Annotated in this window: 101 protein-coding genes and 1 pseudogene (2 of these 102 running past the window's edge); 33 read left to right on the top strand and 69 right to left on the bottom strand. The window is 33.2% G+C overall.

Annotated features, from left to right (window positions below; translation table 11 throughout):
- The 4 genes from H600_RS0116600 to H600_RS0116585 all read right to left on the bottom strand — a co-directional run.
- A protein-coding gene (locus H600_RS0116600; RefSeq protein WP_026729841.1) for a DinB family protein crosses the window boundary here: on the bottom strand, positions 1-68 show its start. The gene continues 373 nt to the left of window position 1, outside the view; only the first 68 of its 441 coding nucleotides appear in the window; its start codon is at positions 66-68; the stop codon falls past the left edge of the window.
- Positions 69-159: 91 nt separating this feature from the next.
- Positions 160-1029, bottom strand: a complete 870-nt coding sequence (locus H600_RS0116595; protein WP_026729840.1) for a nucleoside phosphorylase — start codon at positions 1027-1029, stop codon at positions 160-162.
- Between the two features lie 96 nt (positions 1030-1125).
- Positions 1126-1458 carry a translation initiation factor gene (locus H600_RS0116590; protein ID WP_026729839.1) on the bottom strand — a complete coding sequence of 111 codons (333 nt, stop codon included), beginning with the start codon at positions 1456-1458 and terminating at the stop codon, positions 1126-1128.
- Positions 1459-1570: 112 nt separating this feature from the next.
- A complete protein-coding gene (locus H600_RS0116585) occupies positions 1571-2521 on the bottom strand; it encodes an isopenicillin N synthase family dioxygenase (RefSeq protein WP_026729838.1) in 951 nt (316 codons plus the stop codon).
- A 174-nt stretch (positions 2522-2695) separates the two neighbouring features.
- Between H600_RS0116585 and H600_RS0116580 the strand changes: the two genes are divergently transcribed.
- Both H600_RS0116580 and H600_RS0116575 read left to right on the top strand, forming a co-directional pair.
- A complete protein-coding gene (locus H600_RS0116580; RefSeq protein ID WP_026729837.1) occupies positions 2696-4672 on the top strand; it encodes an alpha-ketoacid dehydrogenase subunit alpha/beta in 1977 nt (658 codons plus the stop codon).
- Positions 4673-4741: 69 nt separating this feature from the next.
- Positions 4742-6484: a DUF885 domain-containing protein gene (locus H600_RS0116575; RefSeq protein ID WP_026729836.1), complete on the top strand. Its 1743-nt coding sequence runs from the start codon at positions 4742-4744 to the stop codon at positions 6482-6484.
- 263 nt (positions 6485-6747) lie between these two features.
- On the opposite strand, the gene H600_RS0116565 is transcribed toward H600_RS0116575, so the two are convergent.
- From H600_RS0116565 to H600_RS0116550, 4 genes are all read right to left on the bottom strand, one after another.
- Complete coding sequence (locus tag H600_RS0116565; RefSeq protein ID WP_026729835.1) at positions 6748-7716, bottom strand: quinone oxidoreductase family protein; 969 nt, start codon at positions 7714-7716, stop codon at positions 6748-6750.
- A 74-nt stretch (positions 7717-7790) separates the two neighbouring features.
- Positions 7791-8369: a Crp/Fnr family transcriptional regulator gene (locus tag H600_RS0116560; protein WP_026729834.1), complete on the bottom strand. Its 579-nt coding sequence runs from the start codon at positions 8367-8369 to the stop codon at positions 7791-7793.
- A gap of 24 nt (positions 8370-8393) precedes the next feature.
- On the bottom strand, positions 8394-8873 hold the full coding sequence (locus H600_RS0116555; protein WP_026729833.1) for a hypothetical protein: 480 nt from the start codon (positions 8871-8873) through the stop codon (positions 8394-8396).
- A gap of 8 nt (positions 8874-8881) precedes the next feature.
- The gene (locus H600_RS0116550) at positions 8882-9289 is read right to left on the bottom strand and encodes a hypothetical protein (protein ID WP_026729832.1); all 408 of its coding nucleotides are present in this window, start codon (positions 9287-9289) and stop codon (positions 8882-8884) included.
- A gap of 85 nt (positions 9290-9374) precedes the next feature.
- Between H600_RS0116550 and H600_RS0116545 the strand changes: the two genes are divergently transcribed.
- Complete coding sequence (locus tag H600_RS0116545; RefSeq protein ID WP_026729831.1) at positions 9375-9803, top strand: hypothetical protein; 429 nt, start codon at positions 9375-9377, stop codon at positions 9801-9803.
- A gap of 261 nt (positions 9804-10064) precedes the next feature.
- On the opposite strand, the gene H600_RS0116540 is transcribed toward H600_RS0116545, so the two are convergent.
- Both H600_RS0116540 and H600_RS0116535 read right to left on the bottom strand, forming a co-directional pair.
- Entirely contained in the window at positions 10065-11321 is a 1257-nt protein-coding gene (locus H600_RS0116540; protein WP_026729830.1) for a mechanosensitive ion channel family protein, read from the bottom strand.
- Entirely contained in the window at positions 11314-11601 is a 288-nt protein-coding gene (locus H600_RS0116535) for a DUF3817 domain-containing protein (RefSeq protein WP_026729829.1), read from the bottom strand. Before H600_RS0116535 ends, H600_RS0116540 begins: the two co-directional genes overlap by 8 nt.
- A 105-nt stretch (positions 11602-11706) precedes the next feature.
- On the opposite strand from H600_RS0116535, the gene H600_RS0116530 reads away from it, so the two are divergent.
- From H600_RS0116530 to H600_RS0116515, 4 genes are all read left to right on the top strand, one after another.
- The gene (locus H600_RS0116530; protein ID WP_026729828.1) at positions 11707-12240 is read left to right on the top strand and encodes a DUF6155 family protein; all 534 of its coding nucleotides are present in this window, start codon (positions 11707-11709) and stop codon (positions 12238-12240) included.
- A gap of 109 nt (positions 12241-12349) precedes the next feature.
- Positions 12350-13888 carry a DEAD/DEAH box helicase gene (locus tag H600_RS0116525; RefSeq protein ID WP_026729827.1) on the top strand — a complete coding sequence of 513 codons (1539 nt, stop codon included), beginning with the start codon at positions 12350-12352 and terminating at the stop codon, positions 13886-13888.
- Between the two features lie 194 nt (positions 13889-14082).
- Positions 14083-15417 (top strand): DEAD/DEAH box helicase, encoded by a 1335-nt coding sequence (locus tag H600_RS0116520; protein ID WP_026729826.1) that lies wholly within the window; start codon positions 14083-14085, stop codon positions 15415-15417.
- A gap of 84 nt (positions 15418-15501) precedes the next feature.
- Positions 15502-16770: an NAD(P)/FAD-dependent oxidoreductase gene (locus H600_RS0116515; protein ID WP_026729825.1), complete on the top strand. Its 1269-nt coding sequence runs from the start codon at positions 15502-15504 to the stop codon at positions 16768-16770.
- A gap of 94 nt (positions 16771-16864) precedes the next feature.
- On the opposite strand, the gene H600_RS0116510 is transcribed toward H600_RS0116515, so the two are convergent.
- Positions 16865-17164: a DUF4242 domain-containing protein gene (locus H600_RS0116510; RefSeq protein ID WP_245176583.1), complete on the bottom strand. Its 300-nt coding sequence runs from the start codon at positions 17162-17164 to the stop codon at positions 16865-16867.
- Positions 17165-17278: 114 nt separating this feature from the next.
- Positions 17279-18508, bottom strand: coding sequence for a multidrug effflux MFS transporter (locus H600_RS0116505; protein ID WP_026729823.1), 1230 nt, complete (start codon positions 18506-18508; stop codon positions 17279-17281).
- A gap of 146 nt (positions 18509-18654) precedes the next feature.
- Between H600_RS0116505 and H600_RS0116500 the strand changes: the two genes are divergently transcribed.
- From H600_RS0116500 to H600_RS0116490, 3 genes are all read left to right on the top strand, one after another.
- A complete protein-coding gene (locus tag H600_RS0116500; protein ID WP_026729822.1) occupies positions 18655-19074 on the top strand; it encodes a hypothetical protein in 420 nt (139 codons plus the stop codon).
- Between the two features lie 616 nt (positions 19075-19690).
- Entirely contained in the window at positions 19691-21610 is a 1920-nt protein-coding gene (locus H600_RS0116495; protein WP_026729821.1) for a DUF294 nucleotidyltransferase-like domain-containing protein, read from the top strand.
- A gap of 3 nt (positions 21611-21613) precedes the next feature.
- Positions 21614-22210, top strand: coding sequence for a 3'-5' exonuclease (locus H600_RS0116490; protein WP_026729820.1), 597 nt, complete (start codon positions 21614-21616; stop codon positions 22208-22210).
- 95 nt (positions 22211-22305) lie between these two features.
- Here H600_RS0116490 and acs read toward each other — a convergent pair.
- The 7 genes and pseudogenes from acs to H600_RS22210 all read right to left on the bottom strand — a co-directional run bounded on the left by acs (position 22306) and on the right by H600_RS22210 (position 32945).
- Positions 22306-24213, bottom strand: a pseudogene (gene acs / locus H600_RS22215) (acetate--CoA ligase).
- 503 nt (positions 24214-24716) lie between these two features.
- Entirely contained in the window at positions 24717-26186 is a 1470-nt protein-coding gene (gene ilvC, locus H600_RS0116475) for a ketol-acid reductoisomerase (protein ID WP_026729819.1), read from the bottom strand.
- Between the two features lie 60 nt (positions 26187-26246).
- Positions 26247-26768 carry an acetolactate synthase small subunit gene (gene ilvN, locus H600_RS0116470; RefSeq protein WP_026729818.1) on the bottom strand — a complete coding sequence of 174 codons (522 nt, stop codon included), beginning with the start codon at positions 26766-26768 and terminating at the stop codon, positions 26247-26249.
- Positions 26769-26856: 88 nt separating this feature from the next.
- Positions 26857-28545, bottom strand: coding sequence for a biosynthetic-type acetolactate synthase large subunit (gene ilvB / locus H600_RS0116465; protein WP_026729817.1), 1689 nt, complete (start codon positions 28543-28545; stop codon positions 26857-26859).
- Positions 28546-28618: 73 nt separating this feature from the next.
- On the bottom strand, positions 28619-30292 hold the full coding sequence (ilvD, locus tag H600_RS0116460; protein WP_026729816.1) for a dihydroxy-acid dehydratase: 1674 nt from the start codon (positions 30290-30292) through the stop codon (positions 28619-28621).
- Between the two features lie 269 nt (positions 30293-30561).
- Positions 30562-31680, bottom strand: a complete 1119-nt coding sequence (gene leuB / locus H600_RS0116455; protein ID WP_026729815.1) for a 3-isopropylmalate dehydrogenase — start codon at positions 31678-31680, stop codon at positions 30562-30564.
- A gap of 89 nt (positions 31681-31769) precedes the next feature.
- Positions 31770-32945: a 2-isopropylmalate synthase gene (locus H600_RS22210; RefSeq protein WP_084157396.1), complete on the bottom strand. Its 1176-nt coding sequence runs from the start codon at positions 32943-32945 to the stop codon at positions 31770-31772.
- 155 nt (positions 32946-33100) lie between these two features.
- Between H600_RS22210 and H600_RS0116445 the strand changes: the two genes are divergently transcribed.
- Positions 33101-34645 carry a hypothetical protein gene (locus H600_RS0116445; RefSeq protein ID WP_026729814.1) on the top strand — a complete coding sequence of 515 codons (1545 nt, stop codon included), beginning with the start codon at positions 33101-33103 and terminating at the stop codon, positions 34643-34645.
- 250 nt (positions 34646-34895) lie between these two features.
- On the opposite strand, the gene H600_RS0116440 is transcribed toward H600_RS0116445, so the two are convergent.
- The 11 genes from H600_RS0116440 to H600_RS0116390 all read right to left on the bottom strand — a co-directional run bounded on the left by H600_RS0116440 (position 34896) and on the right by H600_RS0116390 (position 46943).
- Positions 34896-36551 (bottom strand): M1 family metallopeptidase, encoded by a 1656-nt coding sequence (locus tag H600_RS0116440; protein ID WP_026729813.1) that lies wholly within the window; start codon positions 36549-36551, stop codon positions 34896-34898.
- Positions 36552-36730: 179 nt separating this feature from the next.
- Positions 36731-37327 (bottom strand): bifunctional phosphoribosyl-AMP cyclohydrolase/phosphoribosyl-ATP diphosphatase HisIE, encoded by a 597-nt coding sequence (hisIE, locus tag H600_RS0116435; protein ID WP_026729812.1) that lies wholly within the window; start codon positions 37325-37327, stop codon positions 36731-36733.
- Between the two features lie 119 nt (positions 37328-37446).
- Positions 37447-38202: an imidazole glycerol phosphate synthase subunit HisF gene (hisF, locus tag H600_RS0116430; RefSeq protein ID WP_026729811.1), complete on the bottom strand. Its 756-nt coding sequence runs from the start codon at positions 38200-38202 to the stop codon at positions 37447-37449.
- An 82-nt stretch (positions 38203-38284) separates the two neighbouring features.
- The gene (gene hisA / locus H600_RS0116425) at positions 38285-39010 is read right to left on the bottom strand and encodes a 1-(5-phosphoribosyl)-5-[(5-phosphoribosylamino)methylideneamino]imidazole-4-carboxamide isomerase (RefSeq protein ID WP_026729810.1); all 726 of its coding nucleotides are present in this window, start codon (positions 39008-39010) and stop codon (positions 38285-38287) included.
- A gap of 98 nt (positions 39011-39108) precedes the next feature.
- Positions 39109-39690, bottom strand: a complete 582-nt coding sequence (gene hisH, locus H600_RS0116420; RefSeq protein WP_026729809.1) for an imidazole glycerol phosphate synthase subunit HisH — start codon at positions 39688-39690, stop codon at positions 39109-39111.
- Between the two features lie 102 nt (positions 39691-39792).
- Positions 39793-40929, bottom strand: coding sequence for a bifunctional histidinol-phosphatase/imidazoleglycerol-phosphate dehydratase HisB (gene hisB, locus H600_RS0116415; protein WP_026729808.1), 1137 nt, complete (start codon positions 40927-40929; stop codon positions 39793-39795).
- Between the two features lie 172 nt (positions 40930-41101).
- Positions 41102-42148, bottom strand: coding sequence for a histidinol-phosphate transaminase (gene hisC / locus H600_RS0116410; protein ID WP_026729807.1), 1047 nt, complete (start codon positions 42146-42148; stop codon positions 41102-41104).
- A 163-nt stretch (positions 42149-42311) separates the two neighbouring features.
- The gene (gene hisD / locus H600_RS0116405; RefSeq protein ID WP_026729806.1) at positions 42312-43595 is read right to left on the bottom strand and encodes a histidinol dehydrogenase; all 1284 of its coding nucleotides are present in this window, start codon (positions 43593-43595) and stop codon (positions 42312-42314) included.
- A gap of 112 nt (positions 43596-43707) precedes the next feature.
- Positions 43708-44565: an ATP phosphoribosyltransferase gene (gene hisG / locus H600_RS0116400; protein ID WP_026729805.1), complete on the bottom strand. Its 858-nt coding sequence runs from the start codon at positions 44563-44565 to the stop codon at positions 43708-43710.
- A 326-nt stretch (positions 44566-44891) separates the two neighbouring features.
- Entirely contained in the window at positions 44892-46277 is a 1386-nt protein-coding gene (locus tag H600_RS0116395) for a sensor histidine kinase (protein WP_026729804.1), read from the bottom strand.
- Complete coding sequence (locus tag H600_RS0116390) at positions 46278-46943, bottom strand: response regulator transcription factor (RefSeq protein ID WP_026729803.1); 666 nt, start codon at positions 46941-46943, stop codon at positions 46278-46280.
- 204 nt (positions 46944-47147) lie between these two features.
- Here H600_RS0116390 and H600_RS0116385 point away from each other — a divergent pair, with 204 nt between their 5' ends.
- Positions 47148-49283, top strand: coding sequence for an LTA synthase family protein (locus tag H600_RS0116385; protein ID WP_026729802.1), 2136 nt, complete (start codon positions 47148-47150; stop codon positions 49281-49283).
- Between the two features lie 114 nt (positions 49284-49397).
- On the opposite strand, the gene H600_RS0116380 is transcribed toward H600_RS0116385, so the two are convergent.
- Positions 49398-50396 (bottom strand): zinc dependent phospholipase C family protein, encoded by a 999-nt coding sequence (locus tag H600_RS0116380; RefSeq protein WP_026729801.1) that lies wholly within the window; start codon positions 50394-50396, stop codon positions 49398-49400.
- A 176-nt stretch (positions 50397-50572) separates the two neighbouring features.
- Here H600_RS0116380 and H600_RS0116375 point away from each other — a divergent pair, with 176 nt between their 5' ends.
- Complete coding sequence (locus H600_RS0116375; RefSeq protein WP_026729800.1) at positions 50573-50797, top strand: hypothetical protein; 225 nt, start codon at positions 50573-50575, stop codon at positions 50795-50797.
- 1 nt (position 50798) lies between these two features.
- Here the strand turns inward: H600_RS0116375 and H600_RS0116370 are convergent, their stop codons facing one another.
- From H600_RS0116370 to H600_RS0116270, 20 genes are all read right to left on the bottom strand, one after another.
- Positions 50799-51800 (bottom strand): YeiH family protein, encoded by a 1002-nt coding sequence (locus H600_RS0116370; RefSeq protein ID WP_209320126.1) that lies wholly within the window; start codon positions 51798-51800, stop codon positions 50799-50801.
- Positions 51801-51838: 38 nt separating this feature from the next.
- A complete protein-coding gene (locus H600_RS0116365) occupies positions 51839-52735 on the bottom strand; it encodes a LysR family transcriptional regulator (RefSeq protein WP_026729798.1) in 897 nt (298 codons plus the stop codon).
- 20 nt (positions 52736-52755) lie between these two features.
- Positions 52756-53784: a hypothetical protein gene (locus H600_RS0116360; RefSeq protein WP_026729797.1), complete on the bottom strand. Its 1029-nt coding sequence runs from the start codon at positions 53782-53784 to the stop codon at positions 52756-52758.
- Positions 53785-53821: 37 nt separating this feature from the next.
- Entirely contained in the window at positions 53822-55849 is a 2028-nt protein-coding gene (locus H600_RS0116355) for a hypothetical protein (protein WP_026729796.1), read from the bottom strand.
- A gap of 120 nt (positions 55850-55969) precedes the next feature.
- Complete coding sequence (gene fabG, locus H600_RS0116350; RefSeq protein WP_026729795.1) at positions 55970-56716, bottom strand: 3-oxoacyl-[acyl-carrier-protein] reductase; 747 nt, start codon at positions 56714-56716, stop codon at positions 55970-55972.
- Between the two features lie 162 nt (positions 56717-56878).
- Positions 56879-58222: a DUF4302 domain-containing protein gene (locus H600_RS0116345; protein WP_026729794.1), complete on the bottom strand. Its 1344-nt coding sequence runs from the start codon at positions 58220-58222 to the stop codon at positions 56879-56881.
- Between the two features lie 12 nt (positions 58223-58234).
- Positions 58235-59095 (bottom strand): zinc-binding metallopeptidase, encoded by an 861-nt coding sequence (locus tag H600_RS0116340; RefSeq protein ID WP_026729793.1) that lies wholly within the window; start codon positions 59093-59095, stop codon positions 58235-58237.
- A 19-nt stretch (positions 59096-59114) separates the two neighbouring features.
- Positions 59115-60602: a RagB/SusD family nutrient uptake outer membrane protein gene (locus tag H600_RS0116335; protein ID WP_026729792.1), complete on the bottom strand. Its 1488-nt coding sequence runs from the start codon at positions 60600-60602 to the stop codon at positions 59115-59117.
- An 11-nt stretch (positions 60603-60613) separates the two neighbouring features.
- The gene (locus H600_RS0116330; protein ID WP_026729791.1) at positions 60614-64321 is read right to left on the bottom strand and encodes a SusC/RagA family TonB-linked outer membrane protein; all 3708 of its coding nucleotides are present in this window, start codon (positions 64319-64321) and stop codon (positions 60614-60616) included.
- A 243-nt stretch (positions 64322-64564) separates the two neighbouring features.
- Positions 64565-65677 carry a FecR family protein gene (locus H600_RS0116325; protein ID WP_026729790.1) on the bottom strand — a complete coding sequence of 371 codons (1113 nt, stop codon included), beginning with the start codon at positions 65675-65677 and terminating at the stop codon, positions 64565-64567.
- An 89-nt stretch (positions 65678-65766) separates the two neighbouring features.
- Entirely contained in the window at positions 65767-66381 is a 615-nt protein-coding gene (locus H600_RS0116320; RefSeq protein WP_026729789.1) for an RNA polymerase sigma factor, read from the bottom strand.
- A 558-nt stretch (positions 66382-66939) separates the two neighbouring features.
- A complete protein-coding gene (locus H600_RS0116310) occupies positions 66940-67368 on the bottom strand; it encodes a hypothetical protein (protein WP_026729787.1) in 429 nt (142 codons plus the stop codon).
- Positions 67369-67511: 143 nt separating this feature from the next.
- A complete protein-coding gene (gene sucD / locus H600_RS0116305; RefSeq protein WP_012024957.1) occupies positions 67512-68384 on the bottom strand; it encodes a succinate--CoA ligase subunit alpha in 873 nt (290 codons plus the stop codon).
- Positions 68385-68470: 86 nt separating this feature from the next.
- Positions 68471-68833 (bottom strand): nuclear transport factor 2 family protein, encoded by a 363-nt coding sequence (locus tag H600_RS0116300; protein ID WP_026729786.1) that lies wholly within the window; start codon positions 68831-68833, stop codon positions 68471-68473.
- Position 68834: 1 nt separating this feature from the next.
- On the bottom strand, positions 68835-69764 hold the full coding sequence (locus H600_RS0116295) for a UDP-3-O-(3-hydroxymyristoyl)glucosamine N-acyltransferase (protein WP_026729785.1): 930 nt from the start codon (positions 69762-69764) through the stop codon (positions 68835-68837).
- Positions 69765-70002: 238 nt separating this feature from the next.
- Positions 70003-70569, bottom strand: a complete 567-nt coding sequence (gene efp, locus H600_RS0116290) for an elongation factor P (RefSeq protein WP_012024960.1) — start codon at positions 70567-70569, stop codon at positions 70003-70005.
- A 95-nt stretch (positions 70570-70664) separates the two neighbouring features.
- On the bottom strand, positions 70665-71450 hold the full coding sequence (gene lpxA, locus H600_RS0116285; RefSeq protein WP_026729784.1) for an acyl-ACP--UDP-N-acetylglucosamine O-acyltransferase: 786 nt from the start codon (positions 71448-71450) through the stop codon (positions 70665-70667).
- 72 nt (positions 71451-71522) lie between these two features.
- The gene (locus H600_RS0116280) at positions 71523-72911 is read right to left on the bottom strand and encodes a bifunctional UDP-3-O-[3-hydroxymyristoyl] N-acetylglucosamine deacetylase/3-hydroxyacyl-ACP dehydratase (protein ID WP_026729783.1); all 1389 of its coding nucleotides are present in this window, start codon (positions 72909-72911) and stop codon (positions 71523-71525) included.
- Complete coding sequence (lpxD, locus tag H600_RS0116275; RefSeq protein ID WP_026729782.1) at positions 72904-73947, bottom strand: UDP-3-O-(3-hydroxymyristoyl)glucosamine N-acyltransferase; 1044 nt, start codon at positions 73945-73947, stop codon at positions 72904-72906. Before lpxD ends, H600_RS0116280 begins: the two co-directional genes overlap by 8 nt.
- 39 nt (positions 73948-73986) lie before the next feature.
- The gene (locus tag H600_RS0116270; RefSeq protein WP_026729781.1) at positions 73987-75216 is read right to left on the bottom strand and encodes an HD domain-containing protein; all 1230 of its coding nucleotides are present in this window, start codon (positions 75214-75216) and stop codon (positions 73987-73989) included.
- A gap of 210 nt (positions 75217-75426) precedes the next feature.
- On the opposite strand from H600_RS0116270, the gene porX reads away from it, so the two are divergent.
- The 5 genes from porX to H600_RS0116245 all read left to right on the top strand — a co-directional run bounded on the left by porX (position 75427) and on the right by H600_RS0116245 (position 79687).
- Positions 75427-76980: a T9SS response regulator signal transducer PorX gene (gene porX / locus H600_RS0116265; RefSeq protein ID WP_026729780.1), complete on the top strand. Its 1554-nt coding sequence runs from the start codon at positions 75427-75429 to the stop codon at positions 76978-76980.
- An 81-nt stretch (positions 76981-77061) separates the two neighbouring features.
- Positions 77062-77469, top strand: coding sequence for a tRNA (adenosine(37)-N6)-threonylcarbamoyltransferase complex ATPase subunit type 1 TsaE (gene tsaE, locus H600_RS0116260; protein WP_026729779.1), 408 nt, complete (start codon positions 77062-77064; stop codon positions 77467-77469).
- A gap of 37 nt (positions 77470-77506) precedes the next feature.
- Positions 77507-77980, top strand: coding sequence for a GNAT family N-acetyltransferase (locus H600_RS0116255; RefSeq protein ID WP_026729778.1), 474 nt, complete (start codon positions 77507-77509; stop codon positions 77978-77980).
- Between the two features lie 84 nt (positions 77981-78064).
- Entirely contained in the window at positions 78065-79264 is a 1200-nt protein-coding gene (locus tag H600_RS0116250; protein ID WP_026729777.1) for an alanine dehydrogenase, read from the top strand.
- A gap of 36 nt (positions 79265-79300) precedes the next feature.
- Positions 79301-79687: a DUF4258 domain-containing protein gene (locus tag H600_RS0116245; protein WP_026729776.1), complete on the top strand. Its 387-nt coding sequence runs from the start codon at positions 79301-79303 to the stop codon at positions 79685-79687.
- Positions 79688-79700: 13 nt separating this feature from the next.
- On the opposite strand, the gene H600_RS0116240 is transcribed toward H600_RS0116245, so the two are convergent.
- Entirely contained in the window at positions 79701-80372 is a 672-nt protein-coding gene (locus tag H600_RS0116240; RefSeq protein ID WP_026729775.1) for a uracil-DNA glycosylase, read from the bottom strand.
- A gap of 110 nt (positions 80373-80482) precedes the next feature.
- Between H600_RS0116240 and H600_RS0116235 the strand changes: the two genes are divergently transcribed.
- Positions 80483-82648 carry an endonuclease MutS2 gene (locus H600_RS0116235; RefSeq protein WP_026729774.1) on the top strand — a complete coding sequence of 722 codons (2166 nt, stop codon included), beginning with the start codon at positions 80483-80485 and terminating at the stop codon, positions 82646-82648.
- A gap of 253 nt (positions 82649-82901) precedes the next feature.
- Positions 82902-83315: a thiol-disulfide oxidoreductase DCC family protein gene (locus H600_RS0116230; RefSeq protein ID WP_026729773.1), complete on the top strand. Its 414-nt coding sequence runs from the start codon at positions 82902-82904 to the stop codon at positions 83313-83315.
- A 218-nt stretch (positions 83316-83533) separates the two neighbouring features.
- Here H600_RS0116230 and ettA read toward each other — a convergent pair whose 3' ends face one another.
- From ettA to holA, 3 genes are all read right to left on the bottom strand, one after another.
- Positions 83534-85225, bottom strand: a complete 1692-nt coding sequence (ettA, locus tag H600_RS0116225) for an energy-dependent translational throttle protein EttA (protein WP_026729772.1) — start codon at positions 85223-85225, stop codon at positions 83534-83536.
- Between the two features lie 46 nt (positions 85226-85271).
- On the bottom strand, positions 85272-85454 hold the full coding sequence (locus H600_RS22205) for a CAL67264 family membrane protein (RefSeq protein WP_035108693.1): 183 nt from the start codon (positions 85452-85454) through the stop codon (positions 85272-85274).
- A 66-nt stretch (positions 85455-85520) separates the two neighbouring features.
- The gene (gene holA / locus H600_RS0116215; protein ID WP_026729771.1) at positions 85521-86525 is read right to left on the bottom strand and encodes a DNA polymerase III subunit delta; all 1005 of its coding nucleotides are present in this window, start codon (positions 86523-86525) and stop codon (positions 85521-85523) included.
- 101 nt (positions 86526-86626) lie between these two features.
- Between holA and H600_RS0116210 the strand changes: the two genes are divergently transcribed.
- From H600_RS0116210 to H600_RS0116200, 3 genes are read left to right on the top strand one after another with little or no spacing between them, the layout of a single operon-like run.
- Positions 86627-87079 (top strand): type I restriction enzyme HsdR N-terminal domain-containing protein, encoded by a 453-nt coding sequence (locus H600_RS0116210; RefSeq protein WP_026729770.1) that lies wholly within the window; start codon positions 86627-86629, stop codon positions 87077-87079.
- 19 nt (positions 87080-87098) lie between these two features.
- Positions 87099-88118: a glycosyltransferase family 2 protein gene (locus H600_RS0116205; protein WP_026729769.1), complete on the top strand. Its 1020-nt coding sequence runs from the start codon at positions 87099-87101 to the stop codon at positions 88116-88118.
- Positions 88119-88152: 34 nt separating this feature from the next.
- Positions 88153-88986 (top strand): OmpA/MotB family protein, encoded by an 834-nt coding sequence (locus H600_RS0116200; RefSeq protein ID WP_026729768.1) that lies wholly within the window; start codon positions 88153-88155, stop codon positions 88984-88986.
- Between the two features lie 229 nt (positions 88987-89215).
- On the opposite strand, the gene H600_RS0116195 is transcribed toward H600_RS0116200, so the two are convergent.
- From H600_RS0116195 to H600_RS0116185, 3 genes are all read right to left on the bottom strand, one after another.
- Positions 89216-90253, bottom strand: coding sequence for a carboxypeptidase-like regulatory domain-containing protein (locus H600_RS0116195; protein WP_026729767.1), 1038 nt, complete (start codon positions 90251-90253; stop codon positions 89216-89218).
- A gap of 78 nt (positions 90254-90331) precedes the next feature.
- Positions 90332-90952, bottom strand: coding sequence for an L-threonylcarbamoyladenylate synthase (locus H600_RS0116190; protein WP_026729766.1), 621 nt, complete (start codon positions 90950-90952; stop codon positions 90332-90334).
- Positions 90953-91047: 95 nt separating this feature from the next.
- On the bottom strand, positions 91048-93384 hold the full coding sequence (locus H600_RS0116185; RefSeq protein WP_026729765.1) for an ATP-dependent helicase: 2337 nt from the start codon (positions 93382-93384) through the stop codon (positions 91048-91050).
- A gap of 283 nt (positions 93385-93667) precedes the next feature.
- Here H600_RS0116185 and H600_RS23125 point away from each other — a divergent pair, with 283 nt between their 5' ends.
- A complete protein-coding gene (locus H600_RS23125; RefSeq protein WP_026729764.1) occupies positions 93668-93955 on the top strand; it encodes a type II toxin-antitoxin system RelE/ParE family toxin in 288 nt (95 codons plus the stop codon).
- Here the strand turns inward: H600_RS23125 and H600_RS0116175 are convergent.
- Together H600_RS0116175 and H600_RS0116170 are read right to left on the bottom strand one after the other, a co-directional pair.
- Positions 93932-94231, bottom strand: coding sequence for a hypothetical protein (locus H600_RS0116175; RefSeq protein WP_026729763.1), 300 nt, complete (start codon positions 94229-94231; stop codon positions 93932-93934). The two genes, H600_RS23125 and H600_RS0116175, sit on opposite strands and share 24 nt — an antisense overlap.
- 125 nt (positions 94232-94356) lie before the next feature.
- Entirely contained in the window at positions 94357-95124 is a 768-nt protein-coding gene (locus H600_RS0116170) for a sulfite exporter TauE/SafE family protein (RefSeq protein WP_026729762.1), read from the bottom strand.
- Between the two features lie 127 nt (positions 95125-95251).
- Between H600_RS0116170 and H600_RS0116165 the strand changes: the two genes are divergently transcribed.
- Entirely contained in the window at positions 95252-95773 is a 522-nt protein-coding gene (locus tag H600_RS0116165) for a DUF7935 family protein (RefSeq protein WP_026729761.1), read from the top strand.
- Between the two features lie 76 nt (positions 95774-95849).
- On the opposite strand, the gene H600_RS0116160 is transcribed toward H600_RS0116165, so the two are convergent.
- The 3 genes from H600_RS0116160 to H600_RS0116150 form a co-directional block, all read right to left on the bottom strand.
- Positions 95850-96749 carry a patatin-like phospholipase family protein gene (locus tag H600_RS0116160; RefSeq protein WP_026729760.1) on the bottom strand — a complete coding sequence of 300 codons (900 nt, stop codon included), beginning with the start codon at positions 96747-96749 and terminating at the stop codon, positions 95850-95852.
- A gap of 177 nt (positions 96750-96926) precedes the next feature.
- A complete protein-coding gene (locus tag H600_RS0116155) occupies positions 96927-98987 on the bottom strand; it encodes a M1 family metallopeptidase (RefSeq protein WP_026729759.1) in 2061 nt (686 codons plus the stop codon).
- A complete protein-coding gene (locus H600_RS0116150) occupies positions 98984-99517 on the bottom strand; it encodes a transposase (RefSeq protein ID WP_157509940.1) in 534 nt (177 codons plus the stop codon). Before H600_RS0116150 ends, H600_RS0116155 begins: the two co-directional genes overlap by 4 nt.
- 137 nt (positions 99518-99654) lie before the next feature.
- On the opposite strand from H600_RS0116150, the gene H600_RS0116145 reads away from it, so the two are divergent.
- Positions 99655-100398, top strand: a complete 744-nt coding sequence (locus H600_RS0116145; protein WP_035108692.1) for a Dph6-related ATP pyrophosphatase — start codon at positions 99655-99657, stop codon at positions 100396-100398.
- A gap of 7 nt (positions 100399-100405) precedes the next feature.
- Here the strand turns inward: H600_RS0116145 and H600_RS0116140 are convergent, their stop codons facing one another.
- The 4 genes from H600_RS0116140 to H600_RS0116125 form a co-directional block, all read right to left on the bottom strand.
- A complete protein-coding gene (locus H600_RS0116140; protein ID WP_026729756.1) occupies positions 100406-100717 on the bottom strand; it encodes a tetratricopeptide repeat protein in 312 nt (103 codons plus the stop codon).
- Positions 100718-100948, bottom strand: coding sequence for a hypothetical protein (locus H600_RS0116135; protein ID WP_157509939.1), 231 nt, complete (start codon positions 100946-100948; stop codon positions 100718-100720). It abuts the gene before it with no gap.
- 10 nt (positions 100949-100958) lie between these two features.
- Positions 100959-101498, bottom strand: coding sequence for a DUF1697 domain-containing protein (locus tag H600_RS0116130; RefSeq protein WP_026729754.1), 540 nt, complete (start codon positions 101496-101498; stop codon positions 100959-100961).
- Between the two features lie 73 nt (positions 101499-101571).
- A complete protein-coding gene (locus H600_RS0116125; protein WP_026729753.1) occupies positions 101572-101985 on the bottom strand; it encodes a hypothetical protein in 414 nt (137 codons plus the stop codon).
- Positions 101986-102250: 265 nt separating this feature from the next.
- Here H600_RS0116125 and recG point away from each other — a divergent pair, with 265 nt between their 5' ends.
- Positions 102251-104359 (top strand): ATP-dependent DNA helicase RecG, encoded by a 2109-nt coding sequence (gene recG, locus H600_RS0116120; RefSeq protein WP_026729752.1) that lies wholly within the window; start codon positions 102251-102253, stop codon positions 104357-104359.
- Positions 104360-104567: 208 nt separating this feature from the next.
- Here recG and H600_RS0116115 read toward each other — a convergent pair whose 3' ends face one another.
- Together H600_RS0116115 and H600_RS0116110 are read right to left on the bottom strand one after the other, a co-directional pair.
- Positions 104568-105434, bottom strand: coding sequence for a hypothetical protein (locus H600_RS0116115; RefSeq protein ID WP_026729751.1), 867 nt, complete (start codon positions 105432-105434; stop codon positions 104568-104570).
- Positions 105435-105458: 24 nt separating this feature from the next.
- Positions 105459-106055: a DUF6436 domain-containing protein gene (locus H600_RS0116110; protein ID WP_026729750.1), complete on the bottom strand. Its 597-nt coding sequence runs from the start codon at positions 106053-106055 to the stop codon at positions 105459-105461.
- A 537-nt stretch (positions 106056-106592) separates the two neighbouring features.
- On the opposite strand from H600_RS0116110, the gene H600_RS0116105 reads away from it, so the two are divergent.
- The 6 genes from H600_RS0116105 to pheT form a co-directional block, all read left to right on the top strand.
- The gene (locus tag H600_RS0116105) at positions 106593-107651 is read left to right on the top strand and encodes an efflux RND transporter periplasmic adaptor subunit (protein WP_026729749.1); all 1059 of its coding nucleotides are present in this window, start codon (positions 106593-106595) and stop codon (positions 107649-107651) included.
- Between the two features lie 115 nt (positions 107652-107766).
- Positions 107767-110865, top strand: coding sequence for an efflux RND transporter permease subunit (locus H600_RS0116100; protein WP_026729748.1), 3099 nt, complete (start codon positions 107767-107769; stop codon positions 110863-110865).
- 65 nt (positions 110866-110930) lie between these two features.
- Positions 110931-112241, top strand: a complete 1311-nt coding sequence (locus H600_RS0116095; protein ID WP_026729747.1) for a TolC family protein — start codon at positions 110931-110933, stop codon at positions 112239-112241.
- A 30-nt stretch (positions 112242-112271) separates the two neighbouring features.
- The gene (locus tag H600_RS0116090; protein WP_026729746.1) at positions 112272-113135 is read left to right on the top strand and encodes a bestrophin family protein; all 864 of its coding nucleotides are present in this window, start codon (positions 112272-112274) and stop codon (positions 113133-113135) included.
- Positions 113136-113318: 183 nt separating this feature from the next.
- On the top strand, positions 113319-114308 hold the full coding sequence (locus tag H600_RS0116085; protein WP_157509938.1) for a hypothetical protein: 990 nt from the start codon (positions 113319-113321) through the stop codon (positions 114306-114308).
- A gap of 171 nt (positions 114309-114479) precedes the next feature.
- A protein-coding gene (gene pheT / locus H600_RS0116080; RefSeq protein WP_026729744.1) for a phenylalanine--tRNA ligase subunit beta crosses the window boundary here: on the top strand, positions 114480-115343 show its 5' end (the start). The gene runs 1557 nt beyond the window's last position; only the first 864 of its 2421 coding nucleotides appear in the window; it begins with the start codon at positions 114480-114482; the stop codon falls past the right edge of the window.

Genomic DNA, 115343 nt, shown 5'->3' with positions numbered 1-115343 from the left:
CTAATTTCGGGAAAATAGTTTACATTTTCCTTTAATAGTTTTTCAAATTTAAGAATAACGTCTTCCATGAATTATTTACTTTTTGAATTGATTAAAACAATTATTCTTCAATTTTTTATAATAATAATTATCAAATTATCTCATTGACAAATTATCTAATTATTTTTCGGCAAGTTTGTTAAGGGTGTAAGCAATAAGTTCATCGACAGCTTTATAAGGGTCTTCACTGAAAGTTCCAGATGCACGATTCGCAATAATTGCATTTAATGATAACGCATTATGTCCTAAAAGTGCAGAAAGGCCATAAATAGCAGCAGTTTCCATTTCTAAATTAGTGATTTTTGTTCCGTCAAAATCGAAATTTTCCATTTTGTTGTTTAATTCTTCATCTTGGATATTCAAACGCAAAACACGTCCTTGAGGCCCGTAAAAACCGCCGGCAGTTGCAGTAATTCCTTTAAAAATTCGATCCGATTCAATGAATTTCTCTAATTTTTCAGAACATGAAATTGCATAAGGTTTTCCTTTTCGGATGTCCCAATTGGTATGTGTGATAAATGCGTCTTCAATGGCAGCATTTGAAACATCATCAATTAAATAAGAGCGAAGCATATTATCTAATCCAAGTCCGAATTTTGACATTACGAAGCTGTCAACAGGAATATCTTCCTGCAGAGAGCCTGAAGTTCCAATTCTGATTATATTTAAAGAAGTTAGTTTTTCTTTTGGTGTTCGTGTTTTTAAATCGATGTTTACTAAAGCATCTAATTCATTCAATACAATATCGATGTTGTCCGGGCCAATTCCAGTTGAAATAACGGAAATGCGCTTTCCGTTGTAAATTCCGGTTTGGGTCTTAAACTCTCTTTTTTGCGTTGAAAATTCGATTTTTTCAAAAAACTGAGTAATTTTTTCTACTCGGTTTTGATCTCCAACAAAAATTATATCGTGTGCGATATGCTCAGGACGAAGGTTTAGGTGATAAACACTTCCGTCTGGGTTAAGTATTAATTCTGATGATTGGATCATTTTTTTATAAGGTACTAAGGTTCTGAGATGCTAAGGTGTTAAGGTTTTGTTTCAGATTCATATAACTTGAAACCTGAAACGTTAAATGTGAAGCTTTTAGCCTCCTACACGTTTTGTTTTAAATCCTTTTTCTTTTAAAATAGCCATGATTTTGTCGCGATAATCACCTTGAATAATGATTGAATCGTCTTTAAAAGTTCCGCCAACGCTTAATTTTGTTTTGATTTCTTTGGCTAAGATTTTAAAATCTTCATCCGAACCTTCGTAACCTTCAATAATTGTGGTTGCTTTTCCTTTTCGTTTTTCAAATTTACAAATCATAGGTTCTTTTTGAACATATAACACATGCTCTTCGGCCTGAATTTCTTCAGGTTCATTTGATTCAACGTGATCAGGAAATAAGTTTTTTAATTGATCTTTAAAGTCCATAATTTTTTATTCTAAAAAATAAATTCCAACTATAAAAGTATTTAAAAATTAAATTCCAAACTCCAATAAAGCTTGGAATTTGGAATTTTAATATTGAAATCTATTTAAGTTTTTACTTTTTGATTAAACCTAAATCTACTAAACGTTCGTATAAGTAATCTCCAGCTGTAATATCTTCAAATTTCTTAGGATTTTCAGCATCAATACAGTTTTCTAAACAATCCAGTCGCATATCGCTTACTGGGTGCATAAAAAATGGAACAGAATAACGAGAAGTTCCCCATAATTCTCTCGGAGGATTTACTACTTGGTGAATCGTCGATTTTAATTTATTGTTAGTATGTCTAGACAACATGTCTCCAACATTGATCACTAATTCATCATCAGCTGCAATAGCATCAATCCATTCGCCGTCATGATTTTGAACTTGTAATCCTTTTCCTTGCGCTCCCATCAAAAGTGTAATCAAATTGATATCACCATGAGCTGCTGCACGAATTGCATTTTCTGGCTCAGAAGTAATTGGAGGGTAGTGGATAGGTCTTAAAATAGAGTTTCCTTCTTTTGCATATTGATCAAAATAAAACTCATCTAAACCAAGGTGCAAAGCCAAAGCTCTAAGTACATAAACACCAGTTTTTTCAAGCATTTGGTAGGCTTCTTTACCAACTTCGTTAAAACGCGGTAATTCTTTTACTTCGACATTGTCTGGGTATTCTGATGCCCATCTTGAATCTTTGTCAACGTATTGTCCAAAATGCCAAAATTCTTTTAAATCTCCTTCTTTGCGTCCTTTAGCATGCTCTTTTCCAAAAGATACATAACCTCTTTGTCCGCCAATACCAGGAATTTCATAATTATGCTTAGTTTCTATTGGCAAAGCGAAAAATTTTCTAATTTCGCTATAAAGCTCGTCTACCAATTGGTCATCTAAGAAATGACCTTTTAAGGCTACGAAGCCAATGTTTTCAAATGCACTGCCGATTTCATTTACAAATTTTTGTTTACGTTTCGGGTCGTCCGAAAGGAAATCACGTAAGTCTACACTAGGAATGTTTTGCATACTTTACATTTTTTATTTAAAGATGAAAGGTCTCGAAAAACCTTTCAGAAACAAAGGTAGAGAATATTTTAGAATTGAATTTTAAAAGTTATACAAAAATTAAAATTTTATAACAAAAACAAATAGAATTGTTATATTTTTTTATATTTGAAACACTAAAAAAACACAAACCAAATGATCTTTAACAGACAAGACCTAACTGACGCTCAATTATTAGATTTATATAAAAAAATCCTCAAACCTCGATTAATCGAAGAGAAAATGCTGATCCTTATACGCCAGGGCAAAGTGTCAAAATGGTTTTCTGGAATTGGCCAAGAAGCTATTGCTGTTGGAGTTACATCAGTTTTGGATGATTCCGAGTATGTATTGCCAATGCATAGAAACCTTGGTGTTTTTACAACGCGAAATATTCCACTTCACCGCTTGTTCTCACAATGGCAAGGAAAAGCAAATGGTTTTACAAAAGGTAGAGATCGCAGTTTTCACTTTGGAACACAGGAATATAAAATAATAGGGATGATATCGCATCTCGGGCCACAATTAGGTATAGCTGACGGAATTGCATTAGCCGACAAACTTCAGAAAAACAACAAAGTAACGGCTGTTTTTACAGGAGAAGGGGCAACAAGCGAGGGCGATTTTCATGAAGCTTTAAATATTGCCGCAGTTTGGGAATTACCTGTAATGTTTGTCATTGAAAACAACGGCTATGGACTTTCAACACCTACAAATGAACAATATTTATGCGAAAATCTTGCTGACAAAGGCATTGGTTATGGTATTGAAAGCCATATTATTGATGGAAATAATATATTAGAAGTTTACAACAAACTTTCGCAATTAAAGAAAGAAATGCAGGAGGATCCGCATCCTGTATTATTGGAATTCAAAACCTTCAGAATGCGAGGGCATGAAGAGGCGAGTGGTACCAAATACGTTCCGCAAGAATTAATGGATGAATGGGCCGCTAAAGATCCTGTAACAAATTATAGAAAATATTTGACCGAAACGGGAGTTTTGACAGCTGAATTTGATGAACAGCTTCACAATGAAATCAAGCAAGAAATCGATGAAAATTTAGCTATTGCAAATGCTGAACCAGAGATTATCCCTACTTATAGTGGAGAATTAAATGATGTTTACAAACCATTTGAATACGAAGAATATAGTCATAATTCAGAATCAAAAAATATTCGTTTTATTGATGCTATTCGAAATAGCTTGGAACAATCTATGTGGCGCAATAAAAACTTGGTTATTATGGGGCAAGATATTGCTGAATATGGAGGAGCTTTTAAAATTACTGATGGCTTTGTTGATGCTTTTGGAAAAGATAGAATCCGAAATACGCCTATTTGTGAAAGTGCTGTAGTTTCAACGGGAATGGGATTGTCAATCAACGGATATAAAGCGATTGTAGAAATGCAATTTGCTGATTTCGTTTCAACTGGCTTCAATCCGATTGTGAATTTATTAGCTAAATCTCATTATCGTTGGGGAGAAAATGCCGATGTTGTGGTTCGTATGCCTTGTGGCGGAGGTACTCAGGCAGGACCTTTTCATTCGCAAACAAACGAAGCCTGGTTTACAAAAACTCCGGGCCTAAAAGTTGTTTATCCGGCATTCCCTTATGATGCCAAAGGGTTGCTTAACACTTCTATAAATGATCCAAATCCGGTTTTGTTTTTTGAGCACAAACAGTTGTACAGAAGTATTTATCAAGACGTTCCAACCGATTATTACACGCTTCCTTTAGGAAAAGCCTCTTTGATAAAAGAAGGAAATTCAGTAACTATTATTGCTTTTGGAGCAACAGTTCATTGGGCTTTAGATACTTTAGAAAAAAATCCACAAATCGACGCTGATTTAATTGATTTAAGAACTTTACAACCTTTAGACACTGAAACGATTTTTGCATCAGTAAAAAAAACAGGTAAAGCCATTATTTATCAGGAAGACACCATGTTTGGTGGAATCGCAAGCGACATTTCGTCTTTAATTATGGAAAACTGTTTTGAATTTTTGGATGGGCCAGTAAAGAGAGTTGCTAGTTTAGATTCTCCTATTCCGTTTACAAAAGCGCTAGAAGATCAATTTTTAGCAAAAGATCGTTTCGAGGAAACATTACTGGGTTTATTGAAATATTAATCAAAAAAGGCATACTGTTTTGAAGAAAGAACATTTTTTCTATCTTTAAAACCAACTTAAACCCAAACTATGAAAAAACTGTTTATTCCTGTTATCGCTATTTCATTGCTTGTTTCATGCAATAAAAGCAGCAAAACAACTGTCGACAAAGCTTTAAATCAAAAATTTGAGAAGTATAAAGACCATTTTGTTAATGATTTATGGAAAACATATCCAAACTGGGCTTCTGGAGTAGGATATCACAAATTAGACAGCGTTTTAGTTGTTCCAAACGAGGACGCGAAAAAAGCTGAACTTGATTTTGCCAATGCTCAATTAGATTCTTTAAAGCATTACGACATTGAAAGTCTTTCAGATAATAATAAAACCGACTTTCAAATGATTAAAAACCAATTGGAAGCAACAATTTTCAGTGTCAACGAATTAAAATCATCAGAATGGAATCCTGCTGAATATAATGTTTGTGGCGTTTTTGCAGAAATTTTGAACGGAAATTATGACTCTTTGGAAATTCGTCTTCGTGCTTTTAAAAGCAAAATGAAAAATATTCCTGCTTATTATGAAGCAGCGAAAAGGAATATTAAAAATCCGACTATTGAACATACTGATCTTGCAATTTCTCAAAACATTGGCGGGGTGACTGTTTTTGAAGACGATTTAAATACTGCATTAAACAAAAGTAAACTTAGCGAAACGGAAAAGAAAGAAATTCAGGAAAAAGCAAAAGTTGCTGTAAAAGCAATTAAAGATTATGCAGAATGGCTGAAGAACCTGCCAAATAAAACACCGCGCTCTTTTAGATTGGGACCTGATTTATATGCTAAAAAATTCAATGTTGATATCCAATCCAGCTATTCAGCTGATGAAATCTACAAAATTGCTGTAGACCACAAGAATGATCTTCATGATAAAATGTTTCTTTTAGCAGATAAACTTTGGAAAAAATACAATGGAAATGCTCCAAAACCTGAAGATAAATTAGATTTAATAAAACAGGTTATTGACAGAATCTCACTACATCACACGACGCCAGAAAAATTCCAATCGGAGATTGAAAAGCAAATTCCGGAGCTTACTGCGTATGTAAAAGCGAAAGATTTATTGTATATAGATCCGTCCAAACCATTAGTTGTACGCAAAGAGCCAGCATATATGGCTGGTGTTGCAGGTGCTTCTATTTCTGCTCCTGGACCTTATGATAAAAATGCAAATACGTATTACAATGTAGGAAGCATGTCTGGCTGGACTGCTGAAAATGCTGAAAGCTATTTGCGTGAATACAACGATTATATTCTTCAAATTTTAAACATTCACGAAGCAATTCCGGGGCATTATACACAATTGGTTTACAGCAATCAATCGCCAAGCATTATTAAATCTATTTTAGGAAATGGCGCAATGGTTGAAGGCTGGGCAGTTTATGCCGAAAAAATGATGCTGGAAAGTGGTTATAAAAACTCGGATGAAATGTGGTTGATGTATTACAAGTGGAATTTAAGAACGACTTGCAATACCATTTTAGACAATAGTGTTCATACTAAAGATATGTCTAAAGAAGAGGCAATGCGCTTATTGACAAGAGAGGCTTTTCAGCAACAAGCAGAAGCGGAAGGGAAGTGGAAACGTGTAACTTTATCTCAAGTACAATTATGTTCTTATTTTACGGGTTATACTGAAATCTACAATTTAAGAGAAGAGCTTAAAAAACAAGAAGGGGATAAATTCAATTTGAAAAAATTTCATGAGAAATTCTTGAGTTTTGGAAGCGCTCCTGTAAAGTATATTAAGGAATTAATGCTTTCAGAAAATTAAAATTCTGAAGCTTTGAATTGAAAAAGGTTTGGCAATCATTTTTACCAAACCTTTTTTATGTTTAAAACCAATCTTGTCATTTCGAGGAACGAGAAATCTTCGCAAGTAACCCTCCAAAGATTGGCGAAATTCTGTATGGAGCTACTCGTGGAGATTTCTCGTTCCTCGAAATGACAAACTTTGTGATAATTGATTATTTATCAAAACATCGTTCATCCGAAGAATTAATGCTTTCTGAAAATTAAAACATGTTTAATACAATTTTAAATAATAACTACTAATCTTTTACCATCAGTAACTTCAGCATTCCACATTCCTTCAATATCAGCGAGATTTCCTGTTTCAATATTTACTTTCAATTTATTTTGAGCTGTCAAAAGAAACATTTCCGGAAGTATTTCTGAAAACAACAATTTCACTTCATCTTTTGACCAGCTTCCTAAACCAGAACCTGATAATTGAAGATCTACGCTTCTCAAAATTCCTGACGACAATTGAATGCTATCGCCAGCCATTCCGCCAATGGTTACATATCGTATTTTATTGGTAAATGATCCGTTTCCTTTTAAGACTGAAAGAATCAACTCAGCAGGATGCCCCCACAAATAATCTAAAACAATATCAATTGGTGAATTTTCATGAATTTCTGTTAATTGAGAAATAAAAGCATCGTCGTTTTGTTTTAATGAAATTATTTTATCAGCACCTAATTCTTTTAGATTTTGAAGCATTTTTTCGTTTCTCCCGGTAACGATTATCTTTTTTGCTCCATAATGCTTAGCAATCTGAATTGCCATTTGGCCAGTAAATCCAGTTGCTCCGTTGATCAAAACAGTATCTCCAGCTTTGACATTAGCACGAAATCGCAAAGCCATTGCTGAGCCTGCAACTGCATTTGGCAACGACGCCGCAACTGCATCGCTAATTCCATCAGGAAGCGGTACAAATATGTTTTTATCAATAATCGCTTTTTCTGCAATTGTTCCAGATATGCCACGGGCATAAACTCTAGTTCCGTTTTCGAGTAAACCAACGCAATCACTTCCAATTACAAAGCCGTTTTCGATATTTTCTGAAGAATAATGCTTGCCGGACGCTTTTCCTTTATCCAGATTTGTAATCCCAACGGCTTTTACTGAAATTAAAATCTGATTTTCGTTTTGAACAATTGGTTCTGCAAATTCTGCATATTTAGGCATTTCGCCTTTTGTATAAATCACTGCTGCTTTCATAATATTAAATTTTATGAGGCAAAGTTCTGAACTTGATTTTCGGTAGACGATAACATTTGTTATCAAATAAGATTTTAGTCTTTTTTATTCACTAATTTGCTTTTAATTCGGCTTAAATGAACCGTGCTTACGCCAAGATAAGATGCTATATAATGCTGCGGAACACGTTGCACAATTTGAGGTTTTTCTTTAATTAAATCAAGATAACGCTGAGTAGGGGAGTCTTTTATAAAAGAAAAAAAGTGTTTCATATAATCAAATGTTCTTTGAAAAAGCATATTGATTAAGCGATCTCTTAATTCGGGAATTTCTTTAATTTCTTCTAAAATTTTATCGACATCTTTTTTGCTGATCCACCATAAAACAGAAGGTTCAATAGTTTCAACCACAACCGGACTCGGAAATTGTTTCATGAAACTTTCAATAGAAGCCACACTTTGATTTTCGAAAAAAAACTGTGAAGTCAAATCTTTTCCGTTATTGTTAAACCAAACTCTAATACAGCCTTTTTCAATTATAAAAAGCTTTTTCGAAATTTCGCCTTCTTCTAAAAGAACAGTTTTGGCTGGAACTTCAATTCGATTGAAACAATTAATATATTCGTTCCACTTTTCATCTGTAAAAGGAAACTTATTTCGGAATTGGTTAAACATGGATTTTCTTTATAAGTAAAATTATCATACTGAATTAGAATTATATCCGGTTCTAGTTGATAAAACGTGAAATATTATCGAGTTCAAAAACTCTTCATATTCAGGTTTTAGATTTAAAGACATTTTTTGAGTAGTAGTCCAAAATTTTAATTTTATATCTGCTAATTTAATTTTATTACTAAAATAAGAGCTTTTTAAGTTAAATGAGAAATGATTCTCTCCAATTCTTCTGATCGTTTGGTTCTGATCAAATGTTAGATAAACTTTAGTAATTTCATTTATATCTTTTGTTTTGTCTCTATTCTGAAACAAAATTTCAAACTTAGCCGAACTAAATGGTGTTTCATAACTTTTAAGTTCTAAAACCAGTTCGTCATTTGAATCAAAGATTTTGATTATGTCCTTTCTGAGAAAATTAAATTTTATAATAGAATAAAATAACAATTCTCCATTTTTATAAACAAATAAGCTTTGTTTATTATCCTCTATAATTTCTATTTCCATTTAAAATCTTACTTAGAATCAGCTTCCATTTCAAACAACTGCACTTGATTTTTTAATCGGTCAATCAATAAATTCATCATGCGTTTATTTAAACTTGACGAATTTTGAATATAAGTTTCATATTCCTCAAGCGTAAAAAGCGCAATGACAATTCCTTTTAAAGAATTTCGGAACTTGATATCCTTTTGAATGGAGTTTTCGATAGTCTGAAGTTTCTTTTCAACCGAGTAGGAGTAGAAGTCGGCTTTGTTCTTGTTAACGTAATTTATGAAAACGGCAATAAACAAATCATTCTGCAGTTTTAAAATCGGTCTGATGGTTTGATTTTGGAACAACTCATCTGCTGAAGACTGAGCGCTAACGGTTCCTAAAGTTTCACCTCTGAATTCTCTCAAAAAATTATCTCTGTCTTCCATGTTTTTTCTTTAAATTTAGGAAAAAATCAAATACAAAAAATTCTATTTTTGTTTTATAACGAACAAAAAAACTAACAATTTTATTATGCCCAAAACATCTCTCATTTTTCTTTTATTGGTTTTGACTTTGATTATTTCTTGCAATTCTAAAGAAAACAAAGAAGAGTATCAAGAATTTACGTATCGTGCCATTCATCAAAAGGATACTGCTGTATTGAAGCTTAACATCAATGACAAACGCTTTTTTGGACGTTATGAAATCCTATACCATCAAATTGGAAAAGACTCCGGCGATGTAAGAGGAGATATTAAAGGAGACACCTTGAGAGGTGATTATCATTTTATTTCAAATGGAGGAAGCTGGAAAAGAATTCCTTTAGCATTACTCAAAAAAGATAAAAAGCTAATTTTAGGAAATGGAGTAATCGGAACATATATGAATCTTCCGTGCTTTATTCAAGGAACTTTAAATTATAATGATCCAACATTTGTTTTTGAGGAGATTAAGAAATAGTTTTTTGTTTCAAGTTTCAAGTTTCAGGTTTCAGGTTTCAAGTTTCAGGTTTCAAGTTTCAGGTTTCAAGTTTCAAGTTTCAAGTTGCTGGCTTAACCGCAAAGAACGCAAGGTTTTTTCCTATAATTAACTAAATAAAAACGCAAAGTTCGCAAAGCTCTATGTAAAAAACTTTGCGAACCTTGCGTAAACCTTACTGTACTTTGCGATAAAACCACCACAAACCTAAAACTTGAAACTTGAAACTTGAAACAAAAAAACTTATTCTAAACTTCCAATCTTTGAAGGAAGTTCAAATATTTCAAGATCAAAATATTCTACAGAAGCCATAACATGATCAAAAATATCGGCCATTATGTATTCGTAATTTGCCCAACGTTTATCGCTCGAAAATGCATAAATTTCTAACGGAACTCCATGCGCCGTTGATTGCAGTTGACGGCACATAATATGCATATCTTTGTTCAATCCAGGATGCGTTACAAGATACTGCATAATATATTTTCTGAACAAGCCTAAATTGGTCATATTGCGGCCGTTAAGAGCTAGTGTTTTATCAACTCCTCTAAGATCGTTGTATTTTTCAATTTCAGCTTGTCTTGAATCTATATAAGATGAAATCAGCTGTACTTTTCGCATTTGATCCAAATCTTCATCATTTAAAAATCGGATGGTACTGCTTTTGATCAAAACGTGCCTTTTAATTCGGCGTCCGGCAGATTTCTGCATGCCGCGCCAATTCTGGAAAGAATCAGAACTTAAGGCATAAGTTGGAATCGTGGTAATCGTATTATCAAAATTCCGAACTTTTACAGTCGTTAAATTGATTTCGATTACGTCACCATCGGCACCAAATTTATCCATTGTAATCCAGTCACCAATGCGAACCATATCGTTAATAGCAACCTGAACACTTGAAACAAATCCAAGAATAGTATCTCTGAAAATTAAAATAATAATTGCCGAGAGCGTTCCTAGAATTGTTAGCAATTCGCCCTTTTTTATTCCGAATAAAGTCGAAATAATCATGGCAACTCCAAAAATCCAAAGCACAATCATGATAACTTGAACGAAACTGTCGATAGGTTTATCGCTATATTCTGGTTTTTGTTTTAGATAGTCGCGTAGCGAATTAAAAACGGTTCTTACAATCCACAATCCTAGCAATACAATATAAATCCCTACAATTTTCCCGAACATGGATTCCCAATATTCGTATTTGTCCAAAATTACAGGAACAGCTTTGTAAATAAAGAAAAACGGAATCAAATAGGCCGTATATCTTGTTGTTTTATTCTGAATTAAATAATCATCAAATTTAGTTTTTGTGCGCTGCGCGAAAATGGCAGTAAGCGTAACCAAAACAAATTTTGCAGCGTAATAGATAATGTACGCCAATGCCACCAAAATGGCAATATTAAAAATAAGACTGGTATATGACGCCACATTACGGCTCATTCCCCAATCTCTGAAAATCGGATATAAAAAATTGAATATTTTATCCAAAAGCTTATGCATTATTCTCTAGATATTTTTTTTCTATATAAAATGTCCCAAATGGAATCAAGGAAGCAACCAAAATGATCCCGAATGTTTTTAAATCCCAGTTCATTGATTTTTTCAATAAAAAAGCAAGAACAATATAGCCAATGAATAAAACGCCATGTGTCATTCCTAACGGACGCAATAAAGTATGATAAAGTTCGGGATTACTGGTTTTTATAAAAAGCATATTGGCAAATAATACCAGATAAGAAATTCCTTCTAAAATAGCAGTAACTTTAAAAATCTTGAGCATATAAATGTATTTTTTGAATTTATGATGACAAAATTAAGTATTAGGATTGGTTTTTAAGTTATGTGTCAGAAAAGTAATTTATTTTTACACTCTTAAACTTTGATAATGAGCAAACGCGATTTAAAAAAATATTTAGCCGAATTGACCAAAGAACAACTCGAAGAACAATTGATTGAGCTGTACGAAAAATTCAGTCCCGTAAAAGTTTATTATGATTTTGTTTTTAATCCGAAAGAAGACAAGCTTTTGCAGGAATCGAAAGTTAAAATCTCACACGAATATTTTCCAATAAAAAAACCTGGAGCGAGATGGCGACCGAAGGCAAAAATGCGCCGTTCTGTCGCTCAAAAAATCATCAAACATTTTATTTCTCTTGGCGTTGATTCATTTATTATTGCCGATTTGATGTTGTACAACATTGAAATTGCACAAACGTATTCGTCTCAAAATCTCATCAAGCAAGAATTGTTTTACAAAAGTATGTTTAATTCATTTGAACAAGCAATCAATTTTTTAATTTCAAACAGTATTTTGTCTGACTATAAAGCAAGAATTAATGCAATTTATGATGAAACTGTTCAACAAAAATGGAAAAACAGATACGATTTTGAAGCAATTTTGGACAAAATTGACCTTTAAATACACTTCTCATAAAAAATCTTTATTTAAAAAAAACATTTATTTTAGGTTAAATAACGATGAATAACTGTTTTTTCGATGTATTTTTGCAAAAATCCAAAAATAAACAATGTCTCAAAACACTTTAGAAATAGAAAGAGAAGAGAAAAAAGAACTTTATGCGTACCAAAAAGGTGATATTGATGCCATTTTTGACCGTTTAGACAATGCTCCTCCAAAACACCATTTATTATATCAATTGCCTACTGGTGGGGGAAAAACAGTAATATTCTCAGAAATTGTACGTCGTTATTTATCTAATAATGACAAAAAAGTGGTTGTTTTAACACACCGTATCGAGCTTTGCAAACAGACATCAAAAATGTTGAAAGGTTTTGGCGTAAGCAATAAAATAATCAACAGCAAAGTAAAAGAACTTCCTGATCAAAATGATTATTCTTGCTTTGTGGCAATGGTTGAGACTTTGAAAAACCGTATTAATGATGAAAAATTGCATCTGGACAATATCGGTTTGGTTATTATTGATGAGGCACATTACAATTCATTCCGAAAATTATTAAACTCATTCAAAAATGCTTTTATTTTAGGAGTAACAGCAACACCTTTGAGTTCAAACATAAAATTGCCAATGCACCAGAGTTACGACGAACTTATCGTTGGAGACACAATTGGTTCATTGATTGACAAAGGATTTTTGGCAAGAGCAACAACTTATAGTTATGACGTTGGTTTGACATCTTTAAAAGTAGGTATCAACGGTGATTATACCGTAAAATCTTCTGACGATTTGTATACTAATACAATGATGCAGGAAAAATTGCTTCATGCTTATACAGAACGTTCTTTGGGCAAAAAGACCTTGATTTTCAATAACGGTATCCATACATCATTATATGTATATGATACTTTTAGAGAAGCTGGTTATGATATTAGACACCTTGACAATACAAGCAGCTCTGAAGAACGTAAAGATATTTTGGCTTGGTTTAAGAAAACTCCAGATGCGATTTTGACTTCTGTCGGAATCTTGACAACTGGGTTTGATGAGCCAACTGTTGAAACTATTATTTTGAACAGAGCAACAAAATCACTGACATTATATTTCCAAATGATTGGCCGAGGATCTCGTAAATTACCTGGAAAAGATGAATTTACGGTAATTGATTTAGGTAACAACGCCGCTCGTTTTGGATTATGGAGCGAGCCTGTAAACTGGCAACACATTTTCAAATCTCCTGAGTTTTATCTTGAAAATCTTAGAGATGATACTGAAATTGAAATGTTTTTCAAATACAGCATGCCGCCTGAATTAAGAGCAAAATTCAGCAAAACTGCCGATGTTACTTTTGATGTTGATGAAGAACATAAATTAGCAATCAAGCAAAATTTGCGTTCGAAAATTGTATTGGACAAATCATTAGAACAACACGCTTCAATGTGTGTTGATAATACAGAAACGCTGCAGGAAGCAAAATTATTGGCAAAAGAACTGGACGATGATATTGAATGCAGAATTAAACGCTATGCAAAATGTTTGAGCCAGTGCAGTAAAAACTACCGTGAATGGCTAGTTGACGATTACAAAAAGAACATGACTTTATTAATCGGTAAAAAATACCGTGAAAAAATCATGAACGAACCGGATTGATAAATTTTAGTCGGAAAGTCTAAAGTTTAAAAGTCATAAAGTTCCTTTATAGAACTTAAATAAAATAAACCATTAAGATGTTTAGAAATAAATCTAAATGTCTTAATGGTTCAATAATTTAAAAGAGAAACAAAATCTTTGGTACGATTTGAGAGAATCTAAAATCTAAAGTGAAAAATCTAAAATAAAAAAACATGTCTAAACAATTCTCAGCATTAGGAGTTTCAGCGCCAATTTTAAAAGCTTTAGGCGAATTAAGCATTGTTGAACCAACAGAAATTCAGCAAAGAACAATTCCGTTGCTTTTATCCGAAAAACACGATGTTGTTGGTTTAGCAAAAACCGGAACAGGAAAAACGGCCGCTTTTGGCTTGCCTTTATTGCAATTGATGGATACTGAATTGCCAGTAGTTCAAGCAGTAATTTTAGTTCCGACAAGAGAACTTGGACATCAGATTTTTAAAAATCTAGAAGATTTTTCTAAGCATATCCCAAATATTTCAATTGCAGCAACTTGTGGTGGAATTCCAATTAAGCCACAAATTGAACGCCTTACACAACCTACTCAAATTATTGTAGCAACTCCGGGCCGTTTGATTGATTTGATTCAAAGAAAAGCCGTTGATTTAACTCAGACGCAATATTTGATTTTAGATGAAGCCGATGAAATGGTTTCTATTCTAAAAGAAAGCTTGGACGAAATTATAGCAGAACTTCCAAAAAAACATCGTACACTTTTATTCTCGGCAACTTTGCCAGGAACAATAAAGCAGCTGATTCAGAATTATTTAAATAAAAATGTTGTTCAAATTAGCGCCAGCATGGAGACATCTGGAAATCAAGGCATAGATCATCAATATATTGTGGTTGATCCAATTGAAAAATTGGATGTTTTAATGCATTTCTTAAATTCAAGAGAAGGCGAACGCGGTATCATTTTTTGCAAAACAAAAGCTGCTGTCAATAAATTAGCTAAAAATTTGGCTATAAATCGTTTTTCTTCAGGAGCACTTCATGGAAGTTTGACTCAAGGAATACGTGACCGAATTATGGATCAATTCCGTGAAGGACATATCAATATTTTAGTAACGACTGATTTAGCGGCAAGAGGAATTGACGTAAAAGAGATCGCTTATGTTGTAAATTATCATTTGCCTGATACTTACGAAAATTATGTTCATCGAAGCGGAAGAACCGCTAGAGCGGGAGCAAAAGGACTTTCGTTGACTGTTTTACAGGAAGAAGAAGTTGTAGAAATTCCAGAATTTGAAGAAGAATTAGGAATTAAATTCACAAAATTCGAAAAACCATCTGCTTTGAGTTTAGAAGAAAACAATACGCTTTTGTGGGCAAAACAAATCTTCAAAACAAAACCAAATCACGATATTTCTTCAGATTTAAAAGCAAAAGTAAAAACCGTTTTTCATCATCTTACAAAAGACGAATTGATTGAAAAATTGCTGGCCAATTATGTCCTGCAAAACAAAATCGATGTAGTTGAAAAACCTGTTAAAAAATTCAAAAAGTAATAAATTCAACAATTGTCATTGCATATTAAAGTTGTATATTTATGAGGAATTATTTTTATAATCCTCGTAACAACAACATATAATATGAACATAGTCATAATAGGAGGAGGCTTTGCGGGAATCAATCTCGCAAAGGAACTTGTAAACCATCCTCAGATTCAAGTAACCCTTGTAGACAAAAATAATTACAACTTTTTTCCACCGCTTATATATCAGGTTGCAACGGCTTTTTTAGAACCTTCGAGCATTAGTTATCCTTTCAGAAAATTTTTTGCTGGGAAAAAGAACTTGAACTTTCGTTTAGGCGAATTAATTTCTGTCGTTCCGGAAGAGAATAAAATAATCCTTAATAATGGTGAATTGACATACGATTATCTTGTTTTTGCCACTGGTGCAGAGACAAGTTATTTTGGTATGGAAAACGTAATGAAAAACGCTATTCCGATGAAAACCTTAAATGATGCTATCGAAATGCGAAACACATTGCTTAAAAACCTTGAAAAAGCTGCTATTTGCAAAGAAATGCGCAAACGCCGCAAATTATTGACCATTGTAGTCGCGGGGGGAGGACCAACTGGAGTAGAAGTTTCTGGAATGTTTGCCGAAATGAGAAAAAGTATTCTTCTTAAAGAATATCCAGAACTAGATACTTCTGCCAGCAATGTTTATTTGGTTGATGGAGGAGACGCATTGCTTTCGCCAATGAGTGAAGCGTCTCAAAAAGACACTTTGAAAGCATTGACAGATCTTGGCGTTGTCGTAAAATTAAACAGCCGAGTAACCGATTATGTTGATGACACAGTGTTTTTTGAAAACGGAGAAACCATCAAGACCAAAAATTTAATTTGGGCAGCGGGAGTTTCTGCAAAACTTTTTGATGGAATTCCGAAAGAAAGTTACGGCCGTGGCCGACGTATGGCAACTGACCAATACAATAAAGTAAACGGTTTAGAAAATATCTATGCGATTGGTGACACGGCAATTTTAGCCGGAGATAAAAATTTCCCTGACGGACATCCACAAGTGGCGCAAGTAGCAATTCAACAAGGAATAAACTTGGCTAAAAATTTCATGAATATGGCTGCCGGGAAACCGCTGAAACCTTTTGCTTACCATGACAAAGGTTCTATGGCAATTATTGGACGAGCCAAAGCCGTTGTCGATTTGCCAAGTCCGAAATGGCATTTCAATGGATTTTTTGCTTGGGTTATTTGGTTGTTCATTCACTTGATTTCTTTGATAACTTACAGAAATAGACTAAATACCTTTTGGAATTGGATGGTTGCGTATTTTGCAAGAGATCAATCGCTTAGAATGATCATCAGACCAGACAAAAGACAATCTGCGGAATAAACGAATGAAATTCCAAATTTCAAATTTGTTGAGAATCAAAAAGCCAAAATCATCTGATTTTGGCTTTCGTTTTTAATCTTTGGATTTTAATAATTTATTCGGCTGTAGTTGGGTCGATTATTCCCACAACTTCATTTACTGAATTAGCTGGAAACCCGCCTAATTTAGCATGTTCATAAACCATTTCCTTATTTGCCGCTATATAAACACAATAAAGCTTATCACTTGTAATATAGCTGTTTAACCATTGAATTTGTGTTCCTAATTGATTAAGTACACCACAAGAAGCCTGTGAAATACTTTTTAATTGATCAGATGTAAGTTTACCAGCATTTGGGATTTCCCTTTCAATAACATACTTCGGCATAATAATTCGAAATTTATCCCTACTCATGTGGCTTTTCGGTTTCGCCCCGTTTTTCAAAATGGTATCTGGATTCCATTAATTTTAAGTACTATAAAATTAATGAATTAAAAGAATCGAAGACAGTAAATACTGATTTTTTAATTAATGAACAACTACAGTATCATTTTCTATGCCTAATTCTACTTTATGTTTGATGAAACGCTTTCCAATATTCAAAACCACAAAAGCTGTAATTGTCGTTACAGTCATAATTGCAACCATTGGAGCAACAGAATCTTTCACAAAAACACCAATTGCAAAAGATGCCAAAGCTCCTAGTCCAAGTTGTATTGCGCCCATTAAGGCCGAAGCGCTTCCGGTATTTTTTGCAAAAGGAGCTAAAGTTAATCCAGCAGTGTTTGGATTTGAAATTCCTAAACAAGCCAAAAACAAAAATAGCATCCCGATAGTTTCATACAAGCCCAAAAGATCATTTAGAGCCAAAACCAAGAAGATTATACTAATAACCGACTGAGAAATCAAAGCTCCAAAAATCATTTGTTCACTCGAAAATTTTTTCAATAATAAAGAATTCAATTGGCTTGACCCAATAAAACTAACCGACATGAAAGCAAAAATCCATCCATAGATTTTTCCATCAACATGATAAATATCCATAAAAATAATAGGAGAGGCCGCAACGTATGAAAATAATCCAGAAAACGCAATTGCACCCGTAAATGCGTAAGTATAAAATTGAGGCTCTTTTAAAACTTTTACAAAGTTATTTAGAATTGGTTTCGGCTTTAAAGAAACTGTTAGATCTGGCATATAAGTATTTGGCAATCCAATTTGTGATGCCAACAAAATAAAAATCCCCATGCACATCAAAATAAAAAATACGATATGCCAACCGTAATCTTCGGTTACGTAACCACCAATTGTAGGCGCCAACATCGGCGAAAGCCCAACCACAAGCATTAATAACGAAAAAACTTTAGGGATATCTTTCACAGGAAATAAATCACGAACCATTGCAACAGAAGCAACAGTTGCAGCACAACTTCCGATAGCTTGAACAAAACGCAAGAATATAAAAGAATCAATATCAGTAACATATATGCAACCTAAAGAAGCCAAAATATAGACCAAAAGCCCAATGAATAAAGGTTTTTTTCTTCCAAAACGATCTAAAAGTGGTCCATACAACAACTGTCCAGCAGAAATTCCGATAAAATAACTCGACAAACTCATTGAAACTTTTGCAACTGAAGTATTCAAATCTTTTGCAATATCAGAGAAACCAGGCAAATACATATCGATTGAAAAAGGACCAAGTGCTGTTAAAGAACCTAAAATAAGAATAAGCTTGATGTATTTTTTTGTTGTCATTTTCTTAAAAAACTGGAATAAATTTTCTGCAAAGGTAGAGTTTTCATAACTTGTAGTGTCTTTAAGAAAAATTTATAACGAATTATATTCTTTAAGGCTAATAAAATTTGCATATCAGATTTATTAATCCAAAATTTTTAAAAATTATGAAAAAGTACATCTTATTGTTAGCGATTCTGTTTTCGTCAGTTTCATTTGCTCAAACCATCACATCAAAAATTGAAGATGCAAATGCGGCGCAATACGAACTTCTTAAAAAAGTAAATGAATATTATCCAGATATCACACTCAGCAAAACTGTTACTAATTTTTATGCCGATGGAAATATCATCGACACAAAACAGGAATTTAACTTAAATGGGTCAAAATTTTCAAGTTATAAATTAGGAATCGATCCAGAAAACAAAAAACTATTATTTGAATATGTTTCAGATGAAACTGGAAAAGTTTTTGGCGATGTGCAACTTTTTAAAGGAAATGTTTTGAGAACAACATTTTCAGACAAACTAAATCAGATTGAAATTTCACTTAACGGAAAATCTGTTTATTTGAAAAAATTAAATTAAATTTTCAAATACGCGAAATTTGAAGCATCACGTATATGTGATGCTTTTTTATTTAAAATTCGCAAATGCTCATAAATCGTTTATTTGATAAAAAATAATTTATTTTTTCAAATATGAGAATTTTGAATTGAGTATAATGTTGAATGAAAATTCAATAAAATGTAAAAGAAAAAAATAATTTTCAAATAAGAGAGATATAAGGCATTGCGTTGTGATTTCGATATTTTTATTTTTTTTAGTAAAATTCTCATTTACAATAAGTTCAAATGGAAGGTGATAGTTACTATACTAGTTTCTAAATCAAAAAAATAATCAAAGCATAGATAATATGAAGTGGTTTTAAAATATTCTATTTTACATAATATAAATTATAGTTCAAAAGTAATGTATTTAGAAATACCTTAAATCAATCTCCTTATGAAATATTTTCTCATCCTGAAATGCCCATTACAACGGTAAATTAAATTTTAAACGTAAAAAAAAACATTTTAAAGCCTTGAAATCATTAAATCTTAACATTTCTTTAAAATAATCAGATTCTGCTAAATATGCTGTCATTGTAAGACTTTATTTTCTTATTTTTACATTCGATACTTTAAAAAAAATTATCAAACGTATGAATACAATTGCTGAGCATATTGCAGATTTTTTAAAAGAATACCCGCCGTTTAATAATTTGACTTTTCAGGAATTATCTGATATTGCTACTAATATCCGTGTATTAAATTTAGAAAAACACACTGTATTATTTCAAAACAACGATACGCTTCATGATAGCTTTTATGTTGTAGCTTCCGGCGTCATTAATTTGACTACAATCGCTGATGCTGAGGAAACGATTATCAACAAATGCCACGAAGGCGATATTTTTGGCCTAAGACCATTCTTTGCCAAAAACAATTACATGATGACTGCAAAAGCACGTGAAGAAAGCATTATTTATGCTATTCCGATTGCTGTTTTCAGACCTTTTGTAGCTAATAACTCTGATGTTTTGAACTTTTTACTGGAGAGTTTCGCAACAAATTCAAGACATACAAAAGACAGCGTAAATTCAAATGGAAAAATGATTTCTGATACTTCTTTTTATGTAGATCAGCAATCAGAAATGCAATATATTCAATCACTTAACTATAATAATTCGCCATTAACTACTGAAGCAAATCATGTTGTAAAAGATGTTGCTATTTTAATGACTGAGGCAATGGTTGACAATATTATCGTATGTGGAGAAAAAAGTCGTCCAATTGGAATTGTAACCGCTACCGATTTAGCTTCAAAAATTGCAACAGGACGTTACCCTATCACCGAAACGATTGATAAAATTATGTCCTCGCCTGTAGTAACTGTAATTGAAAATGTTTCGCTTGCTGAAGCACAACTATTAATGCTAAAACATAATGTAACGCATTTATGTGTAACTAAAGATGGTACAAGCAAATCTGCTGTAAAAGGAATTATTTCTGAGCACGATTTAATTGTGGCTCAAGCCAGTAACCCTGGTGTCTTAATTAAAGAAATCAAGCGCTCACAGTTGCCAAAAGACTTAAAACAAATTCGTGATCGTCTATCTGATTTGATTCAGAATTCGATTCAAAAAAACATTCCAATTTCGCACGTGAGCAATATTGCTAGCGAGATAAACTTGGCTATTATAAAGCGTTCTGTTGAATTATCTATTTTAGATTTAGGTTCACCTCCTGCTCGTTTTGCTTGGTTAAGCATTGGAAGTCAAGGACGTAAAGAACAATTATTACTTACAGATCAAGATAGTATTTTGATTTTTGAAGATGTCGCGCCGGAAAAATACCGAGAAGTAAAAGATTATTTTTTAAGGCTGGCAAAAAGAGCTACTGCTATATTAGAAAAAGTTGGTTATGAATTCTGTCCAAACGGGCATATGGGAAGCAATATGCTCTGGTGTAAATCGTTGACTGACTGGACAAAACAATACAACAGTTGGATGAATACTCCAGGTGAAAACAGTAATGATTTGAGCAGTATTTTCTTTGATTATGAAATTGTTTTTGGAGAGCCGAAAATTGAAGAAGTAATTGAAAATGTAATTTTCAAAAATGCTGTAAACAATACATTATTCTTTGACTTTTTAGGGAATGATGCTTTGAAAAAGAATTCACCTCTGAGTTTCTTCAAAAAATTCATTATTGAAGAAGAAGGCCCACATAAAGGAAAATTTGACATCAAAACACGTGCATTAATGCCGTTAATTGATGCAGCACGTTTACTAATTTTAAATGCAAACATTAAAGGAATTAAAAATACTTATTTGAGATTCAAACAGCTGGCAATAACAGATTCTAAAAATGCTGAAATATATTTGAGTTGCGCCGAAGCTTTTTTAACGCTTTCAAAATTTAGAACTGTTGAAGGGTTAAAAAATGATGACTCTGGTCAATATATTAATGTAAGAGATATGTCTAAAACAGACAAAGAAAAGTTAAAAAATGCCTTGACCCCAATGAAAGATCTTGAGGAATTAATTAAGAGTAAATTTCAACTTACACAATTCTCGTAAAATATGCTAGACTGGCTAAAAAATATTAATAAAGAATATCCAGAATTTTGGAAAGAATACCTGAATAAATTTGAAACAAAACCCAGCCGATTCGTTGTGCTATCAACTGAAACTTCGGGCCTAAATCCCAGTAAGGATGTTATTTTGTCTTTAGGTGCTTTTTCGGTAATTGATGATAGTATTGTAATCAAGGATAACTTTGAATCTGTCTTGCTGCAATATAAATTTTTGCAGGATAACGGACTTTCAAACGAGTTTATTATTGAAAGCAAAATGAGCAAAATGCAGGAACCAGAAGCACTGGAAGCATTTGTTAATTTTCTTGGCAACGCTGTTTTGGTAGGTCATCATATTAATTTTGATATCGAAATGCTGAATTCTTCTTTAGAACGCCTTGACTGCGGAAGACTAAAAAATGAAGCCCTAGATGTTGATGTGATGTACAGGAAATTAATGGATATTAATGACAAACAATTTTCGCTTGATGATTTATGCGAAATTTACAAAATTCCAAAAAGCGACAGAAATTCTTCTGCCGAAGATGCCTATAGAATTGCATTGTTGTTCTTAAAATTAAAATCAAGACTTGGAATTAAGTAAAAAAGCCAAATACTAAAATTCAAATTCCAAATTTCAATCGTAAAAAAGCCTCTTATTTCTAAGAGGCTTTTTACTTTATCTATAAATTTAAATTTTTAGATTTTTCCTTTTGTAATTTCTTCTACGACTTCAGGATTCAATAAAGTTGAAGTATCTCCAAAATTAGAGAAATCACCTTCAGCTATTTTGCGCAAAATTCTACGCATAATTTTTCCTGAACGCGTTTTTGGCAAACCAGAAACAAACTGAATTTTATCCAATTTTGCAATTGGGCCAATATGATCAGCGATATATTGGTTAATCTCTTTTGTCAAGTTTTCCTTATTTCTATCTTCTCCAGTTTCTTTCAAGATTACATAACCGTACAAAGCATTTCCTTTAATATCATGTGGGAATCCAACAATCGCAGATTCTGCAACAGCTGGGTGCTCATTGATAGCATCCTCGATTGGAGCAGTCCCTAAATTATGGCCAGAAACAATTACAACATCATCTACTCTACCCGTAATTCTATAATATCCAACTTCATCTCTTAATGCTCCATCACCAGTAAAGTATTTCCCAGGGAACGCTGAGAAATAAGTTTCTTTATATCGATCGTGATTCCCCCAAATTGTCCTCGCAATTCCAGGCCAAGGGAATTTAATACACAAACTTCCAACAACTTGATTTCCTTCAATTTCATTTCGTTTCTCATCCATTAAAACTGGCTGAATTCCTGGTAATGGCAAAGTTGCATATGTTGGTTTTGTTGGCGTAACGAAAGCAATTGGCTAAATCATAATTCCACCTGTTTCTGTTTGCCACCAAGTATCGACAACCGGGCATCTTTTATCTCCAACGTGGTCATTAAACCAGTGCCAAGCCTCTTCGTTGATTGGCTCTCCAACAGATCCAATAACTTTAAGCGATTTTAGAGGATATTTTTGAATATAATCTAAACTTTCTTTTGCCAATGAACGGATTGCAGTTGGTGCAGTATAAAATTGTGTGATTTTATGTTTTTCAATAATATCCCAGAAACGACTAAAATCAGGGTACGAAGGAACTCCTTCAAAAATTACTGTTGTTCCACCGTTCAATAATGGTCCGTATAATATATAAGAATGACCTGTAATCCAACCAATATCTGCAGTACACCAGAAAATATCATTTTCTTCGTGGCTAAAAACATTTTTAAATGTATAAGCCGTGTAAACCATGTACCCAGCTGTAGTATGAACCATACCTTTTGGTTTTCCTGTTGATCCTGAAGTATATAAGATAAACAAAGGATCTTCAGCGTCCATAATTTCGGCAACACTATTGTCCAGAGCAGCATCTAACAATGGTTGTAACCAAATGTCACGGCCGTCTTTCATTTTTACTTCAGTATTCGTTCTTTTTGCAACCAATACTTTTTCTACTGAAGGACAAGTTTCAAGAGCTTCATCAACAATTCCTTTCAAGTCGATTGTTTTGTTCCCTCTGTAACCTCCGTCAGAAGTGATTACCATTTTACACTCGCAGTCATTAATTCTGGCAGAAACTGCCGAAGCAGAAAACCCAGCAAAAACAACAGAATGAATTGCTCCAATTCTAGCACAGGCCAAAACTGAAACTGCCAATTCCGGAATCATAGGCAAATAAATACAAACTCGGTCTCCTTTGCGTACGCCTTGCTCGCGCAAAACATTTGCCATTTTCGAAACTCTTTCGTATAATTCATTATATGTTATATGCAAAGCTTCCTCCGACGGATTATTTGGTTCGAAAATAATTGCCGTTTTCTCACCTCTTTTGCTTAAGTGTCTATCGATACAGTTTTTTGTAATATTAACTTTTGCGTCAGTAAACCATTTTACTTCGGCGTCGGCCATATTAAAATCAACTACTTTCTCCCATTGCTGGTACCAAGTAAAATTTTCTTCTGCGATTTTACCCCAGAATTTCCTTGGTTCCCTTATTGACTTATTGTAATGTTTAAAATATTGTTCTAAATTTTCAATTTTATAATAACTCATATGTTTCTTGGAATTTTTTTTATAAATGTATTAAATCTCGGTGTATTCTTAAAATTATTTAATTCATAAATTTTGGCAAATAAAAACACATATTTAAAAAAATATCTTTTTTTAATGTATTTAATGCAAAAAAATACTTTTTTACTTCAAAAAGCATATTACAAAAAAGGCGCAGTAGATAAATACTGCGCCTTTTTATTTTTAACAATTTCAATAACAATTAATTTCGTAATTATAGAATTACAATACTTTTCTCTATTTTGAAAATAGCAGCATCTTTATCAATCAAAATGAAATTTCAACAAGTATATTTCTACCAAAAATATACCCCATTTATAAGGGATTAGCTTCACTTAACTTACTATCACAGAAGTTAAGTGAATGCAACATGCATCTATATCTAGTTTCTTAATAAGTGCTTACTAATTCAAAATATTACAAATCATGATACAGTGCAAATCTCGCAAAATCGAATTTCGCTAGATTTCCCCAAACTTTTTTAATTATCCAATTTTTTTCATTGCCGTCATAGATTCTCTCAACCAAGCTCCTACTTCTTCGATAGGATGTTGACGAATTTCTCTGTTTACAGCAATTAATACTGCATTATCTACTCCGTTTGAAGTTGAAAATGGTTTTCCGATAATGTTAGTTTCTACTTTTTTCATGAATTCAGTCAATAATGGCTTACATGCATGATCAAATAAATAACATCCGTACTCAGCAGTATCAGAAATTACACGGTTCATTTCGAACAATTTCTTTCTTGCGATTGTGTTTGCGATTAATGGCAATTCGTGTAACGACTCGTAATAAGCTGATTCTTCAATAATTCCAGCTTCAGTCATTGTTTCGAAAGCTAATTCAACACCAGCTTTTACCATTGCAATCATTAATACTCCATTGTCAAAATATTCTTGCTCAGAAATTGGTGCTTCTTGTGGCGCTGTTTTTTCGAAGTTAGTTTCTCCTGTTGCAGCTCTCCATTTCAATAAGTTAACGTCGTCGTTAGCCCAGTCAATCATCATAGTTCTAGAGAATTCTCCAGAAATAATATCGTCTTGGTGTTTTTGGAATAACGGACGCATAATGTCTTTTAATTCCTCAGCCAATTCGTAAGCTTCGATTTTAGAAGGATTATTCAAACGATCCATCATATTTGTAATACCACCATGTTTCAAAGCTTCAGTGATAGTTTCCCATCCGTACTGAATTAATTTTGAAGCGTAAGCAGCATCGATTCCTTTTTCAACCATTTTATCAAAACATAAAATAGACCCAGTTTGCAATAATCCACAAAGAATTGTTTGCTCACCCATTAAATCTGATTTTACTTCAGCTACGAAAGATGATCTTAAAACTCCTGCTCTATGTCCTCCAGTTGCCACAGCGTAAGCTTTTGCTTGATCTAAACCAAATCCGTTTGGATCATTTTCTGGGTGAACTGCAATAAGAGTCGGAACTCCAAATCCTCTTTTGTATTCTTCACGAACCTCAGAACCTGGACATTTAGGAGCACACATAATTACAGTGATATCTTTACGAATCTGCATTCCTTCTTCAACGATGTTGAAACCGTGAGAATATGCTAGAGTTGATCCTTGTTTCATCAATGGCATGATTGCAGTAACTACAGCAGTATGTTGTTTGTCTGGAGTTAAGTTACAAACTAAATCAGCAGTTGGAATCAATTCTTCATAAGTTCCTACTTTAAAACCATTTTCAGTTGCATTTTTATATGAAGCTCTCTTTTCAGCAATTGCATCTGCACGCAATGCGTAAGAAATATCTAAACCTGAATCTCTCATGTTTAAACCTTGATTCAAACCTTGTGCACCACAACCTACGATAACAACTTTTTTTCCTGCTAATGCTGCAATTCCATCTGCAAATTCTGACTGCTCCATGAATTCACAAACTCCAAGTTGCTCTAATTGTAATCTAAGTGGTAATGTGTTGAAATAATTTGCCATTTTTTTTTATTTAATGAATGTGTAATTTAATAATTGATTAATATGTAAGTATGAATGATATTATTTGAATGTTTCTAACAATGTCGAAATCTCCATTTTTTCTTTAGAAACCGAAATTCTTCCTGAACGAACAAATTGCATAATTCCGTATGGTTTGAATTTTTCGTACAATTCTTCAATTTCAGAACGTCTTCCCGATTTTGAAATCACGAAGAAGTCACGGGAAACTGTCACAATTGTTGATTGGCTCTCTTTGATTATATTCTGAATTTGTTTTTCATCAAACAACAAATTAGAAGCAATTTTGAATAAAGCATTTTCTAGATAAATTGTCTCTTCGTCTGTATGATAAAATGCTTTTATTACTTCGATTTGCTTTTCAATTTGCCCTACAATATTCTGAACCCATTTTTCAGTTGTATTTACTACAATGATAAATCTTGAAACATTCTCTATTTCTGATTCAGAAACATTTAGACTTAATATATTGATGTGACGCTTTAAGAATATTCCAGATATTCTATTTAACAATCCCACGTTATTTTCTGAGTATACCGATATGGTAAATGTTTTATCTTCCATTTTTTTTTAGTTTTTTTTTGTTTCAGGTTTCAAGTTTCAAGTTCTGTTTAGAACCTGAAACCTGAAACTTAAAACTTGAAACCTTTTTCTAGCTTAATCTAATTTCTGAAACACATGCTCCTGTCGGAATCATAGGGAAAACATTATTTTCCTTTTCCACCATAACTTCTAAGAAATAAGAATCTTTCGAAGCCAGCATTTCTGCAATCGCTTCGTCTAAATCTTCGCGTTGTGTGACTTTTTTAGATTGAATATGGTAACCTTCAGCAATTGCAACAAAATTTGGATTAATCATTTTTGTTGATGCATATCGATTGTCAAAGAATAATTCTTGCCATTGACGCACCATCCCTAAAAACTCATTGTTCAAAACAACAATCTTTACCGGTACCTGAGTCTGGAAAATCGTTCCAAGTTCCTGAATCGTCATTTGGAAACCACCATCACCAATTATCGCTACTACTTCACGTTCTGGTTTTCCCATTTTTGCCCCAATTGCTGCTGGCAATGCAAATCCCATTGTTCCTAAACCTCCTGAAGTAATATTACTCTTTGTTGAATTGAATTTAGCGTAACGACAAGCAAACATTTGATGTTGACCAACATCTGAAACGATAATTGCATCGCCTTTTGAGTGTTTGTTAATCATTTCAATAGTTTCACCCATTGAAATTCCTTTACCATTCGTTGGGTTTAGTTCTTCTTTTATTACCGAATTAAACTCAACTTCTGCTAATGCTTTAAATTCATTATGCCATAAATCGTGCGATTTTGCATCAAGCAAAGGCAATAAAGCTGCAAGAGATTCTTTGACATCACCTAAAACCGCAATTTCAGTTTTAACGTTTTTATCAATTTCAGCTGGGTCAATTTCAAAATGAATTACTTTTGCTTGTTTTGCATAAGTGCTTAATTTACCTGTAACACGGTCATCAAAACGCATTCCGAAAGCAATCAAAACATCACATTCGTTTGTCAATAAATTTGGCGCATAATTTCCGTGCATTCCAAGCATACCAACATTTAAAGGATGATCTGTCGGCAAAGCTGAAAGACCTAAAATTGTCCATGCAGCTGGAATTCCAGATTTTTCGATTACCGCTTTAAATTCTGCTTCTGCTTGACCAAGAATAATTCCTTGTCCAAAAACGATTAATGGTTTTTTTGCACTATTTATCAATGCAGCTGCTTCAGCAACTTTATCTAGATTCAATTTTGGAACTGGAACATAACTTCTGATTCCTGTACATTTTTCATAACTAAAATCAAGCTCATCAAACTGAGCATTTTTAGTAATATCAATCAAAACTGGCCCTGGACGTCCAGAACGAGCAATGTAAAATGCTTTTGCAATAATTTCAGGAATTTGAGAAGCTTCAGTTACCTGAAAATTCCATTTTGTAACCGGAGTTGAAATTCCGATAATATCTGTTTCCTGAAATGCATCAGAACCTAACAAATGTCTTCCAACTTGTCCTGTAATACAAACCATTGGTGTCGAATCGATCTGAGCATCTGCAATTCCTGTAACCAAATTCGTCGCTCCTGGTCCAGAAGTCGCAATTGCCACCCCTACTTTTCCTGTAGCTCTTGCATAACCTTGAGCTGCATGCGTTGCACCTTGTTCGTGACGTACTAAAACGTGGTGCAACTGATCTTGAAATTTATATAATTCGTCGTAAACTGGCATGATTGCTCCACCTGGATAACCATAAATCAAGTCTACACCTTCTGCTAACAAACATCTTATAACGGCTTCTGCCCCTGATATTCTCATAGTATATTTTTTTTATCAATTTCAATAACAGTTATTATTGACTTTGCCAATGAAATTGATTCTTATTTTTTTATTAATTATCGGTTACACATCCTGTTGATGCACTTGAAACCGATCTTGCGTATTTAAGTAAAACCCCTCTGTCAACTTTTAAAGCTGGCTGAACCCATGCCGCCTTTCTAGCTGCAAATTCTTCATCAGATATCTTCAGGTCGATTGTATTTTTCACAGCATCGATAGCGATAATATCTCCATCTTTTACTAGCGCAATACCACCACCGTCATATGCTTCTGGTGTAACGTGACCTACCACGAAACCGTGCGAACCTCCGGAGAATCTACCGTCTGTGATTAGTGCACAGCTGCTTCCTAATCCGGCTCCAATAATCGCAGATGTAGGCTTAAGCATTTCAGGCATTCCCGGACCACCTTTTGGCCCACAACCTCTAATGACGACTACATTTCCTGGTTTAATTTTTCCGGCCTGAAGACCTGGAATTACTTCAAATTCACCTTCAAATACCACAGCTGGCCCTTCGAAATATTCTCCTTCTTTTCCGCTGATTTTTGCTACAGCACCTTCAGAAGCAAGGTTTCCGTATAAAACCTGAATATTTCCTGTTGGTTTTAATGCTTTTTGAATTTCATGAATTACTTCTTGTCCATCTTGTAAATCTGGAGTTGAAGCTAAGTTCTCAGCAACAGTTTTTCCTGTTACAGTCAAACAATCACCATGAATAAGTCCAACTTTCAATAAATATTTCATTACTGATGGAATACCTCCAACTTCGTGAATATCTTCCATCATATATTTACCACTTGGCTTCATGTCAGCAAGAACAGGAGTTCTGTCATTAATTGCTTGAAAATCATCCAAAGTAATTGTTATTCCAACAGAGTGCGCCATTGCGATTAAGTGCATAACTGCATTTGTAGAACCTCCTAAAACTGCTACAATTGTAATAGCATTTTCGAAAGCCTTGCGAGTCATAATATCTCTTGGCTTAATATCTTTTTCTAATAAAACTTTAATAGCAGCTCCTGCAGCAAGACATTCGTCTCTCTTTTCCTGGCTTAAAGCAGGATTTGAAGAGCTGTATGGCAAACTCATTCCTAATGCTTCAATTGCAGAAGACATCGTATTTGCAGTGTACATTCCACCACAAGCACCAGCTCCTGGACAAGCATTCTGAATTACACCTTTAAAATCTTCTGGAGTAATTTCTCCTTTTACTTTTTTTCCTAAAGCTTCAAAAGCTGAAACAATATTCAAAGATTCACCTTTCCATTTTCCTGAATGGATTGATCCTCCATAAACCATCATTGACGGGCGATTTAATCTTCCCATCGCAATAAGAGCTCCAGGCATATTTTTATCACAACCAGGAATTGCAATAATACCATCGTACCATTGTGCTCCTGCAACTGTTTCGATAGAATCTGCAATAACATCACGAGAAACTAATGAATAACGCATTCCCTCAGTTCCATTTGAAATTCCGTCACTAACACCAATAGTATTAAAAATAAGTCCGACCAGATCAGCATCCCAAACACCTTTTTTGACGTCCTTAGCTAAATCATTCAAGTGCATGTTGCAAGTGTTACCATCATAACCCATGCTCACAATTCCAACTTGTGCTTTTTTCAAGTCTTCTTCAGTTAAACCAATCCCGTATAACATCGCTTGCGCCGCAGGCTGTGTTTGATCTTGAGTGATGGTCTTGCTGTACTTATTTAATTCCATTATGTATTATTTTATTTTAATTTTTGTTCAAAAAAAAACCTTCCAGTATTTGGAAGGTTTATAATATAGTCTTTCAATTATATTTATACCATTCCCTGTGCAGATGTGATCACCACATTGACAACAATGACAGAAGTAATAATAATTGAGATTTTCATCTTTCTATTTTTTTAGTGTCACAAAAGTAAACAAACTTTAATAACTAAAAAAATAAAATCTCAACATTTTAAAGACTTCTTGTTATTTCTTCTATGTTTTAACAAAAAATATTAAACAATTGTCGATTGTCCAATAGTTACATTGTCATTTCTGAAATAAAGCAGATCATCTTTGCTGAAAATAAAATTAGAAACAAACTCCCCTACTTCATTTGTGCCGAATTTTGAATCTGGTTTTAAATCAACTGTCACTACTTTAAATTCTATTGCTTTTTCTATAGCTTTATAAATCACATTAGCTTCTTTAATTAGTCCAAAATGCTCTAATAAAAGTGCCGCGGCCAAAATAGATGCAATCGGATTAGCAATATTTTTTCCTTTTGCCTGAGGATAAGAACCATGAATCGGCTCAAACAAAGCATTTTTTTCTCCTAAAGAAATTGAAGGCAACAAACCAATAGACCCTGTAATTACACTAGCTTCATCAGACAAAATATCTCCGAATAGGTTTTCTGTCAAAATCACATCAAACTGCTTTGGATTTAAAATTAGTTGCATTGCCGCATTATCCACAAACAAAAAGTCTAATGCTACATCTGGATAACTTTCACTCACTTTCTGAACAACTTTTCTCCACAATCTTGAAGTTTCCAAAACATTAGCTTTATCTACCAATGTTAGTTTTTTGCGTCGTTTTTGTGCCGATTTAAAAGCCAAGTGCGCTATTCTAGTAATTTCATCTTCTGAATACTCACACAAATCTGAAGCGTGTGTCCCTTCATCATTTAATGTTTTTGTTCCAAAATAAGCTCCACCTGTTAATTCTCTGAAAATAGTAAAATCAGCGCCTTCAATAATTTCCCTTTTTAATGGAGAAGATTCTATTAATGCTTTATAAGGTTTTATCGGACGAATGTTAGCAAACAAGCCAAGTTCCTTACGTAATTTTAACAATCCTTGCTCTGGACGAATTTTTGCATTTGGGTTGTTGTCATATTTTGGATCTCCAATCGCGCCAAGTAAAACTGCATCTGTGTTAAGACAAAGATTTAGCGTTTGTTCCGGGAGTGGATTTCCTGTTTTGTCAATTGCAACTGCACCCATAAGTGCTTCTTCAAAAACAAACTCATGATTGTAAACCTCGCCAATTGCATACAATGCTTTTTTGGCTTGTAAAATTACTTCTGGTCCAATTCCGTCTCCTGGTAAAACTGCTATTTTCAAATTCATAATGCCTCGTTCTTTATGATTTAAATCTTTGTTATTTTTCTTTATTCTATTTTCTTTATTCTATTTTCTTTATTCTATTTTCTTTTCAACTAGTTTCTGATCAATTCTCCCTGAATTTTTGAAGCTTCGATAATCTGATGTATATCAGCATCTACGACTTCTTTTTTGATATCAGCGAATTTCAAAAACTCAACATACACAATATCCAATTGTGTTTTTGTAAGCTCATAGCCTACTTTTTTTGCACGGTAAGCCAAAGCAGCTCTTCCGCTTCTTGCCGTCAAAATAATTGACGATTCATTCACACCCACATCAAGCGGATCCATAATTTCATAAGTCGCTCTGTTTTTGATTACACCGTCTTGGTGAATTCCAGAACTGTGTGCAAAAGCATTTGCGCCTACGATAGCTTTATTTGGCTGTACAATCATTCCCATACTTTCAGAAACTAAACGGCTCATTTCGTTTAATTCTCTTGTATTGATGTTTGTATCTAAATTTAAGTATGGATGTTGTTTGAAAATCATCACCACTTCTTCAAGTGCTGTATTTCCAGCTCTTTCTCCAATACCGTTAATTGTACATTCAATTTGTCTTGCACCATTAATAGCTCCAGCAATAGAGTTTGCAGTAGCCATTCCTAAATCGTTATGACAGTGGCATGAAAGAATTACGTTTTCGATTCCTTTTACGTTTTCTTTTAAATATTTAATTTTTGCTCCGTACTCTTCTGGAAGGCAATATCCTGTTGTATCAGGAATATTTAATACTGTAGCTCCAGATTTGATAACTTCTTCGCAAACTTTTGCCAAGAATGCATTATCAGTTCTTCCTGCATCTTCTGCGTAGAATTCAACATCTTCTACATATGATTTTGCGTGAGCTACTGCATATTTTGCTCTTGCAATGATATCTTCAGGCGTAGTTTGTAATTTGTGGAGGATATGAGATTCTGAAGTTCCGATTCCGGTGTGGATTCTAGGTCTTTTAGCATGCTTTAAAGCTGCTGCAGCAACATCAATGTCATTTTTTACGGCTCTTGTCAATCCGCAGACGGTTGCATTTTCTACAATTTTACAAATCTCAGAGACCGATAAAAAATCGCCCGGACTTGACACAGGAAAACCTGCTTCGATAATATCAACTCCCATTTTGTCTAGTCGTTCTGCGATAACTAATTTTTGCTTAGTATCTAACTTACATCCTGGAACTTGTTCACCATCGCGCAAAGTGGTGTCAAAAATTTGAACTTTCTCTCTATTCATATTCATTAATTTAATGTAATTTCACATTGTGATAACAAATATATATTGTACTTATGCAGTACGAAATTCATTTTAATGAAATTATACTGTTCATAACGCAATTTATACTCGATTAACAACTTAACAATCAATAAGTTACATTATTATTTTTTACAATGGCTAACCATCAAAAAGATTTCTTATTTGTTCTGATTAAATCGCTTTCCAAATCTGAAAAAAGACAATTTAAAATTTTTGCGAGTCGCTTAGAAACCAGTTCGAATACAAAATTTATCGAACTGTTTAATATTTTAGATAAGTCTGAAACGTATGATGAAAAGCTCATTCTCAAAAGCGGAAGTATCAAAAAAGTTCAGTTATCTAACTTAAAATCATACTTATACAAGCAAATCTTAGTTAGTATCCGTTTAAATATTCCAAGCCAGAATATCCGTTATCAATTACGCGAACAAATAGATTTTGCTGCTATTTTATACAATAAAGGATTGTATAGACAGAGTTTGAAAATTCTGGATAAAACAAAACAGCAGGCATTAGAAAATGATGAAAAATATATGGCGTATGAGATTGTAGAATTCGAAAAACTGATCGAATCGCAATATATTACTCGAAGTATTCAGGGCCGCGCTGACGAACTTGTTATTCAAGCAAAAGAATTGAATTACAGAAATACGATTTCAAGCAAATTATCAAATTTATCACTGCAATTGTACGGAATCATGTTGAAAACGGGTTACGTGAAAAGTGATGAAGAATATAAATATATCGACGATTATTTCAACAGACATATTGCAAAACTAGACGAAAGCAAGTTTGGTTTTCGTGAAAAATACTGGTTTTATAATGCCAATTTATGGCGTAGTTTTTTAGTTCAAGACTTTTTAGCGAGTTATAAATTTGCGTATAAATGGGTACAGCTCTTTTATGATAATCCGAATATGATTTACCTGAACCCGGTGTTTTTCTTGAAAGGAAACCACTATTTTCTTGAATCGCTTTATATGTTAAAATACACTTCTAACTTCAAGAAATACTTGACACTTTTAGAAGAAACGATTCAGGATCCAAGATTCCCGGTAAACGATAACATTGCATCACTATCATTTTTATATGTTTACAACAATAAACTGAATCTTCATATTCTGGAAGGTACTTTTGACGAAAGCGAATATTTGATTCCTGAGATTTTAGAGAAACTAAAACTACACAGTGAACATCTTGATGAGCATCACGAAATGTTGTTTTTCTACAAAATAGCTTCGATTTATTTTGGAAATGAAAAATATAACGAATGCATTAATTATTTAGACAAAATAATAAACAATAAAAACTTAAGCATGCGCGAAGATTTAATGTGCTTCGCCCGACTTTTGTCTTTAATAGCGCATTATGAACTTGGAAAAGATTATTACTTAGAAAATCATCTTAAAAACACCTATAAGTTCTTATTAAAAATGAATGATTTACATGAAGTTCAAAAAGAAATCATCAAGTTCCTAAGAAACTTAAATAATTTTTATCCTGCGGACATTAAGAAGGAATTTAAGAAAATGCACGCGCGTTTCGTAGAACTTGAAAAGAATACGTATGAGAAAAGGGCTTTCTTATATTTAGATATTATTTCGTGGCTGGAAAGCAAAATTGAGAATCGAAAGATTGCTGATATAATTAAGGAAAAGGCGAAGTTGAATAGTAGATAAAACTCCAATTTTTAAATTATAAATTACAATAAAAAAAGCGCTAAAAAAAATATTTTTCAGCGCTTTTTTCATTTCGACCGAAGGGAGAAATCACACTAGAAACTCTACAAAGATTGGCGATTCTCTTTGCGGAAATGCTAGTGTGATTTCTCCCTTCGGTCGAAATGACATACTTTATCCATAAAACATAAAAAAATCCGAAATTCCAATTGTTGGAATTTCGGATTTCTATATTGAAATTTTAAAAAGCTTATTCGATAATATTCGACGTCGTTACATAAAAATCCTTATCAACTTCTACCTTCCTATCTTCATTTGTAGTTTTTACGGATTGCCATTCTGTTGTTGGTTTTAGCCAAGTTTCAACTCCATTTAATTTCACTCGAACCGGCATATCAAATTTTGCAACGCAGTTTGTCCAATGATATCCGAAAGTTCCATTTTTAAACATATATTCAAAAACCGGAATTTGAGTTGTAGTCAAATATTGTGCATAAACTCTATTGAAATTTACCCCCGATTGTTCGTTGATATAATCTTCAATTTGTTTAGAAGTTACAGTTTGATGGTAAAAAGTCTTATTCAAACCTCTCAAAATAGATTTCCATTTTGCATCATCATTAATTACTTGACGAATCATATGAAGCATTGTGGCTCCTTTTGGATACATGTCTCCAGATCCTTCATTGTTTACGTCATAATGACCTATGATTGGTATATCATTTTGAATGTTGTTTCTACATCCAATAATATATTCAGATGCGGCATCTTTTCCGTAATAATATTCAAGAAACAAACTTTCAGAATAGTTTGTAAAACTCTCATGAATCCACATATCTGCAATATCTTTATAAGTGATATTGTTCGCAAACCATTCGTGGCCAGACTCGTGAATAATGATAAAATCAAATTTTAGTCCCCAGCCTGTTCCGCTTAAATCACGTCCTAAATAACCATTTTTATAGCCATTTCCATAAGTTACGGAACTTTGGTGCTCCATTCCTAAATATGGTGCTTCAACTAATTTGTAGCTATCCTCGTAAAAAGGATAAGGCCCAAACCAATTTTCAAATGCTTTCAGCATTTTTGGAGCATCTTTAAATTGTTCTTTAGCGAGAGCCAAGTTGTCTCTTAAAACATAATAGTTACAATCTAAATCGCCTTTTTCACCTTTATATTTTTCAGAAAAATTCACATAATCACCAATATTGATATTTACACCATAATTGTTGATTGGGTTTGAAACATACCAATTGAAAGTTTTGGTTCCATCTTTTTCTTTTTTAACGCTTTGTAATCTTCCGTTTGAAACATCAGTCAAATGCCCTGGAACATTTACGCTAATTAGCATATTTTCAACTTCATCGTACATATGATCCTTACATGGCCACCAAACACTTGCCCCCAGCCCTTGACATGACGAAGCGATAAAATCTTTACCATTTTTATCTTTTTTCCATGTAATTCCTCCGTCCCATGGCGGTCTTACGGCTTCTTTTGGTTTTCCTCCAAATGAGATTATAATCTCTTTTGAATCTCCAACTTTCTGTTTTTCTGCCAAAGTAATAAAGAAAGCATTTCCATCTCTCTCAAACTTCAATGGCATACCATTTTGAGTCACCTTTTGAATGTTCATTGGTTCCTGCAAATCAATTTGCATCTTGTTATTTTCTGTCAAAACGGTATAACGTACTGTATTTGTACCGGAAATTGTTTTGTCAGATGGATTTACTTTGATATCCAAATGATAATATTTCAAATCCCACCAAGCTCTTTCTTTTGTAATGCTTCCGCGTAAAGTATCCTGATGTGTAAAAACAGTTTCCGACTTATTCAAAAGTCCTTGCGCATTTGCTCCGAAACCAACTAAAAAGGCGATAAATACGCCACCAAAGTATTTTTTCATTATTTATAAATTTGTAACAAATAAGATCATTAAACGAACTTAATCTTTAACAAATGTACACATTCAGATCAATAATTTTACATTTTTACCATTTTGAAAATAAAAAAATACGCCCCGAATTCAATATACTTAAAAATTAAAAGCAAATGCATATATACTTTTGGATCGCTTTTAAAAAATTACTTCTGGCGTTTCTTTAAAACTTCGATAACGTCATTTAATTGATAGCCTTTTGCTTGTAGTAAAATCAAGTAATGAAACAGTAAATCAGCGCTTTCGCTAAGAAATAAATCGTCATTTTCATCTTTTGCCTCAATAACAACTTCTACCGCTTCTTCACCTACTTTTTGAGCAATTTTGTTTATTCCCTTTTCAAATAAAGAAGCAACATAACTTTTCTCAGAATCAGCATTTTCTCTTCGTCTTTTAATAGTGTTTTCCAATTGCGAAATAAAACCATAATTAGCGTCATTTGATTCTTGCCAGCACGTATCCGCACCTGTATGGCATGTTGGCCCAACAGGTTTCGCCTGAATCAAAAGCGTATCACCATCGCAGTCATTTTTGATGCTAACCAAATTCAAAAAGTTGCCACTCTCCTCGCCTTTTGTCCAAAGCCTTTGTTTTGAACGGCTAAAAAATGTTACTTTTTGCGTTTCTATTGTTTTTTGAAGCGATTCTTCGTTCATATAACCCAGCATCAAAACATTTTTTGTTTCTGAATCCTGAATAATCGCAGGAATTAACCCGTGTGCGCTTTTGATATCTACGTTCATTTTATTTATTTTTTTAGTGTAAAGAATATAGAATATAGAACAAAGAGTGAAATTTAAGACTATAAATGTTTTTCAATCTTGCATCTATCTTCTTTGCTCTATTTTCTATTTTCTATGTTCTAAAGTCTAACTTCTATATTGTTATTTCTTAATTCTTGTTTTAGAGCTTTAATCTCGATTTCTTTAAAGTGGAAAACACTTGCCGCTAAAGCTGCGTCTGCTTTGCCTTTTTGAAACGAATCTACAAAATGTTGCATATTTCCAGCTCCTCCTGATGCAATAATTGGAATATTAACCAATTCTGAAAGTTTCGCCAAAGCTTCATTAGCAAAACCGTTTTTAGTGCCATCATTGTCCATTGAAGTGAATAAAATTTCTCCTGCACCACGATCTGCGACTTCTACAGCCCAATCGAATAAATTTAATTCTGTTGGAACTTTTCCTCCAACTAAATGCACAATCCATTGTCCGTCGATTTGTTTGGCATCGATAGCAACGACCACACATTGGCTTCCAAATTTCTGAGCCAAATCATTAATCAACTGCGGATTTTTAACTGCCGATGAATTGATGGAAACCTTATCGGCTCCATTATTCAGCAGAATATCAACATCTTCTACAGATGAAATCCCCCCGCCAACGGTAAACGGAATATTGATTTTCTCTGCAACCCTTCGTACCATATTTACAAGGGTTTTGCGCCTTTCTTCAGTTGCTGAAATATCCAGAAAAACCAATTCGTCTGCACCTTCAGCCGAATAAATTTCAGCCAATTCCACAGGATCGCCGGCATCACGCAAGTCAACGAAATTAACGCCTTTTACGGTTCTTCCGTTTTTTATATCTAAGCAAGGTATAACTCTTTTTGCTAACATTTATCTAATGTGTTAATTAGAAAATTAGTCAATTAGATAATTACTTCACATAATGTGCAAATTATCTAATTATCAAATTTTCTCATTTTCTAATTATAAAATCCTCTAATTGTTTTAAGCTGATTCTTCCTTCGTAAATCGCTTTTCCGATGATTGTTCCTTCACAACCTAATTCAGCTAATTTAGGCAATTCATCAAAAGTTGAAATTCCTCCTGAAGCAATTAGTTTTACTCCTTTAGCTTCAGCTAGGATTTTACTGTACAAATCAAAACTTGGGCCTTGAAGCATTCCGTCTTTGGCAATATCAGTGCAAATTACGTACTGAATTCCTTTTGATTGATAATCCTGAATAAACGGAACTAAATCTTCATTTGATTCTTCTAACCAACCTGAAACTGCTATTTTTTCATCTTTTGCATCGGCTCCTAAAATGATTTTTTCTGAACCATATTCCGAAATCCATTTTTCGAAAATGGCTCTGTTTTTCACTGCAATACTTCCGCCAGTGATTTGATTTGCACCGCTTTCAAAAGCAATTCTCAAATCATCATCCGATTTTAATCCGCCTCCAAAATCAATTTTTAGGCTCGTTTGCGTCGCAATTTGTTCCAATATTTTATAATTGACAATTTTGCTTGATTTTGCACCGTCAAGATCTACTAAATGCAGATATTCGATTCCGTGCGCTTCAAATGATTTCGCCACTTCTAGCGGATTTTCATTGTAAATTATCTTCGTATCATAATCACCTTTGGACAAACGAACGCATTTTCCTTCAATGATATCTATGGCTGGTATTATTCTCATTTTATATTAGTCTTAAAGTTTGAAAGCCTAAAGTCATAAAGTCTTTTGATTCTCAAAGTTTGTTATTTTGATTGATATTGTTATTGAATTTGAAAATTTTACATCTTCAAAAAGTTCCCAAGAATTTTCTCTCCAACATCCCCACTTTTTTCTGGGTGGAACTGAGTTCCGTAAAAATTACCTTTCTGCAAAGCCGATGCATATTCAACATCATAATTGGTCGTTGCGATTGATTCAGCACAATTTGGAGCATAAAAACTGTGAACCAAATACATAAATTCATTTTCAGAAATTCCTTTAAATAAATCGGTTTTTAAATCATAAATCTGATTCCAGCCCATTTGTGGCACTTTTACGTTGCTTGAAAACTTCAAAACATCAACATCAAAAATTCCTAAACCTTCCGTATTTCCTTCTTCTGTTTTGTTGCACATCAACTGCATTCCAAGACAAATTCCTAAAACCGGTTGCTTCAATTGCGGAATCAAGCTATCTAATCCGCTTTCGCGAAGTTTTGCCATCGCAGAACTCGCCTCGCCCACACCAGGAAAAATCACTTTATCCGCCGATTTAATTTCGTCTGGATTATTAGTCAAAACTGCCTTAAAACCCAATCTTTCAATAGCAAACATAATGCTCTGAATATTTCCTGCTCCGTAATTTATAATTACTATTTTCATTTAATTTTAGTCTTAAAGCCTAAAGTCTAAAGTCTTAAAGTCGCTCTTTGATATCCATAATTTGAAATCTTTCGACTTCATGACTTTCAACTTTCGACTTAATTAAAGCATTCCTTTCGTCGAAGGCAAAATCATTTTTTCGGTATCTCTTTTTACGGCTACTTTTATTGCTTTCGCAAAAGCTTTAAAAATGGCTTCGATTTTATGATGTTCGTTGATTCCTTCTGCTTTGATATTTAAATTGGCTTTTGCGCCGTCTGTGAATGATTTGAAGAAATGATAAAACATTTCTGTTGGCATTTTTCCAACCATTTCGCGTTTGAATTCTGTTTCCCAAATCAGCCAGTTTCTTCCTCCAAAGTCAATTGCTGCTTGTGCTAAACAATCATCCATTGGAAGACAAAATCCGTAGCGCTCAATTCCTAGTTTGTTTCCTAAAGCTTTCGCGAAAACTTCTCCTAAAGCAATAGCTGTATCTTCGATTGTGTGGTGCTCATCAACCTCTAAATCCCCTTTTACAAGGATTTCTAAGTCCATTTGACCGTGACGAGAGATTTGATCTAACATATGGTCAAAAAAGGCAATTCCGGTGTCGATTTTGCTTTTTCCTGTTCCGTCAAGATTTAAATTGATATAAATATCTGTTTCATTTGTTTTTCTGGTAATGGATGCTGAACGCGCTTCTAACTTAAGAAATTCATAAATTGTTTTCCAATCCATTGATTGCAAAACGATTGTGTCATTTAATTCTTCACGTTTTGATGAAATCTCATTGCTTCCAATTCCATCTGTATCGTTCATGAAAATTGCTTTTGCTCCAAGGTTTTTAGCCAATTCAACATCAGTCAAACGATCTCCTAAAACAAAAGAATTTTCTAAATCATATTCTGGATTATTCACATATTTTGTCAACATACCTGTTCTTGGCTTGCGAGTTGGCGCGTTCTCTTCTGGAAATGTTCTGTCTACAAAGATTTCATCAAAAATAACACCTTCGTTTTCAAATGCTTTTAGAATAAAATTTTGCGTTGGCCAAAATGTGTTTTCAGGAAAACTATCAGTTCCTAATCCATCCTGATTGGTTACCATTGCCAATTCATAATCTAGTTCATTCGCTATTTTAGCCAAATATTGAAAAGCTTTTGGATAAAATTCTAATTTATCCAAGCTGTCTAATTGATAATTTTCAGGTTCTAAAACAATCGTTCCGTCACGATCAATAAAAAGTACTTTTTTCATATTTTTTTGTTTTGCCACAGATTTCACAGATTAAAATGATTTTTGTTTTGCCACGAATTTCACAAATTAGCACGAATTGAATTAGTGCAAATTCGTAAAATTCGTGGCGAAAAAATCAACTCAAACAGAATAAAGAATCTTTTTAATCTTTTTAATCTGTGACTAATAATTTTTACTTCAATAATTTTAATTCTCTTATTACAACCTTGTTTTCTTCTTTTGTGCCAATTGTAAAACGAAGGCAATTTTCGCATAGAGGTTGTGTGGTTCTATTACGAATTACAATTCCTTTTTCTATTAATTGATCGTATCTTTTGTTGGCGTCATCCACTTTTGCTAGAATAAAATTAGCTTCTGTTGGATATACTTTTTCTACAAAACTCACTTCAAGTAAAACTTTAAGTAACTCCTCTCTTTGCTCAATAATTGAAGTTATTTCTTGTTTTATTTTGTCAATATCCTTTAAACGTTCGATTGCTCTTTGTTGCGTCAATTCATTTACGTTATATGGTGGTTTGATTTTATTCAAAATTGAAATCACAGCTTCTGAAGCATAACAAATTCCTAGACGAATTCCTGCCAAACCATACGCTTTCGAAAGTGTTTGAGTTATCACTAAATTCGGATAAGCATCAATTTCCGCCAACCAGCTTTCTTTATCTGAAAAGTCTATATACGCTTCATCAATCACTACTAAACCTTTGAAATTTTGAAGCAATTTCACCACGCTTTCATCTGAAAATGAGTTCCCAGTTGGGTTGTTTGGCGAACATAAAAAGATGATTTTTGTATTCTGATCAACTGCTTCTAAAATCTTTTCCACTTGTGGCTGAAAATCTGTTGTAAGCAGAATTTCTCTATTTTCAACTGCATTAATATTAGCCAGAACACCGTACATGCCGTATGTTGGCGGAAGCGAAATAATATTGTCTTTATTTGGCTCACAGAAAGCTCTGAAAAGCAAGTCTAAAACTTCATCGCTTCCGTTTCCTAACAAAATCTGACTCTGTTTTGTTAAATTATTCTTTGCTAAAATCGCTTTAACTGAATTCTGTTGTGGATCCGGATAACGATTTACGCCATTTTGGAACGGATTTTCATTGGCGTCCAAAAAAATCATTTCGGCTGTGTCAAAATCTTCAAACTCATCTCTTGCAGACGAATACGGTTTTAAGGATTTTACGTTTTCACGTGTTATTGTATTTATATCGAATTTCATTATCTTAATTTTTAGAATATAGAAAATAGAAAAAAGAGAATAGACTTCTCAACTGATTTCAAAAATTATCTATATTCTTTGTTCTATATTCTTTGCTCTATATTCTTTGTTCTATATTCTTTGTTCTATATTCTTTGCTCTATATTCTTTGTTCTTTTTTTATTTATTCCAAACTCTTTAATCTTAATGTCACAGCATTCTTATGAGCCTGTAAACCTTCAGCTTCTGCCATTTTTTCAATTGCTTTTCCGATGTTTAAAATTCCCGTTTTAGTAATTTTTTGAAATGTCATTGATTTCATAAAACTATCCAGATTTACACCGCTGTAATTTTTAGCATAACCGTTTGTTGGCAATGTATGATTCGTTCCTGAAGCATAATCTCCAGCACTTTCAGGAGTATAATTTCCAATAAAAACCGAACCAGCATTTACGATTCCGTTGCAGTAGAAATCATCATATTCTGAACAGATTATAAAGTGCTCTGGTCCATATTCATTGATTAAATCTAAAGCGATTTGATCATTTTCAACATAAATTAATTTCGAATTTTCAATTGCTTTTTCTGCAATAGCCTTTCTTGGAAGAACTTCCAACTGCGACTGAATTTCATCTTCAACTTCATTGATTAATTTTCTTGAAGTCGAAACCAAAATTACCTGACTATCAGTTCCATGCTCTGCCTGAGACAATAAATCAGAAGCAACAAAAGCTGGATCTGCTGTATCATCAGCTACAATCAATAACTCTGAAGGCCCTGCAGGCATATCAATTGCAACTCCAAATTGCGTTGCCAATTGTTTAGCCACAGTCACAAACTGATTCCCTGGTCCAAAAATTTTATACACTTTTGGGATCGATTGCGTTCCAAAAGTCATTCCCGCAATAGCTTGAATTCCTCCAACTTTTAAAATCTTAGTTACGCCACATAAATTAGCCGCATATAAAATAGCAGGATTGATTTTCCCCTTTTTATCTGGTGGAGAGCACAATACAACTTCCTTGCAACCTGCAATTTCGGCAGGAACAGCCAGCATCAAAACCGTTGAAAACAGGGGCGCTGTTCCTCCTGGAATATACAAACCAATTTTCTGGATCGGTCTTTTTTCTTGCCAGCAGTTTACGCCTTCGATCGTTTCAACTTCAACGCGATCGGTTTTTTGTGCTCGGTGAAATTTGTAAATATTGTCCTTTGCTAACTCAATAGCTTCTTTTAATTCACTTGGAATCAAACTAATTGCTTCTTCGATTTCGTCTTGAGAAACTTCGTAATTATCTAACGAAATCCCGTCAAAAATCGAAGTATATTTTGCAACCGCTTCGTCACCTTTTTTCTGAACTTCTTTGAAAATTTCTTTTACCGTAACCTCAATATCATCAATAGTTTGAGTTGGTCTTTTTAATATTTCTGACCAGATTTCTGGTTTTGGATTGTCTATTTTATTCATATTTTTTTATGCTTTATGCTATAAGCTTTAGGCTTTAAGCTTTCTTAACTTTGTGTGTTTTTTTTTTTTGGCATAAAGCTTAAAGCTTATTGCCTAAAGCGCGCAAAGCGCATTAAAGAACCATTTTCTCAATTGGGCAAACTAAAATTCCTTCAGCTCCAACTTCTTTTAACTGATCAATTACGTCCCAAAAAGTATCTTTGTCAATCACTGAATGGACACTGCTCCACCCTTCTTGTGCCAAAGGAAGAACAGTCAAACTTCTCAAAACTGGAAGAATTTTTCCAACGGCATCAATTTTGTCGTTTGGAACGTTCATTAAGATATATTTTGAATTTCTAGCTCGTAAAACAGCCTGTATCCTGAACTTTAAAGTATCAATGTGTTTTTGGATTTCTGGAGAAACTTTTGGAGAAACCGCTAAAACCGCTTCGCTTTTTAAGATTACTTCAACTTCTTTTAAATTGTTCTTGAAAAGTGTGCTTCCGCTTGAAACAATATCTACAATAGCATCTGCAAGTCCGATATTTGGAGCGATTTCTACAGAACCTGAGATTTGGTGAATATCTACCGTTAAACCAAATTTACTGAAATATTCGTTTACTGTGTTTGGATAAGAAGTTGCAATACGAAGATTTGCTAAATCTTGAACCGAATTGTATTCGAAAGTTTTAGGTACTGCTACAGAAACTTTGCATTTTGAAAACCCTAATTTCTGAACAACTTCGATTCCTTTTCCTTTTTCTACCAAAAGATTATCACCAACAATGGCCAAATCTACTACTCCGTCGATTAAATACTGAGGAATGTCTGAATTTCTAAGATATAAAACTTCAAGAGGAAAGTTTGAAGCCTCAGCTTTTAACTGGTCGATTCCGTTGTTGATTGAAATACCGCAATCTTTAAGAATTTGAATGCTGTCTTCATTTAAACGACCTGATTTTTGAATTGCAATTTTTAAAGTACTCATTTTTTTAGTTGTTTGTTTGATTAATAGTTTGAGTACAAAGAATTGGTATAAAAAAACCCGTTTGATGTACTCAAACGGGTTTTAAAATATGATGATTTACACGCATACCATTAACACATCGCTTGAGAGCAATAATGAAAATGATGATGATGTAATTGATTTGAAATCATTGTTTGGTTTGTTTTATAATTCTTTGATTCGGTTGCAAATATACTAGTTAATTTCATAAAAAAGCAATTTTTAATATAACTTAACGATAGTTTATTGTTAAAAAAAAGCCGAAGCCCCATTTTTACTACATATTTTCAATTCACGATAACGTTTTCTTATTTGTCATTAAAAGTCAAATATACAGTTGTGCCAATTTCAATCTCACTTTCTATTTTAAACTTTATATTTAGTAATTCGGTAGTTCTTTTAACAATCGACAAACCTAACCCAGTTCCTTTAATTTCAGGATGATCGGTTGAATTTGATCTGAAAAATGGATTTAAAATTGCTTCTAAATCGCCTTTTGCAATCCCAATTCCATCATCTTTGATTTTACAGATTGTTTTTCCGTTTTGTCTCAAAAGCATAATCAAAATAGAACCGCCGTTATTTGTATACTTTATTGCATTCGAAATAATATTTCTTAAAATAGTAATCACCAAAAAATTATCCGACTGGATATGGAAATCTGTCTCAGCATCAAATTTCACCTCTATATTTTTAGCTTTTATTTTTTCTGAATTCAAAGTCAAAACATCCAAAATAACAGAATTTAAATAAACAGATTCGGTATTAATATTTTGTTTTTGATTCTCAAAACGTGCCATCAAAAGCAACTGATCTACCAATGCATTTAAGTGGTCAACTTCATTTATGCAATAGTTTATTTTTTCTTCATACTCCTTGTTATCTCTTGGTTTGCGAATCAATACTTCAAGTGTTCCTTTAATAACGGTTAGCGGTGTACGAAGCTCGTGTGACGCATCTGACGTGAATTGCTTTTCACGTTCAATTGCATCTTCAATTCGGTTTAACAAATTGTTTATTGTTTTTGAAAGCGTAAATAATTCGTCGCGCGTTTTTGGCAACGGAATTCGGGTTTTCAGATTATCTTTAGTGATTACTTTAGAGGTATTTATAATAGCATTTATTGGCTTTATACTTCGTCCCGCAAAAAAACGTGCAATCAAAAAAAGTAATACTAAAATGATTGGAAATGCAATCAACAAGGTGTCTAATAGATTTTTAAGCACTTTAGCTGAATCTGCTAATGACATTGCAATAATCAAATATCCTATTTTTTTTGATTTTACTTGAAGCGGAATCTGAATTTGCCTAATCTTGCTACCTAATAAATGTGTGTCAAATAACTCATAATGCTCCTTGCTTTCATGAAAAACAAGTACTTCATTCTTTAGATTAGGCGATTTTTCAATTACTTTTTTATTTAAATCAAAAAACTGAACAAAAACAGGATTCACATCAACAGAATTGTGTTCACGTTCCTCCCATTCTTCTGCATCCATAAAAATCACTTTTTTGTTCTCGATTTTGATTTCCTTTAAATGATCTTCAATTTCAATCATCAAATTTTCGTCAATATGTTTGTAAACAGTGAATTTTACAGTAAAATAAGTTGCCGAAAAAACAACCAAAATCAACAAACCAGTCGTAATGATATAATTTAAAGCAATTCTGTTTTTAAAAGATAATTGTGCCATTTATAAGTCGTTAGCAATATAACCGATGCCGCGAATTGTTTTTATATAATCTTCCTCAATTTTCAAATTAAGCTTTTTTCGAATTGCATTCATAAAAACATCAATTACGCCCGTGTCGTACTCAAAATTAATATCCCAAACATCTTTTAAAATTTGGTTTCTCGTGCAAACTTTACCCTTATTCTCAATCAAATAAGTCAATAATTCAAATTCTCTCTGCGTTAGCGTAATTTCTTCATCATTTTTGAGCACAACATGCTTTGACAAATCAATTTTTATGGTTCCGAGAGTCAATTCTTGATTGCCTTTTCTGTGTCTAAAATGAACCTTGATGCGTTCAACCAATTCCTCAAAACTAAAAGGCTTTTTAATGTAATCATTTGCACCAGCTTTCAAGCCCGCAATGGTTTCCTGCACCGTGTCTTTTGCGGTCAGAAAAATTATTGGCGTTAACTGATCTTTTATTCTAATAGCTTTACACAAATCCAAGCCATTGATTTTCGGCAACATCCAATCTAGCAAAATCAAGTCGTATTGATGATTTTGACTTAATTCAAAACCTTTTGAGCCATCATTGGCAGTTGTCACGAGATAGCCTTCTTCCTGAAGCCCTTGCTGCAGAAATTGCACGATTCCTATTTCATCTTCAACGATTAAAATATGCATGTTTTTATGATTTATGTTTAAGATTATCCTCTTTGATACGTTTGTCAAAGATAAATATTTTCGAATTCAGAATTTGCCATAATCCTTTAGAATTAACCAATTTAATCATCTTAAGTCAACATTAAGTTAACACTAAGCAAGGTTAAAGCATAACTTCATCTAACACTCATAAATGCAATTTAATTTTGCAGAAAATACAATATCATGATTTTCTCTAAAAAGATTTCGCCATTTTACAATATCGCATTTTTCTATTTTCTCGTTAGTTTTTTATTGCGAATTGTTCTTTTCTTCCACCCGATAACACAAAGTTCATTTACAATTCTTGAAAGCCTAAAAATTTTCAGTTTGGGCTTGATCTCTGATTTTTTTGTTTTTGTAATTACTAGCATATTTTTATGGCTTTATTTGATTTTCATTTCTAATGAAAAATACAACAAACCATACGGTTATATTATTCTGGGTGGATTTATTGCTCTGTTTTTATACATCGCATCAGGAAAAAGTATTTTAGACGAATACGGTGGCGCTTTGCCGAGAATTGTTTTAATTTTCGTGGGAATCAAAACAGCCCTTTTTTCATTATTGCTTTTTCTTCCAAAATGGAGAGACAAAATCAGATACTGGTTATTTGCTTTTGTTATTTTCCTTTACGTTTTATTAATACTTCAAAATGGATTGAGCGAATATTTCTTTTGGAATGAATTTGGCGTAAAATACAATTTCATTGCCGTGAATTATTTAATTTACACGAATGAAGTAATTGGAAACATTATGCAGTCTTATCCTGTAATTCCTATATTCTCAGTACTTTTTACAGTAACGGCGGTAATCACTTATTTTATTTTAAGGAAATCCAAAAACTATATTGAAGAAATTCCTAATCTAAATGAAAAATTAAAAATTTCTGGAATTTATATTTGCCTATTTTTGATTTCTCTATTTGCAGTTCCCACTTTGTCAAAAACCGAGAACTCTAAAAATGTTTTTGTTAACGAATTACAATCCAATGGGATATACAAATTTTATTTAGCGTTTCAGAACAACAAATTAGATTATTTCAAGTTTTACAAAACTTTGCCAAAAGAAAAAGCATTTGCAAATTTAAAAGAGCAATTTCCAGCAATTTCTGGCGAAAATACGCTTCGAAATATCAATGAAGATGCTACTGAGAATCACAAAAATGTTGTTTTAATTACAATTGAAAGTTATAGTGCTGATTTTATGAAGGAATATGGAAACAAAGAAAACATCACTCCTTTTCTAGATAGTTTAGCACAAAAGAGCCTTCAGTTCACTAATTTGTATGCCGCAGGAAACAGAACTGTTCGCGGTCTTGAAGCTGTAACTTTATGCCTGCCTCCAACCGCTGGAGAAAGTGTAGTAAAACGTGAAGACAATAAAAACAAATTTTCTACTGGAGCAGTTTTCAAACAAAAGGGTTACAATGTAAAATTCATGTATGGAGGCGATGCTTTTTTTGACAATATGCAAGATTTTTATTCAGGAAATCAATATCAGATTATTGATAAATCGAGTTTTTCTCCTGATGAAATAACATTCTCAAATGTCTGGGGTGTTTGCGATGAAGACATGTACAATAAGGCTATAAAGGTCATGAACAACGAAGCTAAGGAAAATAAACCGTTTTTTAATCATATCATGACGGTGAGCAATCACAGGCCTTTTACTTATCCAAACAACAAAATTGATATTCCTGGCGATATAAAATCTCGTGAAGGCGGGGTAAAATATACCGATTTTGCCCTTCAAAAATTCTTTGAAATGGCAAAAAAACAACCTTGGTTTACAAATACCGTTTTTGTTATAGTAGCCGATCATTGTGCCTCGAGTGCTGGAAAAACACAACTTCCATTAGATAAATATAGAATTCCGGCTTTTATTTATAGTCCAAATGAAAAACCTGCAAAATTCAACAAACTAATGTCGCAAATTGATTTGATGCCAACGCTTTTCGGAATGTTGCATTTTGATTACGAAAGTAAATTTTTCGGCCAAGATGTTTTTAAAACAGATTACAAACCGAGAGCTTTTATTGCAACTTATCAAGATTTAGGATTGATAAAAGATAATATCTTAACCATTTTATCACCAAAACAAGTTGTAAAACAATATGCTTTAAAAGTAAAACCAATAGCGGGAGTTGCATCCGAATTTCAAATTATATACGAAGAAACTCCATTAAAAACCGAAAGAACTGATTTGGTAAATGATGCGATTTCTTTTTACCAATCTGCTTCCTATTTATTAAAAGAAAAAGAATATCAGTTCAACGATACAAAAACAAAAAATGCTAATCTGTATGCTGAAGCCAAGTAAATAAATCATTAAAAAAAAGAAAAAAAAACCTCAAATTCACAAGAACTTGAGGCTTTCTTTTTATTTATATCCAAGCGACATGAAACGTAGCACATGAAACTTGAAGCAAAAGTCTTAATCATTTTGATTTTTCATTCCGAATAAATCTCCTTTTTGATACAATTTCAAATCTTCTTGTAAAGCTGGATAATTTCTTTGTGTAACAGCTGGTGCATCTAAAGTGCTTAAATCAGGTTTTCCTGCATTTACCCACGCTGTGTACCAAAAACTTGCTGTTGCCGCGATAGCTTTTCTCATTTGGCTCTCTACCATTCCATTCAAATCTTTGTGCAATTTTTCAGCATATTCTTCAGAGAAAACGGCGGTATTATATTTGGTTTTCAAAATTTTGCCTTCAGCATCTTTTTTAAACACTCCATCTTCTGGAGTTGAAGTTCTCAATTTTTTATCAATATCCAATAAAGGCTTAACCAAACTATGTGTATCATTAATCATAGCCCAAACTGCTTTATGAACATCTTCATAATATTGCGCTTCAGGAACATTAAGTTTGTAGTTCTTTGCATATAACTCAGGTAATCTACTTTCCCAAAGCGAATGAATTCCTTTCTGATCACTCAATTGTCCGTCATGATTTGCAGAAGTGTGCAGAGGCATGTGCGCATCTCCAATATAATGTCCTAAATCTGCCGCAAGAAACAAGATTTCTGCTCTATTTTTATCCTTAAAAGCTTTTGTCAACTTTGCCATCATATCCTCAATATACCAAGGCAAAATTCCGTTATCGTTCAAAAATTTAGCATCATATTTTTGTTTTGCTTCTTCTAATGTCTGAGGAAAGGCATCAGCAGGTCCAAAATTTTCCATATCAAAATAATGCCTTGCATTTTCATCTTTATAATTTAAAGCATATTTGCGAATATCTGGAACAGAAGCTTCCTGAGTAATAAAATCAATGTGATTGTAAAAGAATACTTGAACTTGTTTTGGCAAAGCCATTACAGCTGCTTTGTTGATTCTTTCATGGCCTACAATACCCCATGATAAAGTAAAAAAACCAATAATTAAAGCTAATAAGGCAATTAACCTTGGTCTCATTCTGAAATTTTTCATTTTGTTTTTGTTTTTTGAGGGGGCAAATCTACAGATAATTTAAAGATAATTCAAAGAATACCTTATAAGATTGTCCTAATTTTACTTTTTATCTATTTTAAGCCTTATAAGTACCATAATTTCATTTTAAGATCATTTTTTTCTTTGTAAGTTTGATTGGACTAAATCATTTTACTATGCGCCTTATTAGTTTATATTTTTTTCTTTTCGTTTCGACTATTTCTTTTGCACAAGAAGTTGATATACAACTCAAAGACATCAACGATACTATATTAAATACTAAACAAACATTAAAAATTAATGATCCTCTAAATGCTGAAACAGCCATGCTTAAATTGTTTTCAGGAAAATTATACAAAATGACAGGAAAGCCAATTGCCAAAATTTCGAATGCAAAATAATTTAGTTTAAAAATACAATCGCTATTAATGCCAAAACTGCAATAAACAACCAAAGGAAAATTCCCTGCAATAAAGGCTTTATCCCTACCGCTTTTAAAGTATTGAAATTTAAAGTAGCACCAATTAAAAATAAGGTTATAGTTAATCCAGTTTTAGCAACATTTACAATATGTGGCGCAAAAACAGAAACAGTTGAAACATACGAATTCAGCAACATCGCCAAAATAAAGAATCCAATAAAATAAGGGATTTTAATTTTTGAGTTTTTGTTTTTGAAGACAAATGCAGTAATTAACGAGATTGGAATAATCCATAATGCTCTGGCTAATTTTACAGTCGTTGCCACCTGCAAAGCTTCAGTGCCATATTTATTAGCAGCGCCAACTACAGAACTAGTATCATGAATGGCTATTGCACACCATAAACCAAAATCTTGTTGTGATAAATCTAATTGGTGTCCAATAAAAGGAAAAACAAACAGTGCAACCGAATTCAATATAAAAATGACACCCAAAGCAATTGAAGTCTGATTTTCGTTTGATTTGATTACTGGCGAAATTGCCGCAATTGCGCTTCCACCACAAATTGCCGTTCCGCATGAAATTAAATGTGAAGTTTTTTTCTCGTTTTTAAGCCATTTTCCCAAAAGAAAACCAAAAATTAAAGTGCTGAAAATTGAAAACACCGTCAACAAAAACCCCTCTTTCCCAGCTGAAACTGCGCTAGAAGCATTCATTCCAAAACCTAAACCCACGACAGAAAATTGCAATAAAAATGTTATTGCTTTGTTATTGAATTCCATGAAAGGGTTTCCAAAAACATTTACCATGATAACCCCAAGTAATAATGCAATGGGTGGTGAAATTATTGATAACAAGCATAACAAAATTATTAATCCAAAAATTAATTGCTGTACCGGTTGATTAATTTCAAGTAATTGCGAAGCGGGATGTTGTTGCGTTTTCAAAATAATATAATTGATATTTACTTTGCAAAGTTCCATGGATTAAACGGAAATTGCCAATCGCAAATAACAATCCGTTATAACTTCAAGTTATAGTAATTTGAAATATTCTGAATAAACAATTCAGACAAAGGATCTGATTTTCCTAATAAAGTGATGATGTAAAAATAGCGTTCAATGGTCAAGTTTTCGACATCCAACACAATTAATTCTTTGTTTTTCAACTCATTGCTTACCGCATGAATCGACATAAAAGCAAAACAATCCGAATTTAAAAGATACGACTTTATGCTTTCTGTGCTTCCTAATTGCATTTCGATCTTTAAATCAGAAAGTTTTAAATTGATTTTTTTCAATGCAAATTCAATAACCTCTAGTGTTCCAGAACCACGTTCTCTGGTTATGAACTTCATTGACTTTAAATCGGTTACTGAAATCTCATTTTGTTTTGCCAATAGATTTTTGCTGCTGCAAACCAAAACTAATTCATCTTTCAAAAATGGAATGTATTTAATCGACTGATTTTTGGATTGTCCTTCAACAATTCCGATTTCGATTTCTTTATTGATTAAAGCATTTTCTATTTGTTCTGTATTTCCATTCAGCAAATTGACTTTTATATCTTTTTGCTTCTGATGAAAACGGGCCAAAACAGGCGAAATAACATATTGTGAAATAGTTGTGCTCGCTCCTAATCGTAATAAACCTTGGCGCTCGCTGATAAACGAACTCATTTCAAAATCTATCTCTCGGTAAATTTCAAAAATATCTTTTGTATGTTTTAAGAGAATTTGCCCAGCTGGAGTCAAGGCAATTTTTGACCCGTTTCGTTCAAAAAGTTTTGTTTTATAAGTTTCCTCGAGTTCTTGAATGTGTTTTGAAACTGCTGGCTGTGTAATATACAATTCGGTTGCCGCTTTAGTAAAATTAAGGCGGAGGGCAACGGTGTAAAATACTTTTAGTCTGAAATCCATATTGTCTCAAATTACTCGTTTCAATCAAAGTAAACCTTAGTAGACTTTGTTTGGTAATCATTTCCGATATAAATATTCTTTTGCTTGTAATTCCTAATGTAATGATAATAAAAACGCTCTTCAATCATCTTTGATTTACATATACAAAAAGTTTGATTTTTATCAACACCAAATTGTATTAAATCCTTTTTGCCACCACTTGCAATAGCATACTGCACATCTAAAAAGATTTTTATTTTATCACACTCAATGAGATTCTCTATTTTCGGAATTTCAATATTAACAAGACTTGCATCTGTCTTATTAAACTTCAAAACATAAAAATTCCCTAGGTTAACAGCTTGCCCCAGCTCAGGTGTAACAAATATATAATTCTGTGAAGCGAAAAAATTACTATTATTTCTAAATTTATTATACTGCGTAAAATCATTTTCATAATTAGGCAACTCCTTAAAAGTGTAAACCTTCTTTAAATTAGTCTCTAAATTAACTTTGTTAAAAGAAACATTCTTTGTTTGATAAGATGGCTCAAAAAAATAAAGGCTTTTATCCTCTAAAGACAAATAAGCAAAACCTTTTTCTTTTTTTATAGGTTTTCCGTCTAAATATATAAGTTCATTTTTAAAATCATTAAAAAATAGAATTTTATTCGACTTTGCATATTCAGCAATATTTGAATCTTGTAAATATTTCTGGGTATTCAAATCGAAATCAAAAATGAAATATCCAGCAAATTCATCAAAAGTACTTCTGTTAAAAATACATAGCGAATCATTAAATTCTTTAAAATACGGCTCTTTATAAATTTTGCCTTGATTGATTTTTATTTTATTTAAAACCTTTTTGCTTTCCAAATCAATTTTATAAAGAAAATAAAATCTATTGTCACTGTCTAAATACTCAAAATTCAACACATACAAATTTGAGCCTTTTAAATATGTCCCTATAATTTCAGGCTCAACTTTTTCATCAGACTTTAATTCAATTACATTTTGAGAAAAAGATTGAAAGCCAAAAACAAAACATAAGAATAAAAAAAAGTCCCTCATAAATAGACAATATTAAAGCATAAAAACAAAAAAACGATTAAAGCAACCCATTATACTTTCTAACAAACCATTCTGTTGTCAATAAAGCAGCAATTAAAATCAATAACCAAACCCAATCAATTATTGGAGTTTTAGTTGAAATATTTTTCTCGATTGATTTGTATTCTTTGTTTTCCAAAAGCGTATTGATCAAATCATCCGCTTGATTTTCAAAGAAAGCTTTTCCGTTTGTTTGCAACGCCAATTGCTTTAGTTTTAAAACGTCAGGATTTACGAATTGTTTTTCGATATCAAAATCTAAGATTTCGAAATGACTTGAATACGAAGTATTTGAATTTACTTCTTTTACTGTAAAATTGTATTTTCCGGCAGTTAATCCGTCAAGATTTACAGAATAGGAATTATTTCCTTTTAATAAATCATAGTTTTTGCTTTGCTTCGTTTCGGCATTGGTAACCGAAATTGTCAATCTTGCTTTTTCGTCAAACTCGTAGTTTTTATTGAAATACTGAGCATTGATAATAAGTTCATCTCCTGAATTATAAAAACTTTCATGTGTTACAACCAAAGATTTTTTTGAAGCCGAAGTTGCCAAAAACTGAATGATCTTATCTATAAAAACATCGTATTTTTCAAATGACTGATTGTCAATATGACTTTGCAAGCGCCATTTCCAGCTGTTTTCTCCTAAAAGGAAAGCGGTTCTTTTTCCTTGATTTTCGGCGAAAGCCAATAAAGGAGCATTTGTCGAAACATTTCTGATTCTTGAAGATAGCAAAACAGAAACATTTCCGTTAGTTGAAATTGTCCCGAAAGCGTTTTGCAAGGGCGGAAAATTTTCAAAACCGATATCATCAATGGCAAACAAATTAAACTGAGATTGAAATTCAGATAAATAATCTTCTACCTGTCCGCTCATTTTAAAAACAAGATTATTTTGTTGCTGATTTAAAAAATTGAAATCGGTGTTGTTTCCTGTAATAATAAACGTGTTTCTTCCTGCATTTTTATTGTTATCAAAAACGGCTTTAAACGATGCGTTTGGCTGATACAAAACCAAAACCGAAGCTTCTTGCAACTGATTAATATCGTTTGGCTTAACCAAAATTACTTTACGTTGCGCATTAACTTCAATTGAACGTTTCAAAGCTGCGATATCAGGATGATTTATAGCCGAAACAATTGCAATTGTCGATTTTTGATCAATAATTTCGACTGCAAAATTCTTAATATTATTGTAACTGTTTTTCTCTTTTGTACTAGAAGAAATTGATGCTCTGAAAATCTGCAACCCAACTTTATCTGCTGGCAAAAGCAAATTCAAAGACGCTGTTTTTTTAGATGGCGAAAAGGAAAATTTCTCTTTTGCTACAACCGAATTTCCTTGCGAAATAGTGAAATCAGCAGTTGCTGGTTTATCTCCAGAATATTGAAGAAAAACTTCGACCGGAAATTTATTTTTATGAAAAGCGTATTTATTTACATTTAGCTGATTGATTTTTAAATCAAAAAAAGTAGTTGTATCTCCCACAACCAAAGGATAAACTTTATTGACAGGATCAAATCGATATACATAATCGTTTCCTGTAGTTTGATTTCCGTCAGTAATAATAACCGTTGGGAAAGTCAGGTTTTTGTTGATGCTTTTTAGATTTTTGGCAACTTCATCAAGATTGGTTTGTTTTCCTTTAAAATCAAATTTATCTGAAGACTTAAAATCAGCATCAAATTGATACGACTGAATTTCAAATTTCTCTTTAAGAGCTGGATTTGAAATTAATTTTTGATATAATTCAACTGCTTTTTTATCTGATTTCAAAGCTTCAATCGAGCTTGAATTATCAACGGCAATTGCCAAAGGCGTTTTTATAACTTCAAGCGAACTTTTGGAAATTATTGGATTTATCAGTAAAACTAATAATCCAAAAATGGCTAAAAAACGCAAAAAAGCCAAAAACCAAATCAGATTTGATTTGGTTTTGGCTTTAAAAAAATATTGAAAATACGACAAACCACCAGCTATTACTAAAGAAAGCAATAATAATAAAATCGAGTTTGTAGTCATATAGTTTTAGTATTCAGTATCAGTTTGCAGTGATCAGATTAAAAATTGTGTTCTGTTCCAGAGTCAGATTAAAAAACTTAGCCCCTCAGTCCCGAAGCTTCGGGATAACAACTTAGAATCTTAGGTAAGCATTCCTCCACAAACGTTAAGAACTTGTCCTGTAACGTAAGCACTCATATCTGAAGCTAAGAAAAGACAAGCATTTGCAACATCTTCTGTAGTTCCTCCACGTTTCAACGGAATTCCGTCTCTCCATCCTTTTACTACGTCTTCAGGTAATTTTGCAGTCATTTCAGTTTCGATGAAACCAGGAGCGATTGCGTTGCAACGGATATTACGAGAACCTAATTCAAGTGCTACAGATTTTGTGAAACCAATTGCACCCGCCTTAGAAGCTGCATAGTTAGTTTGACCAGCATTTCCAGAAACACCTACAACAGAACTAATATTGATAATAGAACCAGCACGTTGTTTCAAGAATGTTTTTTGAATTGCTTTTGTCATATTAAAAACCGACTTTAAGTTAACATCAATAACTTGGTCGAAATCAGCTTCAGACATACGCATTAATAAGTTGTCTTTCGTAATTCCGGCGTTGTTGATCAAAATATCAACTGTTCCAAAATCTGCCAAAACAGCGTCAACAAAAGCTTGCGCTTCGTTAAAATCAGCAGCGTTAGATTGATAACCTTTAGCTTTAACTCCTAAACTATTCAATTCAGCCTCAAGAGCTTCTGCAGATGCAGCAGATGAACTATATGTAAATGCTACGTTTGCGCCGTGTTTAGCAAAAACTTCTGCAATTCCTTTCCCGATTCCGCGGCTAGCGCCCGTAATGATTGCTACTTTTCCTTCTAGTAATTTCATATTAAGGTATTCGTTTTTATTTTTTGAATTACAAATATAGATTATTTGGGCGTTTAATAAAATTTGGAGTGCAAAAAATGGCATATAATCTTCCTAAACAAGAAAAAAAGCAACTCATAAAATGAGTTGCTTTTCCTCCAAAATTAAAAACAAAACTAAAAACTAATTAAGTTGCCAAGTCGTCATTCTAAAAGGGCTTGACGAACTTGTAAAGGTGTAAACTGTATTGTTGTAAAATAATTTAAAACTTTCCTTTTTTACATAAAGTCCATTTGGATCCATTAAGTTTTTATCAAAACCTGCTAAAAATGCTGGCGTTGCAACAGTTGTGTTTCCATTCCAAGATTTATGTTTCAAAATGATTTTTTTGCCAACCGGATCTTCCACAACATCAACATAATGTTGTAAAGCACCTCTACCTACAAACGTATAGTAGATAAATGTACCTAGAGAATGATTAAAATATAGTTGAACAGAAGCAACATATTGACCTGCAGGCAATGCTGCATTAATCTTTTCAATTTCAGCAAGGAATAATTTTGAATTTGTTGGCGCATCGGCGGTATAATCATCCGGATAATAGCCAAATGCTGCAAAAGGTTTTCCTTTAAGAAGTATTTTATAATCATCTGTCAACACTAAAGGCTTTTCTGTGTATTTAATAACAGCACTTACTCCATTTGTACCCGTGGCAGTAAAACTTCCAGTAGCATCATCATAAATAAAAGATGTTAATTTTTGATCTTTTACAACAACTGCAGGACTTACGATAATACCTGTTGGTGTATATGCAATTCCCATATCATAACTTTGTGAATAACCCGCTTCAATAGAATTTGCTTCTGCAAAACGAGTAACTTCAGCAAAACTAAAATCAAATTGATGTTTTGTTGTTCCATCATTCGTTTCCAACAATCTAAATAACGGACGAGCATCAGAACCAATAACATTTTGTTCCATATCCATATGCTTTGGAAGATTTTCCCAATCCGCTGCAGTTGCTTTTACAAAACGAAGTTCTTGAACCGTTCTATTTGTTTTAAAAATGATTTCGCCATTTTCTTGACCATAATACAGAAATTGGAAATCGCCTAAATATCCTTTTCCACGTAATACATCGATAGGATAGCTATCTGAATCTGATAAAAGATGAATTCTATTTCTCGTTGTAAAAGTTAAGCTTACAGTACTTCCTAATTGTATAGCATATTCGCTTTTATACGTTTTAGTATCATTGTCAAAATCCGAAGCCATTTGTACTGTTCCGTCAGCGGCAAATTTGAATAAGTGCGTATAACCGCCCAAAATGGTGTTATCTGTAAAATAAACCGCTTTCCATCCGTACTCAGAAGTTAGCAAGACATCGCTTAATTCTTTTTTTTGTGCGTTTAATCTTTCTGTTGGCGTCTGTTCAAATTTTTGTTCAGCATCAGTACTGCTACAACCTGTAAAATGCAATGAAATTATTATCAGGGCTAGATATTTCAATATATTTTTTGCTTTCATAATCTTCATTTGTTAGTTGTTAATTACAGCGTTAGTATTTTTTTCAGCTTCGTCGCGCAACTTATAGAAATCCATATTGTAAGCATCTTTATAATACTTAACTACAAGAGCTTCTTTTTCTTTGATTTGCGCAACGGCAGTAGGGTTTGAAATTGACGCTAAAATTGCATCATATTCGGCTTTAGAATTAATCAGCATCATTGAAGCCATTTCTGCAAAATCTTCGTTGATGTTGCTTCTGGCATAATTTGTAATAAAACCAATTTCTCTCGACTCTTCATCAGAATACAAATGCCAGCTCGCCGTATAACCAGATGGTGTAATTTTTGCCCAACTTTTTTCGTCAAAAGGTTTATTTTGATTCAAAATATGAACATATTCGTGCTGGATCGTATGAAGAAACTGTTTGATATTTTCTCTATTTTTCTTATCTACATAATCGGTTTCAAAAAGGGTAACACGCTGCCCTCCTTCTGCTAAACCTAAGGTTTTAGTTCCGACAGTATTTAAGTTCACGCCACCAATCAAAACAAATTCTCTCGGTGCAATTTTCTTTACAAAATCAGGTCCGCCAATAGCTTTATAACTTTCCAACCAAATTTTCTGAACGATTTCAAGCGCTGGTTGTACTTTTTCTACCTGCGGAGGAAATAAATATCGATTATTGTCAACCGTGTTTTGATTCCACTTGTATTGCACATTAATGTTGTACGGAACAAGATAATTTGCTGTGATCCAATTGTCCAAAGCCGTTTTTTGTGGCTGTGTAAAATCTAACTGGCTTTCTCCCGGTTGTTCTTCGCTGGCGCAGGAAATCAGTGTTATTATTAATAAAAACACCCCAGCAATTTTAGTATATTTTGATAATTTCATGTCTTTTCAATTAAAGTTTTTATCTCGGATTTGACTCAATACCATTGCTTGACGCGTGAAGCGGAATCTGAATTGCTCTTCGTTTATCGTCTTTTACTAGCGTATTTGTTGGCTTATTGATTGTTTCATGTTTTACTACGATATTAAATCGCTTAACATCTAAATATCTCATCCCTTCGTGAATAAAATCTCTTCTTCTTGTTTCTGCAATTGCTTTGATATACGAAGTCTGCACCGGCGTCATGGTGTAAAATGGCGTGTACTCATTGTCAACTACGGGATATTTTGCTACAATTTTGGCCTCAGTTAATTTATCTGTTGCCGCGTTGTAATTCGTCGTTCTAGTTGCAAGGAAATATTCCAATTCTCCGTTGGCTTCTGCAATCTGCCCTTTCATAACGTGCGCTTCGATTCTGTTCAGGAAAAACTCATCATTGCTCAGCAAAACCTCTGCTAAATATCCGTTTCCAATGTTTGCCGTTACGTTAGTATACTTGAAATATTCATAAAACTTTGGCACAAAAGCCGTTATAAAACTGTTTCGTGAGTAAATAGAATACAACCAAGATTTTCCGAAAATATTTGTTGGAGTACCTAATATCTCATTATATCGAGTTCCAGAAAGGAAAAATCGGCTTGCAGAAGACCCACCATAAGAAGCTCTTGCATAATACGATTCTGGAGAAGCAACCAGCAAATTTGTTGGCTCATCGCTATCTGCATAGCGCATATTTTGTGTTTGGAAATCATCTAATTTATAAGAAGCATAATCCCTTAGTTTTCCGACAGGTTTAGAACCTAAGTCGTTAGACAATTCAATTACGCGATCCCAATTTCCTTTTATTAAATAGAAACGGCTTGCAAAAGCTTTTCCAGCTTCTTTATTGAAATGAAATTTCGGCTCTGAATAATCATTTGTTAATAATGGCAAACCTTCCTCAATATCTTTTTGAAGCAAGTCAAAAACTTCAGCTATTGTATTTCTTGTGTATTTTGTAATCAAAGCCGTTTCTGGTTTTGTTACATACGGAATTCCTAAATCTTTATCTGCTGTAGCGGGATTATAACGTTGCGACCAGAAAGAAACCAACATAAAATGTGAATATGCTCTTGCAAGCAAAGCCTCCCCTTTTTGCGGATTTAAACTTTTTGGGCTTCCTAATTCTTCGATGGCTTCAAGTGCTTTGTTTGCGTGTGCAATCGCACTGTAACATGCGTCCCAATAAGCCGCTTGAGTGTCAGTGTCAGTTTCACTTTGAATTTCCCAATTGTAGTTTTGCTCATTTTTTCGTAGCGTATTAGCCAAACCACTATCAAAAACATTATCCGTCATGGTTTCTGCAAAGTCGAAATAACTTTCCTGAGGATATGCATTTACCAATAATTCAGAGATTTTTTCTGGAGTATCAATTTCGGTTCTATTATCTGGTTTTTCAGAAAGAAAATCATCACAACTAGTAATACTTAGAAGTACTAATAGAAATAAAGTTATTTTTATCTTTTTCATAATTTTAAATATTATAATGAAATGTTTAGAGTAAAAGTATATTGAGACGTAACCGGCAATGCTACACCTCCAGAATTTCTAAATTCAGGATCTTGTCCGTTTAGTTTTTTATCTGAATAAACCAACCAAGGATTTACTGCCGAACCCTTTAATGTAAAAGTGCTCACGCCAATTTTCTTTTTGAAATCTTTTGGAAATTCCCAGCTCAAAGAAATGTTTTTTAATCTCACAAAATCACCGCTCGCGATTCTAACATCAGAATAATTGTAAGTATTGTATGCTCTCGCAAGTGTACGCTCTCCTCCATAATTTGCATTTAATCTTTGGTCAGCAATAACCGGAACATTTGTGAAATTTTCATCTCCTGGATTAATCCAACGGTTGGTGAAATCTTTTGTAAATACAGTCAAATCATCATAAGTACTATCATAAGCAGGATTCAAACGAACTTTGTTTCCGCCTGATCCAACAAAAAAGATATATAACGACCAATCTTTATATGTAAAAGTATTTGCAAGACCAATTGACTTATTTGGCTCAATTGAACCTTCATATTTCAAATATTTTGTAACATCTTTATTATCTTGAAAATCTGCCCCAGTAATATTATCAGTTTCACCATCTGCCATAATAAAAGTTGGCAAACCTTGCTGGTTCAAACCTGTAAATTGGTATGAATACAATGAATTTCTGGGATGCCCAATTGTGTTTCCGCCATTTCCATCAATCAAATCAAAAGCAGTCGGCTTGTTTTCTAATTTGGTTATTTTCTGGCTATAAACAGAGAAATTAAGCGTTGTTGACCATTTGAATTTATCGGCAACAATATTTCTTGTAGTAAAACCTACTTCAAGACCTTGTGTTTCCATATTGGCATTGTTTCCCTGTTTAATACGTTGTCCTCCAATACCTGAAGTCACTACATAATCAACCAAGTCAAAAGCTTTTCGACGGTAGATATCAGTTGTTAATGCAATTCGGTTACGGAACATTCCAAGATCAACACCTAAATTGGTTTCGTATTGTTTTTCCCAAGTCAAATCGCCATTTTGCAATTCGTCGATTCTGATTCCCGTTTCTCTGTCATCAAGATTCAAACGATCTGTGATGAAACTTTTGTAAATAGCCAAAGAATTTGTTGCGGGACCAGCCGTTGCTGTCAAACCATAAGAACCTCTTAAACTTAAACTGTTTACAGATTCAACATTTTTCATGAAATTTTCTTCCGAAAGATTCCATTTTCCACTGAAAGTATAGGTTGGAAGCCATCTTGATGACCCGCTGTCTCCTTGTCTGTTTGATCCGTCGTAGCGCCCTGTAACGGAAGCTGTATAACGACGATCGTAAGTATATCCTACTTTTCCGAAGAAACCAACTGTTCTTTCTTTTTCTTCACTAAAACCATAATAAGAATCTCCGGCATTGATGATTTTTTCCAATAATCTTGGATCTGTAAAAGCTGTCATTCCTCTGTCGTACTGAATTCCGGCGGCAACAAAATTATCGCTTGTTCTATCCACCACTCTCATCTCTGTCCCAAAGAAGCCTTCTAGTTCATGTTTCTCTTTAAATGTATTTCTATAACTAACACTATTTCTGATGTTATATGAAGTCATATCATTTGTAAACTTTCTTAAAAATCCACCGTTTGGCAACACCGAAACTTTTGGCGCTGTCAAATCATTTGGATCTTGGTACAAAAAGATATTTTCATCTCTCACAATCGTATTTTCCATTGCGTTGTATGCGCCAACAACATTCGAATCTTCTAGTATTTTATGCTCACGAGTTGTGTTTGCATAACGTGCAGAAGCAGTCAAATTATACGTCCATTGTGGGCTTATCTTGTAATCTAAATCCATTTGAAAACGAATATCTTTTACATTGATTTCCATGAAGTTGTTTGCCAACTCGTTGATAATATTCATTGGAGCCCAATTGTTTCTATAATATTCTAAGTTCCCATTATCATCATAAGGCCTAAGCGTTCTGCTTGTATTTAATACATAATTAAACGGGTTAATGTCGAAGTCACGAGTTACTTTTCCGAAAACAACATCTTTTTCACTTTCATAACTCCCTGGCGCCCCTTGATCACGAATAGAAGCCAGTGTAGACAATGTAATATTCAACTTATCATTGATAAAAAATGTTCCTTTAATGTTTGATGAAAGCTGTTTTACATCATCAGCAATAGTCCATCCTGGATCTGTGTAATAACCTAAAGAAGCATAAAATGTATTGTTTTTGCCTCCTCCAGAAAAACTCAAAGAGTGATTTTGAGTCAATGAAGGTCTAAACAAAGTACCAAACCAATCTGTATTTGCCAATTCGTATTTTTTCAAGAAATTATTTCGGCTAACTGGATCGTTATTAACCAAATAAGTACCTGTTTCTGGATTGTATGTATTGATTGCTCTTCCTAAAAGGTTGTATGCTCCACCATATCTTCCATTTACTGTAGATGGCAAATCAAGGTATCCTTTTGCTTCCATTTCTTTAAAAATACTCATTGATTCCTGCGAATTCAAGATATCGTACTGACTGTAATTGGGTACTGTTCTAGCGGTTTGCTCTATCGCATAACTTATTTTTAGAGGAGAATCTCTTCGTCCTTGCTTTGTGTTCACTACCACCACTCCATTTAGCGATCTTGAACCATAAATTGACGTAGCCGATGCATCTTTAAGAATTTCAATGCTTTGAATGTCGTTTGCATTCAAACCGGCAACAGATGAGCTTAATAAAGTTTCAGAATTTCCAGATGCCAAGTCGGCAAATGTTAAATTAATAATGTCCTCTTGTACTACACCGTCAATTACCCACAATGGTTTTGTGTCTCCAAAAATTGAAGACGAACCACGAACTGTAATTTTTGGTGCTGTACCAAAAGTCCCCGTGACATTTTGAACTGTAACTCCGGCAGCTTTTCCTTCGATCATTCGGCTTACGTCAACTACACCATCTATTTTTAATTCACTTCCAGAAATTTTACTAATTGCTCCAGTAAAAGTTCTTTTAGATGTTTTTTCATAACCTGTTGTTACTACGACTTCTTTTAAATTTTGACCTAATTCTGTCAAAACAATAATTGGTGAAGTATTTGATGTTCCAATTTCTTTTGTTTCCATCCCCACATAAGAAATCACTAAAACTGAACTGTTTGCAGGCATTTCAATAGAAAAGTTTCCATCAAAATCGGTCAAAACTGCAATTTTAGTTCCTTTTGCCAATACCGTTGCACCAGGAAGAGGGCTTCCTGTAACATCTGTAACTTTCCCTTTAATAATAGGACCCGCTGTAAATATATTTGATATAGCATCATGATTTGTCGTGCTCGAAAATGAATCTGATGACGCATTTTTCTGCAAAACAATCTGATTACTGACTTCTGAAAAAGTTATATTAAATGGAACCAGAATCCTACTAAGGATACTAGCTAATGTTTCTTGATTTGCTTCAATGCTAACTTTTTGGTTTAGTTGTGGCAATCTTGAATTATAAGAAAATTTTACCTGCGCAGACTTTTCAATTTTAGATAATGCGTTGTCTAAAGTCAAATTTTCAACTGTAATTGTAACTTTAGTATCTAACTTTTTTTGCCCATTTACACTGTTTGCCATTGTAACACTTGAAAATACAAGTGCTAAGACAAACTGAAATAGTGTTATTTTCATGATTCGATGGAGTAATCGTTGTTTACCAACTGGTTTTTTCATAATTTTGGTTTGTTTTGATTAATACTGATTCGCGTGTATTTTAAGAAACGAACTGAATTGCTCTTTACAGAGAGAAATTCAATCTCATAAGTGTCGATAATGTTACAGCATTTCGGCACTTTTTTTTATGCTATTGTTTTTTACATAGGCTTATAAAATTGGTTTTGTTTTTGGTTAATTTTTAGTTTAGTTCAATGAAGCCAGGAATTAAAGTGCTTTATAATTACAGTTATAAAGCAAAGATTAATTGCAACCTTCAGAAGTTATAATGATCTGATTTCCATTCATCTCAAAATTGGTTTCAGCACTAATACTTTTACAGACAATTTTTAGTTTTTCAGGCAAAGGCTGGTCACTAAGTGATGTAGTCAAATGGCAATCTTTCAATTTATTTATTGGATAATCAATCTTGACTTGATAGGCCTGCTCAATTGTTTCGAATATTTGCGAAACTGGAATATCGCTAAACTCAAAACTTAACTGTTCAATATTGCCTGCACTCTGCACTAAGGTTTTATCTTGAGTGATGTTTGTGATTTTATTGAATTTCAAATCACTTCTAAAAAAACGGAGAGCCTGATTTGGAAGAAGAACTACTTCCTCTTGATTCGGTTTGGCAACTAAATCATTGGATTTCACCTTAACTTTACCGGTGCGAACAAGAACTTCAACATCAGGCTGGTCAGAATAAGCCCTAACTCTAAAGCTAGTCCCAACAACTTTTGTGACAATCTCATTAGCGTAAACGAAAAAAGGCTTTTTAGGATTTTTACTAATTTCAAAGAAACCTTCGCCGGATAAATACACCTTTCTTTCGTTCCCGGTAAAGATTTTAGGGTAACTTAACTTACTATTTGGCTGTAATAAAACTGAACTTCCGTCTGACAATGTGATAATTTGCGGATTGTTCGAATTGTTTGTCTGTTCTACTAATCCTTCACTATTTTCGGCTATCAGTTCTTTATAAGTGACAATATTGTCAGCTGGCAGATAATTTTTATAATACCAAACAGCGATCAAACAGAAGAATAAACTGGCTGCAATTCCAGTAAAAAAATAGTTTTTGAAAAACTTAGTACTGGCGTTTTTGCTGAAAAGAATTTCATTTTCTTTTTCTTCGATTTTAAGCCAAGTTTTTTGCAGTGCTTTTTGAACATCAGATCTGGATAAATCCGAATCTGAAACTTTCATTGCCAGCAATAAATGCCTAGCATCTTCTACCAGTGTGGCGCGTTCCAAGCTTTCTAAAGTCCATTCTTCCCAACCATCCTGATCCATTTTAAGCAAGATCCATGATTGGAACGATTCGTCAGACAAGAAGTCCTCAATTTGAGTATATGTGTTACGTTTTTGCATCTAAAAATAAGGTTACAAAAACATAGAGGACAGCACTCTTATTATATACTCACCAAATTGTGATTTTTTTTATTTTTTTTGAAATAAATTTAAAAACCGATTGCGGATAGCAGAAGAAATAAGGAAAAACTACCCTTCCAATCCTTGCGAAGAGCCATCAAGCCACGGTGCAACAAATTACTAGCCGACTGATAGTTAACATCCAACATTTCGGCAATTTGTTCTACACTAAGGCCTTGATGATAACGAAGATATAAAGCTTCTTTTTGACGCGCTGGCAAATCATTCAACAATTTATTCAAGTGGATAATTTTTTCTTTCGCATCATCATCAGCTTCGTCTAAAAGTTCATGATCGACTGAAAATTCAAGAAGAAAAGCTATTGAATCTGTACTGGCAGTTTTTCGAAAGATATGATCGCGTTCATGCAAACGCGCAATTCGCTTACGCACACTGGACAATAAATAAGCTTTTACAACAACTGAAGATTGCAATGAATTCCGATAAATCCAAATATCAGTAAAAACATCCTGAATGCAATCTTGGACTTTTTCTTCAAATGGGGAAAGTGAATTTCCATATCGAACTAAATCAGCATAATACCTTTCGAATAATATTGAAAATGATTTTTCATCACCATCTTTCAATTTATTCCAAAGCGTGTTATCGTCAAATAAATTCGATGTTAAAGTTGAAGTTTTCATTATTTATTGGGGCAATATTCTATTTTATTTTTTTCTTACCAATGAAGAGATTGTATTTTTTTAACAATATCATTCGCTTTTGTGCGATAAATATATAAAAGCTAATAATTAAAACCAATTTATTTACATAAAAGAGACAGTGTCCTAACTTAAAGTCCTTTTTAATTACATATTCCTTCCAGATTTCCTATATAATTGAGACTACCTCCGGGAGAAACATCCAAATAAATCAAATTCTAAGCTTCACTAACTTCAATTTCATTATTACCGTTAAATCTACTGCTGTATAATCTCCAAACTTATTTTTCGCTTTATTGCTGAAACGATCGATACTTAATAGTTTCGCTTTAAAATTAGCATCTGGAATATTAGTAATTTGATAATTTACTGAAGAAAAAACACACAAAGCCAGTAACAGCAAGTGGTTCTTGATCAAAGACTTAGATTATTTTTGGCTTTCAAATACATAAAATGAGAAAATCAAAAACAAAAATTTCATAAAAAAAGCCTTACTAATTAAAGTAAGGCTTTTTGATTGTTTATTTTGAAAAAACAGCTTTAGAAAGCTACGTTCCAGCGTGGCAATTTACCGTTTGCATCTAAGAAGTTTTGCAAAACTTGTCCTTCAACAGCAGTTGGGATCGCTTTCACATCAGCATTAAAAGTTTCATACCAAACTACTTCAAGCTCAGAAATGTTCTCCAATTTCATTTGTGCTGGCCAAGAATATTTTCTTCCTGTTTTAGCAAATTGATGTCCGTTTACAATTTTATCGTATAGACCTCCATTTTTTGTTTTTAACGTTCCATCATTTTGAACAGTTCCTGTAGAACCAACCATAATTAATTCTTTCTCTCCTCCTTCAACAGCATAAACTATAAAAATTCCAGCACTCCCTTCTGGAGCGTTGCAAACTTCTTCTAAACTGTCCTCAATAGTAAAAGCAAAACTGCTTGTTGCTTTAAACTTTTCTAATTCTTTACTCATATTTCTTTTTTAAGCTTCTAAGTTACTGAGGTACTAAGATGCTAAGTTTTTGTTTTTATACCTCAGTATTCTGAAATGTAAAAAAGTCTCAACGAAATATTGAGACTTTTTTTTTTGGAATTTATTATTTCAAATCTTGAAGATTATCCAAGTACCTCTTTTACTTTTTTACCAATTTCAGCTGGTGAATCAACAACGTGAATTCCGTTGTCTCTCATGATTTGCTTTTTAGCGGCAGCTGTATCATCAGAACCACCAACAATAGCACCTGCGTGCCCCATTGTTCTACCAGCAGGAGCAGTTTCTCCAGCGATAAAACCAATAACTGGCTTACGGTTACCATCAGCTTTAACCCATTTAGCAGCATCAGCTTCTAATTGACCTCCAATCTCACCAATCATGATGATAGCTTCAGTTTCAGGATCGTTCATTAATAATTCAACAGCTTCTTTAGTTGTAGTTCCAATGATTGGATCTCCACCAATACCAATAGCTGTAGTAATTCCTAAACCTTGTTTTACAACTTGGTCAGCAGCTTCATAAGTTAAAGTTCCTGATTTAGAAACGATACCAACTGTTCCTTTTTTGAAAACAAAACCTGGCATAATACCAACTTTAGCTTCACCTGGAGTGATAACTCCTGGGCAGTTTGGTCCAATTAATCTTGAACTTCTTTCTTTAACATAATTATTTGCTTTAATCATGTCTGCTACAGGAATTCCTTCTGTAATAGCGATAATTACTTTAATTCCAGCATCAGCAGCTTCCATAATTGCATCAGCAGCAAAAGCTGGCGGAACAAAAATGATAGATGTATCAGCTCCAGCTTGATCAACAGCATCTTTTACTGTATTAAAAACCGGACGATCTAAATGGCTAGTCCCTCCTTTTCCTGGAGTAACACCACCAACAACATTAGTACCGTACTCAATCATTTGAGAAGCGTGGAAAGTTCCTTCACTTCCTGTAAATCCCTGAACAATTATCTTGGAATCTTTATTAACTAAAACACTCATGATATATATTTTATGTAGTTTTTAAATTTGTGTTGCAAAAATAAGGTTTTGTAATGTATTTTGCCTCTTTTATTGTCAAAAAAATATTAAGAAAATTGACTCATCTGATAACCTCTAAAAAGTTTATCATCTTTTATTTGCCAAATGGTTGAAAAATGTGCCAACAACATCTCTTCTCTTGGGTTTTCAATCGTTTTTACATAATGCGAGTAACGTATTGAAACTAAGTCGTTTTCCTCAATAATATGACTAATTCTGACCTTAGAACGCACATACGCGCGACTTAAATCATTTGCCATATCCAACATCGAATTATAATCCATTTCAATCAATCCTTTTGTACTGTGCCACTCCAACTTTATTTCTGGATGCAAGTATGTTCTCATGATTTCACTATCAATCAAGGCATCCGACTTATAAAATTTTTGAACAAATTCTTTTATAGACATATTACTTCAATTTATTTAGAATTTCAGGAATCTTTTTGATATTGGCTAATTGCTTTAATTTTTCTCTTGATTCTTCAATTGGAGTTCCAAAATAAGATTTTCCGCCTTCAACTGATTTGGTCACACCTGTTTGTCCCATAATAACAGCCTTCGCTCCTATTGTAATACCACTTGTTGTTCCTACTTGTCCCCAAAGCGTAACTTCATCTTCAATAATTACACATCCAGCAATACCAGTTTGCGATGCAATTAAGCATTTTTTTCCGATAATAGTGTCATGCCCAACATGAACTTGATTGTCGATTTTTGTTCCTGCTCCAATTGTTGTATCGCCCGTAACTCCCTTGTCAATTGTACAAAGAGCCCCTATTCCAACATTGTCTTCAATCACTACACGTCCTCCAGAAATCAATTGATCAAAACCTTCTGGACGTTTTTTATAATAGAAGGCATCTGCTCCTAAAATAGTTCCTGCATGAATAATAACGTTGTCGCCAATAACTGTATGATCATAAATTGAAACATTCGAATGAATCAAACAGTTTTTACCAATTTTTACGTTATTTCCAATAAAACTATTCGGCTGAATTACGGTACCTTCTCCAATTTCCGCAGTTTGTGCAATCGCAACATTTGCAAATTGAAAAGGTTTAAAATGTTTGGTCAAAGTATTGAAATCTCTGAAAGGATCATCAGAAATCAAAAGCGCTTTTCCTTCTGGGCAATCTACTTTTTTATTAATCAAAACAATCGTTGCAGCAGATTGCAAAGCTTTGTCATAATATTTTGGATGATCCACAAAAACAATATCACCGGGTTCTACAACATGAATCTCGTTCATGCCTAAAACCTGAAAGTCTTTGTCACCAATAAATTCGCAATTCAGCAAATTTGCAATTTCTTGTAAAGAATGACTCTTTGGAAATTTCATATAGTATAATTAGAAAATTTGTCAATTAGAAAATGAGTCAATTAGAAAATCAATATACAAAAAATGTTTTGATCCAAAATTATCTAATTGACTCATTGTCAAATTATCTTAATTAAAAAAATTTGTCAATTAGAAAATATGTCAATTAGAAAATGTGTCAATTAGAAAATAAAATTATTCAATTTCTGCGTTTGCATAATTTTCTAATTGACACATTGACAAATTATCTAATTAAAAACTACTCTTTTACACGCTCCATGTAAGAACCTGAAGCTGTATCAATTTTTATTTTATCACCTTCGTTGATAAACAAAGGAACGTTTACATTTGCACCAGTTTCTACAGTAGCGTTTTTAGTTGCGTTTGTAGCCGTATTTCCTTTTACTCCTGGTTCAGCATAAGTAACTTCAAGAATTACAGATGCTGGCATATCTACTGATAAAGGTAAATCTGTCTCTGTATTGATTTGAACCATTACATTTGTCCCTTCTTTCAACAAATCTGGAGCATCTAAGATGTTTTTGTTTAAAGAAATTTGCTCAAACGTTTCAGCATTCATGAAATGAAATTCATCACCTTCTGGATATAAGAATTGGAATGTATGTGTTTCAACTCGTATAACATCAATTTTATGACCTGCAGAAAATGTATTATCCAATACTTTACCCGAAGTTAAACTTTTAAGTTTTGTTCTTACGAAAGCTGGACCTTTTCCAGGTTTAACGTGAAGAAATTCAATAATTTTATAGATGTCGTGATTAAATTTAATACACAATCCGTTTCTAATATCTGATGTAGATGCCATTTTGTTTTTTTATTTTATTTTATTGTTGAATCGTTGAATCGTTTAACTGTTTATTCGGTTGGACGATTAAACAAATAAACAATTAAACTTTATTTTTAATAATTTCCTGAATAACCTTTCATAATTCCTCGTGATGAATTTCTGATAAAATCAAGAATTTCATCCCTCTCAGGAGTCGCTTCCATTTCAGCTTCAATAATACTTAAAGCTTGAGTTGTGTTGTAGTTTTTTTGGTACAAAATTCTGTAGATCTCCTGAATTTCTCTGATTTTTTCAGTACTGAAACCTCTTCTTCTTAAACCAACTGAATTAATCCCAACGTATGACAATGGCTCTTTCGCCGCTTTTGTATATGGAGGAACGTCTTTTCTAACCAATGATCCACCAGAAATCATGGCATGATCTCCAATATGAATAAATTGGTGAATGGCCGCCAAACCGCCAATTACAGCGTGATTCCCAACAACTACGTGACCCGCCAAAGCAACACCATTTACAATAATTGCATTGTTACCAATTTCGCAATCGTGTGCAATATGTGCATAAGCCATTACTAAGCAATTGTTCCCTAGAACAGTTTGTCCAGATGCAACAGTACCTCTATTAATCGTTACACACTCTCTAATAGTACAATTGTCTCCTATAATAGCAAGAGAATCTTCTCCTCCGAATTTTAAATCTTGTGGCACCGCAGAAATTACAGCTCCCGGAAAAATATTGCAATTTTTACCGATACGTGCACCTTCCATGATGGTCACATTTGAACCAATCCAAGTACCATCACCAATAACAACATTATTGTGAATTGTTGTAAAAGGCTCAATTACAACGTTTTTAGCGATTTTAGCGCCAGGATGAACATATGCTAATGGTTGATTCATCTGTATGTTTTATATTTTAAATTAAAATAGTCTAATTTGAGGGCAACAAACCTAAACAATAAATTTGACTATTTATTGTTTTCTTGCAATTTGTGCCATTAATTCTGCCTCGGTCACTAATTTTCCGTTTGCATATGCATTTGCTTGCATATGGCAAATCCCTCTTCTGATTGGAGAAATCAATTCACATTTGAAAATTAATGTATCGCCAGGCAATACTTTATGCTTGAATTTAACATTATCAATTTTCATGAAATAGGTTAAATAATTTTCAGGATCTGGAACCGTGCTTAAAACTAAAATCCCTCCTGTTTGTGCCATAGCTTCAACGATTAAAACTCCTGGCATAACTGGTGCTTCTGGAAAATGCCCTACGAAGAAATTTTCATTCATAGTAACATTTTTCAAACCAACAACATGACGATCAGACATCTCAATGATTCTGTCAATCAATAAAAATGGAGGTCTGTGAGGGAGCATTGCCATGATTTTGTGAATATCCATCAATGGCTCTTGGTTCAAATCATAAACTGGAACATGGTTTCTTTGTTCAATTTTGATGATTTTTGCCAATTTTTTAGCAAACTGAGTATTTACAAAGTGACCTGGTTTGTTTGCAATGATTTTTCCTTGAATACGAACTCCAATTAAAGACAAATCACCAATAACATCAAGCAATTTGTGTCTTGCGGCTTCGTTTGGATAATGCAGCGTAAGATTGTCTAAAACTCCGTTTGGTTTAACAGAGATCTCATCTTTTCCAAAAGCTTTCTTTAAATTCTCCATTGTAGACTCTGAAATTTCTTTATCTACATACACAATTGCATTATTCAAATCTCCTCCTTTAATAAGGCCGTTTTCTAATAATGATTCTAATTCATGCAAGAAACTAAACGTTCTTGAGCTTGCGATTTCAGTTTTAAAATCAGCAATACTTTTAAGTGTAGCATTTTGAGTACCCAATACTTTTGTACCGAAATCTACCATTGTTGTAACCTGATATTCATCGCTTGGCATTACAAGGATTTCGCTTCCTGTCGCTTCATCAGTAAAAGAAATGACTTCTTTAACCACGTAAACATTACGTTGCGCATCTTGTTCTTCAATTCCAGCTTTTTCAATCGCTTCAACAAAATATTTTGATGAACCATCCATTATAGGAAGTTCAGAGGCATCTAATTCAATGATAATATTATCCAAATCGCAACCAACTACTGCCGCTAAAACGTGTTCTGGAGTTTGTATTTTTACACCTAATTTCTCTAAATTAGTACCTCTTTGCGTATTAACAACATAATTAGCATCAGCCTCAATAATTGGCTGACCTTGCAAATCTACTCTAACAAAAGTGAAACCATTATTAATAGGAGCTGGTTTGAAAGTCATTGTAACTTCTTTTCCAGTGTGTAATCCAACTCCTGTTAGTGAAATTTCATTTTTGATGGTTTTCTGTTTAACCATTATTTCCATTTTTTGGGTTTATTATTTGTTTTTTTAATTCTTCAACTTCAGCAACAATTTTAGGAAGATTCTTAAAATGAACATACGATTTATTAAAATCTGTATATCCAAGCGATGGAGTCCCTTGTAAAGTTTCATCGTCTTTAATATTCCTTGCTACCCCAGACTGCGCCTGAAGTCTAACATTGTTACCTATTACTAAGTGGCCCGCGATACCAACCTGCCCGCCAATCATGCAGTTTTCTCCTATTTTAGTTGAACCGGCAACACCGCTTTGTGCAGCAATTACTGTGTTTTTTCCAATTTCAACATTGTGAGCAATCTGAATTTGATTGTCTAATTTCACTCCTTTTCTAATTATTGTAGAACCAAGTGTTGCTCTGTCAATTGTAGTATTTGCACCAACATCAACATTATCTTCAAGGATAACGTTTCCAATTTGAGGTACTTTGCTATATTCTCCATTTTCATTTGGAGCAAAACCAAAACCATCTGCACCTATAATTACTCCTGAATGAATTGTACAATTATTTCCTATTACGGTTTCAGAATAAATTTTTGCTCCTGCAAAAACATATACATTATCACCAATGACAACATTGTCGCCAATAAAGCTGTTTGGATAAATTTTCACATTATTCCCTAAAACTACATTTTGCCCTATATAACTGAAGCTTCCTAAATATAAATTTTCTCCATATTTTGTTCCCTCAGACATAAAAGACTGCGCTTCGATTCCTGTCTTGTTCAATTTTACTTGATTGTAAAAATGTAAAAGCTTAGAAAAAGCGGCATAAGCATCTTCTACTTTTATTAAAGTTGTAGTAATCTCTTGTTCTGGAACAAAGCTGTCGTTGACAATTGTAACTGTCGCTTTTGTAGTATATATATAGTTGACATACTTTGGATTAGCCAAAAAAGTAAGCGATCCATCCTCACCTTCTTCTATTTTAGATAGCCGAGAAACTTCTGCATTGGGATTCCCAACAACTTCTCCTTCTAAAATTCCTGCTATTTGTTCTGCTGTAAATTTCATCGCGACAAAAATATAAAAAATAGATTTTAAATGTTAATTTTAGATAAGTTGTTTTGGAAAACAGATATAATATTTTGTTACCAATTTAGATAACGATTTCAAATTCAACTGGTCAGAGGCTTCAACAACATCTTCAATTGTTTTATCTTTTTTCAAAATTCGTATTGGTTCAGCTGCCTTGCTATAAGCTTGGTTTTTAATTTTTCCTCTAAAAATAAAATAACCGGCTTCTAATTGTGAAATATTATGATCCTCCGCAAACTCTTCTTTCATCGACTGAGATTCTTCCATCGGAATTTTCTCTGCACTCATTTTTATCTTAAGCAAATCTCTGTTAATGATCATTTTACTCAAAGTTGAAAGTATAAAATCATCTTGTTTTTGCCAAGCTTTAAGAGCGCTAATAATATCAAAATCGTCTAATTGCGAAAATAAATCTAGCTTTTCAGCATCAAAATCCTCAAGTGCGATTTTATTTTGCATAAAATACAAAAGCGGTTCACTGCACGGCAATTTAACTCCTTTGAGCGTCAATTCTTTAGCTCTTTTCAACACTTTCATTAGTATTAATTCAGCAACCAAACTTGTTTTGTGCAAATAAGCCTGCCAATACATTAATCTTCTTGAAAGAAGGAATTTTTCAACAGAATAAATTCCTTTTTCTTCTATCACTAAAACATCATCTTCAACATTCATCATCTGAATCAATCGTTCAGAATTGACATTTCCTTCAGCAACCCCCGTGTAAAAACTGTCACGTTTTAAATAATCCATTCTATCCATATCCAATTGACTTGAAATCAATTGCAACATAAATTTCCTGTGATATTCCCCTTTAAAAACCTGAATAGCTAAGCTTAATTTTCCGTCAAAATCTTCATTCAGCTGATTCATAAACAAAAGCGAAATAGCTTCATGGTGCACGTCTTCAACAATACTTTTTTCCATAGCGTGAGAAAATGGTCCATGCCCAATGTCATGTAGCAAAATCGCTATTAACAAAGCATTTTCTTCTTCTTCAGAAATGGCTACATCTTTAAAACGAAGCGTATCAATTGCTTTCTTCATCAAATGCATACATCCCAAGGCATGGTGAAAACGTGTATGGTTGGCTCCTGGATAAACCAAATACGAAAGTCCCATTTGTGAAATACGGCGCAAACGCTGAAAATATGGGTGTTGAATTAAGTCGTAAATAAGCTCATTCGGGATTGTGATAAACCCGTAAATGGGATCATTGAATATTTTTAACTTATTAATATGAGTCACTATTTGGTTATTTTTAGGTCAACAAATATAAGTAAATAACTATAGTTTTTCATTTAAAAGTTAACATTAAATTTAGCTGATAGTGAGACAAATACTTAAATATCAAAAAGATTTTATCTCAAAATTAGGTTTCATTTATCTGAAATTTATACTATTTTTAATAGTTTTTAAGTTCTATACTTCTAAATTGCATTAAAAATAAATTTGTTTATGGATAAGATAAAAATACTTTGGGTCGATGATGAAATTGACCTTTTAAAGCCTCATATATTATTTCTGGAGAAAAAAAATTACTCGGTAACGACTTGCAACAACGGACTTGATGCTGTTGCGCTATTTGAAGAAGACAATTTCGATATTGTTTTTTTGGATGAAAACATGCCAGGAATGAGCGGTTTAGAAACGCTTTCTGAAATGAAAGAAAAAAAATCGGCTATACCAATGATTATGATTACCAAAAGCGAGGAGGAATACATTATGGAAGAAGCGATTGGCTCTAAAATTGCCGATTACTTGATCAAGCCTGTAAATCCGAATCAGATTTTGTTGAGTTTAAAGAAAAACTTGGACGATTCAAGGTTAATTACTGAAAAAACGACTCTTGACTATCAGAAGGAATTCAGAAAAATCGCGATGGAATTGGCGATGGTAAATTCTTATGAAGACTGGGTCGAACTATACAAAAAACTGCTTTTTTGGGAACTAAAACTTGAAGACATCAACGATACGGCGATGATTGAAATTCTGGAATCTCAAAAAGTTGAAGCTAATTCTCAATTCGGGAAATTTATAGAACGAAATTATGAAGATTGGTTTGCCCCAAAAGCAGACAAACCTATACAGTCCAATACTTTATTCAAAGAACTGGTCGTTCCTGAAATCAAAAAGAAAGACAAACCTATTCTCTTTGTAGTAATTGACAATCTTCGTTATGACCAATGGAAGGCTTTTGAAGGCGTAATTGCCAATTATTACAAGTTAGAAAAAGAAGTTCCGTACTACTCTATTCTTCCAACGGCAACACAATATGCTCGAAATGCCATTTTTTCTGGTTTAATGCCAGTCGAAATGGAAAAACAATTTCCTGAATATTGGAAAAATGATGTCGAAGATGGCGGAAAAAATCTTTATGAAGCTGAATTCCTTTCTGCTCAATTAAAACGTTTAGGTTTGAATATTAAGGAAGATTATTTCAAAATCACCAATTATGCCGGTGGAAAAAAACTAGCAGAAAATTTCAAAGCCTTAAAAGGAAATGACTTAGTTACTGTAGTCTATAATTTTGTTGACATGCTTTCGCATGCTAAAACCGAAATGGAGGTCGTAAAAGAATTAGCTTCTGATGATAAAGCGTATCGTTCTTTGACTTTAAGCTGGTTTAAAAATTCGCCTTTATTAGAAATTATTCAACAGGCACAACTTTTGGGCTTCAAACTTATTTTAACAACAGACCACGGAACAATAAATGTAAAAAATCCGTCGAAAGTTGTGGGAGATAAAAATACAAGCCTAAATTTGCGTTACAAAACTGGTCGCAGTTTGACATACGAACAAAAAGATGTTTATGTAGTAAAAGAGCCTAAAACAATTGGTTTGCCAGCGATAAACATGAGCAGTTCGTTTATTTTTGCCAAAAATGATTTCTTTTTGGCGTATGTAAACAACTACAATCATTATGTGAGTTATTACAAAAATACGTATCAGCACGGCGGAATTTCATTGGAAGAAATGATTATTCCGTTTTTAGTTTTTAACCCAAAATAAAAAGTTTTCAGTCGCAGTTTAAAGTCTCAGTTAAAAACTGAAAACTGAGACTGGGACTGAGACTATTAAAAATAAACAAAGATGAACATTGTTTTTTCATTAGATCAAATTCAAGAAGTTGCAGAGCAGATTATTGCTTCAAATCCTAAAAAAATCATTCTTTTTAACGGAGAAATGGGAGTTGGAAAAACAACCTTGATCAAACAATTATGCAAAACTTTAGGTGTTCAAGACGCAACTAGCAGCCCTACTTTTTCTTTGGTAAACGAATACCAAACACCTAATAATCAAACGGTTTATCACTTTGATTTTTACCGATTAAATAAAGAGACCGAAGCACTTGATATGGGCGTTGATGATTATTTGTATTCTGGAAATTGGTGTTTTATTGAATGGTCTGAAAAAATTGCGAATTTACTACCTGATGAGTATTCTACCATTAATATTGAGTTATTGGCAGATGGGAAAAGAAATTTAGAATTAGCATAAAACTTTGCGAGAGACTCACAAAGAAAAAACAACAAAAATGAACACCTCACAGAACGTAGAAATAATCCCTTTTTCCTCAGATTTAAAAGACCACATCAAAACGCTGAATATAGCTTGGCTGGAAAAATATTTCAGAGTCGAAGAAAAAGACAAAATCACGCTTTCAAATCCGCAAGAAGAAATTATTGATAAAGGCGGTATGATTTTTTACGCTCGATATAATAACGAAATTATCGGAACGGCTTCATTATTAAAACTAAATGATTCTACATTTGAATTAAGCAAAATGGCAGTTTCAGATAGTGCGCAAGGCCTTGGAGTTGGGAATAAACTTCTAGAACATTGTATAAATGTTGCTAAAGAAAATAATATTGAGACGCTATTTTTATACTCAAATACAATTTTACTTCCTGCAATTCATTTGTATAAAAAATTTGGCTTCGTTGAAATCCCTTTAGAATCGGGCATTTACGAAAGGGCCGACATTAAAATGGAGAAAAAAATATCTTAACATTTACATCACAGTATTAGCAGAATTTTTGCACTAATTTTAAATCTTTTTGCGTAATTTGTACCTTTAATTTTTTGCACACCCATGTCAATCACGTTAACTCCATTTACAAAACAACAATTACTGCCACAAGAAGAAAAACTTGAGGTAGGTCGTTTTAAAAGAGAACTTTTTATAGGAATTCCTAAGGAAACAAGTTATCAGGAACGTCGTATATGCCTGACGCCTGACGCTGTAAATTCACTTACTTATGAAGGACATCGCGTTATGATTGAATCTGGTGCTGGCGAAAGTTCAAGCTATACCGACAAAGAATATGCAGATGCTGGCGCCGAAATCACAAAAGACACCAAAAGAGTTTTCGGTTGTCCGTTTTTACTAAAAGTAGAACCGCCTACTCTAGCCGAAATCGAAATGATCAATCCTGAAACAGTTATTATTTCGGCCATTCAGCTTAAAACAAAAAAGAAAGCGTACTTCGAAGCTTTGGCACAAAAAAAAATTACTGCATTAGCTTTTGAATATATTAAAGACGAAGATGGATCGTATCCCGCAGTAAAATCTTTAAGTGAAATTGCTGGAACTGCTTCAATCCTAATTGCTGCAGAATTGATGATTACTGACGAATTTGGAAAAGGACTTTTATTTGGGAATATAACAGGTGTTCCCCCTACTGAAGTCGTGATTCTTGGAGCTGGAACTGTAGGTGAATTTGCTGCAAAAACAGCTATCGGATTAGGCGCAAACGTAAAAGTTTTTGATAATTCAATTACTAAATTGCGACGTTTGCAAAACAATTTAAATCAAAGAATTTTCACTTCAACAATTCAACAAAAAGGTTTATTAAAGGCTTTACGTCGTTGTGATGTGGCGATCGGAGCGATGCGAGGAAAAGAACGTTGCCCGATTGTAGTAACCGAAACTATGGTCGAGCACATGAAAAAAGGTGCCGTAATTGTGGATGTCAGCATTGATACTGGCGGATGCTTTGAAAGTTCTGAAGTTACGACACACGAAAAACCAACCTTTATCAAAAACAATGTTTTACACTATTGTGTGCCAAACATTCCTTCTCGATACTCTAAAACCGCCTCATTATCAATAAGTAACATATTAACTCCTTACCTTCATCAGATAGCCGAAGATGGTGGTTTAGAAAGTGCAATTCGATGCAATAAAGGGCTTAAAAACGGAATTTATTTGTATCACGGAATCCTTACAAATAAGGCAATCGGCGACTGGTTTGATTTGCCAGACAACGATATTAATTTACTTGTATTTTAAGGGAACTTTAGTGTACCTTTGCAAAAAATTTATTTCATGAAGTTCGTACACCGTTTTGCATATTATCTTATTGGCCTTGTATTAGGATGTTTTATCGTATCAGGATTTTTTATTGGAAAAGATACGCGTTGCAATTATTTCCCAAATGCCAGAGTTTTAAATAATCTGAGAACAAAACCTTTTCAATATTCAGACAAAGCTGTTCAAACCTTAAACGAAAAATGGGTTGACACTGCAGATGTTAAAAACACGTTGACTTACGGAGATGTTGATTTTGACCAAAGTAATATCCCATATAAAAAAGGAAAGCTTTATATCATTGAAGGAAAAACAGTAAAAAATCAGGAAATCATTCTAAAAGTGGTTAATTATGAAAATAAAGCTGTTTTAGAAGACATTATCAAAAAAGAAACTGAAAAATAGTTTCGCTGAAATCTTAAAACCACTCTATTTCTTTAATTTTCTTTGATTCTAGAAAAGCATTCGTTTGGCTGAAATGTTTGTTTCCAAACCATTTTCCTTGATTAGCACTCATTGGTGAAGGATGTCCAGATTCTAAAACATGATGTTTTGAACGATCAATCTTTAGGCCTTTTTTCTGAGCAAAACTTCCCCACAAAAGAAAAACAACATTTTCTTTTATGTCGGAAATTGACTGGATTACTGCATCTGTGAAAAGATTCCATTTCAAATGTTTATGGCTATTTGGACTATCTTTTCGCACGGTTAAAGAAGCATTCAAAAGCAAAACGCCTTGCCGTGCCCATTTTTCAAGATTGCCCGAAGTTGGCATAAAAATCGAATCAAAATCGGTATTTATTTCTCTAAAAATATTGCGAAGCGAGGGCGGGATTTTGACATTATCATTTACAGAAAAACTCAAACCATTGGCTTCTCCTTCTCCATGGTAAGGATCTTGACCAATAATTACAACTTTCAAGTCTGAAAAACTGCAATTATTAAAGGCAGAGAAAATCAATTCAGCTGGTGGATAGCAGGTATGTGTTTTGTACTCAATATCCAGCGCATCCATCAATTCCTTAAAATAAGGTTTCTGAATTTCGTCTTTCAAAACAGTCTGCCAATCTTGAGATAAATTAATCTTCATTTTAAAATTTTATTACAAATTACGCAAAGTTTTTTTCAAACTACTAATGAATAGTACAATTTAGTTTTCAAAACTTTGTAACTTTGAAATCTTACAACTTACGATATATAATGGTATCTATTACAGAAAAAACATTACAAGATTTACAATTTCCAACCGTGCTTGAAACCATTTCTGATGGTTGCAGTACTGATATTGGAAAAGAAAAAGCTTTACTTATAAAACCTTTTAGAGATAAAGAAGAATTGATGCAGTCTTTGATGCAGACATCGGAATATGTGTCTTCTTTTCAAAATAATAACGCCATTCCGAATCACGGATTTGACGCAATCACGCATGAAATCAAATTCTTAGCAATCGAAGACAGCTTCCTTGAAGTAGGAAGTTTTAGAAAAATTGCGAATCTTTCCGCAACAACAAATGTCTTGCTGAATTTCTTAAAAAAATTCGACGACTATTATCCAAATCTAAACGCACGAGCTTCAAGAGTAGAATTAACAAAAGATATAATTACTTCAATTGACGCTATTGTAGATAAATACGGAGAAATAAAAGACAATGCTTCACCAGCATTGGCTGGCATTCGCCAAAATATGAATTTGGTTCGCGGAAAAGTAAACCAAAGTTTTGGAGTCGCCTTAACACAATATAATGGCTTAGGATATTTGGACGATATTAAAGAAAGCTTTGTACAAAATCGACGAGTTCTAGCCGTACTCGCTATGTATCGCCGAAAAGTTAAAGGCTCTATCTTAGGAAGCTCAAAAACTGGAAGTATTGCTTACATTGAACCAGAAGCTACTTTAAAATATTCTCGAGAACTTGCAAATCTTGAATATGAAGAAAAAGAGGAAATTACGAGAATTCTCAAGAATTTATCAAATGTAATTCGTCCTTATCTTCCTTTATTAATTGAATATCAAGATTTTTTAAGTGATATTGATGTTGTTGCCGGGAAAGCAAAATATGCTAATAGAATCAATGCAATCTTGCCGACAATTACAGAAGAAAGAAGATTGTTTTTTAGAGAAGCTTATCATCCAATTTTGTATTTGAACAACAAACAAAAAAAAGAAGTTACGCATCCACAAACGATCGAATTAAAACAAGAAAACCGAATTATTGTCATTTCTGGACCAAATGCGGGAGGAAAAACTATTTCCTTAAAAACGGTTGGTTTATTGCAATTAATGTTGCAATCAGGAATTTTGATTCCGGTTCACGAAAGAAGTGAAACTTTCTTGTTTGACAGAATCTTAACCGACATTGGAGATAATCAATCCATTGAAAATCACCTAAGTACATACAGTTACAGATTAAAAAACATGAATTATTTCTTGAAGAAATGCAACAGAAAAACAATGTTTTTAATTGACGAATTTGGTACAGGTTCTGATCCTGAACTGGGTGGAGCATTGGCTGAAATCTTCTTAGAAGAATTTTACCATCGTGAAGCTTTTGGAATTATCACGACGCATTATTCCAATTTAAAAATTCTTGCCAACGAATTGCCATACGCAACAAATGCCAATATGATGTTCGACGAAAAATCTCTCGAACCAATGTATAAATTGGCTTTGGGTCAGGCAGGAAGTTCGTTTACTTTTGAGGTTGCTCAAAAAAATGGAATTCCGTTTGGACTGATTAATCGTGCGAAAAAGAAAATCGAAGTTGGAAAAGTTCGTTTTGATAAAACCATCGCAACGCTTCAAAAAGAGCGATCGAAACTGGAAAAAACTTCTTTGAATTTAAAAGAAGAAGAAACCCGTGCGCGCGAGGAAAGCAAAAAGATGGAAAACATCAATACTAAAATTCAGCAAAAATTAGAAAGCTATCAAGAATTGTACGACAGTAATCAAAAAATAATTTACATCGGACAAAAAATTGATGATATTGCCGAAAAGTACTTCAACAACAAAAACAAGAAAGAACTAATTGGCGAATTTCTGAAAATTGTTGAGATAGAAAATTCAAAACGCAAAAAAGGAACTCCGAAAGAAGTCAAGGCCAAAGTCGAAAAACAAAAAGAAATTATTGCTGAAGTTCAGGTAAAAGTTGAAGAAATTCGAAAAGAGAAAAAAGAGAAAAAACTAAAACCTGTCGTAGAAAAACCAAAACCAATTTTAAAAGTTGGCGACCGAGTAAGAATGCTTGACGGAAGATCTGTAGGAAGTATTGATTCGATCGAAAAAAATAAAGCAACGGTTAATTATGGAATTTTTACTTCGAAAGTAAGTTTGGATGAACTGGAATTGGTTGAAGCTGTAAAAAAATAGATTTTCAGTCGCAGTCACAGTTTTTAGACTTAAAAATTAATATAAAAAACACTTAAATTAAAATAAAGCGATTTAATAGACGTTTTTATTTTAAAAGCAAAATAAGATTACCTTTTTCTAAAAATCGATTAAAATCAATTTATGAAAGTCATTTTTAATTTATTAATTTTATAAAAATTAACAAATCAATAGACAAAACTAATTCTTTAAATTTATAGGGCTTTGATAATTTTTTTTACTTTAAAACAATAAAATGGAAAGTCTTCCAAAAAACAAAAAAATAGTTCTTTTTGACGGAGTTTGCAACCTCTGCAGTTCTGCGGTACAATTTATTATCAAACATGACAAAAAAGATATTTTCAGATTTGTTGCACTGCAATCTGATTTAGGAATTTCAATCTGCAAACATTTGGGAATTAGTTTTTCAAAAATGGATAGCATTATCTTATATGATCCAGAAACTGCTTATTTTTATAAATCTTCTGCAATACTTGAAATCGCTAAAAATTTTGGTGGCCTTTGGAAATTGATCCCAATTTTTAGAATCGTACCAATTTTTATAAGCGACAGAATTTATGATTATGTTGCGAAGAATCGATACAATTGGTATGGCAAAAAAGAAAGTTGTATGATTCCTACTCCAGAATTGAAATCTAAGTTTTTGTAAAATTTTAAACTCCAATTTAGCTCAATCTTTTCATTTCGACGAAGGAGAAATCTTCGCAAGTAGCTCGACAAAGCCTGCTCAACAGTGAAAAGTTTCTCATGAAGATTTCTCCTTCGTCGAAATTGACAAACAAAACGGAAAAACTTAATAAAACAAAAATCCCAAATTCACTAATAAATTGGAATTTGGGATTTTATATTTGAAATTGATTAGAAAAATTATCTAATCAATTTTCTGTATTTAATACGTTTTGGAGTCAAATCATTACCAAGACGTTTCTTTTTGTTTTCTTCATATTCAGTAAAACTTCCTTCGAAGAAATAAACTTCAGAATCCCCTTCAAAAGCTAGAATGTGCGTACAAATTCTATCTAAGAACCATCTGTCGTGAGAAATAATTACGGCACAACCAGCAAAATTCTCCAAACCTTCCTCAAGTGCACGAAGCGTATTTACGTCAAGATCATTCGTAGGCTCATCCAGTAAAAGTACGTTTCCTTCTTCTTTCAAAGTCATTGCCAAGTGTAAACGGTTACGTTCTCCACCAGAAAGCATTGATACTTTTTTGTTTTGCTCGCCACCACCAAAATTGAAACGTGATAAATAAGCTCTCGAGTTTACTTGCTTACCGCCCATCATAATTAGTTCCTGACCATCTGCAAAGTTTTCCCAAATAGATTTATTCGGATCAATATTAGCGTGCGACTGGTCTACGTAAGCGATTTTTACAGTTTCTCCAACTGAAAATTCTCCGCTGTCTGTAGCTTGCTCACCCATAATCATTTTGAAAATAGTCGATTTACCAGCACCGTTAGGCCCAATAATTCCTACGATACCAGCTTGTGGCAAAGTAAAGTTCAAATTATCGTATAACAATTTATCTCCAAATGCTTTTGCAACATTTTTAGCTTCAATAACATTTGTTCCTAAACGAGGACCATTCGGGATATAAATCTCTAGTTTCTCGTCTAATTGCTTTTGATCTTCATTCAATAATTTGTCATAGTTCTGTAAACGTGCTTTTTGTTTTGTCTGACGACCTTTTGCACCTTGACGAACCCACTCCAACTCACGCTCTAAAGTTTTTCTACGTTTAGAAGCTACTTTTTCTTCTTGAGCCAAACGGTTTGATTTTTGATCCAACCAAGAAGAATAATTTCCTTTCCATGGAATACCTTCTCCTCTATCTAACTCTAAAATCCATCCAGCAACATTATCCAAGAAATAACGGTCGTGTGTTACAGCAATTACAGTTCCAGAATATTGTGCCAAGTGTTGCTCTAACCAAAGAACCGACTCAGCATCAAGATGGTTGGTAGGCTCATCCAAAAGCAATACATCTGGTTGTTGCAATAACAAACGACATAAAGCTACACGACGACGCTCACCTCCAGAAAGGTTTTTAATCGGCGTATCACCTTCTGGCGTACGCAATGCATCCATTGCAATTTCTAATTTTGTATCGATTTCCCAAGCACCAAGAGCATCAATTTTATCTTGCAAAGCTGCCTGACGGTCCATCAATTTATCCATTTTATCTTGATCCTCATAATATTCTGGAAGACCAAATAAATCATTGATTTGATTGTACTCTTCTAAAACTGCCATTGTTTCTGCTGCTCCTTCACGAACAATTTCAATAACTGTTTTAGAATCATCAAGAATTGGCTCTTGCTCTAAGTAACCTACAGTATAACCAGGTTGAAAAACTACATCACCTTGATAGTTTTTATCAACACCTGCAATAATTTTTAAAAGAGAAGATTTTCCAGAACCGTTAAGACCTAAAATACCAATTTTAGCTCCATAAAAGAAACTTAAATAAATATTTTTAAGTACCGGTTTGTCTGCTCCTTGATAGGTTTTACTCAATTTCTGCATTGAGAAAATTACTTTCTTATCGTCTGACATTTGTTTTTATTTTTTATTTATATTGTTTATTATGATCAAAAACAGATTAAACTCTTCCTTTCAAAGCATTGAATACCCAAGCATTAGCAAAGAAACCAACTCCAACAGCACCAAATCCCCAACCCGAAACATCACTGTATCTAAAAACCCCTAGACCAATTAGTAACAATCCCATAAGCACCATTATTAAAGTGGCCCATCCTAAAATGGTATTTTTATTCATTCCCATAATTGTGTAATTATTTTTTAATCTGATTATTTTTTTAGAAAGGCAAATATCGTGAATTATTACGGCTTAATTAAATATTTTATAAAGCATTTCTTTTAGCAAATCAGATTGTGGCAATGCATTTGCTCCTACTCCTTTGCTTTTTACGTCAATATCGCGCAAAGCTCCAACTATTTGACTTACTTTTCGCATGGGATAATTTTTCACAGCCAAATCATATTCTTTTAAAAAATAAGGATTTACGCCCAGTGCCGACGCAACATTTTTTGGGTTTTTATCTTTAAGTCCGTGGTATTTCAAAAGTTGAACAAAGAATCCAAATACCAATCCTGTTGTCATTACTAATGGATATTCTTTTGGATTGTGGGCAAAATTTTCAGCAATTTTATATGCCTTTAATTGGTTGCGTTCTCCAATGGCTTTTCGAAGTTCAAAAACATTATAGTCTTTACTGAAACCAATATTTTCTTCAATATGTTCAGCCGTAATCATCGTGCCTTGTGGCAAAATAATCTGTAGTTTTTCAAGTTCATTATTGATTTTACTCAAATCTGTCCCTAAAAACTCAACCAACATAGCATTTGCTTTTGGATCGATGGTATATTTTTTTCCAGCCAAAACACGTTTTATCCAATCGCCGACTTGATTTTCGTAAAGTTTCTTGCTTTCATAAACCAATCCATTCTGAGCTAATACTTTAGTTACTTTTTTACGTTTGTCTAATGTTTTATATTTGTAACAAAAAACCAACACCGTAGTCTCCATTGGATTATTGGCATATGCTTCTAATTTATCGATATTCCTGGACAAATCCTGCGCTTCTTTCACAATAACAACCTGACGATCAGCCATCATAGGATAGCGCTTGGCCGTTGAAACAATATCTTCAACAGAAACATCTCTTCCGTACAAAACTGTCTGATTGAAACCCTTTTCCTCTTCTGCAAGAACATTGTCTTCAATATATTGAGATAATTTATCTATATAATAAGGTTCTTCACCCATCAAAAAATAAATCGGCTTAATATTTCCTGCCTTGATATCATTTACAATCTTTACAACTTCGTCCATTAAATTAAGTTTTCAGTATTCAGTGTCAGTTTTCAGTATTATTCAAAAATAAATAATTGACTAATTTTCAAATTGACCAATTTTCAAATTATATTTGCTTTATGCAGCAATTAAATTTTCCAACCTATAGTTTTCGATTCAAAAATAGCGAAAATAAAGTGTCAATTTTTGATGAAATCAGAAAAAAATTTATCATTCTTACCCCAGAAGAATGGGTTCGCCAACATGTTGTTCATTATTTATTGAATGAAAAAAAGTATCCAAAATCACTAATCAACGTTGAGAAAGTTTTAAAAGTCAACGGATTAAGAAAAAGATACGATGTTGTAGTTTTTAATTCTGACGGTTCTATACATATATTAGTAGAATGCAAAGCGCCAGAGGTGAAAATATCTCAAGCAACTTTTGACCAAATTGCCCGTTACAATATGACAATGCAGGCACGGTTTTTGAATGTCACAAACGGACTAAACCATTTTTATTGTCAAATGGATTTTGAAAACGAAAAATATGAGTTTTTGAGAAACCTGCCAGACTATAAAGAAAACCATTAAAATAATAATTTAAGAACTTTTGGATAAAATAGCAGTTGTCATTTTAAATTGGAACGGAGTAAAATTGCTGGAGCAGTTTTTACCATCTGTTATTCAATTTTCAGATGGAGCAACAATATATGTTGCCGACAATTATTCTACAGATAATTCAGTTGAATTTGTTCAACAAAATTTCCCTACAATTAAAATTGTAAAAAACTCCGGAAATTACGGCTTTGCAAAAGGTTATAATGATGCTTTGAAACATATTGACGCTGAAATTTATGCTTTAGTAAATTCGGATATTGAAGTGACCGAAAATTGGCTAAATCCGATACTAGAAACTTTTGAATCTGAGAAACAAACTGCAATTATTCAGCCAAAAATTCTTGACTTTAAAAACAAAGAATATTTTGAATATGCTGGAGGTGCAGGCGGGTTTATTGATAAATATGGTTTTCCTTTCTGTCGTGGACGAATTTTCGATACAGTAGAAAAAGACAGCGGGCAATACAATGATAATTGCGAATTGTTCTGGGCATCAGGCGCTTGTTTTTTTATCAGAAAAGAAATTTATCACGAATTAGGAGGCTTCGATGAAAGTTTCTTTGCTCATCAAGAAGAAATCGATTTATGCTGGCGTGCCACAAACGAAGGACATATCATCAAATACAACTCACAATCTGTTGTTTATCATGTTGGAGGAGCGACTTTACAGCAAGGAAATCCAAGAAAAACATTTTTGAATTTCAGAAACTCATTGTTGATGCTTGTCAAAAATTTGCCTAAAAAAGGACTGTTTTTCACCATTTTCTTCAGAATGGTTTTAGATGGAATTGCAGGTATCCGTTTTCTTACACAGGGAAAATTCAGACACACTTTTGCCATTTTAAAAGCGCACTTCTCTTTTTATTGCCTATCTTTAATGTATTTGAAAAAGAGAAAAGATTTTCAAATACAGCAATACTATACCGTAAAAAGTATCGTTTACCTTTATTACATAAAGAAATTACTGGTTTTTAAAGAAATCTTTAACAGTAATCAAAATATTAAAAACTAAATTTGTAATCAACGTTTAATTAAATATAATACCTATGAGAAAAATAGTTATCGCACTATCAGTATTAATGGCCTTAACTTCATGTGTTTCTAAAAAGCAATACGCTGCACTTGAAGCTAAGAACAAAGAGACACAAGACTTATTAAACTCTTGTACTGTGAAATTAAATTCTTGTCTAGAAGAAAAAGCTGGATTAGCTGCTACAGTTGAAGGTTTGAAATCACATAATCAAGATTTAATCAATAGCTCTAAAGATTTGACTGTTTTAACTACTAAAGGAGCAGAAAACCTTGAAAAATCTCTAGAAAGCTTAAAAGAGAAAGATTTGAAAATCTCAAGACTTCAAGATGCTCTTACGAAAAAAGACAGTGTAACTTTAGCATTAGTTACAAGTTTAAAAGGAGCTGTTGGAATCAACGATCCAGATATCGAAATCAATGTTGAAAAAGGAGTTGTATTTATTTCTATCGCTGATAAATTATTATTCAAAAGCGGAAGTTATGACGTAAGCGACAAAGCAAAATCTGTTTTGGCTAAAGTTGCTAAAGTTGTAAACGACAAACCTGATTTTGAATGTATGGTTGAAGGACACACTGATGATGTTCCATACAAAAGCAACGGAATTATCTTAGACAACTGGGATTTAAGTGTTAAGCGTTCTACTTCTATCGTTCGTGTATTAACAAATGATCTTGGAGTGAATCCTGCAAAATTAATTGCTGCTGGTAGAAGTTCTTACGTGCCATTAGTTGCTAATGACAGCGCTGAGAATAAAGCTCGTAACAGGAGAACTCGTATTGTGGTTATGCCAAAAATCGATCAATTCTACGATATGATTGAAAAAGAAATGAAAAAACAAGCAAAATAATCCTTGTTTGACATATCATAAAACAGAAAAAGCAGGTCAAATGACCTGCTTTTATGTATCCTTAATTTTTTTAATAACCAATTAAATATAAATCAAGAATAGCATTATTTTTAATCAACTAACTAAATTTTAACTATACTAAAGTTAATGATTATTTTTTAACATTTATACGATTTAAGTTTTTTTTTACAAATACCCCATGTTCCTCATTTTTTATTAAGATTAAATTTTATTCGATCCCATAATTTAAAGGCAGCATGTCTCCAACTCTCTTTTCTGAAATTTTCCCTGAGAAAAGTATATCTTCAATGTTTGAATTATTTCCATACTTATAAATATAAAAACTATTTGTTTCAAAAGTGATTTTTGATGCTTCTTTTTTATCAAATACAAGATTATAAACAGCTACAACATTTTTTGTGTTCAGATTTGTAGTTTCACTTTTATTCTCCGGAATCAATTCTACTTTTGCAAAATCTACTCCTTTAATTATTTTGAAGCATTTAGTAGGATCCTGATGATACTTACCTTTAAACAATAAAAACTTCTTTGCGTCCCAGTCATTATCTGCTAAATTTCTGAAAAACTGAATTTGAGATCCTTGAAATGTTTTTTCTCGTTTTTTCAAAACTTTTGGGCTATTATCAATTTCTTCAAATCGGCTTACACCACCATAAAAATTCTTAAAAGCATCTATTGAATTAATACTAAATCTATTAAAAGAAACTTCAAAAATTACCAGTTCAAAATCAATTTTGTATCCTAAGGCTGGATTTATAATTATCAAAGGTTTATCTGAAGAAGCTGTAAAAAGCAAATTCTTTTTATCATAATTAAATTTAATATCATCTTCGTTTTTAATGATAGCTGATTTTGCATTACTAGTTGTTCCTAAAAAATATTCTCTAAACAACTTTAATTTCTGAGCTCTTGTAAACTCATTATTATTGCTAACAACAACTTCTTTAAGCTCATTTTCCGAAATCTTCATTACAATATTTAATGGCTTAGAAACATCTAAACCTGACAGATATTCTGTCTGATACCCCATCGAACTAATCACTAAAATATTATTAGCATTAGGTTCATACTTGATAGAAAATTTTCCATCAGCATCTGAAACCGTTGAAATTGTCGTACCATCATAGTAAATATTTACCCCTTCTAATGGAATATTACCTTTACCTGTAATTTTACCGTTAAGATTATGTTGCGAAAATATAGTGACTGCAGAAAACAAAAACAAAAGAGTAAATAATTTTTTCATTAAAGTCAAAAGGTTTGATTAATTATTAGCTAATTAACCAAACCTTTTTGTATTTTCCTAGACATTCTGTTTCTTTTCTTACAAAATATCAATATCGCCTTTTCCTTCTCTCACGATAACTGGCTCATGTTCTGAAAGGTCAATTATCGTTGAACCAACATTATCGCCATAACCTCCATCAATTACCATGTCTACAAGATTTTGCCATTTCTCGAAAATCAATTCAGGATCTGTTGTATATTCAATTACATCATCGTCATCACGAATAGAAGTTGAAACCACCGGATTTCCAAGCTGACGAACAATCTCTAAAATGATATTATTATCTGGAACACGAATACCAACAGTAGTTTTCTTTTTAAACTCTTTTGGCAAATTGTTATTTCCTGGCAAAATAAATGTGTATGGCCCCGGCAATGCTCTTTTCAGAATTTTGAAAGTTGATGTATCAATCTGACGAACATAATCTGATAAATTGCTCAAATCATGACAAATAAACGAGAAATTTGCTTTTTCTAATTTTACACCTTTGATTTTAGCAATTTTCTCCAGCGCACGCGAATTGGTAATATCACAACCCAAACCATAGACAGTATCTGTTGGGTAAATTACCAAACCTCCATTCTGAAGCACTTTCACCACTTTTGCAATCGCAGCTTCACTAGGTTTATCGGAATATATTTTTATGAATTCAGCCATTTTGTTTTTGTTTTAAGTTTAATTTGTTTCAGGTTTCAAGTTTCAAGTTACTCGATAGCAACTTGAAACCTGAAACTTAAAACTTGAAACATTTTTTATCCTACAACATCTAATTTAGCGAATCTTAACAACAATTTCTTAATTCCGCCAACTTCAAATTTAATTTCAGCTTTTTTATCTGCGCCAACACCTTCTAAATTAATTACTTCGCCTTTTCCAAAACGTTCGTGCATTACAACATTTCCAACCGTTAATTTGCTGTCAAATAAATTCGTTGCACTTGCATTCGGATTCGTTCCAGTAACCGGTTTCAATTTACGAATATTCAAATCCGGTTTCGGATTATTATCTGTAATATGTTTGGGAGGCGTTCCTCCAACTGGCTTAGATAATCGTAGTTTTGATTTATCAACATCTCCAAAAATATCACCGTCAATTGGTGATTTGTAACGATAATTAGTTTCAGAAGGAGTCAAATATTCCAAATACTGACCATCAATTTCCTCAATAAAACGAGAAGGTTCGCTATCTGTAAGTTTTCCCCAACGGTAACGCGACTGTGCATAAGTCAAATACGCTTGGTGTTCTGCACGCGTTAACGCCACATAAAACAAACGACGCTCTTCTTCCAATTCACTTCTGGTACTCATACTCATCGCACTCGGAAACAAATCTTCCTCCATCCCCACCACAAAAACGTGCGGAAACTCCAATCCTTTCGCTAAGTGTATTGTCATCAAAGCTACACGATCTTCATCGTTGGTATCTTTATCTAAATCGGTTGCCAAAGCTACATCTTCCATAAATTCAGAAAGTGCACCTCTTGCTCCGTCAATTTCTCTCTGTCCTTCAGTAAAATCTTTGATACCATTTAAAAGTTCTTCGATATTCTGAATTTTAGCCATTCCTTCCGGAGTCGCATCTTTCTTTAATTCCTGAACCAAACCGGTTTTCTTCGCAACGTGATCTGTTATATAAAAAGCATCCTGATTTTGATCAATCACCTGAAAACTCTGAATCATCGTAACAAAATCTTTCAATTTGTTCTTTGTTCCCGCATTCAGTTTCAAATCGATTTTATCAATATTCACCATTACTTCCCAAATCGAGCGTTTGTAATGATTTGCTGCAATGGTTAATTTTTCAACAGTTGTATCTCCAATTCCACGGGCCGGATAATTGATCACACGAATCAAAGCTTCTTCGTCTTTTGGGTTCAAAACTAAACGCAAATAACATAAAACGTCTTTGATTTCTTTACGTTGGTAGAAAGACAAGCCGCCATAAATTCGATACGGAATATCACGTTTTCTTAGCGCATCCTCCATTGCACGTGATTGCGCATTCGTTCTATACAAAATCGCAAAAGCGCCATTGTGCAATTGATTCTGCATTTTCTGCTCAAAAATCGTACTTGCAACAAAACGGCCTTCTTCAGCATCTGTCAAACTTCTGTGGACTTTAATTTTGGGTCCAAATTCATTCGCCGTCCAAACTACTTTATCAAGCTTTGTTTTATTATGATCCATTACAGTATTTGCCGCTTCAACAATATTTCTTGTCGAACGGTAATTCTGCTCCAAACGAAACATTACCACGCCTTCATAATCTTTCTGGAAGTTCAAAATATTATTGATATTCGCACCACGGAAAGCATAAATACTCTGCGCATCATCTCCAACCACGCAAATATTCTGAAATTTATCAGATAAAGCCCTAACGATCAAATACTGAGAATGATTCGTATCTTGGTACTCATCAACCAAAATGTATCGGAAACGATTTTGGTATTTCGCTAAAACTTCAGGAAAACGTGTCAGCAATTCATTTGTTTTCAACAATAAATCATCAAAATCCATTGCGCCGGCTTTAAAACAGCGCTCTACATATTGCTGATAAATTTCACCCAATCTTGGTCTTTTTGCCATTGCATCAGCTTCAACCAATTCTGGATTATTAAAATAAGCTTTTACTGTAATCAAGCTGTTTTTATAACTTGATATACGTCCTAAAATTTGTTTAGGTTTATAAATATCACGATCCAATTGCATTTCTTTAATAATTGAAGAAATCAATCTCGCCGAATCCTGAGAATCATAAATAGTAAAATTGGAAGGATAACCCAAATGATCTGATTCTGCTCTAAGAATACGAGCAAAAATAGAGTGAAACGTTCCCATCCAAAGGTTTTTCGCTTCAGATGCTCCCACAATATCCGAAATCCTGTGTTTCATTTCCCTCGCCGCTTTATTGGTAAAAGTCAGCGACAAAATATTAAATGCATCAATTCCCTGATGCATCAAATAAGCAATTCTAATCGTTAAAACTCGGGTTTTTCCCGAACCTGCACCAGCAATAATAATCATTGGCCCGTCTTTCTTCAAAACAGGCGCTCTCTGTGCTTCGTTGAGCTGGTCAATATATTTCTGCATGTAATTTATCTCCTTTATATGCAAAAATAAGAATTAAAACTCTAAATAGCTACTAAAATGCTATCTCGAAGCTTCGGGACTAAGATGCTAAGTTTTTTCTTTTTATGAAGCCAATCAAAAGGCATTTTTTCACGCATGGGGTCCCGCTTTCGGCTATATCTCTTCGCTCCGCTGCGAGGATACCGCCTCAATCGGGGCTAGAAAACAAACAATTGGTATTTCTAACATATTTTGAAAGAAAATTCTTTAAAAAATCTATATTTACAAAAATTAATAGTGATATATGGTTGTAAAATTAACGGAAAACGCAGAAAAAACATTTTCTCAAATTACAAGTAAATATAGCGATCTCAGAGCGGCTAAATTTTCAAATCAAACTATAAGTACGATAGAAATGATTTTACAAAATAATAAGATTGGCTCAAAATATAAAAAAACTTCTTTCAGAAAGTTTCTAATAACTAATCAGGTATATTTGTTTTATACAATTGAAAAACAAATTATATATATTGTTCTATTCTGGGATAATAAGAGAAATCCTTTAGAATTAGACGTTATACTTAGCTCTTAATTTTTGTTTGAAATCTTCAAAATCAATTGTTCTACCTGCTTTTATATCTTCTTCGCTTTTTTGAAGTTCCTGCATTAGAATTTCTTCAGGAAACAATAACGAAGTAATCAACTTTACTTCTTGATGTGTAAAACTATTTGATTTTAATTTTCTATAATAGGTCGCATGTTTTAACCCTAATTTTTGAATAAAAAATTCAGCTTTATAGTAAGATTTACCAATTAATTCTGGTAATGAATTAATGTAATTCTCATAATTTTCAACTATTTCTATCATTTTAAATAATTTTAATTCTCAAATAATAATACAAAAATAATCATTTCACAATAATAAAAATATTTTTTCAGAATATAATTACAAAAACAAAACTTAGAACCTTAGCCTCTTAGCAACTTAGAATCTTATTTAAAAAACACATCGTAAGCAAATCGAATCAGCGTTCCCACAACAACTATCAAAAAGAAAATTCTAATAAAACTATTTCCTTTATTGATAGCCAGTTTTGCTCCTAACCATCCTCCAAGTCCGTTGCTAATTGCCATTGGGATTGCAATTGCCCAGATTATTTTTCCCTTGATCATAAAAAGACAAATCGAACCAAAATTCGTAGCCAAATTTACCATTTTGGCATTCGCGGAAGCGTGCAAAAAATCAAAACCTAAAAGCGCAATGAAAGCTACAACAAAAAAACTTCCTGTTCCGGGACCAATAAATCCGTCATAAAACCCAACAATCATACTGATTACAACGGCATACATAATTTGCGTTGTTTCAGAATGTTCTTTGGCTTCATGTTGTCCAAAATTCTTTTTTGCATAAGTATAAATAAACAATAAAGACAAAACCACCAGTAAAAGTGGTTTCATAAAATCGTTGCTCACAAGTGTCAAAACAGTAGATCCCAAAAATGCCGAAGGAACTGCCAAACACATCATAATCAAAAGCAACTTCCATTCAATAACTACTTTTTTCAGATATTGAAAAGCAGCAAAAGCGGTTCCTGTAAATGCCGGAATTTTCAATGAACCAATTACGGTAGAAACTGGAAGATTTGGCAATAAAACCAATCCCATCGGAGTTTGAATTAATCCGCCACCGCCCACAATGGCATCAATAAAACCTGCCGCAAAAGCGGCTAAACAAAGCAAAATAATTATATATGAATCCATTAAAAGTATGTTTCGGTAGATTTTGAAAAACTAATTGCAAAAGTAAGGCTTTCCGTTTTGTCTATTACCAAAAAATTAAAACGGATTTCTCCTCAAAAAGTATATTTTTGCTAAAAAATTAACCCAAATGAATTTTACAAGAATTATAGAATTAGCCAGTTATACTTTACCTGCAATTGTAACCGGATTTGTAGCTTACAGTTTTTTTGAACTGCATATCAAAAACAACGACAAAAAACGCGCTTTTTTATTAAACAGAGATTATCAAAAACAATCTTTGCCAATACGTTTACAAGCTTACGAACGTATGACTTTGTTTTTGGAACGTATCAATTTGACAAAATTATTGATCAGAATTTCACCAATTTCTCAAAATAAAAACGATTACGAAAACTATGTAATCGATCAAATCGAACAAGAATTCGAACATAATTTAACGCAACAAATTTATATGTCTGATGAATGTTGGACGATTATCACAACGGCAAAAAACGCTACAATTCAAATGATACGCAAAGCGGCAATGAGTGATAAAGTTGAAAATGCTGATAAATTGCGTGAGGTTATTTTGAACGATTTACTAGAGAAACAATCTCCAAGTAATGCCGCTTTAGGTTTCATCAAAAATGAAGTTGCTGAACTTTGGTAGAAATAAATTTTAGATTTTAGAATTCAGATTTTAGATACAAGTAATAAATCTAAAATCTGAATTCTAAAATCTAAAATCATCTATTATCACTCATAACTTCCGATTTATTCTGAGCATATTCATAACCTTGTTCCCACCATTCCTTCATTATTTCTTTATTAAAAATTAAAGCGTTATCAGTAAGCTTTGTGGGCGTGTAGTATAAATTAAGTTTTACATCTTTATTGTTTGCCATAAGTTTTCCTATAGCAATATCATGCTTTTCAACCTGATCTAAAGCAATTCGGAACAAATCGATCATTAATGAAAATGGATTCTTCCCAATTACTGTTTTAGTAGTATTTACTTCAGTTTCTAAAATAATGACATCAATTTCAGTAGCGCCGCGATTAATGGCTTCACGAATCGGAACTAAACTCGAGAATCCACCATCACCATATTCGTAATTATTTTTCTCAACTATACTCATAAACGGAACATAATTACTTGAAATCCAAGACCACTCTATAAACTCTTCGTAACTGCATTCTTTAACAGATTTATATTCCGATTCATTTTTGGTGAAATTGGTTACCGTAACGACAACATCGGTTTTTAGTTTTTTAAGCTTATTAAAATCTGACAAGGAGAAATTATTCTTAATATATTTCTTCAATCCTTTGCTTTCGCCAAAAGTCCTTTTTCCTCTAAAAAACTGACGTATAACGTTGAAGTGATTAATCGTAACGATATCAACACCTTCTTTGTTTTTAACCACAAACGGACAAATATTAAAAATACTCGCCATAGTGACATTAGTATAAACCGAATGAATTTTTTTGATATGCCCTAAAGCCAAATGCGGAATAAGCAAACTCCCTGTAGAAGTGCCTAAAAACAAATCGTATTCATAATTTTTCTCTTCGATCAAATACTGCGCAACTCCGCCGGCGAATGCGCCTTTACTTCCGCCGCCAGAAATAACTAATGCTCTCATATATGGTATTGTAGGTTCTTTTTTAGAGAATAGAAGAAAGAAGCAAGAACAAAGACTTTCTTTAAAAGTGAAATCTTGCTTCTTTACTCTATTCTCTATGCTCTATCTTCTATTTTCTATCCTCTATCTTCTATTTTCTATATTCTATGTTCTATTTTCTATATTCTATTCTCATTTTCATTCTTTCAGCAAACGATTCAATTGGAACTGTTCATCGGGGGTCAAATTAGGCAAAATTCTTTCAAACGAAGCACGCATTTCGGAATTTTTTAATAACATTCTGATCGTATCTCTTCCAAATTTTGAAAATTGCCACATATGATGTGTTGTGGAAGCAACTAAGTTACTCAAAACCTGATCGTTGATAATTTTAAACGCAATAAGTTTTTCAAGCGCATTTTGTCTGGTTGTCGCTTCGTATTTAGTGGTAGAAAAATTAATTAATTCTGCGGCAAGTTCGTCTGGATTTCCTGCGTAATCTGGCGTAGATAGTGCCAGCGAAAGCCACATTGTACGAAGATTATAATCGTTAAAACCAATCCAACTTTTTGATTTGTCCAAATATGCTGTTCGGTGTTCTGGAAAATTTCTCCACAACCAATACAATGCGATTTCTTGTGTTTGATATGATTTATCGTCTAGCAAAGTTTCATATTCACTTCTGAAATCTTCTGGAATTTTATTTAAACTTTCAGCAACAGTTTGACGAATTTGAATATCATTTGTTTTCATTGCAATAATTAACAATTCTTTTTTTGCTTCATATTTCTCATTTTCCAATTGATCAATAATCGCTTCTTTCACAGAATGATAAACATCTGAATTCAAAGTTTTAATAAAGAAATCTTTCTTTTCGGCAAGGGGTGTTTTTTTAAATTTATCGACTTCTAACCTGATTTGAATCGCTTTGTTTTTACTCAACAAAGCATTTGCTGTTGGTGTATCAAAAACGGTTGATTCCAGCCAAGTTTTTTGAAATTTTTCCAAATCGAAATTGGAGACTTTTCTAATTTCATCGAAGAAATTTTCTGTATTTACAGTTTGATAGGCATATTTTTTCAAATAACTTTTTATTGCTTTTTTAAATGCTCTGTCTCCGATTGATTCATGCAAAACAAAAAGCGCCCAAGCTCCTTTTTCATAAAAAGTAAGCGAACTAGCTTTTGGATTCAAAACCGGAATTGTATCGGTTCTTGAAGCAAATTTTATTTGTTGTGCTGTGTCGTAAAGTTTCGAATAAAAATAATCTTCGCCAAAAATATCGCGTTCAGCCAAAGCGGCATAATAAGTCGCAAAACCTTCTTGAAGCCAATGATGCTTACTGCTTTCGGCCGTAATCAAATCTCCAAACCAATGGTGAGCCAATTCATGCGCATCAACATTTGTATAATTTCGATCTATAAAACCTATAGAATCAACCACATAACGAGTAGCAAAAAGTGTAGAAGTTGTATTTTCCATTCCCGCATACAAAAAATCCCTAACTGGAATTTGTCTGTAAATTTTCCAAGGATATTTCACTCCGATTTCTTTCTCCAAAAAATCAAAAATACGTTTTGAATATCGGTAAGTTGATTCAAAACGCGACACATCTTTATTTTCTAAATAATATTCAAGCGGAATATTAGTTTTAGATTCCGATATTTTTTTGTCGTATTTCCCGATAGCAAGCATTAAAACATAGGAACTCATTGGCTTTTCCATTTCATATTGCCAATGAAATGAATTTCCTTTTTGTGTTTTTTCCTTTAAAATTCCGTTTGAGACAACTTGATAAGCGGCATCATAAGTTATTCCTAGGTTAAAAACCAATTTTTCATTTACATCGTCAAAACTCGGAAACCAATTGCTCGTGTATCTTCCCTGCCCTTGCGTCCAGATTTGAACTTCTTTATTCTCAATATCAACAAAATAAAGTGCCTGTTTTGGTTTTGCGTTGTAAGTAAAAGTCAAATGATTTTTTCCCTTCTGAAAACTATTGATAATTTGTAATTCTTTGCCTGTATTATTGAAAGCAACATTTTTTCCATCAATTTGAACATTAGAAAATTCCATGTTCTTTGCATCGATTTTTATAGTATCAATCGGTTGAAGAACATCAAAATCAAAATCGACATTTCCAGAAATTGTTTTTTGAGAGCTGTTTATCGATAATTGCCCTGAAACAGATTTAAAATCAACATATTTTATTTGTTGGCCAAAAGCGAAAGTCGTTATAAAAAGAAAAAGGTATTTCATTGAAATTTTGAATTAATTGAATCCGTCTCCCAAGATCGTGGATTATTTTTAATATAACTATAAATGGTTTCAAATCTTTTATAATTCTTAACAAGATGATCGTGGTAGTTTGCCTGCCAAATAGATTCAGAACCATTTATTTGTTTTGTTGTAATGGACTTGAAAATTGCGACAAATAATGAAATGGAATTTGGTCGACGTCCTAAATTCGATTCAGATTTTTTTTCATCTCTATTGTCACGTAGAGACGCACTGCCGTACGCCTCTACAATATGTGTCGTGGATTCTAAATCATTGTTTGAAATATTTCCATTTTGAATTTCTATCAATAAATGAATATGATTTGGCATAATAACCCCATTATGGAAAAACCAATTTTCACGAATTTTAATTGATTTTAAAAGTTCTGTCTCAATAATTCTACCCTTTTCATTTAAAATCATTTTATCATCTTCAATCGACCCAAAAAGGCACTCTCTATTTTTTGTAACTATTGTGATAAAATATACTGTTTCACTTGAATAATCCAATTCTTCAACCTAATTGAATCGGTTTTGAATTTATCTTTATATAATGACATATTTTGGCGTGTAAAATCCCAAAGTTACAAACCTTTAATCAACAAATAGAATGAAATTTGTAAGTTTACCATTTAAAATTCTAAATCGTGTCTACACCTAAAAAAGCCCTATTCAACTGGAGCAGCGGAAAAGATTCTGCTCTTTCTTTATTTAAAATTCTACAAAATCCTGTATATCAAATCGAATATTTGCTTACAAGCGTAAATCAGCAATTTCAGCGAATTTCAATGCATGGTGTTCGCATTGAGTTGTTGGAAGCGCAAGCAAAAAGCATCGGAATTCCATTAAAAATCTTGCAAATTCCAGAAATGCCAACCATGGAAGTTTATGAAGATGTAATGTGCAAAGCCTTAACCGAATTAAAAGAGGAAGGCATTTCTCATTCTGTTTTTGGTGATATTTTTTTAGAAGATTTGAGAAAGTATCGCGAAGATCAATTGGCAAAATTGGGATTTGAAGGCGTTTTCCCAATTTGGAAAATTCCTTCTCAAGATTTGATTCAGGAATTTATTTCGTTGGGTTTTAAAACTATTGTAGTTTGCGTAAACGAAAAATATTTAGATCAAAGTTTTGTAGGCCGAATTATCGATCAGGATTTCATAAATGATTTACCTGAAAATGTAGATGTCTGCGGAGAAAACGGCGAATTTCATACTTTCGCTTTTGACGGGCCAATTTTCTCGAAACCAGTTGATTTTGAAATTGGAGAAATTGTATACAGAAAATATGAAAAACCAAAAACTGACAATTCTTCAAACACCGCTTGCGATACAAATGATAAAACTGCTTTTGATTACGGATTTTGGTACTGTGATTTGATTCCGAAATAATTTGCTACTAATCGCAGATCCCTTCTTTAAAATAATCATCGGCTTCAGATTCTCCTAAATCTGAAGCTATTTTTAAATCGGCACATCCACCAGCATAATCTTTTAATTTAGTATATCTCACAAGCGCGCGATTTAGATAAGCGTAACCAAATTTTTCATCTAATTTTATTGCATTATTAAAGTCTAAAATTGATTTATTAATTTCATTGATTTCATAATAACCTCGACCACGATACGCATAAGGTTCTGGGTTTGTAGGATTTATTTGAATTGCGGTTGTGTAATCTAAAATTGCTTGCTTATATTTTTTCAAATCCATCTACGCACTTCCTCTTGAAATGTAAGCAGTTTGATAATTTTTATTCAGCTGTATTGCTTTATCATAATCTTCTATTGCATCCGTTAATTTTTTTCCTCTCTGTTTAAAATATCCTGAATAATAGTAATATTTCTCAACTAATAGATTTGGCCTTTTCCATATTGAAAAACCTATTAGCATTGCTACAATTAAAACAAAAATGAATAGCGGTTTTATTATTTTGTTTTGCATATTTTTTTGGCTATTCATTATACATTGCAAGCAGGTTCGTAACCGTATTCCAGTTTCGAATTGTAACAATAACGTTAAGTTTTTTCTCAATGTATTTGCCTTCAAGCCTAGTTTTTCCTGCACCTACAGCATATTTTATAAAAATCCTGTTGCCATCAATACTTGCTTCATCTGGCTTAAACTGACTGATTTTTAGATCGTTTATATTTTCACTTTTCAAAATAGTAGAAACAAAGGCAACATAAAGCTTTTTGGTATCCAAATCTTTTTCTTTTAGAAACGGACTATTCTTAAAACATAATTCTAAATCTTCCTTCGTAATTACAATTACAGGAACTTCATGCCCAAAAACTTTGAAAATTTCCTGTTTTATCATGAAACCAACTTTTGCGGCATCTTCTTCACTGTCTACAAAAACATTTCCAGATTGCAGATAAGTTCGAATATTTTGAAAACCAATATTTTCCAACATAGTTTTCAAAGCATCCATTTTCATCATATTATGACCCGACACGTTGATGCCGCGTAAAAGAGCTAAGTGTGTTTTCATTTTTGCAAGTGTTTAAAAAAAGCACTCAATCCTAAAATTGAATGCTTTTAATTGTAAAACAAACTTACGTTTTTTATTTTTCTTTTGTAAATATTCCGTAACGATCACACATTCCCGCCTGATCTACTAAATTCCCGGAATCATTCAACGTAAAAGCTTCTTCTAAAGTGCCACCTATGCAGGTTGATATCCAGTCATTTTTGCTTGGATAAGTTAAATGAAAATGAGTTCCTGAATCATTTTTTATGATTTGAAACGTACCTGAAAAAGACACATTTTTTTCATAAGGTATCATTTTAACAAAAGTCATGTCTTCCTTAAAAACATAATAAGGTTCCAAAGTGCCAATACTATTTGCTGCGGGATTAGACACGCGAACCCATTTTCCGTAATAATCTGAATTGGCCACAGCCTTGTTGTCCTTATCATCATTAGAACAAGAAACAAGTGAAATAAAAAACACTAATAAAAGTCCTATTTTCTTCATTTTTATAGTTTTTGATGGTTTAGTATTAACAAGACTTTACTTTCTTGAAATGGTTGCGCCTTGAATTAGCAACTTAACGATAAGTTAATATTCAAATATTTGAAAACCATAATTCATTTTCGAAATTCCCAATTAAAATCTATCTTCGCTTTTTCAAAAAAAGACAAAAAAAATAGAAGCAAGAAAATGGATTTTGTTTTTGCTCTATATTCTTTGTTCTATTTTCTAAAATCTAAGCCAGTTTAAAATCTCAGAAGTCTAAAAAATGTCTAACAATCTTCTTGAAACCCCAATCGAATACCTAAAAGGCGTTGGCCCAAGTCGTGGCCAGTTGCTTCGCAAGGAATTGGGAATTCATAAATATGGGGATTTAGTTAATTTTTTTCCGAATAGATACATTGACAGAACACGTTATTACAAGATTAACGAACTGCAGAATACAGGGACAGAAGTTCAAATTATTGGAAAAATCATCAATATTAAAACAGTTGAGTTTGCTAAAAACAAAAAGCGTTTAGTAGCCACTTTCGTCGATGATACTGGACAGATTGACCTGAATTGGTTTCAAGGACATAAATGGATTCGTGAGAGTCTAAAACTGAATGAGACTTTAGTAATTTTTGGAAAATGCTCGCTTTATGGAAGCCAATTTAGTATGGCGCATCCAGAAATTGAGCTTTTAAGTGAACACGAAAAAAGTCTTCGTTCAGCGATGCAACCGGTTTATCCTTCTACAGAAACTCTTGCAAACCGAGGAATTTCGAATAGAACTATCAATAAACTAATGGAACAATTGTTTATTGAGACCCAGGCATTGTTTACGGAAACTTTTCCTCCGTATTTGATCGAAGAATTGAAATTAATTCCAAAAAGAGCGGCTTTATTCAATATTCATTTCCCAAAAAGCACTGAAATTTTGGCGAAAGCCCAATTCCGATTAAAATTTGAGGAATTGTTTTTTATTCAGCTTCAATTAATTACTAAAAATTTAATTAGAAAGCATAAAATAAAAGGCCATCCGTTTACTAAAGTAGGTGAACTTTTCAATGCATTTTATCAAAATCATTTGCCTTTTGATTTGACCGGCGCCCAAAAAAGAGTACTAAAAGAAATCCGTACCGACATGGGTAGCAATGCCCAAATGAATCGTTTGCTTCAAGGTGATGTGGGTTCAGGAAAAACGATTGTAGCATTTATGAGTATGCTTTTGGCAATTGATAACGGTTTTCAAGCTTGTTTGATGGCTCCAACCGAAATTTTGGCCAATCAGCATTTTATTGGATTATCAGCATTTGCTAATACTTTAAATATTAATATCCGAATATTGACCGGTTCTACTAAAACTTCTGAACGAAAAATTATTCATGAAGAACTGGAAAACGGAAGTCTACAAATTATAATTGGAACTCATGCTTTATTAGAAGACAAAGTGAAATTCCAAAATTTAGGCTTATCTATTATTGATGAACAGCATCGTTTTGGTGTAGAACAACGCTCAAAATTGTGGAAGAAAAATGAAATCCCGCCACATGTTTTAGTGATGACAGCAACACCAATTCCGAGAACTTTAGCGATGAGTTTGTATGGCGATTTGGACATTTCTGTAATTGACGAATTACCGCCAGGAAGAAAACCAATTCAAACCGTTCACCGCTATGACACTAACCGACTGAAAGTCTGGAAATTCCTTCGCGATGAAATTGCAAAAGGCAGACAAATTTATATTGTTTATCCGTTGATTCAAGAATCTGAAAAAATGGACTACAAAGATTTAATGGATGGCTACGAAAGCATTTCAAGAGATTTTCCATTGCCACAATATTCGATTTCTATTCTGCACGGAAAAATGAAACCTGCAGATAAAGATGCTGAAATGAAACGATTTTCAGAAGGAAAAACCAATATCATGGTCGCAACAACTGTAATTGAAGTTGGCGTAAATGTGCCAAATGCGAGCGTTATGATTATTGAAAGCGCTGAACGTTTTGGCCTCTCACAATTGCATCAATTGCGCGGGCGCGTGGGTCGTGGCGCCGAGCAGAGTTATTGCATTTTAATGACCAGCCATAAATTGAGCTCCGACAGCAAAATAAGAATGGAAACAATGGTTGGCACAAATGATGGTTTTGAAATTGCCGAAGTCGATCTTAAGCTTCGCGGTCCCGGCGATATGATGGGAACACAGCAAAGTGGCGTTTTAAACCTACAAATTGCTGATATTGTAAAGGATCGAGAAATCTTGTCAGTAGCGAGAAACTATGCTATGAAAATTCTTAGAGAAGACAGTGCACTTCAAAAGCCAGAGCACTCGGTTTTAAAAGCTGTTTTTATTGAATTAACCAAAAAGAAAAATATTTGGAATTATATTAGTTAGCTTTTTTTAGGAACAAAGGCTCAAAGTTACAAAGTTCCAAAGGTTTTGATCCACTTGAAACTTGTAACCTGAAACTTGTAACTTTAAAAAAAAATCCCCGTTATAGCAGGGAATTCTATTATCTATAAATTCTGCATTAATTCTATTTTCTTTTATGCCTTTACTTTTAAATTCAACTAAAAAAATATTTTAATTTTTGTCAAGTTAATTATTGATTCGGGTTTGTTTTGCCAGTGATCGCTTTGAAATGAATATCGTTTACAAGATTATCAATTTTTTTAGCACTTTCCTTCATCATTTCAAGGTAATTCAAGAGCTGGTCATTGTCTGTATGCCCTTTTGAAACATCGATCAGCTTTAAAACAGAGCTTACCGGCATTTTTAAATCTAAAGTTGTTTTATGGATAAAATCGTTATATTCTTTGGTTGCAATTATTGAGTTGAATTTTGCAGAAGCCAATTTGATGTTTTCCAATTCATATTCATCAGAAATTTTAGTAATATGATCGTGACTGTGCGTTTTAAAATAATATGCCCAATAACCATTCATAAAAAATACTGCGTTTGCCAGTACGATGTGCACTAAAAAAGTTTCAAGATCAAAACTTACCTGCGAAAAATAAATCTGAAATCCATTTGCATCATTGTAAACATAATTTTGAAGATAAGCCAAAGTTCCATGATGCAAAATCACTAAAAGAGCAAGTGGAATTTGAAGTTTCCAATTTTGATAAATAATCAAAATTGTACTGGCGACAAACACTGTAAAGTGCATTTCAAACAAGCCATGCATTTGATATATATATTGAGCCATAAAAATTGCCAGCACAACCGAAAGAACGTATTGATAAAATTTAGAATTTTTGACACACAATTTGGCCGAATAATAAGCCAGCAAATTTAGAGTTCCTACTCCTGCCCCGATTTCCCAAGTGTCATATTTAAAAGACAATGCAATTCCGAGAAGAAAATAAACAGCAAGAACATAATTGATAATTACGTCCGATTTTTCTGTCATCGTTGACATAAAACTGCGCAGGTAGTCCCGCTCATGCAAACTAGCTTTTGTTTTCATAAATAGGTAATTAAGGGGTTAGATTTATTTAGTGCATTTTGGTAATGAACATCCGTAAGCTCGCATTGCCAAAGCATCAAATGATGGGGCATTTGTTTTTTTTAGTAACATTTCTATTGCCTGCTCGGCATAATTAGTTTCCGCATCCGTACAATATCTAGTTTTGTTATAATTTCCTCTAAAATAGAGTTTCTGCGAACTATCAATGAGCGCAGCCTGCGGTGTGGAGAATACACCACAATTTTTAGCAATTGTCTCGTCAAAATAAACCGGAATTTCAGCATTAAATTTTCGCTGGATTTCTCCTATTGTGACACTTTTTTCGTTGTTTATGACAACAATTTTAAAATTAACGCGATTACCATATTTTTTTATCAGTTCGCTGACGTGAGGAATATTAAAACGCGAACAAGGGCACTCTGGGTTAAAAAAATGAATAAAAACAGGTTTCTGATCTATTGTGCAACACTTTAAATCAATCTTGCTTCCCATTGCTACGGGATGATAATCTTCAGGAATTGGCGTTGGCAGACTATATTGAAATTCATTTTTCCAAAACAAAACAGAAATAGCTGCAAGAAGTAAAGAAAACCATAAGCCAAGGAGTAATTTTTTCATCATAACAAATAGATTTTGATTTAAAAAAAATAAACACTTGTTAATTTTAAAATTTCACACAACAAAAAATAAAACCACAAAACAAATTAAAAAACTTACATTTATCTGTGACATCACAGAAAAAATGACATAATAGAAACTAGAATACAATCGTTTTGTTTAACCTTATCAAGTTTACAAATAAAATAAATAAAGCGCAAAATAATTGAGTTAAAATGCGCTCTAAAAAAAACAACGTAATCTTTTTCTTAGTTTTTAAACACGTATTTTTACGCTTTTTATAAACAAAAACCTACGTTAAATTTTTAATTTTTAAAGATTAATTTTAAATGATATCGATTTGATATAAATAAAAATTATTTGATTTTTTTTCTTTCCTATTAAACCATTGTAAAGAGAAACAGTCTAACCTTATTAGCAATGCAAAAACTTGTACATACAAATGTTAAATAAAGACTAAGCTCTTTCGTTTTCGTATCAAAAAGTTAAATTTGTTAGCTACAAAAACAAAAACCCAAAAAAACATATCACTTTAATTTTATGAAAGTAAAAAACCTAATTTACGCCTTGATAATTATTGTTTTAGGAGGATTTATTGCCTACAGAATAATGTCCAACAAAAGCAAAAATGATGAATCAAAAAAGTCTGGTGACAAAGACAAACCAACAACTGTAACAGGAATTGTTGTAAAAACAGCCACTTTTGATAATAATTTATCTTTATCAGGATCGATCGAAGCTAATGAGCAAATAGAAATCAGAAGTGAGGTTTCTGGAATTGTTGAAGGTATTTACTTTAACGAGGGAAGCTATGTAAATAAAGGTCAAGTACTTTTTAAAGTGAATGATATTGAGTTGAGAGCACAACTGCGTCAAGCACAAACAAGAGAAGGTTTGGCTGCTGAAAATGAAAGAAGAGCAAAACTATTGCTTCAAAAAGAAGCGATCAGCCAAGAAGAATTTGATGTAGCAAACGCCGATTATGCTTCTGCAAAAGCACAAACACAATTAATCAAAGCCCAAATTTCAAAAACCTCTGTAAAAGCTCCTTTTTCAGGAAAAATTGGTTTGCGTTCTATTTCACCAGGAACTTACATCACTCCTACTATTTTGGTCGCAAAATTAGTGAACATGGGCAAAGTAAAAATCACCTTCTCTATTCCTGAAAAATATGCTACACAAGTAAACAACGGATCAAATATTGATTTCACTGTTTCGGGTTCAGACAAAGTGTACAATGCTAAAATTTATGCAATTGAACCTGAAGTTGCCATTGCAACACGAACTTTACAAATCAGAGCAATTGCTGATAATACTGATGGAAAACTGTTTCCTGGAACTTTTGCAGATGTAAAACTGCCGTTAAACATCATTAAAGATGCAATCGTAGTTCCATCAGAAGCCATTGTGCCAGTACAAAGCGGAAAAAAAGTATACATCTCTGATATGGGCAAAGCCAAAGAAGTTATGGTTGAAGCAACAACTCGTACTGATGCTTCTATTTTAATTTTATCTGGATTAAAAGCTGGTGACACACTTGTTACAAGCGGTGTAATGTCGCTTAAAAATGAGGCTCCAATAAAAGTTAAAATAAAATAGTCGTAAAGTCAAAAGTCATAAAGTCAAAAGTCGTAAGACTTAAATATAGATTTAAAGATATGAGTAAGATTTAGCAATAAATCTGAAATCTAAAATCTAAAATCATAAATCAGATATGAGTTTATCAACCACAAGTATAAGAAGACCCGTTTTAACGATTGTACTGAATCTTTTGATTATTTTATTCGGTTTCATTGGTTATACTTTTTTGGGTGTTCGAGAATTCCCTTCAATTGATCCGGCGCAGGTTTCGATCAGAACCAATTATACTGGAGCCAATTCAGACATTATTGAATCGCAAATTACAGAACCACTTGAAAAAGCTGTAAATGCTATTGACGGAATCAGAAATATTACTTCATCTAGTAATCAAGGAAGCAGTAATATTACCATCGAGTTTAATCTTGACAAAGATTTAGAAGAAGCGGCAAATGATGTTCGTGACAAAGTTTCACAAGCCATCAGAAGTTTGCCACAAGATATTGATGCACCACCAGTTGTCTCAAAAGCCGATGCCGATAGTGATGCCATCATTTCGATGACGGTACAAAGTGATACTAGAAACTCGCTTGAATTGAGTGATTATGCCGAAAACGTCATTTCACAACGGTTAGAAACTATTCCAGGCGTGAGTGGTGTACAGATTTGGGGACAAAAACGTTACGCAATGCGTTTATGGATCGATCCTGCAAAACTTGCCGCTTATGGTTGTACCGTTGCGGAGGTTCGTAGTGCCTTAAATTCACAAAACGTAGAGCTCCCATCAGGGAAATTGACAGGAAACAATACCGAACTTACCGTAAAAACGATTGGTAATTTATCTAAGCCGGAAGAATTCAACAATATCATTATTCGTACAGACGGAGACAAAATTGTGCGTTTCAGTGATATTGGAGGTGCTGAACTTGGCCCTGAAAATATCGAAACAAAACTAAGCCAGTCTGGCTTGCCAATGATTGGTTTAGCCATTGTACCAATGCCAGGAGCGAATTATTTAGATATTTCGGCTGAATTTTATAAAAAATACGAAGCTTTAAAAAAGGATCTTCCCAAAGATATTAAACTTAATATTGCCCTTGACAATACTATTTTCGTAAAAAAATCAGTTATGGAAGTTGCTGAAACTTTAGGGATTTCTATTGTTTTGGTAATCATCATTATTTATTTATTCTTTAGAGACTGGGCAATTGCTTTCAGGCCTTTAATTGATATTCCGGTTTCTTTGATTGCTACTTTTTTCATCATGTGGCTTTTTGGATTCTCGATCAACGTTTTGACTTTATTAGCGATCGTACTTGCTACAGGTTTAGTTGTGGATGACGGTATTGTGGTCACCGAGAATATCTTCAAAAAAGTCGAAGAAGGAATGTCGCCAATTGAAGCCGCTATTAAAGGTTCAAATGAGATATTTTATGCTGTAATTTCGATTTCTGTTACCCTTGCAGCGGTTTTTTTACCTGTAATTTTCTTGGAAGGTTTCGTAGGCCGACTCTTTAGGGAATTTGGGGTCGTAATTGGCGCAGCTGTATTAATTTCTGCCTTTGTATCCTTAACGCTTACACCAATGTTGAACGCTTATTTAATGAAGGGCGGCGAACAGAAAAAATCAAAATTCTATATTAAAACCGAACCATTTTTTGAAAAAATGAACAGTAGTTATGCTGAATCTCTTTCAAAATTTATGGACAGAAAATGGATTAGCTTTCCTATTCTAATTGCTTGTTTTGGATTGATTTATTTATTTTTTACAATTCTTCCAAAAGAAACTGCGCCACTTGATGACAGAAGTTCTGTAACAATGCGTATGACAACTCCTGAAGGATCTTCATATGAATATACAGACCGTTTCATGCAAGAAATCTCAAGATTGGTTGACGATTCTATTCCGGAGAAAAAAGTGAGTTTGGTGATTACGGCACCAGGTTTTGGAGCTTCGGCAACAAATACTGGTTTTATCCGACTTTCTTTGAAAGAACCACACGAAAGAAAAACATCACAAAAAGAGATTGCTGATAAATTGACAAAATGGACTAAAAAATATCCTGAAGCAAAAACTGCTGTTATCCAACAACCAACAATTGCTGTAAACAGACGTGGAGGTTTGCCAATTCAGTACATTATTCAAGCACCAAATTTTGAAAAATTAAGAGAAAAAATTCCATTGTTTATGGAAGAAGTCGGCAAAAGCGATGTTTTCTCGACAACAGATGTAAACTTGAAATTCAACAAACCAGAAATCAACGTAAGCATCAACCGTGAAAAGGCTGAAAGTTTAGGAATTTCAATTCTCGATATTGCTCAAACACTGCAACTTTCTTTGAGTGGGCAACGTTTTGGGTATTTCATTAAAAACGGAAAACAATACCAAGTAATTGGTCAATTTGATCAAAAAGATCGTTCAAAACCATTGGATTTAACCTCGATGTTTGTTAAAAACAACAAAGGTGAACTAATCCAGATGGATAACGTTGTAAATGTTGAAGAACAAAGTAATCCTCCACAATTGTATCACAATAACAGATACATGTCGGCTACAGTTTCTGCAGGTTTAGCTCCAGGAAAAAGTATGGGCGATGGAATTGACGAAATGAACCGAATCAAAGCTAAAGTTCTAGACGAAACTTTCACAACCGATTTGGCCGGAGAATCACGAGATTTTGTTGAAAGTAGCTCAAATACATCTTTCGCATTTGGCTTGGCTTTGCTTTTAATCTTCTTGATTTTGGCAGCTCAATTTGAAAGCTTTATTGATCCTTTCATTATTATTTTAACAGTGCCAATGGCGGTTGCTGGAGCGTTATTCTCACTTTGGTTATTCAATCAAACATGGAATATTTTCAGCCAGATTGGAACCGTAATGCTTATCGGTCTAGTAACTAAAAACGGTATTTTGATCGTCGAATTCGCCAACCAGCTTCGAGAGCAAGGCAAACCAAAATTGGAGGCTATTTTAGAAGCTTCAGAAGCGCGCCTTCGTCCAATTTTAATGACCAGTTTAGCGATTGCATTAGGAGCATTGCCAATTGCAATGTCACTTGGCGCAGCTTCAACGAGTAGAATTGGGATGGGAGTTGTAATTGTTGGAGGAACTATTTTCTCTCTTGCTTTGACGCTTTTTGTAATTCCAGCGATTTATTTAATGTGGTCTAAACAAAGAAAACATTATCCAGAATTTGATCATATCGACGAATACGAAAAAGAAAGTATAAAATAGAAGCTAAAAAATCATGAATTTTGCGATTTGTAAAATTCATGATTTTCTGGTAAAAGAATATAAATATGAATATTAAGAACATATACTGCACTTTATTAATCCTCTTCTTCTGCATTTCAAAAACAAATGCACAGGCAGTTTTGACTATTGAAGATGCTACTAAAATCGCTTTAGAAAACAATTTTGAAATTAGAATTGCCAAGAATAATCTAAAAATTAGCGAAACGAATGTAACTATTGGAAATGCTGGAATGTTGCCAACCGCAACGGCATCTGTAACAGACAACAACAGTGTTACCAATTCATCACAGACGCGTCAGGACGGAACCACTACTTCTTTGAACAATGCAAAAAATAATAGTTTGAGTTATGGCGTTGGACTTAACTGGACTGTTTTTGACGGAATGAAAATGTTTGCGCGATTAGATCAATTAAAAGAACTTCAAAATTTAGGAGATTCTGAACTACGAAGAACCGTTTTAATCAAAATTGTACAAGTTAATTCTGCCTATTACGATCTTGTGCAACAACAGCATCAGTTGGCGGCTTTAGACACTACCATCGTAATTTCTAAACAACGATTGACATTGGCTCAAAATCGCTTCAGTATTGGAAAAGCTTCAAAACTAGAAGTTTTAAACGCTCAAGTAGATTTAAATTCAGACCAAGTGGCTTTGTTAAGACAAAAAGAAACATATGCAAATGCTAAAATTTTATTGAATCAATATTTGGCGCGCGATCCAAAAATTGATTTTACTGTTACCGATTTAGTTACAGTCGACAACAATTTAGTTTTAGCTGAATTAGCTGAATTAGCACACAAGCAAAACCCTGCTGTAGAAGCGCAAATCATTAATAAACGCATTGCCGAATTGCAATTGAAACAAGTAAAAGCAGATCGTTATCCTGTTGTGAACTTAACTTCTGGATATAATTTTTCTGAAAATCAGTCCAGTTTAGGTTTTACTAGTGCATCTTCTTCAAAAGGTTTGAATTATGGTTTTAATGCCAGGTTAAATCTATTTGATGGTTTAAATCAGCATCGAAATGAAAAAGTGGCAAAAATGGAAATCGAAAATACTCAGATTGCTATAGAACAACAAAATATGATTTTGGATACTCAGTTGAACACTGCTTTTCAAACCTATTTAACCAATTTAGAATTAATTGATCTTGAAGAAGATAACGTAACTATTGCGAAACAAAACTTAGATATTACATTAGATAAGTTTCGCATCGGAACGATTACAACTCTTGATTTCAGAACGGCGCAATTAAATTATGTGAATGCTAAAGTACGTTACAGCAACGCTCAATATCAGGCAAAATTATCTGAAATTGCCTTGAGAGAATTAGCAGGAAATATTAATTTTTAATTTAAATTTGTTTTAAAAAAACGAATATAAATGATCGCATACAATACGAAAGAGTGGTTTAGCTTTATCTTTCATTTTCATAAATCAGACACAATTAGGCAATTATTTCCTGTAATGATAGGCATTGGCATTTATGCTGCAATTGTAGGCTATGTTGAAGTGATTTATTTTGGAATTGACGAAAACCATTATCTTAAAAATATTCCTGTAATGCACGGAATATTAGGCTTTGTGATTTCACTTTTATTGGTTTTTAGAACAAATACTGCATACGACCGCTGGTGGGAAGCCCGAAAGCTTTGGGGCGGATTAGTCAACAACAGCCGTAACTTTGCGATAAAACTTTCGGCTATTTTAAAAGACGAAAATGACCGAAAGTTTTTCAGAAAGTTCATTCCTGGCTATGCTTCTATTCTATACAAACATTTGAACAACTCCGAAACTGCAAAACAGCTTTTTGAAGATGTTGATTTAGAATTGGATCATCATAAACACAAACCAAATCAGGTAAAGCAAATGATGTACAATAAAATCAATGCTTTGTATGAATCAAAAAAAATTACTGGAGACCAGCTTATCATTTTAAATGCTGAATTAGTTGCTTTTACAGACATTTGCGGTGCCTGTGAACGTATAAAAAACACTCCTATTCCCTACTCTTACAGTGCATTTATAAAGAAATTTATTTTCTTTTATATTATGACATTGCCTTTTGGATATACCTTAAGCTTAGGGTATTATGTGGTTCCCGTTGTTGTTTTTATCTTTTATGTTTTAGCTAGTTTAGAATTAATCGCCGAAGAAATTGAAGATCCTTTTGGCGATGATGAAAACGATTTGCCAATCAAAAAAATATCGGAAAACATCAAAAAACATGTTGAAGAGCTGATTTAGTCAAAATTGCATTATTCGCAATTAAATCCCTACAAAACTTCAGTTTAACCATTAAAACATTTCATTGAACGACTATTCTTTGAAATGTTAAAATTTCGCCATAAACTTTGTATTAGCAATTTAAACAGCCTCTTTTTGGGTTGCATCTAATTTTTTCTCATTACTAATTTAAATTTTGTTATTATGAAAAAAATTATTCTACTCATGGTTTTTGCTTTTTTAATTGTCAATTGCACTACTGAGCCAGTAAGCGACGACATGCAAACCGAAGCTAAACAAGAAGAAAGTTCTTCACTAACCGCAAAAGGAACTTATTCTGAATGTGATCCTGTTTCAATTAACATTATGGCCGGGCAATTTACAAATTCGGGAAAAATCTTAGTTGAAAATGATGCCACAAATCTTTATGTGACATACTCTGCACTGCCAAACTGGTATTTTAGCGAAATGCATTTATATGTTGGGCCTTATGCCAATGTACCAATGACAAATGGAAATCCCATTCCGGGAAAATTTCCATACAAAAAAAGCTTTAATCCTTTAGTTCAAACGTACACTTTTACAATTCCTCTTTCATCAATAGTTTTAGACTCGAACAAATGCCTATATATTGCCGCTCACTCAAGCATGAAAAATATAGTAAATGGAGCTGTTATAAGAACTGAAACTGGATGGGCAGGAGACATTAAATTCCCTGGTAAAAACTGGGCGACTTACGTTAATTATTGCTTAAGAGACTGCAATACGCCACCACCTGTTACTACTTGTGACACGGCTTATCTGTTTGGAAATAATACCTTCATAGATTTAGGAATTTCTGATAAATGGGGTTGGGCCCAAGAATATTTCCCAGTTCAAAATGGTACCTTCACAGCCAATTTATATGCTGGCGCCGGACAAAATGATATTACAAAAGGATATTTGGCTGGAACTGTTACAATTGTCGTATTAGACGGAAGCGTTACTGTAACAATCAATGCAACACATCCAGGAACTGTTTTAACAGAAACGCATGTATATATCTCAAATTTCCCGCCAACTACCGCGGCTCCGGGGCAATATGGCAATGGACATCAATTAAACAACGTCACTACCGATACTTACAACTTATCGCATAACGGAGACGGAAGTATGTGGATAATTGTACATGCGGGTGTATGTACAACTGAATAAATCAAATTTATAAAAAAGAGAGAATCAATTCTCTCTTTTTTTATGTATTATTTAAAATTAAACCTGTTTTATTTTTGAAAACGTTCCTCTATCAAAAAACAAAAAAAATGTTTCCAACTCCGCTCATCAATCCTTATATTTACACCTTGATTCAAGAATAAAAAAGCAAACATGAAAATATCTTACAACTGGTTAAAACAATTTATTAAAACTGACTGGACTTCAGAACAAACTTCAGAATTACTTACGGATTTAGGTTTGGAAGTTGAAGTGGTTGAAAAATACCAATCTATAAAAGGTGGTTTAGAAGGAGTTGTTGTAGGACACGTACTTACTTGCGAAAAGCATCCAGATGCTGACAGACTAAAGGTCACCACTGTAAATATTGGACAAGAAGCGCCAGTACAAATAGTTTGTGGTGCTGCAAATGTTGCTGCAGGACAAAAAGTTCCAGTTGCGACTATTGGAACAGTTTTATACGATAAAGATGGTGTTGAATTTACTATAAAGAAAGGAAAAATCCGCGGACAAGAAAGCCATGGAATGATTTGTGCCGAAGACGAATTAGGACTTGGAACAAGCCATGACGGAATTATGGTTCTTGATGAAGCATTAATTCCTGGAACTCCAGCTGCAGAAGTTTTTAAAATTGCAAATGATGAAGTATTCGAAATTGGTTTAACACCAAATCGTGCTGATGCGATGAGCCATTTTGGAACTGCTCGCGATTTAAGAGCTGGAATGCTACAGCGCGGTGTAAACGTAGAATTGATTACGCCATCTGTAAGCAACTTTAGAGTTGATATGCGAACATTAAAAATTGATGTTAACGTTGAAGATTCACATTTAGCGCCAAGATACTGCGGTGTAACAATTTCTGGAATTACAGTTCACGAATCTCCAAGCTGGCTTCAAGACAGATTAAAAGCAATTGGGCTAACTCCAAAAAACAATATTGTCGATGTTACTAATTATGTTTTACATGAATTAGGACAGCCTTTGCATGCTTTTGATGCTGCAAAAATCAACGGAAAA

The sequence above is a fragment of the Flavobacterium denitrificans DSM 15936 genome (assembly GCF_000425445.1).
In the GTDB taxonomy this organism is placed as follows: domain Bacteria; phylum Bacteroidota; class Bacteroidia; order Flavobacteriales; family Flavobacteriaceae; genus Flavobacterium; species Flavobacterium denitrificans.
This window is presented reverse-complemented; position numbering and strand designations above follow the sequence as displayed.

Excerpts from the sequence above, each read along its gene's own strand:
- H600_RS0116330 (WP_026729791.1), bottom strand. The coding sequence starts at position 64,321 with ATGAAAAAACCAGTTGGTAAACAACGATTACTCCATCGAATCATGAAA.
- ilvN (WP_026729818.1), bottom strand. The coding sequence starts at position 26,768 with ATGGAAGATAAAACATTTACCATATCGGTATACTCAGAAAATAACGTG.
- ettA (WP_026729772.1), bottom strand. The coding sequence starts at position 85,225 with ATGTCAGACGATAAGAAAGTAATTTTCTCAATGCAGAAATTGAGTAAA.
- H600_RS0116105 (WP_026729749.1), top strand. The coding sequence starts at position 106,593 with ATGAAAGTAAAAAACCTAATTTACGCCTTGATAATTATTGTTTTAGGA.
- hisF (WP_026729811.1), bottom strand. The coding sequence starts at position 38,202 with ATGTTAGCAAAAAGAGTTATACCTTGCTTAGATATAAAAAACGGAAGA.
- hisIE (WP_026729812.1), bottom strand. The coding sequence starts at position 37,327 with ATGAACGTAGATATCAAAAGCGCACACGGGTTAATTCCTGCGATTATT.
- H600_RS0116550 (WP_026729832.1), bottom strand. The coding sequence starts at position 9,289 with ATGGAAGACAGAGATAATTTTTTGAGAGAATTCAGAGGTGAAACTTTA.
- H600_RS0116130 (WP_026729754.1), bottom strand. The coding sequence starts at position 101,498 with ATGAAAACACACTTAGCTCTTTTACGCGGCATCAACGTGTCGGGTCAT.
- H600_RS0116250 (WP_026729777.1), top strand. The coding sequence starts at position 78,065 with ATGTCAATCACGTTAACTCCATTTACAAAACAACAATTACTGCCACAA.
- H600_RS0116565 (WP_026729835.1), bottom strand. The coding sequence starts at position 7,716 with ATGAAAGCAGCAGTGATTTATACAAAAGGCGAAATGCCTAAATATGCA.
- H600_RS0116170 (WP_026729762.1), bottom strand. The coding sequence starts at position 95,124 with ATGGATTCATATATAATTATTTTGCTTTGTTTAGCCGCTTTTGCGGCA.
- H600_RS0116540 (WP_026729830.1), bottom strand. The coding sequence starts at position 11,321 with ATGCATAAGCTTTTGGATAAAATATTCAATTTTTTATATCCGATTTTC.
- H600_RS0116505 (WP_026729823.1), bottom strand. The coding sequence starts at position 18,508 with ATGACAACAAAAAAATACATCAAGCTTATTCTTATTTTAGGTTCTTTA.
- H600_RS0116190 (WP_026729766.1), bottom strand. The coding sequence starts at position 90,952 with ATGGCTGAATTCATAAAAATATATTCCGATAAACCTAGTGAAGCTGCG.
- H600_RS0116335 (WP_026729792.1), bottom strand. The coding sequence starts at position 60,602 with ATGAAAAAGATAAAAATAACTTTATTTCTATTAGTACTTCTAAGTATT.
- H600_RS0116380 (WP_026729801.1), bottom strand. The coding sequence starts at position 50,396 with ATGAAAAATTTCAGAATGAGACCAAGGTTAATTGCCTTATTAGCTTTA.
- H600_RS0116110 (WP_026729750.1), bottom strand. The coding sequence starts at position 106,055 with ATGATGAAAAAATTACTCCTTGGCTTATGGTTTTCTTTACTTCTTGCA.
- efp (WP_012024960.1), bottom strand. The coding sequence starts at position 70,569 with ATGGCATCTACATCAGATATTAGAAACGGATTGTGTATTAAATTTAAT.
- H600_RS0116375 (WP_026729800.1), top strand. The coding sequence starts at position 50,573 with ATGCGCCTTATTAGTTTATATTTTTTTCTTTTCGTTTCGACTATTTCT.
- H600_RS0116245 (WP_026729776.1), top strand. The coding sequence starts at position 79,301 with ATGAAGTTCGTACACCGTTTTGCATATTATCTTATTGGCCTTGTATTA.
- hisC (WP_026729807.1), bottom strand. The coding sequence starts at position 42,148 with ATGAAATTCGATATAAATACAATAACACGTGAAAACGTAAAATCCTTA.
- H600_RS0116125 (WP_026729753.1), bottom strand. The coding sequence starts at position 101,985 with ATGAAGAAAATAGGACTTTTATTAGTGTTTTTTATTTCACTTGTTTCT.
- H600_RS0116280 (WP_026729783.1), bottom strand. The coding sequence starts at position 72,911 with ATGGTTAAACAGAAAACCATCAAAAATGAAATTTCACTAACAGGAGTT.
- H600_RS0116595 (WP_026729840.1), bottom strand. The coding sequence starts at position 1,029 with ATGATCCAATCATCAGAATTAATACTTAACCCAGACGGAAGTGTTTAT.
- H600_RS0116495 (WP_026729821.1), top strand. The coding sequence starts at position 19,691 with ATGAATACAATTGCTGAGCATATTGCAGATTTTTTAAAAGAATACCCG.
- H600_RS0116325 (WP_026729790.1), bottom strand. The coding sequence starts at position 65,677 with ATGCAAAAACGTAACACATATACTCAAATTGAGGACTTCTTGTCTGAC.
- H600_RS0116555 (WP_026729833.1), bottom strand. The coding sequence starts at position 8,873 with ATGGAAATAGAAATTATAGAGGATAATAAACAAAGCTTATTTGTTTAT.
- ilvC (WP_026729819.1), bottom strand. The coding sequence starts at position 26,186 with ATGGCAAATTATTTCAACACATTACCACTTAGATTACAATTAGAGCAA.
- H600_RS0116210 (WP_026729770.1), top strand. The coding sequence starts at position 86,627 with ATGCAGCAATTAAATTTTCCAACCTATAGTTTTCGATTCAAAAATAGC.
- H600_RS0116200 (WP_026729768.1), top strand. The coding sequence starts at position 88,153 with ATGAGAAAAATAGTTATCGCACTATCAGTATTAATGGCCTTAACTTCA.
- H600_RS0116255 (WP_026729778.1), top strand. The coding sequence starts at position 77,507 with ATGAACACCTCACAGAACGTAGAAATAATCCCTTTTTCCTCAGATTTA.
- holA (WP_026729771.1), bottom strand. The coding sequence starts at position 86,525 with ATGGACGAAGTTGTAAAGATTGTAAATGATATCAAGGCAGGAAATATT.
- ilvB (WP_026729817.1), bottom strand. The coding sequence starts at position 28,545 with ATGAGAATATCAGGGGCAGAAGCCGTTATAAGATGTTTGTTAGCAGAA.
- H600_RS0116345 (WP_026729794.1), bottom strand. The coding sequence starts at position 58,222 with ATGAAAGCAAAAAATATATTGAAATATCTAGCCCTGATAATAATTTCA.
- ilvD (WP_026729816.1), bottom strand. The coding sequence starts at position 30,292 with ATGGAATTAAATAAGTACAGCAAGACCATCACTCAAGATCAAACACAG.
- H600_RS0116160 (WP_026729760.1), bottom strand. The coding sequence starts at position 96,749 with ATGAGAGCATTAGTTATTTCTGGCGGCGGAAGTAAAGGCGCATTCGCC.
- fabG (WP_026729795.1), bottom strand. The coding sequence starts at position 56,716 with ATGAAATTACTAGAAGGAAAAGTAGCAATCATTACGGGCGCTAGCCGC.
- H600_RS0116520 (WP_026729826.1), top strand. The coding sequence starts at position 14,083 with ATGTCTAAACAATTCTCAGCATTAGGAGTTTCAGCGCCAATTTTAAAA.
- H600_RS0116340 (WP_026729793.1), bottom strand. The coding sequence starts at position 59,095 with ATGAAATTATCAAAATATACTAAAATTGCTGGGGTGTTTTTATTAATA.
- hisB (WP_026729808.1), bottom strand. The coding sequence starts at position 40,929 with ATGAAAAAAGTACTTTTTATTGATCGTGACGGAACGATTGTTTTAGAA.
- H600_RS0116370 (WP_209320126.1), bottom strand. The coding sequence starts at position 51,800 with ATGGAACTTTGCAAAGTAAATATCAATTATATTATTTTGAAAACGCAA.
- H600_RS0116500 (WP_026729822.1), top strand. The coding sequence starts at position 18,655 with ATGAAAAAGTACATCTTATTGTTAGCGATTCTGTTTTCGTCAGTTTCA.
- lpxD (WP_026729782.1), bottom strand. The coding sequence starts at position 73,947 with ATGAAATTTACAGCAGAACAAATAGCAGGAATTTTAGAAGGAGAAGTT.
- H600_RS0116240 (WP_026729775.1), bottom strand. The coding sequence starts at position 80,372 with ATGAAGATTAATTTATCTCAAGATTGGCAGACTGTTTTGAAAGACGAA.
- H600_RS0116390 (WP_026729803.1), bottom strand. The coding sequence starts at position 46,943 with ATGCATATTTTAATCGTTGAAGATGAAATAGGAATCGTGCAATTTCTG.
- porX (WP_026729780.1), top strand. The coding sequence starts at position 75,427 with ATGGATAAGATAAAAATACTTTGGGTCGATGATGAAATTGACCTTTTA.
- H600_RS0116165 (WP_026729761.1), top strand. The coding sequence starts at position 95,252 with ATGAATTTTACAAGAATTATAGAATTAGCCAGTTATACTTTACCTGCA.
- H600_RS0116590 (WP_026729839.1), bottom strand. The coding sequence starts at position 1,458 with ATGGACTTTAAAGATCAATTAAAAAACTTATTTCCTGATCACGTTGAA.
- H600_RS0116575 (WP_026729836.1), top strand. The coding sequence starts at position 4,742 with ATGAAAAAACTGTTTATTCCTGTTATCGCTATTTCATTGCTTGTTTCA.
- H600_RS0116300 (WP_026729786.1), bottom strand. The coding sequence starts at position 68,833 with ATGTCTATAAAAGAATTTGTTCAAAAATTTTATAAGTCGGATGCCTTG.
- H600_RS0116580 (WP_026729837.1), top strand. The coding sequence starts at position 2,696 with ATGATCTTTAACAGACAAGACCTAACTGACGCTCAATTATTAGATTTA.
- H600_RS0116355 (WP_026729796.1), bottom strand. The coding sequence starts at position 55,849 with ATGACTACAAACTCGATTTTATTATTATTGCTTTCTTTAGTAATAGCT.
- H600_RS22205 (WP_035108693.1), bottom strand. The coding sequence starts at position 85,454 with ATGGGAATGAATAAAAATACCATTTTAGGATGGGCCACTTTAATAATG.
- H600_RS0116395 (WP_026729804.1), bottom strand. The coding sequence starts at position 46,277 with ATGGCACAATTATCTTTTAAAAACAGAATTGCTTTAAATTATATCATT.
- H600_RS0116510 (WP_245176583.1), bottom strand. The coding sequence starts at position 17,164 with ATGAGTAGGGATAAATTTCGAATTATTATGCCGAAGTATGTTATTGAA.
- H600_RS0116385 (WP_026729802.1), top strand. The coding sequence starts at position 47,148 with ATGATTTTCTCTAAAAAGATTTCGCCATTTTACAATATCGCATTTTTC.
- H600_RS0116100 (WP_026729748.1), top strand. The coding sequence starts at position 107,767 with ATGAGTTTATCAACCACAAGTATAAGAAGACCCGTTTTAACGATTGTA.
- hisD (WP_026729806.1), bottom strand. The coding sequence starts at position 43,595 with ATGAATAAAATAGACAATCCAAAACCAGAAATCTGGTCAGAAATATTA.
- hisG (WP_026729805.1), bottom strand. The coding sequence starts at position 44,565 with ATGAGTACTTTAAAAATTGCAATTCAAAAATCAGGTCGTTTAAATGAA.
- H600_RS0116115 (WP_026729751.1), bottom strand. The coding sequence starts at position 105,434 with ATGAAAACAAAAGCTAGTTTGCATGAGCGGGACTACCTGCGCAGTTTT.
- H600_RS0116085 (WP_157509938.1), top strand. The coding sequence starts at position 113,319 with ATGAAAAAAATTATTCTACTCATGGTTTTTGCTTTTTTAATTGTCAAT.
- H600_RS0116095 (WP_026729747.1), top strand. The coding sequence starts at position 110,931 with ATGAATATTAAGAACATATACTGCACTTTATTAATCCTCTTCTTCTGC.
- H600_RS22210 (WP_084157396.1), bottom strand. The coding sequence starts at position 32,945 with ATGAATAGAGAGAAAGTTCAAATTTTTGACACCACTTTGCGCGATGGT.
- H600_RS0116585 (WP_026729838.1), bottom strand. The coding sequence starts at position 2,521 with ATGCAAAACATTCCTAGTGTAGACTTACGTGATTTCCTTTCGGACGAC.
- sucD (WP_012024957.1), bottom strand. The coding sequence starts at position 68,384 with ATGAGTGTTTTAGTTAATAAAGATTCCAAGATAATTGTTCAGGGATTT.
- H600_RS0116295 (WP_026729785.1), bottom strand. The coding sequence starts at position 69,764 with ATGAAATTTCCAAAGAGTCATTCTTTACAAGAAATTGCAAATTTGCTG.
- H600_RS0116235 (WP_026729774.1), top strand. The coding sequence starts at position 80,483 with ATGGTATCTATTACAGAAAAAACATTACAAGATTTACAATTTCCAACC.
- H600_RS23125 (WP_026729764.1), top strand. The coding sequence starts at position 93,668 with ATGGTTGTAAAATTAACGGAAAACGCAGAAAAAACATTTTCTCAAATT.
- H600_RS0116140 (WP_026729756.1), bottom strand. The coding sequence starts at position 100,717 with ATGGATTTGAAAAAATATAAGCAAGCAATTTTAGATTACACAACCGCA.
- H600_RS0116320 (WP_026729789.1), bottom strand. The coding sequence starts at position 66,381 with ATGAAAACTTCAACTTTAACATCGAATTTATTTGACGATAACACGCTT.
- H600_RS0116365 (WP_026729798.1), bottom strand. The coding sequence starts at position 52,735 with ATGGATTTCAGACTAAAAGTATTTTACACCGTTGCCCTCCGCCTTAAT.
- hisA (WP_026729810.1), bottom strand. The coding sequence starts at position 39,010 with ATGAGAATAATACCAGCCATAGATATCATTGAAGGAAAATGCGTTCGT.
- H600_RS0116445 (WP_026729814.1), top strand. The coding sequence starts at position 33,101 with ATGGCTAACCATCAAAAAGATTTCTTATTTGTTCTGATTAAATCGCTT.
- H600_RS0116155 (WP_026729759.1), bottom strand. The coding sequence starts at position 98,987 with ATGAAATACCTTTTTCTTTTTATAACGACTTTCGCTTTTGGCCAACAA.
- recG (WP_026729752.1), top strand. The coding sequence starts at position 102,251 with ATGTCTAACAATCTTCTTGAAACCCCAATCGAATACCTAAAAGGCGTT.
- H600_RS0116175 (WP_026729763.1), bottom strand. The coding sequence starts at position 94,231 with ATGATAGAAATAGTTGAAAATTATGAGAATTACATTAATTCATTACCA.
- lpxA (WP_026729784.1), bottom strand. The coding sequence starts at position 71,450 with ATGAATCAACCATTAGCATATGTTCATCCTGGCGCTAAAATCGCTAAA.
- H600_RS0116090 (WP_026729746.1), top strand. The coding sequence starts at position 112,272 with ATGATCGCATACAATACGAAAGAGTGGTTTAGCTTTATCTTTCATTTT.
- H600_RS0116360 (WP_026729797.1), bottom strand. The coding sequence starts at position 53,784 with ATGAGGGACTTTTTTTTATTCTTATGTTTTGTTTTTGGCTTTCAATCT.
- H600_RS0116185 (WP_026729765.1), bottom strand. The coding sequence starts at position 93,384 with ATGCAGAAATATATTGACCAGCTCAACGAAGCACAGAGAGCGCCTGTT.
- H600_RS0116515 (WP_026729825.1), top strand. The coding sequence starts at position 15,502 with ATGAACATAGTCATAATAGGAGGAGGCTTTGCGGGAATCAATCTCGCA.
- H600_RS0116545 (WP_026729831.1), top strand. The coding sequence starts at position 9,375 with ATGCCCAAAACATCTCTCATTTTTCTTTTATTGGTTTTGACTTTGATT.
- leuB (WP_026729815.1), bottom strand. The coding sequence starts at position 31,680 with ATGAATTTGAAAATAGCAGTTTTACCAGGAGACGGAATTGGACCAGAA.
- H600_RS0116440 (WP_026729813.1), bottom strand. The coding sequence starts at position 36,551 with ATGAAAAAATACTTTGGTGGCGTATTTATCGCCTTTTTAGTTGGTTTC.
- tsaE (WP_026729779.1), top strand. The coding sequence starts at position 77,062 with ATGAACATTGTTTTTTCATTAGATCAAATTCAAGAAGTTGCAGAGCAG.
- H600_RS0116230 (WP_026729773.1), top strand. The coding sequence starts at position 82,902 with ATGGAAAGTCTTCCAAAAAACAAAAAAATAGTTCTTTTTGACGGAGTT.
- H600_RS0116135 (WP_157509939.1), bottom strand. The coding sequence starts at position 100,948 with ATGCAAAACAAAATAATAAAACCGCTATTCATTTTTGTTTTAATTGTA.
- H600_RS0116535 (WP_026729829.1), bottom strand. The coding sequence starts at position 11,601 with ATGCTCAAGATTTTTAAAGTTACTGCTATTTTAGAAGGAATTTCTTAT.
- hisH (WP_026729809.1), bottom strand. The coding sequence starts at position 39,690 with ATGAAAATAGTAATTATAAATTACGGAGCAGGAAATATTCAGAGCATT.
- H600_RS0116195 (WP_026729767.1), bottom strand. The coding sequence starts at position 90,253 with ATGAAAAAATTATTTACTCTTTTGTTTTTGTTTTCTGCAGTCACTATA.
- H600_RS0116560 (WP_026729834.1), bottom strand. The coding sequence starts at position 8,369 with ATGTTTAACCAATTCCGAAATAAGTTTCCTTTTACAGATGAAAAGTGG.
- H600_RS0116525 (WP_026729827.1), top strand. The coding sequence starts at position 12,350 with ATGTCTCAAAACACTTTAGAAATAGAAAGAGAAGAGAAAAAAGAACTT.
- H600_RS0116310 (WP_026729787.1), bottom strand. The coding sequence starts at position 67,368 with ATGAGTAAAGAATTAGAAAAGTTTAAAGCAACAAGCAGTTTTGCTTTT.
- H600_RS0116490 (WP_026729820.1), top strand. The coding sequence starts at position 21,614 with ATGCTAGACTGGCTAAAAAATATTAATAAAGAATATCCAGAATTTTGG.
- H600_RS0116530 (WP_026729828.1), top strand. The coding sequence starts at position 11,707 with ATGAGCAAACGCGATTTAAAAAAATATTTAGCCGAATTGACCAAAGAA.